This is a genomic window from Rhodovulum viride (genome assembly GCF_003265965.1).
Classification (GTDB): Bacteria; Pseudomonadota; Alphaproteobacteria; order Rhodobacterales; family Rhodobacteraceae; genus Rhodovulum; species Rhodovulum kholense.
This window is the reverse complement of the sequence record NZ_MUAV01000018.1, coordinates 1-89182: the sequence shown is the minus strand read 5'-3', so window position 1 is coordinate 89182 and position 89182 is coordinate 1. Positions and strand designations below refer to the sequence as shown.

The window sequence follows — 89182 nt, the reverse complement described above, 5'->3', positions numbered from 1 at the left end:
AGCCGGACAGGCGGGGGTGAATCGTCTTGTCGTCATAGGGCTCATCCTTTGAGTGCTTCACTCTCCAGTAAACCCGGGGCGGTTCAGTTCTGCCCATCGTTCAATCTCCATTGCGGCGCCCAAATTACACCCGGCCGCAAGATAAATGGGCTCTGACGAGAATTGAATAATCATCCGAAAGGCCACCTTGCAAGCAGCCAAAACGTGAAATTTTCCCTTCTAGAATCGCCTAAGTTGTGTGATGTTGCTTTACTACCAAGGAGGAGTGCATGTGAAAGGTGCAAGAGGGGGCAGGGTCCCTTCGATTTTGTCCAACCAACGCATAAAATAGGGACAATTGCCATGAAGATCTCGAAGGGTTTTATTGCCACCGCCTTTGCCGTCGTAACAGGTTTCGCGGGAACCACTGCGATGGCCGACTCGTGCTTCTGGATGTCAACGGATTCCGGCAATCCCTGGGTTCCCGCTCCTCAGGGAGATGTCGACAAGGACAAGTGCTTCGCGCTGGATAGCTGCGATGGTGGAAAAGGAGAATCCGGCGGCGGATGCTACAAGTGGGCCGCCAGCGCCGATGCCCCGCGCGAGCCCTGGTATTCCTGCTTCTGGCTCGACAACCAGACCAATGAATGGGTTCCCGCCCCGCAGGGCATGGTCAGCGAGGGCCAATGCCAGGCTCTCGACAGCTGCCAGACCGGTGGCGGCGGCCAGTCGGGCGGCGGATGCTACAAGTGGACCGTCAGCGCAACCGACCCACAGAATCAGTGGGATTGAGGAATTCTCGGATGGGGGCCGCCCCCGTCCGAGCTTTGAGATCCCGCGAAAGCTAAAGGGGTCGTTGCCGTGGCCGTCGTCGCGATTCCCATTGAGGCGCCGATCGGGATGCAACAAGCGGAAGGGTCATATCTGATGCGAATCCTGCGCATCGTCGTTCTTGCTGCCATCACCCTGCCGATTGGGTCGCTTGCCTCCGCTGACCGGGTGAACCTCACCTATGTCGAAGACGCTCCCGTTCCCATCGGCAGCCTGACACAATCCGATTTCGACGATATGGCGGCCTCGGATTTCTCCCACTTCGTCTTCGCCTTCATAAACTTTTGCACCCCGAAATCGGGCGGCGGCTTCACCTGCCCCGGGACCGACCCGGTGGTGGTCTGGAACATTGCCGCAACCGAAGATCCTGACGGCACGGCGAAGGCGATGATGCAAGGTCTGAGCGAGGCCGGGAAGTCGATCTACATCTCGATTGGCGGTGCGGAGAATGACGAGACCTGGTCGTATTTTGCCGGTGCGACGCATGCCGAGCAAGCCGCCGCAATGAGCGCCCTTTCCACCTTCATGACCGACTATTTCGTCTCTGGTATCGACCTCGACTTCGAGACCGCGAGCCATGAAGGCTATCGCAATTTTGCCTCGTCCATTTCAGAGAATCTGTCGCCCGTTCCGCCTGTCTCGATTGCCCCCTTCAATTGCCCCGGCAGTCCCTACAGCCAGTTGGTCTGGCAGTATTGCAATCTGGTGGGATCGAGCCAGATCACGCCGACCCTGATCAACCGGCAGTATTATGCGGGCGGTGCACAGTGCGAAGGCTGGACTGGACCGTCATCGCAGATGCCGAGTCAGGTCGCCGATGCCATTGGCCGCGATCTGGGCACGTTCGCTTGCAAAGACGCGGAGGCCATCACGGTCGCCCCAGCCCAGTTGAACCCTGGAATTGCCACGCTCGGTACGGTTGGCGGGAATCCCAGCCAAGCCAATTGCGAGGCGTCGAACACAGGTAATACGATGTATTCGGGCTGCGCCGACATCGTATCGACTTATGTCGCAGCCTTTGAAGACATAGCGGGCGCCGCATTCTGGCAGTGGACGTCACTGAAAGACCAGACCTCCTATGCCCAGGAGATCAACACGGCCCTGGCGCCAGATTAGGTGTTACATCCCGCGAGATTGCAGATGCGCTCCCCGAACAGCTCGGGTCTGTGACGTTGCCAGTCCCTGAGGGTTGCGACGAGGGGGTGCCCCTTCAGGGCTGATTGCGGGAGCTGGGTGTTGCAGAGGGGGACGTAGCGCAAGAGGGGCTGCTCAAGGTCCTCGCCACTCTGGATGCGATGGCGCTGCGGGACATCCTCGATCCTGCAGTTGAACCGCTCGACCATGCCGTTCGTCTGCGGCCGCATCGGCGGTGCGAGACGATGCTCGATGCCGAGGTCCGCGCAGAGGAGGTCAACTCGTGTTGTCCGGCTGCAGCGCGTTTGCGCAGGCCGAAGAGGCGGTCGGTGAAAGCCTTGCCGTTATCGGTCAGCACGCGGGCGATCTTCATCGGGGCCGCGCGCTCGAGATCGCGAAGGAAACGGCGGGCGTTGGCCGCGGCCTGTGCGGGATAGACGCGCGACGGCGACCCGCCGCGTGGCCCGGTCGATGGCCACGAAGAGGTAGCGGCGGCGGTCCTCGTCGGCCATCTGGGGCAGATACGTGATGTCGATTTGCAGGTAGCCGGGCTCGTAGGCCTTGAAGCTGCCATGCGCGGGCCTGGCTTCCTTCGGCTTCAGCGCCCGCTACCGGTATGTACCTGAAACCCTTATGCTTTGCGAGGTTTCGTGCCGCATCGAACCGCGCTTCCGCGTCGGAGGTATCCCTTGCCAGCCTGGCCTCCCAGGCGCCAATCTGCATGTCCCAGATGCGGCTGGCCTTTTGTTTCGCTTCGGCGAGGCTGTCCGTGCCGAGGGATATGCAGATCTCCCGGCGGCCCTCGAGTTCGCCGTTGCGGAACCTCTTGGCGACCTCCTCCCGAAGGTAGTCGGTTCCGCTCTTGCCGCGCTGGACGATCGCCGTGCCGGGTCTGCCTTGATCTGCGCCTGCAGGCATTTCCTTGCAGATCGGATCATGGTGGGCGAGCTCGAAACACGGGCAAAAACACGGGCAGAAAATGGGAAAGTCCGCGCCGCCTCGTGCATGGCGTCGGCCCAACCCTTTAATTTCAAGGGCTTGATCCTAATGTGGCGACTTGATTTTCGGATTTAATGGAGCGGGTGAAGGGAATCGAACCCTCGTCTGGAGCTTGGGAAGCTCTCGCTCTGCCATTGAGCTACACCCGCGACGCCCGCGTTGTTACCGTTTCGGAGCCGCGGCTTCAAGCTCAAACCTCTTTCCGAAGCGCCGTGCGGTCGCCAAAAACGGGCAGGGCGCCCGGGCGGTGCGGTGGGACCAAAGCCGGACCCGGGCCGCTGGGCCGAAATCTGCCGAGCGCCGCGCGCCACCCCGTTGACGGGGGGCAGGTCGCGCCCCTAGATCCGCCAGAGGCGGACCGCGCGCCGGGGCGAACTTCCGGACAGCGCGGACCCGCGGAACACCCCGCCCGAGACCGGATGCCGCCGCAAGGCACCGGGGGTACGGCCCTTTTTGGATTTGTGGACGATGGCTGCGAGAGGATTCTCCTCTGGCGACCTGATCGTGGACCGACGGTTCGACTTCGCCGAGGGGCTGGCCCTTGGCGGCGATCTTTCGGCAGCGATCGAGGTGCTGGGCGATGCGCTGGACCAGGTGCCGGGATGGGCGGCGGGCTGGTACAGGCTGGGCGAGTGGCATGCCGCTGCGGGCGATCCCGACCGGGCGGCCGCGGCCTGGGATCGGGCGCTGGCGGCCGATCCGCAGGATCTTCTGGGGGCAGGGCTCAAGCGCGATCTGATGCGGGCCGCGCCGGTCGCCGAGGCGATGCCCGCGGCCTTTGTCGAGGCGCTGTTCGACGACTATGCGCCGCGGTTCGATCTGTCGCTGGTCGAGCGGTTGGACTATCGCGCGCCCGAGCTGCTGCGGCAGGCGCTGGCCGGGCGGCGCTTTGGCCGGGCGATGGATCTGGGCTGCGGCACCGGGCTGGCGGGCGAGGCGTTCCGCGACCGCTGCGACCGGCTCGAGGGGGTCGACCTCTCGGCGGGGATGCTGGCCCAGGCCGAAGCCAAGGGGATCTACGACCGGCTGGAAAAGCATGACCTTGCCGCGCTCGAGATCGGGGCCGCGCGCTATGACCTGATCCTCGCCGCCGATGTCTTCGTCTATCTCGGCGCGCTCGAACGCATCCTGGGCTGGTGCGCGGGATCGCTGGCGCCGGGCGGCGTGCTGGCCTTCACCGTCGAGGCGGCGGTCCCGGGCGAGGCCCCGCTGACGCTGCGCGAAAGCCGCCGCTTTGCCCATGCGCCCGCCTATTTGCGCGCGGTTCTGGCGGCGGCCGGGTTCCGGTCGGTGCGACTGGGGCGGGCGGTGCTGCGGACCGATCGCGGGGCCGGGATCGAGGGCTTCGTCGTCACCGCCAGCGATCTGGCGCAGGCCGCCGACCGTCAGGGCGACGGCGAGGGCATGGCGCTGGCCTGAGGCCGCGCCTCAAACCCCACCTGAAACCGCGGCAGATACCGCGACTGTGCGTCACCGCGCAGAGGGATGTTCCCGCCGCGGCCTCTTGCCCGGTGCCGGGGGATGCCTAGGTCCGACTGGCACCTTTCGCATGTCAAAGGACGTTTCCCATGACCGAGCCCAAGCTCTTCACCCCCGTCGCCGCGGGCGACATCGCGCTGGCAAACCGCGTCGTGATGGCGCCACTGACCCGCAACCGCGCCGAACATGACACGCTGGCCCCGAGCGACCTGCATGTCACCTATTACACCCAGCGCGCCGGCGCCGGGCTGATCGTCACCGAAGGCGCGCAGATCTCGCCCGAAGGGCAGGGCTATCTCGACACGCCCGGCATCTATTCCGACCTTCAGGTCGAGCGCTGGCGCAAGGTGACCGATGCGGTCCATGCGGTCGGCGGGCGCATCGTGATCCAGCTCTGGCATGTCGGGCGGGTGTCGCATGTGTCGCTGCTTCCGGGCGGTCAGGCCCCGGTCGCGCCCTCGGCCATCGCGGCCGAGGAGGTCAAGACCTTTACCGCCGAGGGCTTTGCTCCGGTCTCGGCCCCGCGCGCGCTGGAGACGGACGAGATCGCCCGCGTCCTTGGCGACTATCGCAAGGCCGCCGCGAATGCGATGGCGGCGGGGTTCGACGGGGTCGAGATCCATGGCGCCAACGGCTATCTGATCGACCAGTTCCTGCGCGACGGCACCAACCGCCGGACCGATGGTTATGGCGGCTCGATCGAGAACCGCTGCCGGTTCCTTTTCGAGGTGGTCGAGACCGTCGCGGGCGAGATCGGCGCGGGCCGGATCGGGCTGCGGCTGAGCCCCTTCTCGAACGCGAACGGCATTGCCGACAGCGACCCGTTCGCGGTGTTCTCGCAGGCGATTTCCGGGTTGAACCGCTTCGGCCTTGCCTTCCTGCACATGGTCGAGGGTCAGACCGGGGGGCCGCGCGACTGGCCCGAGGGGCGCGGCATTCCGGAATTGCGGGCGCTGTTCGAGGGGCCCTATATCGCCAATAACGGCTATGACCGGGCCTCGGCGCTGGCGGCGGTCGAAAGCGGGGCGGCCGACATGGTGGCGTTCGGGCGGCCCTTCATCTCGAACCCCGATCTGGTCGAGCGTTTGCGGCGCGATGCCGTTCTGGCAGAGCCCGACCGGAGCACGATGTATGGCGGCGGCGCCCATGGCCTGACCGACTATCCCACGCTCGACCAGGCCGAAACCGCCTGAGGGGGCCCGGTCGGGCCTGCCGGGGCGCCCCGCAAGAGGCGCCCCGCGTCGGTTCGGAAAGGGCCGCTCAGGCCGCGGCGCGGCGGCGGCGCAGCATCGCGAGTCCGCCCAGGCCCGCCAGCATCAGCGGCAGGGTTGCCGGCACCGGCACTTCCGAGGCCTCGTAGCGATCCAGCACCTCGACGCCCCGCAGGCTGTAATCGGTGAAGAACCCGTCCATCCCGGCCTCGATCCAGGGCAGGAACATGTCCCAGGCGGCCTCGTCCGAGGTCGGACGGAACGTCCAGCCGTGGACGGTCAGGCCCAGCGCATGCGCGGCGGCGATGAAGGCGGCATCGAGATCGTAGCCGAGATACAGCCCCAGCCCGTCGGCGAACCCGGCGAGATCCTCGAGCGCGGTGACCCCGCCGGTGGTGGCGTCATAGACCCCGAAACCGTCGCCCAGATCGATCGCATAGCCCAGCGCGGCGATGGCGTTGTCCATGCCCATCTCGACCTGCAGGTCGGCCAGCTGACGGGCGCCCTCATGACTGAAGGTCTGGATGAAGGTGTTCTGCACCGAGCCGTCGAAGCCGTTGGCCTTCATCTCTTGCAGGATCTTTTCGTTCATCGCGAGGCTGTTGGGGGTCTTGGCCTCGGGATAGATCCCGATCTGCTTGCCGGTCGTGGCGTTGTAGGCGCTGACCAGGTCCATGACCTCCTGGAAGGTCGGCACCCTGTAGGGGTTGGCCATCGAGGGGGTGAAGCCGTCATAGCTGGTCGAGGCGGTGGCGCCGGTGGGCTCGACGGTCAGCGACTTGATCTCGGCCAGGGTGAAGTCCGAGACGCGGTAGCCGCCGTTGCGGGGCGCGAATAGCGCCTCGATATTGGTGGTGCGGTCCAGGGTCGAGTCGTGCATCGCGACCAGCTCGCCATCGGCGGTCGTCTGCAGGTCGGGCTCGATCACGTCGGCGCCCATCTGCAGCGCCAGTTCGTAGCCGCCCAGCGTGTGTTCGGGCAGATAGCCGCTGGCGCCGCGGTGGGCGATGATCAGCGGGGCCTCGCCGTCGAGCGTGTTGTAAAGGGTGGCGGCGTGGGCGGGCGCCATCGAGATCAGGCCCAGGGCAATCGCCCCAAGAGTGCGTTTCATGAGAAAATCCTGTCAGTCCCGTGGTGGAATTGTGGCCGAAAAAAGGCCACGCGACGGTCGATAGGCAGGACGTGAGACGGTTCGATGACGTCTTCGCGACAGGCGCGTGAATGCCGGTGGCAAAGCCCGCCAGGCGTCTGGAAAAGCCGGTGCGGCCTGTCGGCCGCCGGGCGGTGATGACATAGGAAGAGGCAAGCTGCGGATTTTCCGAGTGAATCGCAGTCGCAACCTGGCAGTGATCAGGCCGATGGCCGCTCTTGTGATGGCTGCGATCGGAACAATCCGGCGGTTGGGGCGCCCCCGTTCAGGCGGCGCGTCACGCGTCCGAGGGCGTCGCCGTGGTGGGAAGAACCATGCCGTCGAGGCCGGCGCAGGCGGCCGGGTCTCCGCCGCAGCAATCGTCCAGCAGGAAGCGCACGATGTCGTTCACCGCGGCGAGGTTCGCTGCATAAAGGATCTCGCGGTGGCGGCGTTCGGCGTTCAGCAGCCCGGCGCGCTTGAGGCTGGCCAGATGGCTGGAGAGCGTCGAGGGCGGGGCGCCCAGGCGGCGGGCAATCTCCAGCGCGGGCAGGCCCCCGGGGCCCTGCCTCACCAGCAGGCGAAAGACCGACAGGCGGGTATCATGGGCAAGGGCGGCGAATGCGTCCTTGGCGGTTATCTGATCCATATTTCGATCCTACGCGAAATGACGATGCTTGACCAGACCCGGCTGCGCGGTTACGAAACGAGAATTCGATAATCCACGAAATGAGGCTGACATGACCGCCGCGTCCTCCTCTGCCGAGCCCGGACACCTTGGCCGGTTCGAACGCTATCTGACGCTTTGGGTCGCTGCCGCCATCTGCGTCGGGCTGGTGCTGGGTCTGGTCGCGCCGGGGCTGGTTCAGGGCATTGCCGCAGCCGAGGTCGCCTCGATCAACCTTGTCGTCGCGGTGCTGATCTGGGCCATGGTCTATCCGATGATGGTGGGGGTGGATCTGGGCGCGGTGCGGGACGTGGCGCGGGCGCCACGGGGCTTGTTGATCACCCTGACGATCAACTGGCTGGTGAAGCCCTTTACCATGGCGGCGCTGGCGGTGCTGTTCTTCGAGCATGTCTTTGCCCCCTGGATCGCCCCCGCCGACGCGGCGCAATACACCGCCGGGCTGATCCTTCTGGGGGCCGCGCCCTGCACGGCGATGGTCTTCGTCTGGTCGCAGCTGACCCGGGGCGACGCCACCTACACGCTGGTTCAGGTCTCGGTGAACGACCTGATCATGGTGGTGGCCTTCGCGCCCATCGTGGCGGTCCTGATGGGCGTGTCCGAGATCGCCGTGCCCTGGGAAACGCTGCTGCTGGCGACGCTGCTTTACGTGGTGATCCCGCTGGCCGCGGGGCTTCTGACCCGGCGCCTGCTGGGAAGCCCGGCCGCCATCGCGGGCTTTTCCGCCCGCATCAAGCCGCTGTCGACGGTCGGGTTGATCGCGACCGTGGCGATCCTGTTCGGGATGCAGAGCGACCGTATCCTGACCCAGCCGGGCGCCATCGTCCTGGTCGCAGTGCCGATCCTGATCCAGAGCTACGGGATCTTCGCGCTGGCCTACGGGGCGGCCTGGGCGCTGAAGGTGCCGCACCGGATCGCCGCGCCCTGCGCGATGATCGGCACCTCGAACTTCTTCGAACTGGCGGTGGCGGTGGCGATCAGCCTCTTCGGGCTGAATTCCGGGGCGGCGATGGCGACGGTCGTCGGAGTGCTGGTCGAGGTTCCGGTGATGCTGTCGCTGGTGGCCTTCGCCAACCGGACCCGCACGCGCTTTGCCGGAGACCCGGCATGATCGTCATCCATCACAACCCCGACTGCGGCACCTCGCGTAACGTGCTCGAGATCATTCGTCGGTCGGGGACCGAGCCGGTCGTGATCGACTATCTCACCGAGGGCTGGACCCGGCCGCAGCTGCTGGCGCTGTTCGCGGCGGCCGGTTTGACGCCGCGCACCGCGCTGCGCCGGACGAAATCGCCCGCGGCCGAGCTTGGGCTTCTGGACGAGGACGTGCCCGACGACGCCCTGCTGGACGCGATGATCGCGCATCCGGTTCTGGTCAACCGGCCGATCGTGGCAAGCCCGAAGGGTGTGCGGCTCTGCCGCCCGTCCGAGACGGTGCTGGATCTGCTCGACCGGCTGCCGCCCGGGCCGCTTTACAAGGAGGACGGGCAGATGATCCTGACCGCCTCGGGCGCGCGCGTGGCGCCGCCCGGCGACCCGGCCTGATCCTTCGGCGGCGCGGGTTTGACAGACTCGCCCGGCTTTGCGATACCTCGTCCCACGTCAGGGGAGTCCCGGCCAGGGGACTGAGAGGCTGACAGGGGGAAACCCCGGCGACGCGACCCTTCGAACCTGACCCAGTTGAGACTGGCGTAGGAAGACCGAGGGGCATGCCGCAATTCCCGCCCCCCGGGCCGCAAGGCCCCCGGACCGTCAAGGTCGTTCGGGCCAACGGCCCCGCTTTCTGCCTCATCATCCGTCTGGGTCTCGTCAGGTCAACTGAGGAGACGAAGATGAACAAACCCGACACCGTTCCGCAGATCACGCTGGGGTCGCTGCCCGCCTCGGAAAAGGTCTACCTGTCCGGGACGCTGCATCCGATCCGGGTGCCGCTGCGCCGGATCGCGACCGCCGAGGGGGCGGTGACGGTCTATGACAGCTCGGGCCCCTATACCGACCCCGGGGCGCGGATCGACATCACTGCCGGGCTCGCCCCGGTGCGCGCCCCCTTCGCGGCCGCCCGGGGCGAGGCCGAGACCTATCCGGCCCGCGACGTGACCGCCGCCGACAATGGCTTTGCCGAGGGCGCGCGGCTGGTTCCGGCCTTTCCGCGGCGGCCCGAGCCGCTGCGGGCGACGGCTGGGCGGGCGATCACCCAGCTGGCCTATGCAAGGGCCGGGATCGTCACCCCCGAGATGGAATTCGCCGCGATCCGGGAAAACGAGGGCCGTAGCGCTGCCCATACCCGCGACGGCGAGCCCTTCGGTGCCGAGATCCCCGATCTGGTGACGCCCGACTTCGTCCGCGCCGAGATCGCTGCGGGCCGGGCGATCATCCCGGCCAATATCAACCATCCCGAACTTGAACCCATGGTGATCGGCCGCGCCTTCAAGGTGAAGGTCAATGCCAATATCGGCAATTCGGCCATCACCTCCTCGATGGAGGAAGAGGTCGAGAAGATGGTCTGGGCGATCCGCTGGGGCGCCGATACGGTGATGGACCTCTCGACCGGGCGCAACATCCACAACATCCGCGACTGGATCTTGCGCAACGCGCCCGTGCCCATCGGCACCGTGCCGTTGTATCAGGCGCTGGAAAAGGTCGGCGGCGTGGCCGAGGACCTGAGCTGGGAGATCTACCGCGACACGCTGATCGAGCAGGCCGAGCAGGGGGTCGATTACTTCACCATCCATGCGGGGCTGAGACGCGAGATGATCGGGCTGACCGCGCGCCGCGTGACCGGCATCGTCAGCCGGGGCGGGTCGATCATGGCCAAGTGGTGCCTGCATCACGGCCGCGAGTCGTTCCTCTACGAGCGGTTCGAGGAGATCTGCGACATCTGCCGCGCCTATGACGTCTCGTTCAGCCTGGGTGACGGGCTCAGGCCCGGGTCCATCGCCGATGCCAATGACGCCGCGCAATTCGCCGAGCTGCGGACCCTGGGCGAGCTGGCGCAGGTCGCCTGGGCGAAGGACTGCCAGGTGATGATCGAGGGGCCGGGCCATGTGCCCATGCACAAGATCAAGGCCAACATGGACGAGCAGCTGAAGCATTGCCACGAGGCGCCGTTCTACACGCTCGGGCCGCTGACGACCGACATCGCGCCGGGCTATGACCATATCACCTCGGCCATCGGGGCGGCGATGATCGGTTGGTTCGGCACCGCGATGCTGTGCTATGTCACGCCCAAGGAGCATCTGGGCCTGCCCGACCGCGACGACGTCAAGACTGGGGTCGTGACCTACAAGCTGGCTGCCCATGCCGCCGATCTGGCCAAGGGGCATCCGGGCGCGCAGGCCCGCGACGATGCGCTCAGCCGGGCGCGCTTTGCCTTCCGCTGGGAGGATCAGTTCAATCTGGGGCTCGACCCGGACACGGCGCGCGCCTTCCATGACGAGACGATGCCCAAGGCCGCCCATAAGGAGGCGCAGTTCTGCTCGATGTGCGGGCCGAAGTTCTGTTCGATGAAGATCAGCCAGGACATCCGCGAGGCGGCCGAGGCCGAGGCCGGGACCTGTCCGAACGGGCTGACCCCCGCCGCCGAATAGCGCGGGCGGATCGATCGAAGGCGGGGGCCGGGTCATGCCGGCCCCCGCCTGCTGAGCCTCGGGGTCTAGCTCTGGCTGCGGTATTCGCCCTGCCGTTCCAGCATCCAGCCGGGATATTCGGCCGGAAGGCGGGTCACCGCATCAAGGCGGGTCAACTCGTCGGCAGTCAGCTCGACCCTGGTCGCGCCGATATTGTCGGTCAACTGGTCCGCGCGCTTGGCGCCGATGATGACCGAGGTCACCACCTCCTGATGCAGAAGCCAGGCCAGCGCGATCTGCGCCACGCTGCACCCGCGCGCCTCGGCCATGCCGCGCATCGCCTCGATGGCGTCATAGGCGCGGTCCTTGTCGATGGGCGGGAAGTCGAAGCTGGCCCGCCGCCCGTCGGCGGCCTTGCCGTCGCGGTCGTACTTGCCCGACAGGAACCCGCCCGCCAGCGGGCTCCAGACCATCAGCCCGATGCCGGTTTCCTTCAGCATCGGCACGATCTCGCGTTCCAGATCGCGCCCGGCCAGGGTGTAATAGGCCTGCAGCGACAGGATCGGGGCCAGCCGCCGCGCCTCGGCGATGCCGACCGCGCGGACGATCTGCCAGGCGGCCCAGTTCGACAGGCCCAGATAGCGCACATGGCCCTGCCGCACGAGCGTATCGAGCGCCTCCAGCGTCTCGACGATGGGCGTCGCCGGGTCGAAGCCGTGGATCTGGTAGAGGTCGATATGATCAAGCTGCAGCCGCGCGAGGCTGGCCTTGCACTGCTCCATGATGTGATAGCGCGAGGCGCCGCGCGCGTTCACGCCCGCGCCCATCGGGCCCAGCACCTTGGTCGCGATCACCACATCCTCGCGCGGCACGGCGAGGTTCTTCAGCGACTGGCCCAGAAGCCGTTCGCTTTCGCCGCCCGCATAGACATTGGCGGTGTCGATGAAATTGATCCCGGCCTCGAGCGCGTTGCCTACGAGCCCGTCCACCTCGGTCTGGCCCAGCTGGCCGATCTTGCCCCACATGCCCTCGGAGCCGCCGAAGGTCATGGTGCCGAGGCAAAGCTCCGACACGAAAAGCCCGCTCGGGCCAAGACGACGATAGCGCATGTTGCTTTCCTTTCCTGACTGGCGGCCGGAGCACCGCGTCGGCGTCCGCTCCGGCCTCTGCCCCGAAATGGGCCCGGGCCGGGCCCCTCGCCACGCCGATCCTCTCGCAGTCTTGCACGATTCTCTCATCCCGCCGCCGATTGACTTTGGAGAGCGCCGCCGGACCGGCTAGGGTATGGGAATGACCGACCGACTGTCCGGCCTCAGGGCCAAGCTCGTTTCGTTGTGGGAGGCGCATGGGCGCGAACCCCCGGTTCAGGGGCTGAGGCTGTCCTGTGCCGACAGGCCCTCGGGCGTCTTCCACGGGGTTTACAGACCCTCGCTTTGCGCGGTGCTGCAGGGAGCCAAGATCAGCCGACTGGGCGACCGGGCGTTCCGCTACGATGCGGGCAAATGCCTGATCGCCTCGCTCGACGTGCCGATCCGGGCCGAGATCGTCGGCGCCGCGCCCGAGACCCCCTATCTGGCGCTGGCGCTGGAAATCGACCCGGCCGTGGTGGCCGAGCTGATGCTGGGCCAGCGCCCGGCCGGCGATCCGCCGATGGGGGCTGCCATCGAGGTTCACGATCTGGGCGAGGCCCTGATCGACCCGCTCGACCGGCTGTTATCGGTCGCGGCCCGGCCGCAGGACATTCCGGTTCTCGCGCCGATGATCCGGCGCGAGATCGTCTGGCAGTTGCTGAACGGGCCGCAGGGCGCGCGGCTGCGGCAGATCGGGATGGCCGACAGCCGCCTGGCCCGGATCGGCCGCGCCATCGGCTGGATCCGCGAGAACTACGCCGAGACGCTGCGGGTCGGGCATCTGGCGGCGCTGGCCGGGATGAGCCCGGCCACCTTCCACCGCCATTTCAAGGAGGCGACGGCGATGACGCCGGTGCAGTTCCAGAAAAGCCTGCGGCTGCAAGAGGCGCGGCGGCTTCTTCTGACCCGGTCCGGCGACGTTGCGGGGATCGGCTATCGCATCGGCTATGACAGCCCGTCGCAATTCAGCCGCGAATACCGCCGCCATTTCGGCGAGCCGCCCGGACGCGACGCCGTCGAACTGCGCCGGAGCCTGGCCGAAACCGGCGGCTGAGCGGTTCTTGATCACCTTCCGCCGCCGGGCGAAAAACGCAGCGCGGGCGGCCCTGGCTGTGCTAGGCTCGGCCTGCCGTTGCGGAAAGTGCGGCGGGGGGCTTTCAGAAGGAAAGAGTATTTTAATGCTGCAGGAATTTCGCGATTTCATCGCCAAGGGCAATGTCATGGACATGGCCGTGGGCATCATCGTCGGCGCGGCCTTCACAGCCATCGTGACCTCGCTGGTCAACGATCTCATCAATCCGATCATCGGGCTTTTCGTCGGCGGCATCGACTTTTCGGGTCTCGCCTTCCGCATCGGCGAGGGCGAGAATGCCGGGGTCTTCGCCTATGGCAATTTCCTCACCGCGCTGATCAATTTCCTGATCATCGCCTGGGTGGTGTTCCTGCTGGTCAAGGGCGTGAACCGGGTCAAGGACGCCGCCAGCCGCAAGGAGCAGCCGGTGCCCGGCGCGCCTGCGGGCCCGACCCAGGAAGAGCTTCTGACCGAGATCCGGGACCTTCTGAAGGCGCGCTGAGCGCGGCCTTCCCGCTCAGGCCTTCACCGCCAGGTGCGGCGACAGAACGTCGATGCCCTGCGCCATGCCGACCGCGCAACAGGTCAGATGGCCCGCATGCACGTTGAGCCCGGCCAGCAGATGCGGGTCGTCGGCACAGGCCTGGCGCCAGCCCTTGTCGGCCAGCGCCAGCAGGAAGGGCATCGTGGCATTGCCAAGCGCCAGTGTCGCGCTGCGCGGCACCGCGCCCGGCATGTTGGCCACGCAATAATGCTGGATGCCGTCGACCGAAAAGACCGGGTCCTCATGGGTGGTCGGGTGCGAGGTCTCGAAGCAACCGCCCTGGTCGATGGCCACATCGACCAGCACCGCGCCGGGCTTCATCCGCGCCAGATCGGCGCGCCGCACCAGTTTGGGGGCGGTCGCCCCGGGGATCAGCACCGCACCCACGACCATGTCGGCACGGCCGATCAGCTCGGCCAGCGCGCCCTCGGATGAATATCGGGTCGAGAAGGCCGCTCCGAATGTCTCGTCAAGCTGCCGCAGCCGGGGCAGCGAGCGGTCCAGCACGGTGACATGGGCACCCATCCCTGCCGCGATCCGCGCGGCATGGGTGCCGACCACCCCGCCGCCGATCACCAGAACCTCGGCCGGGCCGACGCCGGGCACGCCGCCCATCAGCACACCGCGCCCGCCATTGGCCTTCTGCAGCGCCCAGGCCCCCATCTGCGGCGCCAGCCGTCCCGCGACCTCGGACATGGGCGCCAGCAGCGGCAGCCCGCCGCGGTCGTCGGTCACGGTCTCGTAGGCAATGGCGGTCACGCCGCTGTCGATCAGCTCGCGGGTCTGGTCCGGGTCGGGCGCGAGGTGCAGGTAAGTGAACAGCACTTGTCCCTCGCGCAGGCGCCGCCGTTCCTCGGCCAGCGGCTCCTTGACCTTCACCACCAGTTCGGCTTCGGCAAAGATCTCTTCGGCCGAGGCGGCGATCCTTGCCCCCGCCGCGATGTAGTCGGCGTCGTCAAAGCCCGCTCCCAGCCCGGCGCCGGTCTCGATCCGCACGGCATGGCCATGGGCAACGGCCTCGCGGGCGGCATTGGGCGTCAGGCCGACGCGGAATTCCTGGGGCTTGATCTCTCTGGGGCATCCGATCTGCATTGGGGTCTCCTTCTCCTGGTGGCAGAATGCCGCAGATCGGGCCGAAGAGGGTTGATTTTCTCGGGGGATGCTCTGGGCCTTCACCGAAGATCCATGCATGATGCCGCCGGACTGTCGAAGGATCATGCGGGAAATGACGCTGGACGAGACCGATCTTCGCCTTTTGCGGGTGTTGCAGAAACAGGGCCGCATCTCGAACGCGGATCTGAGCGAACGGGTGAACCTGTCGGCCTCGGCCTGCCACCGGCGGGTCCAGCGGCTGGAAGAAGCGGGATTCATCCGGGACTATGTCGCGCTTCTCGATGCCCGCAAGATGGGCCGGCAGACCACGGTCTTTGTCGAGATCACGCTGTCGGGCCAGGCCGACGAAACGCTTGCTGCCTTCGAGAAGGCGGTGGCGCGGGTGCCAGACGTGCTGGAATGCCACCTGATGGCGGGCAGCGCCGACTATCTGCTGAAGGTGGTGGCCGAGGACAGCGAGGATTTCGCCCGCATCCACCGGCAATACCTGACCCGGCTGCCGGGGGTGGCGCGGATGCAATCCTCCTTTGCGCTCAGGACGGTGTTCAAGACCACCGCGCTGCCGCTATAGGGCAGGGGCAGCAACGGAGGTGGCAGGATGACCCAGGAAACGGACAAGCGCGCGGCGATCGTGGCGGCCTGCCGCAGCATGAATGCGGTCGGTCTGAACCAGGGCTCGTCGGGCAATATCAGCGTCCGGCACGGGGCGGGGATCCTGATCACGCCAAGCTCGATTGCCTATGACGTGTTGACGCCCGAGGACATCGTCTTCATGGAAATGGACGGCACCGCCCATGGCGCGCGCAAGCCCTCGTCGGAATGGCGCTTCCATCTCGACATCCTGCAGGCCCGGCCCGATCTGAATGCCGTTGTCCATGCCCACGCGCCCTATTGCACGATGCTGGCGATCCTGCACAAGCCGATCCCGGCGGTGCATTACATGGTGGCTGCGGCCGGCGGCGGCGACATCCGCTGCGCCCCCTACGAGACCTTCGGAACCCAGGCGCTGTCCGACCGGGTGCTGGAGGCGCTGGAGGGTCGCAAGGCCTGCCTGATGGCGCATCACGGCATGATCGCGGCCGAAGCCAGCCTCGACAAGGCGATGTGGCTGGCCGTCGAGGTCGAGGCGCTGGCACGGCAGTATCACGGGGCCCTGACCATCGGCGAGCCGCCGCTGTTGTCCGAGGCCCAACTGGCCGAGGCCGTGGCGCAGTTTACCCAAGGCTACGGACAGGCCGAGCGCGGCTGAGGCTGAGGGCATCCTCCGGCTCTTCGACGACACCAGTCTTAGCGGGACGGTTCAAGCGGCGCGGCCGACCTGATTCCCGCGCTGATCGGGCCCAAGATTGAACTCGGCGACGATTCGCGCCAGAGCCTGGGCGCTGGCCGCCAGGTCGTTCGAGGCATCGCGGGTGCTGTCGACGACATGGCCGTTTCGTTCGGTCAGGGCGCGCAGGCTGGTCATGGATTCGTTGACTTCCTGCAGCTCCCGGGTCTGTCCGTCGGCCTGGGCACTGACCTGAGCCAGCGTCTCGTAGACGCGGGTCACCTGCGAGACGATCTCTTCGAGCGACTGGCCTGCCTCGCCGACCAGACGCACCCCGCCCGAGACCTCTTCGACGCTTTCGCCGATCAGTTTCTTGATCTGCATCGCCGACTCGGCGGATCTGCGAGCCAGTTCGCGGACCTCGGTGGCAACCACGGCAAAGCCCTTGCCGCTTTCGCCGGCGCGGGCGGCCTCGACCCCGGCATTCAGGGCAAGCAGGTTGGTCTGGAAGGCGATGTCCTCGATCATCGCGGTGATCTGCGCGATCTTGCTGGACGATTCGGAGATCCGTTCCATTGCGAGAACGGCATCGCGGACGATCTCTCCCGAGAGGTCGGCGCGCTGCTTGGCGTCGCCCGCCAGCGAGCGGGCGTCGTGGATCGACCCGTTGGTGTCCTTCAGTCCGCTGGCCAGGCGGTCGACGGAGGCGGCGGTGCCCTGGATCGTGCTGCTCTGGCTGCTGGTCTGCTGTGCCAGGTCGCCGGCGGTCCGCAGCATGTCCTCGGACCGTCTCTCGAGATCGCTGACCGTCGAGGCGATGGTCGACAGAACCTCGCGCAGTCGGACCACCGTCGCATTGAAATCGGTCCGGATCGTATCGTAGTCGCCGTGCAGCGGGTCTTCGAAATGGCGCGACAGGTCGGAGCGGGACAGCGCCTTGAGCCCCTCCGTGACCAGATCCACAACTTGCTGATGCCGCTCGTTCAGGGTGGCCTCGTCTTCTTCCTTCTGGCGCATCGCGGCCCGTGTCAGCTGTTTGAAGCGGTAGATGGCATTGGCCATCTGGCCGATTTCGCCCTTCTTCTCGATGAAGGGTACCCAGGCCTCGAAATTGCCTTCCATGAACTGATGCATGATCCCGGTCAGCTTGCGCAGCCTGCGCGTGATGCCGTCGGCGATCGCAACGGCGATCAGGATGCCCAGCAACACGCCGACTCCGGTTGCAATCGACCCGACCACCATGGCCCGTTCGGCCTGTGCGCGGTTGCCTTCGGCCAGCAGGCCGATTTCCTGGCCCAGATCGGATTCGACGGCCCGGAGGCGGTCGATCCAGGCGGTGGAGGCGGCGAACCATTGCGGGGCGGTCAGATCGCCCCGCGCGCCGCCATAGGGCAGGGCTGCAATCGTTTCGCGCATCGGGGCAATCGTCTGGGCGGGTTTGCTGGCCTCGATCGTCGAGACGAAATCCGGCCGCCCGAGCACCGTCTGCGCCCGCGCCAGCAAAGCGCTTTGACGGGCCCCGAGCGCCATGAAGCGGCGGTACACCTCGTTGGGAAAGGTCTCCGACCCAAGCCCGGTCGCGCCCATCGCGCGTTCCAGCCCGGCGCTTTCCTTGGCAAGGGCCACCAGTTCCTGCGCCTCCATCAGGACCGCCGTGGCACTGGCCACCTTTCCGGTGCGGATCCGGGTGGCCGCCGTCAGGAGCGAATCGATGATGCCGGTGTAATAGCCTGCCAGTTGGGGCACCGTGAGGTCCAGCGCGTCGATCTTGCCGCGCTGGGTCTGAAGCGCCTGCAAGGCCTGCAGAGCGCTTTCGGTCGCTTCCGGCGCCATCGTCCTGACCACCGACAGCTTGTCCCGGAAGACTGACAGGGCGGTGTCGGTCTCGGTCCGCTGGGTGCGGAGTTCCGCGGGGAAATTCCGCCCCTTGGAGGCGGTAAACCCGGCAGACAACCCCCGTTCCTTCTGCAGTTCCTGCACGAGATCGCCGATCCGGTCGGTTTCTTCGGCCACCGATGCCATGTCGTCCTCGAACCGGGCGTTCGAGCTGAGCCCTTGCAGGTCATTGCCGGCCAGCAGGAGAATCAGCAGCACGAGCGGCACCAGAGCGAAGAGAAGGATGAATCTCAGGGACATGCGGCAAATTCCATGCAGGTCGGTGAAACCCCGAGGCTAAGCATCTTTCCCTAAGGTAACCCTAACCCCGACGGCCCGCCGTCCGCGCCCCGGTCCGGCTCTTTCGGAGGTCCCCTCCGCGGTTCGATGCGGGACGGTCCGGTGGGGCGGCACCGGCGCCGATCGCCGCGCTGGACGATGCCCGGCACCGGCGCGGGCCCCGGGGGGCGCGGGGCCGGGTGCGCTAACGCGGTATCCGCGGAATTCAAGTGTTGCAAATCCGGACGGCCGCGGCTGTCATGCCTGACCATACGGCAATTCCGGGGCGTGCCGCTGGCCCAGGGCGGCCGAAGGGGAGGAACGACGCGTGATATCGCTGACGAACAACCTTGTGGCCCTTGGCCGGAAGGCACGCGACAAGGCCGATGCCATCGCTCAGGCCGTGGATCTTCTGGCTGCCGCCGGAAAGATCGACCCGCGCTATGGCGACAGCATGCTGGGGCGCGAGAAGGTCGCCAACACTTTCCTGGGCAACGGCATCGCGATTCCGCATGGCTTGCCCAAGGATCGCGAGCTGATCCGCGAGACGGCGATTGCCGTGGTTCAGCTGCCCGAGGGCGTCGACTGGGGGCCCGGAGACCGCGCCCGGCTGGTGGTCGCCATCGCCGCCAAATCCGACGAGCATCTGCAGATCCTGACCAACCTGATGGATGTGCTGGGCGACCCGGCCGAGGCCGACCGGCTGGCCACGACCGGTGAGACAGGGGACATCGTCGCGCGTCTGACCGGCGCTGCCGCCGCCCCCGCCGCCCCGCCCGCCGACGCGGGGGAGGCCTTCGGCGACGGGTTCGAGGCCACCATCGCCGGGGCGCATGGGTTGCATGCGCGGCCGGCGACCGCGCTTGTGGACATCGCCAAGGGTTTCAAGGCGGAAATCCGCATCGGGCACGGCGACAAGACCGGCAACGCGAAAAGTCTGATTTCGCTTTTGGGACTGGGTGTTGCCGGGGGCGGGCGCATCCGCGTCACTGCCCGGGGGGCGGATGCCGACCGGGCGCTGGCCGCGCTGAAGGCGGCCATCGAGGCGGGGCTCGAGGACGAGGAAGAGGCGGAAGAGGCCGCGTCCGGAACGGCTCGTGCGCCGGAGGTGTCTTATGACGGCCACATGATCGCAGGCATCGCGTCCTCGCCCGGTTTTGCCATCGCGCCGGTCTTTCGCTTCGCTCGCGAAGAGGTGGTGTTCGAGGCCAATGCGGCCGATCCGGCGGCCGAGCGCCGGCGGCTTGACGCGGTCGTCAAGACCGCCTGGCGCCAGCTTGAGGATCTTTACGAAGAGGTCTGGAAGAAATCCGGCCCGGCCAAGGCGGGGATCTTCCGGGCGCATCAGGAATTTCTGGAGGACCCCGAGATCGTCGCAGCCGCTCAGGCGCTGATCGAGGCGGGTCGAAGCGCGCCCTTTGCCTGGAAATCCGCCTATCTCGACCGGGCCGACATGCTGGCCGCGATGCGCGATCCGGTTCTTGCGGGGCGGGCGGTCGATCTGCGCGACGCGGGCCATCGGGTGCTGCGTCTTCTGGGCGAGGTCAAGTCTGACGCCGCCGCGCGCCCCACCGACCCCTGCATTCTGGTCGCCGACGACCTGACGCCGTCGGACACGGCCGGGCTTGACCCCGCGCTGGTGCAGGGCATCTGCACCGCGAGCGGCGGGCCGACCTCGCACAGCTCGATCATCGCGCGCTCGCTCGACATTCCGGCGGTCACCGGCGCCGGGGCCAGCGTGCTGGACATCGCCTCGGGCACGCCCGCCCTGCTGGACGGCGCGCATGGACTGCTGGTCACCGGGCCGAGCGAGGCCGATACCGGCCGCATCCGGACGGCACTGGCGGACCTGGGCAAGCAGCGCGAGATCGAGAAGCGCGGCTGCTACAGGCCCGCGCTGACCATCGACGGCGTGCGGATCGAGGTCGTCGCCAATATCAGCGACACCGGCGAGGCGCGGGCGGCGGTCGATGCGGGCGGCGAGGGCGTGGGCCTTTTGCGCACCGAGTTCCTGTTCCTGAACCGTCCCGATGCCCCCAGCGAGGAGGAGCAGGTCGAGATTTATGCCGCGATGATCGAGGCGCTGAACGGGCTGCCGATCATCGTGCGCACGCTGGATGTGGGCGGCGACAAGGCGATCCCCTATCTGCGGATGCCCGCCGAAGAGAACCCGTTTCTGGGCGAGCGCGGCATTCGCTTCTGCCTCAGCCACGAAGACCTTTTCCGCACCCAGCTGCGCGCGATCTACCGCGCATCGGCGCGGGGGCCGGTGCGGATCATGTTCCCGATGGTGGCCATGACCGGAGAGCTTGACCGGGCGCTGGCCATCGCCACGGAGGTGCGCCGCGAGATCGGCGCCAAGGAGGTCGAGACCGGCATCATGATCGAGGTACCCTCGGCGGTGATGATGGCGCGGGAACTGGCGCAGCGGGTGGATTTCTTCTCGATCGGGACCAACGATCTGACCCAGTACGTGCTGGCGATGGACCGGATGCATCCGGTTCTGGCCCGCCATGCCGACGGGCTGCACCCGGCGGTGCTGCGGATGATCGACCTGACGGTCAAGGCCGCCCGGGCCGAGGAGATCTGGGTCGGCGCCTGCGGCGGGATTGCGGGCGACCCGCTGGGGGCGACGATTCTCAGCGGGCTCGGGGTTGTGGAGCTCAGCGTCTCGATCCCGTCCATCGCCGCGGTCAAGGCGCAGCTGCGCCGCCAGTCGATGACCGAGAACCGCAAGCTGGCCGAGCGCGCGCTGGCCTGTCCGGACGCTGCCGCCGTGCGCGCGCTGGGCCGGGGGGGCGCATGACGCGGATCGCGACCGTTTCGCTCAATTCCGCGGTCGATCAGACGGTGCGCGTGCCGCGCTTTGCCGTCGATGCGGTGAACCGGGTCGAGGCCTCGCGTGTCGATGCCGGCGGCAAGGGGATCAACGTCGCCTCGTTCCTGGCGCATCTGGGGCATGAGGTGACGGTCACGGGCTTTCTCGGGCGCGAGAATGCCGCGCTGTTCGAGCGGCACTTCGCGCAGACCGGGATCGGGGATGCCTGCCTGCGGCTCGACGGGGCGACCCGGACCAATGTCAAGATCGTCGATCCGGTCCTCGATCAGGTGACCGACCTCAACTTCCCCGGCATATCGGCCGGCCCCGAGGCGCTGGAGGGCGTCGGACGCGCGCTGGGCGCGCTGCTGGAGGCGGGGCTCGACTGGGTTGCGCTGTGCGGCAGCCTGCCCGAGGGGCTTCCGCCCGGAACCTATGCCCGGCTGATCCGGCAGACGCGGGAAAAGGGCGCGCGGGTCGCACTCGATACCAGCGGCGCGCCGCTTGCGGCCGCCCTGTCCGCCGGGCCCGACATCATCAAGCCCAACATCGCCGAGCTTGGCGCGCTTCTGGGCCGTCCGCTGGCCGGGCGCGACGAGGCGGTCGCCGCCGCGCGCGAGATTGTGGCGGGCGGGGTCGGTCTTGTCGCGGTCTCGATGGGGGCCGAGGGCGCGGTGCTGGTCACCCGCGACGCATCCCTTTGCGCGGTCCCGCCCGGGATCGAGGTGGCCAGCACCGTGGGCGCGGGCGATGCGATGGTGGCGGGGCTGATCCATGCCGCGACGCGCGGGCTGGACCTGGCCGAAACCGCGCGTCTGGCCACGGCGGTGTCGCTGGGCGCGCTGGGCGAGATCGGCCCGCACCTGCCCCCCATCGACCGGATCGAAGACCTTATGGCGGCGGTCGGCATCGGCGCGGCCTGAAGCAACGTCACAGCGGGAGGAGACCCATGACGAAAATCGTTGCCGTGACGGCCTGCCCTACGGGAATCGCGCATACCCACATGGCGGCCGAGGCGCTGGAAGAGACCGCGCGGCTTGCGGGTCATGACATCCGGGTCGAGCGGCAAAGCGCGCAGGGCGTCGAGCGCGCCCTGACCGCAGACGAGATCGCTGCGGCCGACGTGGTCCTGATCGCGGCCGACATCCATGTCGATGCGGTGCGCTTCGCGGGCAAGCCGATCTGCGCGACCTCGACCAGCCGGGCGATCCGCGACACCGCGGGGGTGATCGACGCGGCGCTGGCCGCGCTGGCCGACGCTCCGGCGCAGCAGACGCCCGCTGCCGCATCCGCACCCGCTGCCGCCGCGCCTGCCGGGCTGAAGGTGGTGGCGGTGACCTCCTGCCCCACGGGCATCGCCCACACCTTCATGGCGGCCGACGGGCTGAAGAAAGCGGCCCAGGCGAGGGGCTACGAGATCGCGGTCGAGACCCAGGGCTCGGTCGGGTCCCAGAATGCCCTGACCGAGGCGCAGATCGCCGAGGCCGATCTGGTGGTGATCGCGGCCGACACCCATGTGGATGACACCCGGTTCCGGGGCAAGAAGGTCTACCGCACCAGCGTCGGCGCCGCGGTCAAGCGGGCGGCGGAGGTGCTGGACGAGGCGCTGGCCGAGGGCGAGATCCTCGGCGGGGCCGGGGCGGGCGAGGCGGGCTATGCCGACACGGTCCGTCAGGCCAAGGCCGCGCGCAAGGCCTCGCAGGGCACCGGACCCTACCAGCACCTGCTGACCGGCGTGTCCTACATGCTGCCCATCGTGGTCGCCGGCGGGCTTCTGATCGCGCTGTCCTTCGTCTTCGGTATCAACGCCTTCGAGGAAGAGGGCACGCTGCCCGCCGCGCTGATGTCCATTGGCGGGGGCGCGGCCTTCCAGCTGATGGTGCCGGTGCTGGCGGGCTTCATCGCCTATTCCATCGCCGACCGGCCCGGCCTGACGCCGGGGCTGATCGGCGGCATGCTGGCGGTCAACCTTCAGGCAGGATTTCTGGGCGGCATCGTCGCGGGCTTTCTGGCGGGCTACACCGCGCGCTGGCTGCGCGACACGATCCGGCTGCCGCAGACGCTCGAGGGCCTCAAGCCGGTGCTGATCCTGCCGCTGCTGTCTACCCTGATCACCGGTCTCGTGATGGTCTATGTCGTCGGCACGCCGGTCGCCGCGATCCTTGCGGCGATGACCGATTTCCTTCAGGGGCTCGGCACCACCAACGCGCTGGCCTTCGGGCTGATCCTCGGCGGCATGATGGCCATCGACATGGGCGGACCGATCAACAAGGCGGCCTATACCTTCGCGGTCGGTCTGCTGACCTCGGAAACCTATGCGCCGATGGCAGCGGTGATGGCGGCGGGCATGACGCCGCCGCTGGGCCTCGCGCTGGCCACGCTGGTCGCGCGCAACCGGTTCAGCCCCGAAGAACGCAAGGCGGGCGGGGCGGCTGCGGTGCTGGGGCTGTCCTTCATCACCGAGGGCGCCATTCCCTTCGCCGCCAAGGACCCGACCCGCGTCATTCCGGCCATCGTGGTGGGCTCGGCCATCACCGGCGCCCTGTCGATGCTGCTGGGCTGCAAGCTGGTGGCGCCCCATGGCGGGATCTTCGTCCTCGCGATCCCGAATGCGGTAACGAACCTCGTCGGTTATGCCGTCGCCATCGTGGTGGGGACGCTGGTCACGACGGCGCTGCTGGCGGTGCTGAAGCGGCCCGTCGCCCGGCAGGCTTCGTCACCGGCCTGAGTACCTTATGGCCTGCCGCACTCGACCGATCGCCGTCATGACTGAGCGGTTTGGACCTCCGCCGCCTCACGAAAAGCGGTGGCGCCCTGGTCGAGGCGCGCACGCGCCCCGCTGGCGGATGCTGCGGGGACCGAAGCCTTGCTCGAATCGGACAGCCAGCGCGATCACCCGAGCTTCCTCGAAGCACCGGCGAAGGCCATGGACGGCTGGAAATGAGGGGTTTCTTTGCGGTTTCTTTGCGGGCTGAGATTTCGGAAATCTCCAAGCCCTTGATTTTATTGGTCGGAGTGAGAGGATTCGAACCTCCGGCCCCTGCCTCCCGAAGACAGTGCTCTACCAGGCTGAGCTACACTCCGACCGCGTGACGGGGGACTTAACGCGGTCCGTAGGCTTTGGCAAGAGGTCATTCCGGGGTCTCTTCGACACCCAGAAGCACCGGGTCCGGGGCGACCCCGGCGCGGTCGGTGGCATGAAGCGCGGGCTGGTTTTCCGAGACCTGCGCGCGGCCTTCGCGCAGGAACACGATCGAGCCGCTGGTCGCGATCACGGCCGCGCCGATCAGCGTGGCGGCATCCGGGATCTCGTCGAAGACCAGATAGCCGATCAGCACCGCCCAGATCATCTGCGAATATTGCATCGGCGCCACCGTCGCCGCCTCGGAGGCGCGATAGGCGTTTATCATCAGCCACATGGCGCTCAGCGCCCCGATGGCGACCAGCGCCATGGCGCCCAGATGGGCGACCGGCATCGGCCGGTAGACGACCGGCAACAGGCAGCCCATCAAGACCACGTTGGCCAGGAGCGGATAGAGCAACAGCACCACGCTGCGTTCCTCGTTGCCGATCTTGCGCACGATCACCGAGACCAGCGCGCTGCTGCCCGCCGAGATGAGGGCGGCGAGATGGCCGAAGCTCAGGTCCGACGTGCCCCAGGGGCGCAGCACGATCAACACGCCGATCAGCCCCAGCACCACCGCCGCCCAGCGCCGGGGGCCGACTCGTTCGCCGAGGATCGGCACCGAGAGCGCGGTGATGATCAGCGGTGTCGAGAAGATGATCGCGTAGGTTTCGGCCAGGGGAATCGCCGAGAAGGCATAAAACGCCATCAGGATGTTCAGCATCACCGCGACGGTGCGCAGCGCGGTCCAGCCCGGGCGGCGCGGCCAGAGGCTGCCGCCCTCGCCCTCGCGGATCAGGATCAGCGTGATCAGCGGAAAGCCCAGAAGCGCGCTGAAGAAAAGGATCTGGATCGCGTCGTAATGGGCGCCGAGCCCCTTCACCACGGCATCGTGGCAGGAATAGACGGCGAAACCTGCCAGCGCGAACCCCGCGCCCCGGGCAGTCGATGCGGCCATGGGACATGCTCGTGAGAGACTTGCCCGACCACCCTTCGGCATTTGCCGTCAGGGTTCAAGCCCGGTCGCGCCGGGGCGGATGGCAGGGCGCGCCCGGGACGCGCCCTGCCATCGGTCGGATCAGAGGCTCGCGTCGAGCGCGGCGAGGATCGCGTCGCCCATCTGCGCCGTCGAGACCGGGGTGCCGCCCTCGGCCCCCATCAGATCGGCGGTGCGGACGCCGTCTGCCAGCACCTTCTCGACCGCCTTTTCCAGACGGGTCGCCTCGGCGCCTTCGTCGAAGGAATAGCGCAGCGCCATGGCAAAGCTCAGGATGCAGGCGATCGGGTTGGCCTTGCCCTGGCCCGCGATATCGGGGGCCGAGCCGTGAACGGGTTCGTACATCGCCTTGGGCCGGCCGTTTTCCATCGGTGCGCCGAGGCTTGCCGAGGGCAGCATGCCCAGCGAGCCGGTCAGCATCGCGGCCACGTCCGACAGCAGGTCGCCGAAGAGATTGTCGGTCAGGATCACGTCGAACTGTTTCGGCCAGCGGCAAAGCTGCATGCCGCCCGCATCGGCGTACATGTGGCTGAGCTCGACATCGGGATAGCTTTCGTCATGGACCTTCTGGACCACCTCGCGCCAGAGGATGCCCGATTCCATCACATTGGCCTTCTCCATCGAGCAGACCTTGTTGCCGCGCTTCCGCGCCAGCTCAAAGGCCGAACGCGCTACGCGGTCGATCTCGGCTTCGGTATAGCGCTGGGTGTTCAGGCCGACGCGCTGGCCGCCTTCCTCGATGATGCCGCGGGGCTCGCCGAAATAGATGCCCGAGGTCAGCTCGCGCACGATCATGATGTCGAGCCCCGAGACCACGTCGCGTTTCAGCGACGAGAAATCGGCCAGCGCGTCGAAGCATTGCGCGGGGCGGAGGTTGGCGAAAAGATCCATCTCCTTGCGGAGCCGCAGGAGGCCGCGCTCGGGCTTCAGGCTGAAATCGAGTTTGTCGTATTGCGGGCCGCCGACCGCGCCCAGCAGGACCGCGTCGACCTCTTGCGCCTTGGCCATGGTGGCATCCGACAGCGGCTTGCCATGGGCGTCATAGGCCGCGCCGCCGACCAGATCCTCGGTCACGTCGAACTTGAGGTCGCGTTTCGTGCCGTACCAGTCGATGATCCGGTGGACCTCGGCCATCACCTCGGGGCCGATGCCGTCGCCGGGCAGGATCAGAAGCGTGTTCGTCATATGCGGATGTCCTTGTCGTGAAGGGTTGAAATCGGGGTAGCGGGCCGGATTTGGCCCGTCAAGGCAGGGCGAGATCCGCCCAGACGAGGCGGTGGCGCGAGGCCGTGCGGACTGTTTCGGCCAGCGGGCCGTCGGCGGGCCAGAAGACGCCCGCGCCGGTGACGGGGATCGCGGCAGAGGGCAGAACGTAATCGACGCGCAGGTTCCCGGGGCTGTTGTCGTCCCATTCGGCGGTGTCGCGGGCCGGCACGCCCCGCTGGGCGGCGTTGGCGCCGGTTTGCGGCGCGGCGGCGGCGCCCGCGCTTTCGGGCAGGGGATCGGTCAGGCGCGGATCGGCCAGGAAGGCCCGCATCGCGGCGCTGTGGCCGTCGCCATCCTCGGGGTCGAGATTGGCATCGCCCAGGATCACGAAGGGCGCCTCGGGCGGGACCATGCCGAGCGCGCCGTCGAGATAAAGCGTCCAGAGCCGAAGCTCGTCGCGGTTTCGCAGCCCGTTGCGGTCTTCTGGGCCGTCGAAGACGGGCGGCGTGGCATGGAAGGTCAGCAGGTGCAGGACGGTGCCGCCCAGATCGACCGGCACGTCCCAATGCCCGGTGGTCGAGAGGCGCTGCACCGCCTGCGCCTCGGGCGAGGGGAAGGGGGCGCCGTCGGTCTCGGGCAGGGTCGCGCCGGGCAGGTCGCGCCAGAGCAGCGCCGAGAAATCGCGCACCTCTTCGGTCAGGATGGGAAAGCGCGACAGGATCGCCATGCCGTCCTGTCCGGCGAAATAGCCAAAGCCCTGGGCATCGCCCGGCCCGCCCGTGCGGCCGTCGCCGTCGAGATCGAGGCCGCTGCGCAGGCCGGTATTGGGGCTCAGTGCAAAGCGATGGGGATAGTCCAGATCGCGGGCGCGCAGCAGATCCGCCAGCGCCGCCAGTGCCAGCCCGTCGAGGTCGAAATCGACCCCCTGCAGCGCGAGGATGTCGGGCCGGGCGGCGGCGATCACCTCGATCACCGCCGCCACCTGGTCGTCCTTGCCCGACAGGATGTCGCGCAACAAAAGCCCCGGCCCCTTGCGGGAAAGCTCGGCGTTATAGCTGGCCACGCGCAGATCGGCGGCGGCGGGCAGGGCGCAGAAGACGGCAAGCAGGCCCGGCACGATTGCGGCGGGCCTGCGCATCCGGGTCAGACCCAGGGCCGGTCCTGGGCCATCTTCGACTCGAAGCCGTCGATGGCGGTCGCCTTGTTGAGCGTCAGGCCGATGTCGTCGAGCCCTTCCAGCAGGCAGTGCTTGCGGAACGGGTCGACCTCGAAGGCGATCTCGACCCCGTCCGAGGTGGTGATCGTCTGGTTTTCCAGATCGACGGTCATCCGGGCATTGGCGCCCTTCTCGGCATCCTTCATCAGGATGTCGACCTGCTCTTGCGGCAGCGGGATCGGCAGGATGCCATTCTTGAAGCAGTTGTTGAAGAAGATGTCGGCAAAGCTGGGTGCGATCACGCAGCGGATGCCGAAATCCTTGATCGCCCAGGGGGCGTGTTCGCGCGAGGACCCGCAGCCGAAATTGTCGCCCGCGACCAGGATCTGGGTCTCGCGATAGGCGGGCTTGTTCAGCACGAAATCGGGGTTTTCATTGCCGTCCTGATCGTAGCGCATCTCGTCGAACAGGTTCACCCCCAGCCCCTCGCGCTTGATCGTCTTGAGGTACTGCTTGGGGATGATCATGTCGGTGTCGATGTTGACCAGATCCAGCGGCGCGGCGATGCCGGTGAGCTTCTCGAACTTTTCCATTCGTCTCAGATCTCCTAGCGCCTTCCGCGCCGCCCCCGGGGTCCGGTCAGGCGGTCGCGTCAGGCAGGTGTTTCAACATGGCGGGGCCGCCGCGCGGCGATCCCGAAGGCCATCAGCCCGATCCCGTCCAGAAGCAGCTCGAGCCCGACCAGCAGCCCCAGAAGCGTGGTGGCCGCGGCGAAGAAGTTCGAGAAGATCAGGACCCCGATCAGGATGGATGCCGCCCCGGTCAGAAGCAGCAGCCAGAAAAGGCCGGTGTCGCGGAAGGTGAAGGACAGCATCAGGCGCATGGCCCCCATCACGACGAAGAGAAGCCCCAGCAGCAGCGTCATCCAGGCCGCGCCGACCAGCGGGTTGATCAGGATCGACAGGCCCGCCAGCAGGAACAGAATGCCGACGAAGCCGTTGAGCCAGCGGTGACTGTCGGGTCCGCCCCGCATCACCGTGATCATCTGGATCAGACCGGCGAGCAGAAAGACGATGCCGACGATCTGGGTGGCCGCGATGGTGGCGGCGAAGGGGTTGGCCAGCGCCACGATCCCGCCTATCAGCAGCACGACACCGATCAGCGTGTAGATGAGCCAGTTTCTCATGGGAACCTCCTCGATGTGAGAGTTTGTCTCCACATCAACGGTCCGGGCGACCGATGGGTTCCCGCGCACGGACCCCGCCCGTCGGCCGCAAGGGCCGCCTGTCGAAGGGGAGGGGTCCGGCCCGTCATTGTCTTCCGCGCCTCCGGTTCAGACCGTTTCTGCCAGCAGTTCGCGCACGTCGGTCAGGTGCCCCGTGACCGCCGCCGCCGCGGCCATGACCGGGCTCATCAGATGGGTGCGCCCGCCCCGGCCCATGCGGCCCTCGAAGTTGCGGTTCGAGGTGGCGGCGCAGCGTTCGCCCGGCGCCAGCTGGTCGGGGTTCATGCCCAGACACATCGAACAGCCGGCAAGCCGCCATTCGAATCCCGCCTCGGTGAAGACCTTGTCGAGCCCCTCTTCCTCGGCCTGCGCCCGCACCAGCCCCGAACCCGGCACGACCATGCCGCGCACGCCCGGCGCCAGTGTCTTGCCCTTCAGGATTTCGGCCGCGGCGCGCAGATCCTCGATCCGGCCATTGGTGCAGGACCCGATGAAGACCGCATCGACCTTGATCTCGGTCAGCGGCGTGCCGGGTTTCAGCCCCATATAGTCCAGCGACCGGCGCGCGGCCTCGACCTTGCCGCCCTGGAAGTCCCCGGGCGCGGGCACGGTGCCGGTGATCGGCAGCACGTCCTCGGGCGAGGTGCCCCAGGTCACCACGGGGGCGATGTCCTCGGCGCGGATGGTCACGACCTTGTCCCAATGGGCGTCGTCGTCGGATTTGAGCGTCTTCCACCAGGTCAGCGCGGCTTCCCATTGCGCGCCCTTCGGCGCATGGGGGCGGCCCTTGACGTAGTCGAAGGTGGTGTCGTCGGGCGCGATCAGGCCCGCGCGCGCGCCGCCCTCGATCGCCATGTTGCAGACCGTCATCCGGCCTTCCATCGACAGCGCGCGGATCGCCTCGCCGCAATATTCGATGACATAGCCGGTGCCGCCCGCGGTGCCGGTCTTGCCGATCACCGCAAGGGTGATGTCCTTGGCCGTGACGCCCGGCGGCAGGGTGCCGGTGATCTCGACCTTCATGTTCTTCGACTTCTTCTGGATCAGCGTCTGGGTGGCCAGAACATGTTCGACCTCGGAGGTGCCGATCCCGTGCGCCAGTGCCCCGAAGGCGCCATGGGTCGCGGTATGGCTGTCGCCGCAGACAACGGTCATGCCGGGCAGGGTCCAGCCCTGTTCGGGGCCGACGATATGCACGATCCCCTGCCGGATATCCGAGACCGGGTAATAGACCACGCCGAAATCGCGCGCGTTCTTGTCGAGCGCCTCGACCTGGATGCGGCTTTCCTCGTTGTCGATCTTCGTCTCGCGCCCTTCGGTGGTGGGCACGTTGTGATCTGGCACGGCGATGGTCTTTTCGGGCGCGCGCACTGTGCGGCCAGTCATCCGCAGGCCTTCGAAGGCTTGCGGGCTCGTCACCTCATGCACGAGATGGCGGTCGATATACAGAAGGCAGGTGCCGTCCTCGGCCTGGTCGACCAGGTGGGCATCCCACAGCTTGTCATAGAGGGTCTTGCCGGTCATGGAATTCTCCGCGGCTATGTCACTTGGCAAATGGAGAAACGGGTGCTGACGCCGCCTCAAAGGCGGGCGAGCACCGATCGGGTCGCGCCGAAGAATCGCCAGGGCAGGCGCGCGCGGTCGTCCATGTCGAAGACACGTTTCATGCCGCTGGGATACTCCTTTGCCCCGCGTCGATCAAGGGCATGCGCTTGCCGGGACGTCGCTTCGTGGTCTTCATCTTGGCGGGCCGGAGGTATGGTCACCTATATATGGGGTGAAAGCCCAAAATCTATTGTTTTACGTAAGGGAAGCTATCATCGTTCTTCTGTTATCCAGAGAGGTGATCCGATGGCTCCGAAGACAGTGAACAAGAGCGCGAAGACCGGGCAGTTCGTTTCGAATGCCAAGGTCAGGTCCGCTCCCGCAACAACTTATAAGCAAACCGTGGCGCCGAAAGGCAAGAAGGGCAAAAACTAGTCCCGGATCAAACTGTTTCGCTCTGTTCGGGGCGAGGAAATCCAAGGGCGGCCTGACTGCATGAGGCGTTTGGTTTTCCGCCTTCCTGACCTAATCTTGGGGAAAGGAGGCCCGATGGAGAGCGATCCGACTCCGATCCTGCAGGAATTGCAGGCCTTGGCCGAGCAGGGCAGGGGTTTCTTCCAAAGCCTGACCCGGCCGGGCTGGCGGCTTTATCAGATCGGCATCCTGCTGGGGCTGTTTGCGCTGGCCCAGCTGGGCGCCTGGGGGCTTTACGGGCGGCTCTACGGCTGGCTTCGGGCGCGCGAGGGCTGGCCGATGTGGCGGTTCCGCACCGGGCTGATCCTGCTGCGGCGGCTGCGGATCATCCTGCTGGTCATCCTTGCCTGGGTCACGGTCTGGGCGATGCGCGAGGTGACCTGGCCCTCGCGCAGCTATCTGGTGGCCATCGGCGCGACGCTGGCGACGGCCTGGCTGTTCGTGGGGCTTGCCGCGCGGCTGGTGCGCAACCCCTTTCTGCGGCGGCTCGTGACCTGGGGGCTCTGGGTCTATGTCACGCTTTATGTCGTCGGCCTGACCGAAGAGGCGGCGGCGCTGCTCGACTCGGTCCGGCTGGGCATGGGCGATCTGCAGCTTTCGGCGCTGACCCTGCTCAGGGCCGCGGTGGTGACCGGCGTGCTTTTCACCGGCGCCCGGCTGATCGCCACCACCTCGGCCGCCCGCATCCGGCGCGACGACGACATCTCGCCCTCGATGCGGGTGCTGATCGTCAAGCTCCTGCAGCTATGCCTTTACGGCGCGGCGGTGTTTCTGGGGCTCAAGCTCGCGGGCTTCGACCTGACCGGACTGGCGGTGCTGTCGGGCGCCATCGGTGTGGGCCTGGGCTTCGGGTTGCAGAAGGTTGTCTCGAACCTCGTCTCGGGCGTCATCATCCTGCTCGACAAGTCGGTCAAGCCGGGCGACGTGATCTCGCTGGGCGACACCTTTGGCTGGATCAACGCGCTGGGCGCACGCTATGTCTCGGTCGTCACCCGCGAGGGCAAGGAATACCTGATCCCGAACGAGGATCTGATCACCAGCCAGGTGGTCAACTGGTCCCATTCCAACGAATTTGTCCGGCTCGACATCTTTTTCGGCACTGCCTATGCGGACGACCCGCACCGGGTGCGTCGGCTGGCGGTCGAGGCGGCGGCCAGCGTGCCCCGGGTGCTGGCCGACAGGCCGCCCGTATGCCATATCGTGGGCTTCGGCGACAGTTCGGTCGACTACATCCTGCGGTTCTGGATCGTCGATCCCAGCGAGGGCCTGACCAATGTCCGGGGCGCGGTCTTTCTGGCGCTCTGGGACGCGTTCCAGGCCAACGACATCACCATTCCCTTCCCGCAGCGCGAGGTGAAAATCCTGCCCGGCAGCCGCCTCGCCGCCGCCCCGCCCGACTGACAGCCCCCCGTTCCGCCAAAGGAGTCTCGTCCGATGCCCCGTCCCGTTCGTTTGTCAGGCCCCGTCTTTTTATCAGGTCTCGTCCTGGCCGCGACCCTGGCCGCAAACCTCGTCCGCGCCGACAGCTATCGGGGCTATCCCGAGGTGCCCTACCGGGCCGAGCGCCAGATGGGCGCCGTCGAGCTGCGCCACTATCCCGCCCGCACCATCGCCGAGGTCATCGTCGACGGGACGCGCTTTGCCGCCATAAATCGCGGCTTCAGCGAGCTGGCCCATTACATTTTCGGCGAGAATGCGGCGGGCGAAAAGATCGCCATGACCGTGCCGGTGGGCCAGACCCGGACCGATCGCGGCTGGGCAATCCGCTTTACGATGCCCGAGGACGCGACGCCCGAGACCCTGCCCGAGCCGACGAAATCCTGGGTCCGGCTGAGGCGTCTGCCGCCCGAAACCCTTCTTGTCCTGCGCTTTTCCGGCCGCGCCACGGCCGAGAAGCTGAACGCCGCCGGGCGCGATCTGGTGGCCGAGGGCAAGGCGCGGGGCCTGCACCTGACCGGGCCCGCCCGGCTGATGTTCTACGACGACCCCTTCACCATGCCCTGGAACCGGCGCAACGAGGTCGGTTACCTTGTGGCGCCATGACGCCGCTCCGCCTGCAGCGCGCATTGAGATTTTAACCCAGGGATGCTAGATATGACTTATGCCCAGCGCCGGGGCACCGACGGCGCGCCGCGTAGGAGGACAATGTCCTGTCTCACAATCTTGAGGTGGCCTTTGACGGGGCCGCAGCAATGGCAGCGATGAACGCGCTGCTTCCGGATGTGTCGAGTGAAGAGCTCCTCGATCGCATCCTCGCCTCCCTCGACGACGACAAGGCCGAAGACGTGGTCCGTATCGACCTGCGCGGCAAGTCCAGCGTGGCCGATTACATGGTCATCTGTTCCGGCCGTTCGACCCGGCAGGTCTCGGCCATCGCCGAAAAGCTGAAGGACCGCCTCAAGGAGGATCTGGGCCGCAGCTGCAAGATCGAGGGGAAGGATCAGGGCGACTGGGTGCTGATCGATGTGGGCGACGTGATCGTGCACGTCTTCCGTCCCGAGGTCCGCGAGTTCTACCAACTCGAGAAGATGTGGATGCCCGCCGGCGCGATGAACTCCGCCCGCGCCTGATGCGCGTCCATGTCTGCGCCGTGGGGCGCCTGCGCAAGGGCCCCGAGCGAGACCTGATCGAGGATTACACCGCCCGGTTCGACCGGACCGGCCGGAGCCTCGGGCTCGGTCCGCTGACCTTCGCCGAGGTCGAGGACCGCAAGGGCGGCGGCCCGGCCGCCGAGGCGGCGCTTCTGGACCGCGCCCTGCCGCAGGGCGCTGCGATCTGTGCCCTCGACGAACGCGGCCGGACCCTCGCCTCGCCCGATTTCGCCGATCTGCTGGCGCGCTGGCGCGATGCCGGCCGGGGGGATGCGGCCTTCCTGATCGGCGGCGCCGACGGGCTCGATCCGGCTCTGGTCGCCCGGGCCGACGCGGTGCTGTCCTTCGGGCCGATGGTCTGGCCCCATATGCTGGCCCGTGCCATGCTCAGCGAACAACTGTACCGCGCCGCCAGTATCCTTGCCGGTCTGCCCTATCACCGCGTCTGATCTTCTTCTTGGCCCAAATACCCCCTTCCCGCGCCCGCAGGGCGCGGCCAGTGGCCACCGGGCTGTCGTTCGGCCGCATTTGCAACTCGCCCCAGAAGCGCCCGTGTGACAGGCTGCCATCGACGGCCGCTGTTGTCCTCTGGCCCCGTGCCTTCTAGAAGGGGCGCAACTGCAGAAGGGTGCTTTTGCCATGACCACACCGAAACCCGTCATTCTGTGCATTCTCGATGGCTGGGGCATCGGCCCCACCCATGACGACAATGCCCCGCTGCTGGCCGAGACGCCCAATTTCGACCGGCTGATGCAGACCTGCCCCAATGCGATCCTGACCACCTTCGGGCCCGATGTCGGCTTGCCGACGGGGCAGATGGGCAATTCCGAGGTCGGCCATACCAATATCGGTGCAGGCCGGGTGGTGGCGATGGATCTGGGCCAGATCGACCTGTCGATCGAGGATGGCAGCTTCTTCCGGCAACCCGCCCTGACCGGCTTCATCGACAAGATGAAGGCCTCGGGCGGCACGGCGCATCTGCTGGGGCTTGTGTCCGATGGCGGCGTCCATGGCCATATCGCCCATATCCTCGCCGCCGCCCGCTGCATCGCCGAGGCAGGCGTCCCGGTTGCCATCCATGCCCTGACCGACGGGCGTGACGTGCCGCCGCAATCGGCCGACCGCTTCATCCCCGAACTTGCAGAGGGCCTGCCCGAGGGCGCGCATATCGCCACCGTGATCGGGCGCTATTATGCGATGGACCGCGACAATCGCTGGGAACGGGTCAAGCTCGCCTATCACGCCATGGCCAACGGGCTTGGCGAAGAGGTCGCCAGCGCCGAAGAGGCCGTGCAGAAGGCCTATGATCGCGGCGAGACCGACGAGTTCATCCACCCCTCGGTGGTCGCGGGCCATGACGGCATCAAGGATGGCGACGGGCTCTTCTGTCTCAATTTCCGGGCCGACCGCGCCCGCGAGATCCTGCGCGCCTTCGCCCAGCCCGATTTCGACAGTTTCGATACCGGGACCCGGCCGCAGCTCGCCGCGCTGCTGGGGATGGTCGAATATTCGGTCGAGCACAACGCCTGGATGGACACAGTCTTTCCCAAGCGCAAGATCGTCAACACCCTGGGCGAATGGGTCGCCAAGCAGGGGCTGACCCAGTTCCGGCTGGCCGAGACCGAGAAATACCCCCATGTCACCTTCTTCCTGAACGGCGGCAAGGAAGCGCCCGAAGTGGGCGAGGACCGCTTCATGCCGCCAAGCCCCAAGGTCGCGACCTATGACCTGGCGCCCGAGATGTCGGCCGAGGCGGTCGGCGACAAGCTGGTCGAGGCCATCGGCAAGGGCTATGACCTGATCGTCGTGAACTTCGCCAATCCCGACATGGTCGGCCATACCGGCATCCTGTCGGCGGCCATGAAGGCTTGCGAGGCGGTGGACCGCAATCTCGGCCGCGCGCTCGAGGCGCTTGCGGCGGCGGGCGGTGCGATGATCGTCACCGCCGATCACGGCAATTGCGAGACCCTGATCGACCCGGCGACGGGCGGCCCGCATACCGCGCATACCCTGAACCCGGTGCCGGTGATTCTGGTCGGCGGGCCCGAGGGTGCGCGGCTTCGCAACGGGCGGCTGGCCGATCTGGCGCCGACCGTTCTGGAGCTGATGAACCTGCCGAAACCGCCCGAGATGACGGGCGAAACCCTGATCGGCGTGTGAGACAGGCGGCGTGAGACAGGCAGGCGGCCCGTTTCTCGCCCTTCTGATCGCCGGGGCCGCGCTGGCGGCCCTGTCAGTCCCGCTCTGGCCGACCCCGGCCCTGGCCCAGACCGCCGATCCGGCCGAGACCGCAGAGGCTGCGGCCGCGGCGCTGCGGGACGCCGCCGACCGGCTGCAGGCTGCGGGAGGTGCCCGCGACCGGGTCGCCGCGCTGACCGAAACCGTGCGCGCCTATGAACAGGGCCTTGCCGCCCTTCGCGAGGGGCTGCGGCGCGCCGCGGTTCGGGAACAGACCATCGCCGCCGTGCTCGATGCCCGGCGCGAGGAGATCGCCCAGCTCGTGGGTGTGCTCTCCAGCATCGAACGCAATCCCGAGGCGCTGGTTCTGCTGCACCCGACCGGGCCGCTTGGCGCCGCGCGGGCGGGCATGATGCTGGGCGAGGTGACCCCGGCGCTGCAGGCCGAGGCCGAGTCGCTGCGCGGCCAGCTGGACGAGATCGCGCTGATCCGGGCGCTGCAGGAAAGCGCGGCCGACGATCTGGCCGCGGGGCTTTCGGGGGTGCAGACCGCGCGCACCGAACTGAGCCAGGCCATCGCCGACCGCCGCGACCTGCCGCAGCGCTTTTCGGCCGACCCCGAGCGTCTGGCCCATCTGGCCGACAGCAGCGAGACGCTTGACAGCTTTGCCGCGGGGCTGTCCCAGGTCGGCGGCACCGCCCCCCAAGACAGCGCCCCGCCCGCCTTCGAGGCGCTGGAGGGCCAGCTGCCGCTTCCGGTCGAGGGAACCCTGCTGCGCGGCTTCGAAGAGCCCGACGCGGCCGGGATCGTCCGGCCGGGCCTCGTGCTGGCGACCCGGCCGCTGGCGCTGGTGACGACGCCCGTCGCGGCCACGATCCGCTATCGCGGGCCGCTGCTCGACTACGGAAATGTGATGGTGCTGGAACCCGCCCAGGGATATCTGCTGGTGCTTGCCGGGATGGCGCAGGTCTATGGTGCCGAGGGTCAGGTGCTTGCCGCCGGCGCGCCGGTCGGTCTCATGGGCGGCGCCGATCCCAACACGGCCGCGTTTCTGGACGCGGCGGCAGAAGGCGGTGGCAATGACCGTCCGGAAACGCTTTATATGGAACTGAGACAGGGCGGCAGCCCCGTGGACCCTGCGCCGTGGTTCGCGCGACAGTAAGGATTGAGGACGTCGATGAAGAAATTCGTGGTTGCCGCATTGGGCGGTGTGGTCGCCGGAACGCTCGTCGCCACCCAGGTGGCCGGGCCGCTTCTGGCCGATGAGGCCAAGTCGAACAGCTCGGTCTACGAACAGCTCGATCTCTTCGGGGACGTCTTCGAACGGATCCGGTCGCAATATGTCGAGGAGGTCGACTCGACCAAGCTGATCGAGGCCGCGATCAACGGCATGCTGACCTCGCTCGATCCGCATTCGAGCTATCTGCCGCCGAAGGACTTCGACGACATGCAGGTTCAGACCCGCGGCGAATTCGGCGGGCTCGGGATCGAGGTCACCCAGGAAGACGGGTTCGTCAAGGTTGTCTCGCCGATCGACGGCACCCCGGCCGACGAGGCCGGCATCGAGTCGGGCGACTTCATCACCCATGTGAACGGCGAAAGCGTGCTGGGCCTGACGCTTGACGACGCGGTCGAGATGATGCGCGGCCCGGTCGGAAGCGAGATCGTCATCACCGTCGTGCGCAAGGGCGTCGACGAGCCCTTCGACGTCACCATCACCCGCGACACGATCAAGCTGACCGCGGTGCGCTCGCGGGTCGAGGGCAGCACGGTCGTGCTGCGCGTCACCACCTTCAACGACCAGACCTATGCCAATCTCGAGGAAGAGTGGAACAAGTCGGTCGAGGAACTGGGCGGCATCGAGAACGTGACCGGCGTGGTGCTCGATCTGCGCAACAACCCCGGCGGGCTTCTGCCGCAGGCGATCAAGGTGTCGGATGCGTTCCTCGACGCCGGAGAGATCGTCTCGACCCGGGGCCGCAATCCGCAGGACAGCGACCGCTACAACGCGACCAAGGGCGACCTGACCGGCGGTCTGCCGATGGTCGTGCTGATCAATGGCGGGTCGGCCTCGGCCTCGGAAATCGTGGCGGGCGCGCTGAAGGACCATCGCCGCGCCATCGTGGTCGGTACCCGCAGCTTCGGCAAGGGGTCGGTCCAGACGGTGATGCCGCTGAAGGGCGAGGGCGCGATGCGGCTGACGACGGCGCGCTACTACACGCCCTCGGGCCGCTCGATCCAGGCGCTGGGCGTCGCGCCCGACATCGTGGTCGAACAGCCGCCGCGTCCGCCGGTGACGGAGGAAACCGAGGATCAGCCCGCCAGTGCCGCGGCGCGGACCCGGTCCGAGGCCGATCTGCGCGGGGCGCTCGACAATGACAGCATGACCGAGGACGAGCGCAAGCAGGCCGAGGAAGAGCTGGCCAAGGCCGAAGCCGCCGCCAAGCTGCGCGAAGAGGATTACCAGCTGGCCTATGCGGTCGACATCCTCAAGGGCCTGTCGGCGCTCGACCCCGAGCACAAGTGACACGAAAGGAGGGGGCCGGGTCGCACCGGCCCCGAAGGCACGACATGAGTCCCGAAGAGATCGAGAAACTTCCCTATCGCCGCGGCGTCGGCGCGATGCTGGTCAATGGCGCGGGCAAGGTCTTTGTCGGCCAGCGCAAGGACTGGGCCGAGCCCGCCTGGCAGATGCCGCAGGGCGGGATCGACAAGGGCGAAGAACCCGAAGAGGCGCTGTTGCGCGAGCTTTGGGAAGAGACCGGGGTGACCGCCGATCTGGTCGAGATCCTCGCCCGGACCGCCGACTGGGTGGATTACGACCTGCCGCCCGAATTGCTGGGCCGGGTCTGGAAGGGCAAGTATCGCGGACAGAAACAGCTTTGGTATCTGCTGCGCTACAAGGGCCGCGACGATCAGGTGAACATCGAGACCGAGCATCCCGAGTTTTCGGCCTGGACCTGGCTCGACCCCGACGCGCTTGTCGATCACATCGTGCCGTTCAAGCGGACGCTGTACGAACAGGTGGTGGGCGAGCTGGCGCCGCGCATTCCGTCGCAGGCGGGGGCCGTCTGACCCCTTTCCCTTGACCGGGGCGCGGCGCGCGCCCAAGTTGGCCCCGACCGTCCGCGTCCCGTGGGCGAGCGGAGCCTTGATGCTGGAGCTTGTGTAAGGACGCCCTCTGATCGTCGGAGGGCTTGAGATCGACCCGGAGGGCCAGGAGCCCTCGCGGGCCTTTCGTTTGACTTGCACAGGAACTTCCATGAACATCTCGAAACGCGAACAGCGCGTGCTGCACGTGCTGGCTCAGGGTGGGCGCATCGTCCATGACCGCCCCGAGGCGGGCGGCAAGATCGTGGCCATCACCTGCTTTACCCGCGACGGGCTGGTCCTGTCGGATTGCGACCTCGACGTTTTCGGCCGGCTGCGCCGCCGGTGCCTGATCGAGTCGCGCAATGGCGGCCCCTATCGCATCTCGCATCGCGGGCGGCTGAGCGTCCGGGCCCAGCCCGACAACCGCTAGACCGGGTCCGGGCCGACGGGGTCAGTGCCCTGCCGGCCCGGGCCGCACCAGGGTTTCAAGCGCCGCGCGCAAAGGCGCCGCCAGCGGGCTGGGGCGCCTCGTGGCGGCATCGACATAGACATGCACGAAGACGCCCTCGGCCGCGGCGGTATCCTCGTCATTGCGAAACAGCGCGATTTCGTAGCGAACCGAGCTGCGGCCCAGATGCGCGACCCGGATCCCCGCCGTCACCCGGTCGGGAAAGGCCATTTCGGCATGGTAGCGGCAGCCGGTTTCGACCACGAGCCCGATCTGGGCGCCGCCCCGGATATCAAGCACGCCAGCCTCGATCAGCCAGCCGTTCACTGCTGTGTCGAACAGCGCGTAATGCACGACGTTGTTCATGTGGCCATAGATGTCGTTGTCTTCCCAGCGCGTCGTCAGGCTGCGGAAGGCCGCGAAATCGGCGCGGCGGGCGGGGGGCAGTCGGTCGGCCATGGGGCGCGGTCCTTTCAGATCGTGCGGCCGCCATCGACCTCGAGGATCACCCCGGTAATGAAATCGGCCTCGTCCGATCCGAGATAAAGCGCTGCATTGGCGACGTCACGCGGTTGGGACAACCGCCCCAGCGGGATCGTTGCGATGAAGCGTTCGCGGTTTTCGGGGGTGTCGGGCACGCCCATGAACTGTTCCAGAAGGCCGGTCACGCCCATCACCGGGGCGATGCCGTTGACCCGTACGCGGTCTGGCGCCAGCTCGACCGCCAGCGAGCGGGTCATCAGGTTCACCGCGCCTTTCGAGGAATTGTACCAGGTCAGCCCGGGCCGGGGCCGGATGCCCGCAGTCGAGCCGACATTCAGCATCACGCCTCCGCCCTGCGCGCGCCAGATCGGCACGCAAACCTTGGTCATGTGAAAGATCGACAGCACGTTGATGTCGTAGATCTTGCGGAAAGTGGCCTCATCGGTCTCCATCAGCGGCTGGTTGCGGTTGGTCCAGCCCGCGTTGTTGACGACGATGTCGAGCCGCCCGAACGCCTCCTGCGTGGTGGCGACAGCGGCCGCGACCTCGTCGCCCTTCGAGACATCGCAGCCGATGGCCAGGGCGTTCTCGCCCAGCTCGCTGGCCACCGCCTTGGCGCGGTCGCGGTCGATGTCGACCACCGCCACCCGGGCGCCCTCGCGGATATAGGTCTCGGCGATGCCCCGCCCGAAGCCCGAGGCCGCCCCCGTCACCAGTGTCGCCTTGCCGTCCAGTCTCATTCAGATCTCTCCGTTCCTAGATTGGCCTCAGCCATGGGTCGTCACGATGGTCTTGAGGGTGGTGAAGTCATGCAGGGCGGCAAAGCCCTTCTCGCGGCCATGCCCGGATTTGCGCCGCCCGCCGAAGGGGAGTTCCACCCCGCCGCCCGCGCCATAGCCGTTGACGAAGACCTTGCCGCAGCGCATCGCCTTGGCCACCCGCTGCTGGCGCGCGCCGTCGCGGGTCCAGACCGAGGCGACAAGCCCGTAATCGGTGCCGTTCGCGATGGCGATGGCCTCTGCCTCGTCCTCGAAGGGGATCACGCAAAGGACGGGGCCGAACACCTCTTCCTGCGCGATCCGCGAGCCCGGGTCGCAGGGGCCGAAGACCGCGGGCGCGACGTAGAAGCCGTGTTCGGGGGTCCCGGCCCGGATGCGGCCCAGGGCGATCAGCGGTGCCCCGGCATTGGCGATATAGGCCTCGACGCGGGCTTTCTGCCGGGCCGAGATCAGCGGGCCCAGCACCGCCTCCTCGCCCGAGTCGGACGCCTCGATCGCCTCGAACCGGGCCTTGAGCCCGGCCACGACCGTGTCGAACACGCCCCGCTGCACCAGCACGCGGCTGCCAGCCGAACAGGTCTGGCCGCCATTCTGGATCACCGCATTGACGAGGACCGGCAACGCGGCGTCGAGATCGGCATCGTCGAACACGATCTGCGGGGACTTTCCGCCAACTTCCAGCGTGCAGCCGATGAAGTTGCGCGCGGCCTCGGTCTGGATCAGCACGCCCACCTCGGGCGAGCCGGTGAACGAGATGAAGTCGATGTCCGGGTGGCGCGACAGGGCCGCGCCCGCGGTTTCGCCGCGCCCCGTGACGATGTTCAGCGCGCCCGGCGGAAAGCCCACCTCGACCGCCAGCGCCCCGATCCGGAGCGCGGTCAGGCAGGCCTCTTCTGCGGGTTTCAGCACCGCGGCATTGCCGGTCGCAAGCGCCGGCGCCACGGACCGGCCGAACATCTGCGCGGGATAGTTCCACAGAATGATATGGCCGGTCACGCCATGCGGTTCGCGATGCAGTTCGACATTGTGGCCCTTGAGAAAGGGGATGATCTCGCCATGCAGCTTGTCGGCCGCGCCGCCGTAATATTCGAAATAGCGCGCGGTCACCGCCATGTCGGCGCGGGCCTGGCGGATCGGCTTTCCATTGTCGCGGCTTTCGAGCCGGGCCAGCGCCTCGGCCTCGTCCTCGATCCGGCGGGCGAGGCGCAGCAGAAGGCGCCCGCGCTCGCCCGCGCTCGGCCGCGCTCAGGCGGGACCAGTCGCCGCCTTCGAAGGCGACGCGGGCGGCGGCGACGGCGGCGTCGACATCGTCGGGGCCGCTATCGGCGATCCGGGCGAAGGGCTGGCCGTCGATCGGCGAGATCACCTCCATCGTGGCGCCCGAGGCGGCGGGCTGCCAGACATTGCCGATCAGGTTGGCGGGCTCGGGCAGGGGCAGGTCGGTCTGGTTCATGGCGGCCTCTCGGTCAGGCGGGAATGGCATGGGGGCCGGGCGCGGCGACCTCGCCGCGTTCGATCACCAGCGTGCGGTCGGCAAAGCCGCGCAGCAGCGCGGGGTTCGATTCGGTGATCAGCAGCGTCACCGTCCGGTCGGCATCGCGCAGCGCGCGCAGCGCGTCGGCGTAGCGCAGGGCCAGCGCCGGGGCGAGGCCCTGGAAGGGTTCGTCCAGCATCACCAGCCGGGTGCCCAGCATCAGCGCCCGGCCCAGCGCCACCATCTTGCCCTGACCGCCCGAGACATTGCCCGCGGGCCGGTCGGCCATTTCTTTCAGCTCGGGCAGGATCGAATGGACGCGATCAAGCCTGCGCTGCGTCTCGGCCCGGTCGAGCCGGGCGTTCTGGGCGGGCAGCAGAAGGTTTTCCCCGACCGTGAAGGCCGAGAACAGCCGCCGATCCTCGGGTGCGTAGCCGATGCCGAGCCCCGGGCGGCGCGCGGGATGCATCGGCCCCAGCGGATGGCCGTCGAGCAGGATCTCGCCGGTCACGTCGGTAAAGCCCATGACCGACCGCAAAAGCGTCGTCTTGCCAGCCCCGTTGCGCCCGATCAGCGCCACGGTCTCGGCCTCGCCGATCCTGAAATTCAGCCCGCGCAGGATCGGGATCTTGCCAATGGCGGCATCGACATCGCGAAATTCCAGCATCAGACGGCCTCCCCGATGACGTCGCGGATCACGTCGGGATGGTCGAGGATCTCGCGCGGGGTGCCGCGCAGCTGCACATTGCCCGCGTTCCAGACCGCGACCTCTTCGGCATGACGTTCGACGATGCCCATGTCATGTTCGACGAAGACCGAGGTCACCTTGCGCTCGGCCAGCGCCTCGACCAGGATCTCCATGATCCGGTGCTTTTCCGACGAGGCGACGCCCGAGGTCGGCTCGTCCATCAGCAGAAGCCGCGGCCGCAGCGCCAGCGCCACGGCGATGTCGACCAGCTTGCGCTGGCCCTCGGGCAGTTCGACCACCGGGCGATGCGCGGCATCGGCGCATTTCACCATTTCCAGCAGATGCATCATCTCGTCCCGTTCGGGGATGCGGTGCAGGTCCATGAACGGGTTGCGCAGCCGGTCGCGGGCTGCGACCGCGATCAACAGGTTTTCCAGCGCGGTATGTTCGGTGAAAAGCTGGGGGATCTGGAAGGCACGGGCGACGCCCTTCCGCACGATGGCACGCGGCGGCAGGGGGGTGACGTCCTCGCCCTCGAAGAGGACCTGGCCGGAGCTTGGCTTGATCCAGCCGGTGCAGATGTTCAGGAAGGTGGTCTTGCCCGCGCCGTTCGGCCCGATGATGGCGAGGTTGCGCCCCGCCGTGATGGTCAGCGACACGTCATTGGCCGCGATCACGCCGCCGAAGCGGATCACGAGGTTGCGGGTTTCCAGCAGCGGTGCGGTCATTTGCGCGCCTCCCCGCGATGTGCCGGCGTCTCGATCATGCCGATCACGCCGCGCGGCGCGAAGAGGATGATGACCAGAAGGAAGCCGCCCAGCAGCATCTGCCAGACATCGCCCGCATAGGCCGAGGCATAGGTGCGGACCAGTTCGTAGATCAGCGCGCCGACAAAGGCGCCGCGCACCGACCCGGCCCCGCCCAGAACGGCGATGAAGACCATCTCGCCCGAGCGGATCCACCAGGCGTATTCGGGCGTGACGACGCCCTGCGTCACCCCCATCAAGGCGCCGCCGATCCCGCAGAGCGCGGCCGACACGAGATACCCCCATAACAGCGCCCGGCGCGGCGAGACGCCCAGATATTCCAGCCGGGTCTCGTTGGTCTTGAGGGTCTGGAAGATCTGGCCCGCGGGCGAGGCGAGCCAGCGGATCGTGGCCCAGCCCAGGACCAGCACCAGCACGAGCGTGAGGTAGAACAGCACCAGCTCGAAGCTTGCGCGGTCGAGCGTCATGCCCAGCACGGTCGGGCGCGGCAGGCGGATGCCGTCGGCGCCCCCGGTGATGTGGTAGAACTTCTCGAGGAAAGACCAGAAGATCATCGAAAAGGCGAGGTTCAGCATGCCGAAGAAGATGCCGCGATAGCGCACCACGAAGAGCCCGACGCAAAGCCCCGCGGCGACGGCGCCGAGCAGACCCGCCAGCAGCACAAGGGCCAGATCGGCGCCAGGCAGGGCGGTCATCAGGAAGGCCCCGGCATAGGCGGCGACGGCGAAGTAAAGCGCATGGCCGAAGGACACCTGGCCGGCGCGCAGCAATACGCTGACCCCGGCCACGGCCAGCCCCTTGGCGAGCGCCAGATTGACCAGAAGCTGCAGTCCCGGCGCCCCAAGCGGCACCAGCGCCAAGAGCCCGAGTCCCGCCAGCGGCAGCACGGTTCCGGCCATCGACAGCCCCCTTCCGGGGCCGGTCGGGCGGGCCTGGCCCAGCTCTGTCGCATGGGTCATTGCTGGAACTCCTCAGATCTTGCGGGCGGACGGGCTGCCGAAAAGGCCCTGCGGCCGCACCGACAGCACCGCGACCATGATCGCGTAGGGCACGAGCGTCGCCGCCTCGGGCCAGACATAGACGGCGAAGGACCGCCCGAGCCCGATCATCAGCGCGGTCAGCGCCGCGCCCTCGATCTGGCCAAGCCCGGCGGTCGCGACCACGGCGAAGGACAGCACGATCATGTCGGCGCCCATCCCCGGCAGGATCGAGGTGGTGGGCGAGGCCAGCGCGCCGCCCAGCCCGGCCAGCGCCGCGCCGACGATGAAGGTGAACAGGAAGACCTTGTCGGCGTCGATCCCGATCGACTGCGCCGCCTCGCGGTCCTCGGTGGTGGCGAGGATCAGCTTGCCGATGATGGTATGGCGCAGGAAAAACCGCATTCCCAGCAGCAGCGCGGCGGCAACCGCGGGCAGCAGGATCAACTGATAGACGGTATAGGTGACGCCCAGCACGGTGACATTGCCCAGCGCCTGCAGGGCCGTCGCCTCGAAATAGGGCCGCGTGCCCCAGACCAGCCGCTGGACGTCCTCGAGGATCATGAAGACCGCGAAGGTGACCAGCAGCTGCAGAACCTCGGGCTTGTCGTAGATCCGGCGCAGCAAGAGCCATTCGATGGGCCCGCCCAAAAGCAGCCCGACCAGCACCGCCGAGACCAGCATCAGCGGAAAGGCGAGGATCGGCGCCAGCCCCAAGGCCAGCGCCCAGCCCGACAGCGACACGGTGGCATAGGCGCCGATGGCGTAAAGCGAGCCATGCGCGATGTTCAGGATGCGCATCACCCCGAAGATCAGGGTCAGCCCCAGCGCCACGATGAAGACGAGCGCGGCATAGGCAATGCCGTCGAATAGCGCGAGAAGGAAAAGCGTTGGCGTCATGTCGGGTTCCGGTTGGGCAAATGCCGGGCGGACGGGGGCGTCCGTCCGGCCGTCCGGGCTCAGTCGGCGTAGGTGGCGACGTTGACCTGATCGAGGAAGCTCGCATCGAGCCCGGCCACCCAGTCGACCGAGACCTCGCCCACCGGCGCGGTGATGTCGGCGCCGTCGAAGATCATGATGTTCTCGAGCGTCGCGAAGGGGTGGTCCCCGGTCTGCACGCTGGTCGCCATCAGCTGTGCCTCGATCCCCTGGTGATCCTCGCGGATCGTCACCGGGCGGCCGAGCCCCTGGAATTCGAGCCCGGCCATGGCGGCCAGCACCTGATCCTCGTCGGGCCAGTCGCCGCCATTGGCCGCGATCGCCTTCTCGTAGACCGCCTGCAGTGCGGCGAAGGCCTGCGCGGTGTGGAACACCGGATAGACCGAAATCTCGCCGGTCTTTTCCTCATAGCGCGCCATGAAGTCCTTGAAGGCATCATCGTCGCGGCGTTCGGGATGCCGGAAATAGTGATCGCCGCGCGCCCCCACGATATGGCCCGAGGGCAGGCTTGATCCCAGCCGTTCCAGCGAGGATTCGGCCAGCGGCAGCACGAAGGTCGAGCTGTTCATCAGCCCGCGCTGGGCGGCCTGCTGCACGAAGGTGTCGAGATCGCCGCCCCAGTTGGTCGACAGGATCACATCGGGCCGAAGCGCCTGCAGCCGCGAAATCTCGGTCGAGAAGTCGGGCGAGCCGAATTTCGGGAAGAACTCGCCCACCACCTTGACGTCGGGCTTCATCGCCATCAGCGCGGTGCGGAAGATGTCCCAGCTGTCGCGGCCCCAGGCATAGTCCTGGTTGACGACGGCGATGGTCTTGAAATCGGGATGGGTCTTCAGCAGGTAGATCACCGCGGCCAGCATTTCCGGCGTGGCGTTGGCCTGGGTGCGGAAGACGTATTTGTAGCTGTGTTCCTCGAAGATCTTCTGGGTGCCGCAATCCCACATGAAGTTGATGACCTTCAGGTCCTCGGCCAGCGGCGCCAGGGTCTGGCAGTTGCCCGAGGAAATCGCCGCGAACATCACGTCGGCGCCGCCCGATTCCGCAAGCCGGCGGTATTCCGAGGTCAGCGTCTCGGCACCCGCGCCCTCGTCGATGAAGCTGACCTCGACCGGCACACCGCCGATCCCGCCCTGGGCGTTGATCGTCTCGACGAGGATCTCGGCCGCGTTCTTCGCGGGGACGCCAAAGACCGAGGCGGGCCCGGTCATGAAAGTGGTCATGCCAACCTTCAGCGACGCCGGTTTGTCGGCGGCCATGGCGGTCAGCGGCATCGCGGCGCAAAGCGCCATCAGCAGCCAGGTCTTCATCCGGTTTTCCTCCCTGTTTTCCGGTGCTCTAGCGGATCGCGATGGGGTTGATGATCATCTGTACCGCCCCTTTGATCCGGGCCTGTCCCATCACGAACAGAAACTCGTGCACCCCGTCCCGGGCCAGCGCCCGGGTGTCCATGTTTTCAAGGATGTAGATGCCATGCTGCGGCTGCAGGATCTGGTGGGCACGGAACGCCATCCCCTCTTCCTCGGCCGGTACCACTTCCATGCCCCAGGTATCGGCGCCGACCGCCATCACCCCGAGCCCGGCCAGATATTCGGCGCCGCTGACGCCAAGCCCGGGCTCGGCCGCGCCAAACCGTTTCGGGTCGGGCGATGCGCCGTCCAGCAGGTTCATCCAGTTCGAATTGAAAAGCACGACATCGCCCTCGCGGATCTCGATGCCCTGCGCCTCGGCCGCGGCCTTCACGTCGTCGGCGGTATAGGCGGTGCCTTCCGCGACCATGTCGGTGCCGAAATGCGCGGCCATGTCCAGCATCACGCCGCGCCCGACCAGCCCCGGCAGCTTTTCCAGCCCCAGTTCGGTCAGGCCCGAGGCCTTGGCGAAATCGGGCACGGTGCGGCCGCCGTAATAGGTGTGGTCGATCCCGGCATGACCAAGCCCGTCGATCTGCGGGCCGATCCCGAGCCAGCCCATGAAGATGTCGTCGTTATAGGTGAATCGGTTCTCGCCCAGCCCATGGGTTTCGGTCTGGTTGGGTTGCAGCACCGTCACCGACAGGCTGCGCGGCGGAAAGGCGGGGGTGTCGGACCCGACGATCATCCCGAGGCTGTAGACCTTTCCCTCGGTCACCAGCCCCGTGGCCTCGCGCACCCGTTCGGGCGTCATCAGGTTGGCCGCGCCCAGTTCGTCCTCGGGGCCCCAGGGCGTCGCGGCCCAGTCGGGCGTGGTGTCGTCGGCAAGGGCGGCGCTTCCCGCCGCCAGCGCAGCGCAGAAGGACGCGGCACGAAGTGTCGCCTAGCAGTTCATCTCTTCCTCCCCAAGAGTGAAACTGCGCCGAGCCTAGGAGAGGGTCATCGCGCTGACCAATAGCTTGCCGCGCTTTCCGTTATAGATTTTGCCTATGGCCCAGTTAATATCGCTTTGCGTGTCGGGCCGGGGAGATAGGCTCGGCATGGGAGACGGCCGGATCAACCGGCGGACCAGGGAGGAGCTTTCCATGAAGATCACGGCTGCCGTGCTGGAGCGCGGCGGGATAGAGAAGGATTTCGAGGCGGCAGAGGCGCTTGCGGTGCGCCAGCTCGATCTGGACGCGCCCGGTCCTGGCGAGGTGCTGATCCGGGTCGCGGCGGCCGGGGTCTGCCATTCGGACCTGTCGGTGATCAACGGCACCCGGCCGCGCCCGGTGCCGATGGTGCTGGGCCACGAGGCGTCGGGCCATGTCGAGGCGGTGGGCGACGGTGTCACCGATCTGGCGCCCGGCGATCATGTCGTCTGCATCTTCGCGCCCGGCTGCGGCAGCTGTACCCCCTGCGCCGAGGGGCGCCCGGCGCTTTGCACCCGCGCGGCCAGGCATCACGGGGTGGGCGAGCTGATGACCGGGCATCGGCGGCTGTCGATGGACGGGCGGCCGGTACATCACCATGTGGGCGTTTCGGCCTTCGCCACCCATGCGGTGCTGGCGCGGCCCTCGCTGGTGAAGGTCGAGGCCGATATCCCGCCGCACATCTCGGCGCTGTTTTCCTGCGCGATGCTGACCGGTGCGGGGGCGGTCTTCAACACCGCCCGCGTCATGCCCGGCAGCAAGGTCGCGGTGGTGGGCCTGGGCGGGGTCGGGCTGTCTGCGATCCTTGGCGCGGCGGCGGCGGGCGCAGGCGAGATCGTCGCTATCGACCCGTTCCCGGCCAAGCGCGAGGCGGCGCTGGCGATGGGCGCGACCCATGCGGTTGCGGCCGATGACGATACGGTTGCGGCCGTGCGCGATCTGACGGGGGGCGGTGTCGACGTGGCGCTGGAACTGGCCGGTTCGGTCCGGGCGCTGGAAACCGCCTATGACGTCACCTGCCGGGGCGGCACCACCGTCACCGCGGGCCTGCCCCATCCCGACGCGCGGATGTCGCTGAACGCGCTGAAGCTGGTGGCCGAGGAACGGTCGCTGAAGGGCAGCTATATCGGGTCCTGCGTACCGCAGCGCGACCTGCCGAGGATGTTCGCGCTGCATGCCTTGGGGCGGCTGCCGGTCGAGAAGATGCTGACCCACCGGCTGAAGCTCGACCAGATCAACCTGGCGATGGACCAACTCGACCGGGGCATAGCGATCCGGCAGGTGATCGAGTTCGACTGACCGGCGCCGCCGCCGCGCAAGGAGCGAGAGCCTTGGACATCCGGCAACTGCGCTATTTCCTGGCGATCTCCGAGGCGCGGTCGATCTCGGCGGCGTCGCAGGCCGCCGGCGTGGCCCAGCCCTCGCTGTCGCAGCATATCCGGCGGATGGAGGACGAGCTGGGCGTGCAGCTGGTCGAACGCTCGCCCCGCGGCACGATCCTGACCGAAGAGGGGCGGGTGCTGGCCGAGCATGCGCGGCACATCTGCGACAGCGTCGACCGCTGCGTCGCCGACATGCACGAGCTGAACGGCGTCCTGCGCGGCCGGGTCAGTTTCGGGATGCCGCCCTCGGTCTCTATGGTGATGTCGGTGCCGCTGGCCGAAACCGTGCGCCACGACATGCCTGAGGTGCGGCTGAGGACGGTCGAGGCCATGAGCGGCTATATCAAGACCTGGGTGCAGGACGGCACGGTGGATATCGGCTTTCTCTATGACCTCGAGGGGGTCGAGCATTTCCGCCGCACCCATGTGCTGCAGGAGGATCTGTACTTCCACTCCTCGCCCGATGCCTGGCCGCTCGACACGCCGGCGGGCACGCCGGTGCCGCTGCGCGCGCTGGAGCGGCTCGACATGGTGCTGACCTCGAACGGGCTGCGCCATCTGATCGAGAAGTACTGCGCGGCCAACCGGGTGACGCTGAACGTGGTGGTCGAGATGGATGCGATGACCCAGATCAAGGAGCTGGTGGCGCGGGGGTCGGGTTATACCATCCTCGCGCCCGCCGCGGCGCAGGATTTCGTGGCCCGGGGCGAATTGCTGCGTGCGCCCATCGTCGAGCCGCGCATGACGCGGCCGGTCTATCTGGTGACCAACCCGGCCCGGGCGATAACCCGGGCCTGTCGCGCGGTGGAGCAACTGACGCTGGATGTCTCGCGCGAGCTGGTGCGGCGCGGCATCTGGGAGGGGCGGACGATCTGAGGTCCGGTCAGGCGTCCGGCTTGGGGGCCGCGCTCAGGTCGCGCGGTTCCAGAGCGGCGCGCAGCGCCTTGCGGCGGATCTTGCCGAAGCCGTCGCGGGGCAGGGTCAGGCGCAGCTCGAAGCGCTTCGGTACCTCGGCGGGCGCCAGATGCGCGGCGCAGAAATCGTGCAGCTCGGCCGGATCGGGGGTCGTGCCGGCGGCGGGCACGATGCATGCCACCACGCGCTGGCCCCAGTCGCGGTCCGAGACGCCCACCACCACCGCGTCGGCCACTTGCGGATGGCGCAGCAATTCGGCCTCGACCACCTCGGGATGGACCTTGACCCCGCCGGTATTGATCACGTCATCCGACCGACCCGCGAGATAAAGATAGCCCTCGTCATCAAGCCAGCCCATATCGCCGATGCTTTGAAACCCGTCCTCGTCGCGGCGGGGCTGGGGCGCGTCGGGGCCCAGATAGCGGCTGCGGCCGGAAAGGTCCTCGGGTCGCATGAAGATCTCGCCGCGTTCGCGCGGACCCAGCCGCGCGCCCTCCAGCCCGTAGATCCGGATCTCGGTCTCGAAACCGCGCCCGACCGACCCCTTGCGCTTGAGCCATTCGGCGCCGGTGATGACGGTCTGGCCGGTATTCTCGCCCGAGCCATACATCTCGAAGACGCGGTCAGGTCCCAGCCGCTCGATCCAGGCGGCCTTGAGCCAGGCCGGGCAGGGGGCGCCGGTGTGATAGAAGGCATGCAGGCTGTCGAGGCGCGCGCCGGTGGCGTCGAGCCGGTCGAGCATCCGCACCATCATCGTCGGCACCACCATCGCGAAGCCGACTTGAAAGCGGTCGATCGCCAGAAGCGCCCGGTCGGCGTCGAACTTTTCCATCAGGATCAGTCGGTTGCCCTCGAAAAGCCCGTTCTGCGCCCAGGTCTGCGGCGCGTTATGCGAAAGCGCCCCCGCGACCAGCTGCACCTGATCGGCGCGGAAGCCCAGCGCGGGCGCGATCTTGCCCCAGCTGGCGCCGGGCACCCGGGTATAGGGCCGGTCGTCGGCCATCATCTTGGGCAGCCCGGTCGAGCCGCCCGAAAGCACGATCTTGCCCGGGCGCGAGACCGCATCGGCGAGTCGCGCGGCAGGGGCGAAGGTGGCCAGCCGTTCCAGCGTGGCGCGGTCCAGATCGCCGGTGCCCGGGGTCTCGGCGATCCAGATCCGGGCGCCGATCCGGGCCTTCAGCGCGGCGGCAAGCTCGGGGGCCAGATGCGGGTCGGCGACCAGGGTCGTCGCCCCCAGCCGCCAGACCGCCAGCGATGTGGCCAGATGGGTGGGCGTATTGCCCAGCCCGATTCCGACCACATCGCCCTGAGCGACCCCGCGTGCCGCCAGCACATGGGCGATGCGGTCGACGGCGACGTCAAGCGCGTCCCAGCCAATCGCCTCTTCCTGCCCGTCGGCGGCCAGAAACCGGACGGCCTCGGCGGGCCCGCGCGTGCGCGCGAGCTGGCGCAGGCGTGCGCCGAAGGTGATGGGCTGGGGGTTTGTCACGCGTCGATCTCTTCGAACAGGATGTCCTGGGCGCCCTCATACAACACCTTGGGCCCGAGGTCCGCCAGTTTGTCGGTATTCGAGGTCAGGGTGATGAAATGGTTGCCCGCAAGCTGGCCGAGCTTCGAGGCGAAATGCACGCCGCCATAGGCCAGCAGGATCTCGGTCTCGCTGATCCCGCCGGGATAGAGGATGATCTGGCCCGGCGCCGGGTAGCTGGTGTGGTTCTCGTAGCCGAGGCCGAAATCGGTCTCGCCCAGCGGGATCCAGACACCCTCGCCCGACCAGCGGACATGCACGACCTGGCCCTTGAAGGGCAATTTCGCGCGGAAGGCCGCGACGGTCTTCGGCGCGGCATCCTCGAAACGGGCGTCGAATTCGATCCCGGCGATGGTGACCTTGAGTTTCGTCATGGGACAGTCCTTCAGTCGATGAGGCCGGCAAGGCGCGGCAGGAAAAGCGGAAGATCGGGGACCAGCGTCACCGCGACCAGCACGGCAAAGAGCCCGGCCAGCGGCAGCGCGAGTTTCTTCGCCACCGACAGCACCGGCCGCCCGGCCACGCTGGAGGCCACGAAGAGCGAGACGCCATAGGGCGGCGTCACCGTGCCGATGGCGCAGTTGAGGATGATCAGCAGCGAGAAGTGGATCGGGTCCACCCCCATCTGGGCTGCGATGGGCGACAGCACCGGCACGATGATCAGGATCGCGGCGATGGTCTCGAGGAACATGCCGACGAAGAGGAACAGCAGGTTCGCGATCAACAGGAACATCAGCGTCGAGGAGGACACGCTGGCGATCCAGTTGCCGAGAAGCTGGGGCACGTTCGCGTTGGCGATCAGCCAGGAAAAGACGCTGGCGGTGCCGATGATCAGCATCACGGCGGCCGACAGCGACACGGTCCTCAGGATCAGGTCGGGCAGGCGCTTGAGGTCGAGATCGCGGTAGAGGAAGGCGCCGATCAAAAGCCCGTAGAAGCCCGAGACGGCCGCGGCCTCGGTCGGCGTGAAGACGCCGCCCAGAATGCCGCCGAGGATCAGCACCGGCATGCCTGCTGCAGGCAGCGCGGCCCAGCCGGTGCGGGCCAGCCGGGCGAAGGTGAAGGGCTCGGTCTCGCGATAGGCGGGGCCGCCCGTCCGGGCATGGAAATAGGCGATGACCATCAGGATCGCGATGCACATCAGCCCCGGCACCACGCCCGACAGGAACAGCGCCCCGATCGAGACATTCGACACGACGGCGAGGATCACCATGGTCAGGCTGGGCGGGATCACCTGGGCGATGGACCCGGCCGAGGCGATGATCGCGGCGCCGAAATCGACGTCATAGCCGCGGCGGCGCAGCTGCGGCTGCATGATTGCCGAAATCGCGGCGGTGTCGGCCGAGCCCGAGCCCGAGATCGCGGCCAGCCCGGCGGCAGCCAGGCACGAAACCTGCAGCAGGCTGCCGACCACCCAGCCGATGACGGCCGAGGCGAATTCGACGATCCGGCGCGAGATGCCGCCCGCATCCATGATCACGCCCGCGAAGACGAAGAACGGGATCGACATCAGCGTGAAGGTGTTCAGCCCGGCAAAGACTCTCTGGCTGACGATGGCGACAGGGACGTCGGTCGTGGTGACCAGCGCGATCACCGCCGAGGCGCCCAGCACGAAAACCACCGGCACACCGGCTAGCAGCAGGAAGACGAAGGCAACGGCAATCACCAGCATCAGATCGCCTCCTCTTCATGATCGAGGCTGGGCGGCGGGAACGGGTCGTTCCAGCGCAGGATCACCGACAGCAGCAGTTCCAGCGCGATATAGGCCGCGCCCACCGGCAGGCAGAGATACATCCAGGCCATCGGCATCTGCAGCGAAGGCGAGGTCTGGAATGCGCCCATCCGCAGGAGCGGCTGGCTGCCCCAGGCGAGAACGGCAAGGAAGGCGGCAGAGACCAGAGCGATGAAGATCAGAGCGGCCCGCGCCCAGGGCAGCGAGAACTGCGCGGGCACCATGTCGATGGCCACATGCTGGCCGCGCGCCATGGCGACGCCCGCCCCCAGCAGCACCAGCCAGATCTGGCAGAAGGTCGCGATCTCGGAGGCCTGGGCGATGGAGTAGTTGAATACGTAGCGCCCGGCGACCTGCACCAGCACGGCGGCCATCATTACGGAGAACAGCACGATCACCACGCCCGAAACCAGCCGGCGCAAGAGAAGCAGGACTTTTTCGATCAGCGTCAGCATGGCGGGCCTCCGTTGGCGGTCATGGAAATACGAAAGTCCCGGCCGCGGCGTGTCCGCAGCCGGGAGGCCAGGATGTGCCGGGTTATTCGACCGATTGCAGAAGCTCGAACAGCTCTTTCTGCGCGTCCGTCGTGACATACTGGGCCTGGATCGGTGCGGCGGCGGCGCGGAAGGTGGCGTCGTCGGGATGGGTGATGGTCACGCCCGCCGCCTCGAGATCCTTGATGCGTGCGATGTCGCTTTCGCGATAGGTCTGGCGCTGGAACTGGCCCGCCTCCTTGCCAGCCTCGTCCAGCGCGGTCTGCACGTCGGCGGGCAGCGCCTGATAGGCGGCCTCTCCCATGATCACCGGCGCCACAAGTTCGAGCCAGCCGATCATCGCCCAGTCCGGCGACACCTCGTAGAATTTCTTGGCGTAGTAATTGGTGTTGGCGGCCTCGGCCCCGTCGACCACGCCGGTCTCGAGCGCGCCGTAAAGCTCGGTATAGGCCAGCGGCGTCGGGTTGGCGCCGAAGGCCTTGAAGGTGTCCACATGGGCCGGGTTCTGCATGGTGCGGATCTTCAGGCCCGCCAGGTCGTCCATGGTCTCGATCGGCGTCTTGGTCATGATGTGACGGGTCCCGGCCGAGAAGAAGCTGATCAGGTGAAAGCCCTTCTCGCCCAGGATCTCCTGCGCCTTGGCGATCACCGCCGGGTCGCTCAGGGCGCGGTCCATCTGCTCGGCATCCTTGAACAGGAATGGCAGGCTGAACACGGTCAGGTCGGGCACGAAGTTCGCCAGCGTCTCGTTCGAGGTCACGGCGATGCCGACGGTGCCCATCTGGGTGCCCTGGATGCTTTCCATCTCATCGCCGAGCTGGGCATTGTCGAAGACCTGGATGGTGGCTTTGCCACCGGTCTTGTCTTCGAGGATCTCGGCCATCTTGCGCATGCCGACGCCATAAGGCTCTTCGGCATTGGCGTTATGGCTGGCCTTCAGGGTGATCTCCTGCGCGAAGGCGGGCAGCGCGACCGAGGCGCCAAGCGCGAGGCAAAGGGCAAGGTTCGTCAGTTTCATCAGGCGTTTCCTTTGGTTGTCTCTCTGTTGGGGCGAAGGTCCGCGACCGGACCGGGGGCGTTCAGGCTGTCGCCAGCAGCCCGAGATCGTCGAGAATGCGGCGCAACTCGTCCTGCCGGGCCTGGGGCAGCGGCAGCCGGGGCGGGCGCGGGTCGCCCATCGGGCGGCCGATCATCCGCATCGCGGCCTTGGTGGCCGACACGTACAGATCGCCCGCCAGCGCGTTGATCAGCGGCAGGCATTTCACGTAGATCTCGCGGCCCTTCGCTTCATCGCCGTCCCGCGTTTCGGTGAACATTTCGGCCGAGAGGCGCGGCGAGATATTGGCCATGACCGAACTGTAGCCCTCGGCCCCGCAGCGGTAGCTTTCCCAAGGGTAATAGCCCGCGAACACCGTCAGCCGGTCGCCGCATTGCTCGATCAGTTCGGTCACCCGGTGCACGTTCTTCGAGGTGTCCTTGATGGCGACGATATTGTCGATCTCGGACAGCCGCGCGACCAGAGGCGCGGTCAGGTCGACATTGGCGGTGAAGGGGTTGTTGTACAGCATCACCGGGATCGAGATCGCCTCGGCCACGCGGCGGAAATGGGTGAACAGCTCGTCCTCGGTCGGCGACGAATAGTAGGGCGGGACCAGCATCACCCCGTCCGCGCCAAGGCGTTCGGCGTCCTGCGACAGGCGGATCGCCTCGTCGGTCCATTCGGCGGCGGTGCCGATCAGAACCGGCACCCGGCCCGCGGCCTGGCCGATCACGGCTTCTGCGACCTGCCCCCGTTCCTCGCGGGTCAGCGACAGGAATTCGCCGGTCGAGCCCAGCGGCACCAGCCCGTGCGACCCTTCGGCGATCTGCCAGTCGGTATAGGCGCGCATGGCGGCAAGATCGACCGCGCCGGCCTCGTCGAAGGCGGTGACGCAGACTGTGTAGCTTCCTCTGAAACTCATTCCGATTCCTGTTCGCATTATCGATCTCAAAGCGTTGTTTGCAGATTTTATCTGATCATGTATCCGGTCAATAACCGGGTCCGGCCATGGGGCCGCCTCGCCCGGGTCCGACAGGAGATCCCCCATGCCTTTCATCGAAGTCTTCGACCGTGGCGCCAGTGAGCAAACACGGGTACTTGCGACATCCTCCATGACCGATGGTCTCTGCACGGCCTTCGGAATCAAGCCGGAAATCGTGACCGTCTATTATTTTTCGGTCCCCGAAAATTCCTACGGACATGCCGGAAAATATGGCGAAAACGCTGAAGTATTCCGCATTTTTGTGAAAGTTCATGCCTTCCCGAGGCCCCAGGACGCCAAGGCGGCGGCGGCCCGCGCCCTGACCGACGGTCTTTGCGCGGCCTATGGCGCGCAACCGAAAGAGGTGATCGTCTACTTCTTCGACCGCACTCCGGAAGATGCCTTCCATGCGGGCATCGCCTCGGCTTGACCGGGGCGCAGGAACCGGAAATGCTTGTGATCAGATTTGAAAGAATATCCGCTACTGGAGATCATCCGTGGATCAGTTTTACACCGAGGACCAGCGCATGGTCCGCGACACCGCGCGCAAGCTCAGCGATCAGGTGATCGCGCCTGCCGCCGCCGCCATCGACCGGGACGACGTCTTCCCCCGCGCCGTCTATGAAACCCTTGCCGAACAGGGGCTTTTCGGCGTTGCCCTGCCCGAGGAGGCAGGCGGCGTCGGGATGGATGCGATGGCCGCCTGCATCGTCATGGAGGAAATCGCGCGCGGCTCGGGCGCGGTCGGCAATGCCTTCGCGATCCCGGTCGAGGCGGCGCTGTTCCTGAACCACCACGGCGGCAAAGAGACCCGGAAATGGATCCCCGGCATCCTCGAGGGCAAGGTGATTCCCGCCACCGCGGTCACCGAACCGGACTGCGGATCGGACGTCGCCGCGATGAAGACCACCGCCCGGCGCGACGGTGACGACTACGTGATCAAGGGCACCAAGGCCTGGGTCACCTTCGGCGAGGTCGCCGACGTGATCATGGTCTTTGCCAAGACCGATCCCGAGGCCGGGCATCGCGGCATCAGCTGCATCCTGGTCGAAACCGACCGGCCCGGCGTCCATCGCGGCAAGTCCGAGACGCTTCTGGGCATGCATGGCCTTGCCGAATGCATGATCAGTTTCGACGAGGTGCGGGTGCCTGCCACCAACCTCATCGGGCCCGAGCACGGCGCCTTCAAGATGGCGATGGAGAATTTCAACTTCTCGCGGCTGATGATGTCCTCGATGGCGCTGGGCATGGCCCAGGCCGCGATGGAGGATGCCGTCGCCTATGCCCATGACCGGCGCCAGTTCGGCAAGCCGATCTTCGATTTCCAGGCGATCCAGTTCATGATCGCCGACATGTCGAAGGACATCGCCGCCGCGCGCTTGCTGATCCACCATGCGGCGAAGCTTTACGACGCGGGCCATCCCATCGCGCTGGAAGCCGCGCAGGCCAAGCTGTTCACCACCGACATGGCGCAGGTGCATATCTCGAACGCGCTGCAGATCCATGGCGGCAACGGCTATTCGCGCGAGTTCCGCATCGAGCGGCTGTTCCGCGACGTGCGTCTCAGCCAGATTTACGAGGGCACCAACCAGATCCAGCGCATGATCATCGCCCGCCAGGTGCAGAAGGCCTACGCATGAGCCTTTATTTCGAAGACGTCGAGGTCGGGGCGCGGTTCACCACCGCGTCCCATGTGATCACCGAAGCCGACATCGCCGATTTCTGTCGGCTGACCCGCGACCATCATCCCCTGCATACCGACGAGGCCTATGCCAAACGGGCCGGGTTCGACGGCATCATCGCGCACGGGCTTTACGGGCTGGCGCTGATGGAGGGGCTGAAGACCGAGCTGAAGCTGTACGAGGACAGCTCGATTGCCTCGCTCGGCTGGAACCATGTGCGCTTCGTCCATCCGATGGGCGCGGGCGACGAGATGCATGTGGAAATGGAGTTCACCGCCAAGCGCGAAAGCCGGACCCGGCCCGCGGGCGTGATCACCGAGACCGTGTGGCTGCTGTTTCCCGACCGCTCGCCCGCGATCTCGGCCGAACATGTCTCGTTGATCCAGAAGCGCGACTGACTATGGTTGCGCCCAGCCCGGCCCCGCGCAAGGACAGCAAACTGGAACCCGCCGCCAATTCCGTCGACCAGGCCACCCGCCAGATCCGCGAGGCGATCCTTGCGGGCCGTTTCGCGCCGGGCGAACGGCTGAAGGTGGCCGAACTGGCGGCCGATCTGGGCTTCTCGACCATGCCGCTGCGCGAGGCGCTGAGAAAGCTCGAGGGCGAGGGGCTGGTCGAGATCGAGCCCAATCGCGGCGCGACGGTCCGCAGGCTCGACCGCGCCTATATCTCGGACCTGTTCGAGCTGAACACCGAGCTTCGGATCTTTGCGCTGCGGCGGGGCATGCGGACCCTGACGCTGGAACGGTTGAAAGAGCTGGAGGCGCTGGCCGAAGCCTATGCCGCGCATCTGGCGGCGGGCGAAGAGGTGGCGGCGCTGGAAACGAACCGCCGCTTCAATGCGCGGCTGGTCGAGTTCGGCGGCAATGCCGAGGCGCACCGGATGTTCCTGCGCGGCTGGGAGCTGATCTTCGCCTTCCGGCGCGGCTATGGCTACGGGCCGGGGCGGCAGGCGGTTCTGGCCGAGGAAATGGCGCTGATGGTCGAGGCGCTCAGGCGTCACGACCTGCCCGCCGCCGAGGCGATCCTGCGGATGCAGAACGCGGCGATGATGGAAGACCTCGCCGCGCGGGTCGATCCCGAGGGCAGCCGGACCTGAACGCCGCCGGGGAAGGCAAAAGGGCCGGGGGGCAGGGGGCTGCCCTCCGGCCGTTTCATGTCCGGCTCAGCCGGGGAAGGCCTCGCCGCTGATCTTGCGGGGCAGGTACTGGCCATCGGCGGGGGTGCCGGTCACCTCGCCATCGGCGGCAACCGTCTTGCCGCGCAGGATCGTCCGCACGGGCCAGCCCGTCACCGCCATCCCCTCGTAGGGGGTGTAGTCGCAGCCGTGATGCATCTTGGCCTGGGTGATCGTGGTTTCGACCTTCGGGTCCCAGAGCGCGATATCGGCATCCGCGCCGATGGCGATGGTGCCCTTCTTCGGATAAAGCCCGTAAAGCTTGGCCGGATTGGTGGCGGTCAGCGCCACGAAACGTTCGGCCGAGATCCGGCCCTTCGACACGCCCTCGGAAAACAGCACGGGCAGCCGTGCGGCGACGCCCGGAATGCCGTTCGGCACCCATTTGAACGAGGTCCGCGCGCCCTTCACGTCCTTGCCGGCCGGGTCTTCATAGCGGAAGGGGCAGTGGTCGGACGAGAAAATGTCGAAGGTGCCGTCCCGCAGCCCTTCCCAGATCGCGTCCTGACTGTCGGTGTCGCGCGGCGGCGGCGAACAGACATATTTGGCGCCCGAGAAGTCCATGTTCAGGCCCTTCAGGTCGTCGCGCGTCAGGGCGATATATTGCGGGCAGGTTTCCGCGAAGACCTTGCGGCCGCGCCGCTTCGCCCACTGGATCTGTTCCATCGGCTCGCGGCCCGAGACATGGACGATGACGATCGGCACATCGGTAAGTTCGGCATGGCTGATGGCGCGGTGGGTGGCCTCGCGCTCGGCCACGGCGGAATGCGATATCGCGTGGTAATAGGGCGCGGTCTTGCCCGCCTCTTCCAGCTTGCGGGTCATGAACTTGATCGCGTCATGGCCCTCGGCATGGACCATCACCAGCGCCTGTTCGCGGTGGGCGGTGTCGAAGACCTCGAGCAGTTCGGCATCGTTCAGGATCAGGTCGTCATAGGTCATGAAGACCTTGAAGGACGTATAGCCGTCCTTGATCAGCGCGGGCAGTTCCTGGCCCAGCACCTGGGGCGTCGGGTCGGTGATGATCAGATGGAAGGACACATCCACATGGCACTTGCCCTCGGCCGAGGCGTGATAGGCCTGCACCGCCTCGCGCAGGGTCTGGCCCTTCTGCTGCAGCGCGAACGGCAGGACCGTGGTGTTGCCGCCCGCGGCGGCCGACCGGGTGCCGGTCTCGAAATCGTCGGCCATGACCACGCCGCCGCCCTGGGGCTGGGCCAGATGGACATGGGCGTCGATCCCGCCGGGCATCGCCCAGAGACCGGTCGCGTCGATCTCTTCGGCGGCCGCGCCGACTTTTTCGGCGATCTCGACGATGCGGCCGTCGCGGATGCCGATATCGGCGACATAGCGGTCGGCGGCGGTGACGATCTGGGCGTTTCTGATGGCTAGATCAAGCATGATTGGGGTCGGCTTTCATTTCTGAACGGAAACCGCGGCCCTTGCTTGGGGCCGCGGCCTTGGACCTTGCGGGCCGGGTTTATTCGGCGGTCAGCGCCTCGAAAAGCTTCTTCTGGCCGGGGGTCGTCAGTTCGCTTTCGTAAAGCGGCAGCGACGCCTTGCGGAACGGTTCGACATCGGGCCGGGTGATGGTCACGCCCTCGGCCTTGAAGCTGTCGATCAGCGGCTGTTCCTGATCCTCGACATATTGCCGTTCCCACCGGGCGGCTTCCTGGCCCGCTTCCATCAGCGCGGTCTGGATGTTTTCCGGCAGCGCGTCATAGGCGGCCTTCTGCATCACCACCGGGGCGGTCATGTTCAGCCAGCCGACCAGCGCGAAATCGGGCGCGACCTCGTAGAACTTCATGCCGTCATAGCCGGTCGAGGCGGCCTCGGCCCCGTCCACGACGCCCGATTGCAGCGCGCCGTACAGTTCCGAATAGGCCATCGGCGTCGGGTTGGCGCCATAGGCGCGCCAGGCCTCGACATGGACCGGGTTCTGCATGGTGCGGATCTTCAGCCCCTTGACGTCGTCGATGGTCTCGACCGGTTTCGAGGTCATCAGGTGGCGGATGCCTGACGAGAACACGCCAATCAGCTGGAAGCCAGACCCGTTGGCGCTGTCTTCCATCAGGTCCCAGTTGGCATCGACCTTCTCGCCCAGGGCCGAGATCGACGGGAAGAGGAAGGGCATGTCGAAGACGCGGAAATCCTCGATATAGTTCGACAGGAGCGAGTTCGAGGTCATCGACATGTCGAGCGAGCCCAGCATCACGCCCTCGATCAGCTGCGCCTCGTCGCCCAGCTGGCCGCCGGGGTAGATTTCCAGCGTGGCGGCGCCGTCGGTCTTTTCTTCCAGAAGCTCGCGCATCTTCTGCAGGCCCTTGTCCTGCACCTCGTCGGCGGCGTTGGTATGGGCCACCTTGAAGGTGTAGTCGGCCGCCAGGGCGGGCGCGGCCGTCAATGCGGCGAGAACCGCGAGGGAGGACAGGACTCTGTTGGACATCCGGAGGGTTCCTTTTCTTGGTTAAAGAGCGAACGGCCCGGTCATTTCATGATGACCGACGGCAGCCAGAGAGAGACGGCCGGAACGAAGGTGACCAGCACCAGCGCCACCAGCATGCACAGGAACGGCAGCCAGATCCGGCGCGAGACCTGCTCGATCCGGCGCCCGGCCACCGACGAGGCGACATAGAGGCAGATCCCGTAGGGCGGCGTGATCAGGCCAATGGACAGGTTCAGCGCGGTGATGATGCCGAATTGCACCGGGTCGATGCCATAGCTTCGGGCGATGGGCAGCAGCACCGGCAGCAGGATCAGCACCGCCGAGATGCTTTCCATGAACATGCCGACGACCAGCAGCAGCAGGTTGACGATCAGCAGGAAGGCGATCGGGTTCTCGGTGATCCCGGTCAGCCAGGCGCTCAGCATCGCCGGAAAGCCCTGGGTGGCGATGATCCAGGTGAAGACCGAAGCCGTCGAGATGATGATCAGGACCGTCGCCGACAGGCTGATCGCCTTCAGCAGGATCCGCGGCAGGTCGCGCGGTTTGAGTTCCCTGTAGATGAACATGGTCACGACCAGTGTGGTGAACAGCGCCACGCAGGCGGCCTCGGTCGCGGTGAAGACGCCGCCGACGATGCCGCCGATGATGACCACCGGCACCAGGAGGCCCGGCGCCGCGTCGAGGAAGGTGCGGCCGAGGCGCTGAAACGTGAAGGCCTCGCCGTCGCGATAGGCCGGGCCTCCCCGGCGGGCGAACAGCCAGGCGCCCAGCATCAACCCGGCCATGACGATCAGCCCCGGGACGATGCCGCCCAGGAACATCGCGCCGATGGACTGGTTGGCGGTCACGGCGATCACGATCATCACGATCGAGGGCGGGATGATCGAGGCCAGCGAACCCGAGGCGGCGATGATCGCCGCCGCCAGGTCGATGTCGTAGCGGCGCTTTTTCATCTCGGGCACCATCACCGCGCTGATCGCGGCGGTATCGGCCGAGCCCGAGCCCGAGATCGCCGCGAGCCCGGTGCCGGTGACGACCGAGACCATGTAAAGACTGCCGGTGATCCAGCCCACCAGCGCGCCCGCGAGCGCGACGAAGCGCCGGGCGATGCCGCCGGCCTCCATCAGTAGCCCCGAGGCCACGAAGAACGGAATGGCCATCAGCGTGAACGAACTGATCCCGCCATAGACGCGCTGGGCGACGATCGAGATCGGGGCGGTCGTGGTCAGCTCGATCGCGACCAGAGCCGCGATCCCGAGCGCCAGCACGATCGGGATGCCCGAAACCAACAGCAGCAGAAATCCTCCGACGGCCCAGATCATATGCCGGTCTCCTCGGCGTTCCGGGCGCCGGGGCGCAGGATGCGCGGAATGCTGGACAGGGCGAATTCGAGAAGGAAATAGCCAAAGCCCACGGGCAGCGCCGAATAGGGAATGGCCAGCGGGATCCGCAGGGCCGGAGACTTGACCATCATGCCGATGGCGACCATCGACAGCGATCCGACGACCACGACGCCGAGAAACCAGGCCCCAAGCGCGAAGGCGGCAATGTTGAAGACCCGCTGGACCGCCAGAGGTGCCTTCAGGATCAGGACATCGACGCCGACATGCTGGTTGTGGCGCATCGCGATGCCCGCTCCCAGCAGCGCCAGCCAGATCTGCGCGAAGGTCGCGGTCTCTTCGCTCCAGGCGATGGAATAATTGAAGACATAGCGCCCGACGATCTGGATCAGGACGGCCAGCGCCATGTAGGCCAGAAGCAGGATGGCGGCCCCGTCCACCGCTCTGCGGAGCGTCCAGAGCATCATCGACAGGCCTTTCCAGACCGCGCTCGAAGCAACTCGCGACACGTCATGCTCTGCCGAGCGGTCTGACACCGGTGCACCTCCTATCCATCGATCCGGGCGGACGATCCCGCCGCGCGTCGGTCCTGTTGCGAGAGGTTATCCGCAAAGACGGGGGGCGAAAGGAAGAGAGCTATTAAGAAAGTGGATGGAAGTATTTAATCTGGGGTTTTCGCGAATACTCCTCTTGAAAACAGGGTAACCTGCGAGGACGAAAAACAGAAGTCGAACAGGATGCAAGCAGCGTTGTGCTGTGGAGGGTATTTTTCGTGCAAAGTGAAAACGGCATCGGTCCGGAAATCGGGCTGGCTTTCTGCCTTCTGGGGCGCGCCGAGGCGATCCTTCTCGCCAGGGGGGCGGGATTCGATTTTGCGGTCATGGATATGGAGCATGGGCCCATCGGTCTGGCCGATCTGGGGCAGGCGGCGGCGGCCGGGCTGGCAGCCGGTTTTCCGGTCTATGCGCGGGTCACCGGGCCGGGCTCGCCGGATCTTGCGCGGACGCTCGATTGCGGGGCGGCCGGGGTGATCGTGCCCCATGTCGACAGCGCCGATCAGGCCCGCGCGGTGGTCCGCGCCTGTCGCTTTGCGCCGGTCGGGCGGCGGGCGCTGCCGGGTCCGCTGCCCGTCGCCGCTTACGTGCCGCTGCCGGCGGCGGATCTGGTGGCGCGGGCGGGCCAGGGGCAGGTGATCGCGATGATCGAAAGCGCCGAGGCGCTGGCGGCGGTCGAGGAGATCGCGGCGGTGCCGGGGCTCGACGCGCTGATCATCGGCACCAACGATCTGGCCGACGGGATCGGGCTGCGCGGGCAGATCGGACATCCCGACATGCTGGCCGCCTTTCAGCGCATCGCGGCTGCGGCAAAGGCCCATGGGCTGGGCTTCGGCGTCATGGGCCTGCCGCCTGGGCTGGTGCAAAGCCATGCGCTGGCGCTGGGCGCGCAGATGTTGGTCGCGACGAACGAAACCAATCTGATCGTCGAGGGCGGGGCGTCGGTTCTGGCCGGGTTGCGTCGCCGCGCGGCGTCATGAGGCGTCGCGTTCGGCCTCGGCCCGGACTTCTGCGATCTGGGCCTGGACCCGCTCGGCGAAGGCGGTGATCAGGCGCCGGGTCTGGCGCGAGGTGGTCTTGGTGCGCGAGGTCGCCGCCGAAAGCTCGAAGCTGAGCGCGGGCGCGTAGGCGCGCACCACCAGCCCCGGCCGCAGCACCGTATGGGCGGACAACTCGTCGATCAGGGTCACGCCGCAGCCTTCGCGCACGATCCGCGCGGCGGCGTTCATGAACCGGGTCTCGACCGAGGGGCTGTAGACATGGCCGCTGGCGCGGAAGCTGTCGGCGATCATCAGCCCGATCCGGTTCGACACCTGCGGGCCAACCATCTGCCGCCCGATCAGGTCGCGCGGCGTCACCGCCTCGAGCCGGGCCAGCGGGTCGTCGGCGGGGCACAGGCAGACCGCGCGCAACTCGACCAGGGTTTCGTAGTCGAGTGCCTGGCGTTCATAGGCGGCGATGACGAAGGCGACATCGGCCAGCCCGTTCTCGACCACCTGCAGCACACTGTCGAGCGGCCGGGTTTCCAGCGAGATCTGCACCTTGGGGTACTGCCCGGCATAGTCGGCGATGACCCGGGGCAGCACCGCCTCGGACAGCTCGGCGGTCGAGGCGATGCGGATGCGCCCGATCCGCCCGCGCCGGAGATCGGCCGCGCGCTGGTTGACCGCGTCGCGCAGCAGGAACAACGGTTCCGCGTCTTCCAGCAGGATCAGCGCCTCTTCGGTCGGCACCAGCCGGTTCGAGACCCGCTCGAACAGCGGGAAGCCCAGCACCGTCTCGATATGGCGGATGGTGTTCGAGACCGAAGGTTGCGACATGCCCAGACGTTCGGCGGCGCCGACGGTGGTGCGGTACTGCACCACCGCGCGCAGGATCTCGAGTTGTCGCAGGTTCAGCATGGGGCGAACGCTTCCTCTTGGGGACGCGTTCAGCTTTTCGTCAGGCGGACCCGCCGGAAATTGCGGATCTTGTCGGTGAACGGTCCAAAGCCCTTGATAGCCGCGAATTCCGGCGTTTCATAGGCTTCTGGGCCGGTGATCGTGTAGATCGCCACATGGGCTGGCCCGCCCTCCAGACATTTCTCGCGCCGGGCGTCCAGCCAGCCGGGGCAGGCCAGGATGTCGGGCAGGTGGGTGTTGTTGTACCAGTCGTCGAAGGCGGCCTCGTCCTCGGGGTCGATATCGACGAAGACCATGTGCGTCTGATGGGGTTCACTCATCTCGGGTCTCCAGACAGGGCGCAAGCGCTGCGGCCAGACGGTCGGTTTCGGCCTGGTCGATGGGTGGCGTCGGCGCGCGGCAGGCGGGGCTGTCGATCCGGCCGAGCCGTGCAAGGCAGGCTTTCAGCCGGGCGGCGGCCAGATGGCCCGGGCGCGCATAGACGAGTCTGGCCAGCGCGAAAAGCTTGCGGTGGATCGCCAGTGCGGCGTCGGTCTCGCCCGCGCGGACATGGGTGTCGAGCGCCACGATCAGGTCCGGAACAACTGCGGCGAGGCTGACGGCCGATCCGTCGCTGCCCAGCTGGAAGCAGGCAAAGAGGTGTTCGTCGCCCGAGGCCATCACCGCGACCTCGGGCCGGAGCGCGCGGGTCTGGCGCAGCGTGTCCTCATAGGCGCGGGTCTCCCACGAGCCTTCCTTGATGCCGACGACCGCCTCTATCTCCAGAAGCGCGGCCAGCGTGTCGGGCGCGTAATGCAGCCCGCCCGAGCCGACCGAGCCCTGAAACAGGTAGACCGGCCCTTCGGCCGCCTCGGCGATGCCCCTGTGATGGGCGACAATCGCGCGCGGATCGGCGCCGAGCGCCCAGGAGAAAGGGGCGAAGACCATGATCCCGTCGGCCCCGGCCGCCCGCGCGGCCCGGGCGTCGGCGGCAGCCTGGGCGGTCGATTCGGCGCTGACCGCCGCCAGCACCCGCTTGGTCGGGGCGATGGCCTTGGCATGGCGCACCACGGTCGCGGCCTCGTCGCGGGTCAGGAAGATGCCTTCGCCCGCATGCCCGTTCAGCAACAGCCCGTCGAGCCCCTCGGTCGCCAGAACGGCCGCGAAATGCCGCTCGAGGCTGTCGAGGTCCAGCGCGCCGTCCTCGTGCATCGGGCAGATGGTGGCGGCGTAAAGCCCGCCATGGGGATGTGCGGCCATCACAGCACCTCCGCCTGGATCAGCGCCGCGCGGAGGCCTTCGACGATGGCCCCGGGTTGCGGCAAGAGCGGCAGGCGCGGGGTTGCACATTTGATGATGCCCATCATTCTCAATCCGTCCTTCATCCGGGTGTGCATGTCGACGACCGGGGCGGGGCCGTAGATCGCGCGCACCACCGGGTAAAGCCGGTCGTTGACCGCGCGCATCCGCGCCAGATCCTGCGCCTCGGAGGCCTGCCACAGCTCGGCCAGAAGGCCTGGCGTCAGCGAGGCGAGGCCGGACAGGATGCCGTCGCCGCCCAGCGCAAGTTGCGAGAAGAACCAGTGGAAGTTCGAGGGCAGGATCGCGACATCGGGCGCCGCGGCCTTCACCGCGCGGCGGTTCTCGTCATAGGCGAGCATCGTGGCGCTGCCTTCCTTGATCGCGACGATTTCGGGGATCTGGGCGATCTCGGCCAGCGCCTCGGTCGAATAGCCGAAGCCCGAGGCAATGGGGAACTGGAAGACCGACATCGGCATCGCCAGCTCGCGGGCGAGCTTTTCCATGAAGGCCACGGGGGCCCTGGTCGAGGCGTTTCCGCCGCCCAGAGCCTCGGGCGGGAAGATCACGGCGACGTCGGCGCCGGCCTCGCGGGCGGCTTCGGCCTGACGGACGGCCTCGGGGTAACCGGTAGGCACCACGCCCGCCAGCAACAGCCGGTCCTTGCCGATATGATCGCGGGTGGTGCGGATCACCTCGTCGCGTTCGGCCTCGGTCAGCGCGGTCGCCTCGCCGGCATGGCCGTTGACGAAGACGCAATCGGTCGTCTCGGGCTTGGCGCAATGGTCGAGGACGGCCGCATAGCCCTCCCAGTCGATGGCACCCGTCTCGTCGAAGGGCAGAACGGTCGCGACCGTGATGCCGCGCAGATCCTTGCCGGTCAGGCTCATGTCGTCACTTTCTTTCGGGGGAATTTCAGGGTCGCGTCGGCCTTGAGGACCTCGGCGCCCTCTTCGTTGCGGGCCGAGGCCTGCCAATCGACGGTGCGGTTTTCCTCGTCCTTGCCGCTGATCCAAATCTCGAAGGTCAGCGTGTCGCCGTAGCGGACCGCGCCGGTGAACCAGAAGCTGTCGCGGATCGACACGCCCAGCGTACCCACAAGCTCGGCGGTCAGCACCGAAGTGCAGATGCCCGCGACCAGGATGCCCGGCGCGAGGCGCTCGCCGAAGCGGGTGCCCGAGGCATAGTCCTCGTCGACATGGACCGGGCCGAAATCGCCGGTGGCGGCAATGTACATGGCGCCGTCGGCCTCGGTCACGGTCTTGGTGACGCTGATGCGGTCGCCCACGCACAGCTCGTCCATCTGACGGATGTCGTACATGAGGGCTCAGCCCTCCCTGAGGACGAGTGTCGCCTCGCCGGTCACTACGGTGTGGCCGTCGATCTCGCCCGCCAGATGGCAGACCAGAGACTTGCCTTCGGGGCCGCCGCTGGTGGCTGTGGCGGCCAGCGTTTCGCCGACGGTCACGGTGCGGTGGAACGAGAAGGAAATCGTGCCGATCCGGTAGTCCGGCCCCGCAAGCCGCGACAGCGCGGTCGAGAACAGCGCGCCTGCCGCCAGTTCGAACACGGCCATGTCCGGCAGGCCCAGAGCCTGCGCCTTGACGCGGTCCACATGGGCCGGACCCAGATTGCCCGAGATGCCGGTGAAGAAGCCCTGTTCGGCCACGGTCAGGGTCTTGCGGAAGGTGACCGACTGGCCCCGTTCGATACTCATGAAAAACTCCGTTCCGTCAAAGCGTCAGGCCGCGCTTGATCACCGAACGGGCGATCAGCATGCGGTGGACCTCCGAGGTGCCGTCATAGATCCGGGTCACCCGCGCGTCGCGGTAGATGCGTTCCAGCGGCAGCTCCTTGGTGAAGCCATAGCCGCCGAAGACCTGAATGCCCCGGTCGGCGACCCGGCCCAGCATTTCCGAGGCCTGCACCTTGACCATCGAGACCTTGTCGCGCGGGTCCATCCCCTGGTCGATTTCCCAGGCGGTGTTCAGCACCATCATCCGGGTCGCGAAGATCTCCATCGCGCTGTCGGCGATCATCTGCTGGACCATCTGGAACTCGCCGATGGGCTGGCCGAACTGCTTCCGGGTGGCGGCATGCTCGCGCATCATCTCGAGAACGCGCGAGGCCATGCCGACCGCCCGCGCGCCGATATGGCCCAGCCGGATGCCGCCGACATTGGCCATCATGACCTTGAAGCCCTCGCCCACCTCGCCGAGGATCTGGTCCTTCGGGATGCGCACGTCGTCGAAGGTCATCTCGGCATGGCCATAGCCGCGATGGCCCATCATCGGCTGGTTCCGCGTGACCCTGAAGCCGGGCATGTCCTTGTCGACGATCAGCAGCGTGATGCCGCCCCGCGCGCGCTTCTCGGGATCGGTCACCGCCATGACGATGATGTAATCGGCGATGTCCCCGTCCGAGATGAAATGCTTGCTGCCGTTCAGCACCCAGTGATCGCCGTCCAGCACCGCCCTGGTCTTGATCGCGGCCGCGTCCGAGCCCGCGCCCGGTTCGGTGATCGCCATGGCGCAGATCTTGTCGCCCCTGACGGTCGGGAAAAGGTACTTTTCGCGCAGATCGCCCTTGAACTGTTCGAGCATCGGATAGACCTGCCCGAAGATCCGCCGGATCAGCGCGTCCGAGGTCTGGCCCAGCTGTTCCTCGACCAGACACATGTCGAGAACCCCGAGCCCGCCGCCGCCGACCTCCTCGGACATGTTCAGCGCATAAAAGCCCAGCGCCTGTGCCTCGGCCCGGACCGCCGCCAGCTTTTCGGGCGGGATCTGGGCATTGGCCTCGGTTTCCTGCTCCAGCGGCTGAACCTTTTCGCGCACGAAGCGGGCGACAGCCTCGGTCACCATCTTCATCTCGTCGGAAATCGTGAAATCCATCTGTATTACCCCCGCATCCGGTCGGTCTGCGCCACGGCTCCGGCCGCAAGGAGCGCTTCGATTTCGTCGGAACCAAGGCCCGCCTCGGCCAATACCTCGCGGCTGTGCTCGCCCAGGGCGGGCGGCGTCATCCGGACGGGCGGCGTCTCGCCGTCATAACGGACCGGATGGGCCAGCATCACCATGGGCGAGCCGCCCCGGGTCTCGGCCTCGACGAAGGCGCCCAGATGCCGGACCTGCGGGTTCTGGGGCAGGGCGTCGTAATCCTCGACCGGCGTGTGCCAGACCCCGGCCGCCTCAAGCAGCGGCAGCGCCTCGGCCATGGTCAGGCGCGCCATGCCCTGCTGCACCAGTGTCGCGATCTCGCCGCGTTTCGAAAAGCCGTCTTCCTCGGTGAAGGCGGCCAGTTCGGGCAGGTTCAGCGGTTCTGCCAGATCGGCGGGCTTGCACATCGAGATCATGACATGGCCGTCGCTGACCGCGTAGATCCCGTAGGGCGCCGGGCTGAACCAGTTGGCCAGTCCCGCCTCGCCGCGCGGGCCCTTGCGGTTCGCGCCGTTCATCCAGGCGGTGATCGATTCGCCCTGCAGGTCGAGCGCGGCCTGCAGCATGTTGACCTCGACCTTGCGGGCGACGCCGGTGCGCTCGCGCTCGAACAGGGCCGCGACGATGCCGCCTGCGGTCAGCGCGGCGGCATGGTGGTCGATCGGCACCGTGCCGATAGCAACCGGTCCACCTTCGAGGCTGCCGGTATGGGCGGCAAGCCCCGACATCGCCTGCAACAGCACGTCCTGACCGGGGCGCTTCGCGTAGGGGCCGTCGGCGCCATAGCCCGTGGTCGCGGCATAGATGATGCGGGGATTGATGCGGTGCAGCTCGGCCTCGCCCAGTCCGAGCTTGTCCATCGTGCCGGGGCGGAAATTCTCCATCACCACATCGGCGGTCGCGATCAGCCGCCTGACCGCGTCCAGCGCCGCGGGCGCCTTCAGGTCCAGCGCGAGCGAGCGCTTGTTGCGGCCGGTCGTCATGTGGTTGACGCTGGTCTCGTCGACGAAGCGATTGGCGACGGCCCAGTTGCGCTGGAAGGCGCCGCCGATGGGCTCGATGGCGATCACGTCGGCGCCCATGTCGGCCAGATGCTGCGCCGCGGCGGGGCCCGACAGGAAATGGTTGAAACTCAGAATCCGAATGCCGTCGAGCGCGCCCATGTTAGTCCTCATGTGAAGGTCCCGCCTAAGGTAACGCCCGGCCGGGCCGGGCAGGAATATGCGTCTCTATCTTATTTTTCTCAGAGATAATTCATATGGCCTATAGTTGGCGCTGTGACCGCGTTGCGCGGGCGCTTCGCGGCAAGGCGTGACGGGGCGCCCGCGCTGCGGCATGGTCGGCCCATGACAGAGATTCGGCTGATGAACCCCAACAGCGACCCGGTGGTGACCGCGTCCATGTGCGAAATCGCGGCGCGCGCCCTGCCGGTGGCGCCGATTGGCTGGACCGCGCCTGCGGGACCGCCGCTGATCGTGACGCCCGAGGCTCTCGCCCGTGCCGCCGAAGGGATCGCGGCGGCCGAGGTCCCGGGGCGGCCCGATGCGGTGATCGTCGCGGCCTTCGGCGACCCGGGCGCCGAGGCGCTGGCCGCCCGTCTGGCCTGTCCGGTGATCGGCATCGGCGCGGCGGCGGCCCGCGTGGCCGCCCGGTCGGGCCTGCCCTTCGCGGTCGCGACCACCACGCCGGGGCTCGAGGCCCAGATCGACGCGCTGATGCGGCGCCATGCGGGTACCGTGCCCTATCTTGGGTGCTGCTTCGCGGCGGGTGATCCGGTGGCGCTGATGCGGTCCGCGGCAAAGCTCGACGCCGGGCTCCTGGGAGCCATCGTCGAGGCGCATGCGGCGGGTGCTGCGCAGGTCGTGATCGGCGGCGGCCCGCTGGGCGCGGCGGCGGAACGGCTGCGCGACCGCGCGCCGGTGCCGCTGTTGAACCCGGTGCTTTGCGCCGCGCGCGAGGTCGCAGCCCTTCTCGGGGCGCAGCATGTCTGAGACCGAGGCCTTCGCCGAGGCGCTGCTCGCCGCGCATCGGGGCGGGCAGCGGGTCGCCGAGGCACCGGGGCCGCTGTCGCGGGCCGAGGTGCTGGCGGTTCAGGCCCGGGTGTCCGGGGCGCTGGGCCCGGTCGCGGGGTTCAAGGTGGGGCGTCTGCCCGAGGGGCCGCCGGTGCTGGCGCCGATCCCCGCCTGCTACCGGGTGCCCGATGGCGGCAGCCGCAGGGTGCGCGACCGGCTGGGGGTCGAGCTTGAAGTGGGGTTCGAACTGATCCGCGCGCTGCCGGGGCCGGGCCTGCCGCCCGACCCCGCCGCCCATTTCCGCCCCCGTGCCGTCTTCGAACTGGTCGAGACCCGACTTGCGGGCGCCGCGGCCGACCGGCCCGACCTCAAGTTCGCCGATCTTCAGATCACCGCCGGGCTGGTTCCGGGATCGGGGCCCGAGGCCTGGGACGGCCGCGATTTCGGCCGCCTGTCGGCGCGGTTCCGGGCCGGCGCCCACACCGTGCTTGAGGGCGAAACCGAAGTGCCCGGCGGCTCGGCGCAGGCCAATCTCGACCTTTTGCTGCGCCATCTGGGCCGCCATTGCGGCGGTTTGCAGCTGGGGCAGACGGTGATCACCGGATCGGTCTGCGGGCTGCCCTGGTTCGGGCCGGGGACGGATCTGTCGGCCGAGATCGCGGGGCTTGGCCGAGTCGCGGTCAGTCTGGCCTGAGCGCCAGCGTCGGCCATTCGAATGGCGGTGCGACGGGGTCCGCCAGGGCCAGCAGATGGCTCTCGCTGCCGACCGGACCGATCAGTTGCAGGCCGATCGGCATCGCGCGGGTCCGGACATATCACGTCGAAATACCCATCGTCCCGCAACAAGTCATCAAAGCATGCCTGGTCCGGGCAGGCCAGATAGGCCGCCGTAAGGTACTCCGTGGCGGCATAGCCCTGGCGGACGCGTCGCTCCTCCATGTCCGCGACATCCGGTTCCACCGCAGCCCGCGCCAGCAAGGCGGCACGGGTTTCGGCGTCGGAGCCGGGGCCACCGGCCAAAGAGCCCGGCAGGAAACTCCATCGGCCACCTGGACAGGAGGCGAAAACGTCCTCGGCGTTGAGGCCCTGCACGACCTGTTGGGTGAAGTCCATCCAGGCGAGGTATTCGTGATTGTTCACGATCCGGTGCTCCGGGTTGCAAACATGGATCTCGCCAAATGCACGCAATTCGCTCCAGGAAAAGGTCTCCTGCGCTTGGACGGCAGATGTTTCAAGAAGGCTCCAGAATGAAAACAAGCAGACCAGTGCCCGTAGCCGGACGCAACTTGATTCAGAAAAACCTTGTCTCCCTTGGTGATTACTTCGGTTCCGTCGATTTGGGCTTGAAGCATGGGCTGAATCGGCTTCGCTGCCTCTCCGCAGCTCTGATACCGCCCTCGATAGGAAGCGGTTCATCGTAGGCGCAGCGCCTGCATGAGTGTGTTGTGAATTGGAGCCATGTCGCCGCGATTTTCGGCGGCTGCCATCAAACGGCAGTTGGCTAGCAGATATGGCAGGAACTGACGCATGTCCCCACCATGCTCGAACAATTTTGAGCTCGAAGGCATCAGGGCTCGTATCGTCGAAACCGTTGTCCGAGGCGCAAATGGAGCGCCTGAAGCCATTCTTTCCGAAGAGCCATGGCAAGCCCCGGGTCGACGACCGGCGTGTTCTGAGCGGCATTATCTTTATCAACCGCAATGACTTGCGGTGGTGCGACGCACCCGGAGAATACAGTCCGGCCAAGACGCTCTACAACCGCTGGAAGCGTTGGAGGTGAGTGGCTGAACGCCACTGGTTCGAGAGAAGCCACGAACACGGCGTCTTCGCCCGGATCATGACGGGCCTGGCCGCGGAGCGGGCCGCGCACAAGACGATCATGATCGAAGTGAGCAGGCGAACGCCATGCGTTCGAGTGAGCCTGCGCAAGTACCTGAAGGCGCACCGCACGGCCTCCAGCCTGCAGGTGAGAAAGGGGGGCGCGGACGCCAGATCGGCCGAACCAAGGGGGGCATGAACACCAAGCTGCATGCCGTCGCCGATGCGAAGGGTCGACTGATCGGGTTCTTCATGTCCGCTGGACAGGTCAGCGACTGCACCGGCGCGGCGGCGCTGCTGGGCAGCCTGCCGAAGGCGGACTGGTTGCTGGCTGACCGGGGCTACGATGCGGACTGGCTGCGAGATGCGTTGAAAGACAAGGGGATGAAGGTCTGCGTCCCCGGCCGGAAGTCTCGCAAGACAGCCGTCATATACGACAGGCGGAGGTGCAAGCGCCGCGACCGCATCGTGATCATGTTCGGCCGGCTGACGGACTGGAGGCGCGTCGCCACCCGATACGACAGATGCCCGGAAACCTTCTTCTCCGCTATCGCCCTCGCAGCAACCGTCATGTTCTGGCTCTGAAACTCAATCAGTCTGCAGCCTAGGCGGCCTATCATTCTGGCGCCAAGTCCTCGATAAGAAAGAACCTTTCCCAAATAATCTGCATGTCCGGTGAAAACCCGCCGTTCCGCTCGAAATATCCACGATGCCCTGCGCGCCAACCCTCCAGATTGTCATCCTCGCCTTCGGCAAGAGCCATTTCTTCGGTTACTTCATCAAACCTGCATTGGATCAACTCCACGGTCTCGATCACAACGGCTGGAGTCTCGTCCCAATCGAGGCAGATATCGCGCCGACCGATTTCAGGGAAAGGCTCGCCATTTTGGAACTCGTGCAGCGCGCTACATGTTGCTACTTTCTTTCCATTTCGCACCAACGACAGCAGTGCGCTGGATAAGGCGGGATCATCGCCAAACTTGAATGTTCTGGCCGATGGGTACCGCAACTTAAGCGTTCTTAAGTCCCTGGGCATGTCAGTTCTTGCTCCTCCAAGCTCGCGAGGCTCACGTGATCTCGCACGAATACCGCCTGAGATGAAGGGCCTGATGGGTGGCGGCGCAGGTTTGGAAAGTGCAGAGGGGTCGCGTTTGTTAGGCTTCTGTGCTGAACGCTCTCGACCGAGGCTGTGTCAAACCTCGGTGGCATGCTATGCTTTCTCGGTAGCGGGAGATAGGCATGGCGGGTTTCATCGAGGGGGGTCCGCGCAGCCAGACGGTGCTTTTCCCCGAGCGCTTGGAAGACTGGATCGGTGAGGATGATCTTGTTCGCGCCGTCGATTTGTTCGTCGCCGAGCTCGATCTGTCTGCCCTCGGCTTTGAGCGCGCGACCTCCGCGCGCACTGGCTGACCGGGATCCATCCCGCCGTTTTGCTGAAGCTTTTCATCTATGGCTATCTGAACCGCATCCCGTCGAACCGCCGGCTGGAACGGGAGGCGGGGCGCAATGTCGAGGTGATGTGGCTGACCGGCAGGCTGGTGCCGGACCACAAGACCATCGCCGAATTCCGCCGCACGGAATGGCCGCGCGATCCGCAGGACCTGTGCGCAGTTCGTGGAGCTTTGCCGCCGGATCGGCGTGCTGAAGGGCGATTGCATTGCCATCGACGGCAGCAAATTCAAGGCCGTCAACAACCGTGACAGGACCTTCACGAAGAACAAGATCGCCAACCGCCTCGCCCATCTGGAGGTCGATGTTGAACGTTAGATCAACGAGATGGTCCGCTTCGACCGGCAGGAAGACGGCGAGGCCCGGGCCGACAAGGTCGCCCATCTCGCCCGCCGCTATGGTCGTATCCAGCAGGAGATCGCGCGGCTGAAGGCGATGGACAGGGCTCTGGCCGACGCCCCGGGTGGGCAGATTTCCCTGACTGACCCCGATGCCCGCGCCATGGCGACCAGCGCCCGACACGGCGGCATGGTTGGCTACAACGTCCAGACCGCTGCCGATACCGAGAGCCACATCATCGTCACGCACGAGGTCACGAACCAGGGCTTCGACCGCGACCAACTCAGCCCGATGGCGATCGCAGCCAGGGACGTGCTTCAGCGTGATGACCTGCATGCCATCGCCGACACGGGTTATTTCAGCGGCCCCGAGATCCTCGCCTGCCAAGAGGCGGGCATTATCACGACCGTGGCGCGACCGGCCCCCTCTGGCAATGCGGCCAAAGGCATGTATGTGAAGGCGGATTTCGCCTACGATCCGGAGCGCGATGTCTATGTCTGCCCGGCCGGTGCGGACCTGATCTATCGCTACGCCACTGAGGAGCGCGGTATTCAGGTCCGGCGATACCGGATCAACGAATGTCAGACCTGCCCGCTGCAAAGCCGTTGCAACACAGGCACGGAACGCCACATCGCCCGATGGGAGCATGAGCATCTGATCGACGCGATGCGCGAAAGGCTGAGCCGGGACACCGATCCAATGACCCTTCGCCGCTGCACCGTCGAACATCCCTTCGGCACGATCAAGGGCTGGATGGGTCACACGCATTTCCTGACCCGCAGGCTGAAGAATGTCCGCACCGAGATGGCGCCGAATGTCCTTGCCTACAATATCAAGCGGGTGATCTCCCTGATCGGCATCCGGCGCCTGATGCAGGCCATTCTCGCCTGATCAGGACACAGCCGCTCCCCCCCGGCGCAGCACGGCCTCTGGCAAGGCCTATCGGGCGCCATCCGCGCGAAGGAAATCTGACGCTGCGCTACTGCTGGGCGGCACGGAAAACCACCCTCAGACAGACTCCGCCACCGAGTTTTGACACAGCCTCGGCCCTTCGCGGCCGTTCGACGGGATTACCATTGACGCGGCGCAGCTTCATCTAACCGGCCTTTAATCCATCGCGTAGCATTGTTCGACGGGCCAAGATCGGCGGCGCGGACTTCGCTGCTGTTCGTCGAGGCGTTCAGACTGCCTAGAACCTCGCCGCAGAACCGATCCAGCGTTTCGACATCTTCCGAGGGCGCGACCCAGACTCGGTCCGGCTCCAGTGTTCCGATTGGGACAATTCTCTCCGCGATTTCGACCGGAGCGGTCTCGTCGATACGACCAGCGGCCCAATCATGAAAGGCTGTAGAATACCAAACGGTCGCTCCGCTGAACGAGAGGTCGATTGTTCCTCCTTCCGCAAAGAATGTCAGCCCGTCCCCCATCTCTTCCCCGATAAGTGCGAGCCGTTCACCCAGACAGTGCTTCAAGACAGCGGTGAACACGATGGCGGCGGAGAAGGTGAACTTGTCGATGAGAAAATCGACCTGCCGGCCTTTGGCGCCCTCGGATATCGCGTCGATCAAAGGCATGGTTCGAAGCAAGTCGCCGCCCGTATTTCCTCGAACGTCAATAAGCAGGGGAGTGCCCGGGCGCGATCCTACGAGTTCCGCCGCCTTGGAAACCGCAGATGGAAGTGCCGCTTTACCGGGGTCGAAGAAGCTTGGAAGGACCAGTAGTAGCCCGGATTGGCCGAAGTCCTTAACAGGCTTCTGAAAAACTCCGACCATCGCCTTCTCGACGCCAAGGGGCGTCATTTTTCGGGTTCTCTCGTTGAGCTGATGAAAATCCAGCGCGATGGAGCCTGACGAGCTGACCTGCCACGGGATTTTTCCTCCACTGTCGATTAGAGCCCGGCCCAACTTGAGGACGGACAATGAAGCGAACGAGATTCACGGACGAGCAGGTCATCAGCATCTTGGCGGAGCACGAGGCGGGCGCGAAGTGCGCGGACCTGTGCCGCAAGCACGGCATGTCGGAAGGCACCTTCTACAATTGGAAGGCCAAGTTCGGCGGCATGACGGTGTCGGAGGTGAAGCGGCTGAAGGCGCTCGAGGATGAGAACGGCAAGCTCAAGAAGCTGCTGGCCGAGCAGATGCTCGATCTCGCCGCGATGAAGGAGCTGGTTGCAAAAAAGTGGTGCAGCCCTCCAGCGCGAATTCCGGCGTGTTGCCCTTGCCGATCACCAGCGCCCCGGCCCGGCGGAGCGCAGCGACCGGCCGCTCGTCGGCCGGGCAGGGGCGCCGGGCCAGCGCGGCATTGCCCCAGGCGGTCGGCAGGCCCGCGCTGACGAGGTTGTTCTTGACGATCACCGGCAGCCCGTCGAGCGGCCCGGCCGACCGACCCTCGGCCCAGCGCCGGGCCGCGGCCGCAGCCTTGTCGCGAAGCGTGCCGGACAGCGCGGTATAGGCATTCGGCACCTGGTCGAGCCGCCAGACCCGGTCGAGGATCGCCTCGACGGCCTCCAGTGGGGAAGTCGTGCCCGCGCCAAAGGTTTGCAGCAGGGCTGTGGCATCCCTTTGCCAGATCGTCACGTCGCGCGGGGCGAAGTTCATGCCGGTCCTCCTGCGGCTGTCCGGAGCAGGCGCAAGAGCAGACGCAGGAAAAGCAGCAGCAATTGGGGCAGGCGCCGCCGAGGGCTCAGGTTTCGGGCCGGTGGTCGGTGCTGCACAGCGCGTGATCGCCGATCACCTCGAGCACCCGGCATTCGGCGGCGCGCCCGCCGGCGCATTGGTCGATCATCCGTTCGAGCTCGGCCTTCAGCGCGGTCAGCCGGGCCAGCCGCGCCTCGACCGCCGCCAGTTGCCGCCGCGCCACCGCATCGGCCGCGTGGCAGGGCCGGTCGGGATGGTCGGCAAGGTCCAGCAATTCGCGGATCGCATCAAGCGGGAAGCCCAGTTCGCGCGCATGGCGGATGAAGGCCAGCCGGTGCAGGGCCCGTTGCGGGTAAAGCCGCTGGTTGCCCTCGCTGCGGTCGGGTTCAGCCAGCAGGCCGATCTGTTCATAGTAACGGATCGTGGGCACCTTCACCCCCGCCGCCTTGCCGAGCCGCCCGATGGTCAGCATGAAAACCCTCTTGAAGCTATAGCCGCTAGAGACATTAGGGTTCCGACTCGCGGGGGACAACAGGTCCGCCGCCGATTTTCCTGTGCTGAAAGAGGCTGCCATGACCGCCCAGACAACCGCCCGAACCCATGAATGGACCGTGACCGGCATGGATTGCGGGTCCTGCGCCGGCAAGGTGCGCGGCGCGGTCGAGCGGCTGCCCGGGGTCGATGCCGTCGAGGTGTCGCTGATGCGCGAGACGTTGCGGCTGCGGCTCGAGGCGGGGGCCAGTTCGCCGGCCGAGGTCGAGGCGGCGGTGCGGGCGGTGGGCTTCGGCATCGGCCCGGCGGCACCGCAGGCCGCCAATACCCCTGAAGCGGAGTGTTCGTGCGGCGGTCCTTGCGAAGCGTCGGCCCCCCACGATCATGGCACGCCGCCCGAAGAGGCCGGTCGGGCCTGGTACCGGACCGCGCGTGGGCGGCTCGTGCTGGCCACGGGCGCGCTTCTGGCGGCGAGCTGGGCGGTGGCGCTGGTGCTGCCCGCCTCGCTCGGGGCCTTGCCCTTCGCATTGGCCTGCCTCGTCGGGCTTGCGCCGGTGGCGCGGCGGGCCTGGGCGCTTCTGCGCGCGGGCATGCCCTTCACCATCGAGATGCTGATGACGCTGGCCGCGACCGGCGCGCTGCTGATCGGCGCGGCACAGGAGGCGGCGATGGTGGTCTTTCTCTTTGCCGTGGGCGAATTGCTGGAGGCGGTCGCGGCGGATCGGGCCCGGGCGGGCATCCGCTCGCTTTCGGACCTGGTCCCGCGCAGTGCCTGGGTCGAGGCCCCGGATGGCAGCCTGCGCGAGGTCGCGGCGGCGCGGCTGGTGCCGGGGCAGCGCATCCTGGTGCGGCCGGGCGACCGGATCCCGGCCGACGGCACCATCCTCGAGGGGATCTCGGGCCTCGACGAAAGCCCGGTCACGGGGGAAAGCCTGCCGGTCACGCGCGGCCCCGGCGACGCGGTGCGCGCGGGAGCGATCGCGACCGAGGCGGCGCTTCGGGTCGAGGTCGCGCGGGCCGGGGAAGACAGCACCATCGCCCGCATCGTGCGGCTGGTCGAAGAGGCCGAGGCGGCGCGCGCCCCGACCGAACGGTTCATCGACCGGTTCAGCCGGTATTACATGCCTGCCATCGTCGGGCTGGCCGTCCTGGTGGCGGTGGTGCCGCCGCTGGCCTTCGGGCAGGACTGGGGGACTTTCGTCTACCGGGCGCTGGCGCTTTTGCTGATCGGTTGTCCCTGCGCGCTGGTGATCTCGGTGCCCGCGACCATTGCTTCGGCGCTGTCTTCGGGGGCGCGGCGCGGGCTTCTGATCAAGGGCGGCGCGGTGATCGAGGCGCTGGCGCGGGTCGATCGGGTCGCCTTCGACAAGACCGGGACGCTGACCGAAGGACGGCCCGAAGTGACCGGCATCGTGCCCCTGGGCGAGGCGTCCGAGGACGAGGTTCTGGCGCTTGCTGCGGCGGTCGAGACCGGGTCGGCGCATCCGCTGGCCCGGGCGATCCTGAGTTCTGCCGAGGCGCGCGGCCTGACCCTGCCCGAGGCGCGCGCCGCGCGGGCCCATCCGGGGCGTGGCGCCGAGGCCGAGGTGGCGGGCACCCGGATCTGGGTCGGTGCGGTCGCCCATGCCCCGGAGGGCGCCGGGCAGGCGGCCGGGGTCGAGGCGGCGGCCGGGATCGAGGCACGTGGCGGCTCGGCGGTGCTGGTCGCGCGCGGGGACCGGGCGATGGGGCTGATCGGGCTGGCCGACACCCCTCGTGCCGATGCCGCCGAAGCGGTGCGCCAGCTCGGGGCGATGGGTCTTGGCGCGGTGATGCTGACGGGCGACAACCCGCGCGCCGCTCGCGCCATCGCCGGACCGCTGGGGATCGAGCCCCGGGCGGGGCTTCTGCCCGAGGACAAGCTGGCGGCGGTTGCCGAGATGGCCGGGCAGGGCGGCGTCGCGATGATCGGCGACGGCATCAACGACGCGCCGGCACTGAAACGCGCGAGCGTCGGCATCGCCATGGGCGCGGGCAGCGATGTCGCGCTGGAAACGGCCGACGCCGCGCTGTTGCAAAACCGCGTGACCGATGCGCCCGCGATGATCCGGCTGTCGCGGGCGGCGATGCGGACGATCCGCCAGAACGTGGCGCTGGCGCTGGGGCTGAAGGCGCTGTTCCTTGCGACCTCGGTCACCGGCGTGACCGGGCTCTGGATGGCGGTGTTGGCCGATACCGGCGCGACCGTGCTGGTCACCGCCAACGCGCTGCGTTTGCTGGCCTTCGACCCGCGCCGCAGTCCCCGGACGTAAGGTCCCGCCCCACGGCGCGCCTGCCCGGGGCGGACTTAACGGTTTCTTCACGGAATGGCGCTCAGGGTCCCGGGACTTCCGTTCCGCGGTCGGGCGGGGCATAGTGCCGGCGCTTTGCGAAAGGACCTGTGAATGACCCTGCCAGACCTGATTTCGGCCCTTGTCGGCGGCAACCTCGTGGTGTTGCTGCTGGCCGGTCTCATCCTTCTCAGCGTGTATCTCGGGGTGCGGATCGTGCCGCAGTCCGAAAAGCACGTCGTCGAACGCTTCGGGCGGCTGCGCTCTGTGCTGGGGCCGGGCATCAACTTCATCGTGCCGTTCCTCGACCGGGTGGCCCACAAGATCTCGATCCTCGAACGGCAGCTTCCCAATGCCAGCCAGGATGCGATCACCGCCGACAACGTGCTGGTGCAGGTCGAAACCAGCGTCTTCTACCGCATCCTCGAACCCGAAAAGACCGTCTACCGGATCCGCGACATCGACGCGGCCATCGCCACCACAGTGGCGGGCATCGTGCGGGCCGAGATCGGCAAGATGGAGCTTGATCAGGTCCAGTCGAACCGGTCCGACCTGATCGCCACCATCAAGGAAAGCGTCGAGGACGCGGTCGAGAACTGGGGGATCGAGGTGACGCGCGCCGAGATCCTCGATGTCAATCTCGATGCCGCGACGCGCGAGGCGATGCTGCAGCAGCTGAATGCCGAACGCGCCCGCCGGGCCCAGGTCACCGAGGCCGAGGGCAAGAAGCGCGCGGTCGAGCTGCAGGCCGATGCACAGCTTTACGCGGCGCGTCAGGCCGCCGAGGCGCGGCGCGTCTCTGCCGATGCCGAGGCCTATGCGACCGGGGTGGTGGCCAAGGCCATTGCCGAGAACGGGCTTGAGGCCGCGCAATACCAGGTGGCGCTGAAACAGGTCGAGGCGCTGACCAAGGTCGGCGAGGGCGCGGGCAAGCAGACGATCATCGTGCCGGCCCATGCGCTGGATGCCTTTGCCGATGCGTTCCGGATGTTGAAGGGACGCGGGTGATGCTGGAAACCTGGTGGGTCTGGCTGGCGGGAGCGGCGGCTTTGGGAATACTCGAGCTTGTCGCGCCGGTGCAGGTCTTTCTGGGTTTCGCGGTCGGGGCCGCCGCCGTGGGCGGTGCGCTCTGGCTGGGGCTTTCTGTCGCCTGGCCCTGGCTTTTCCTGATCTGCGCGGTGGTCTCGGGCCTTGCCTGGCTGGTGCTGCGCCAGATGCTGGGCGTGCGGCGCGGACAGGTCAAGGTCTGGCACGACGACATCAATGAAAACTGATCCGTTCGACGGGGCCAAGCTTGCGCTTCTGACCGGGCGCGGGCTTGTGTCGATCCTTCGGGATGACGTGCCGCATATTTCCTGGCCCGGGCATTGGGATTTCCCGGGCGGCGCGCGCGAGGGCCGGGAAAGCCCGGCCGACTGCGCGCTGCGCGAGACCCGCGAAGAGCTGGGGTTGGATCTCGATCCGGCGCGGCTGGTTTGGCAGCAGGTCTATCGCAACGGGCGCGGTCGGCCGGTCTGGTTCTTCGTGGCCCGGCTCGGGGCCGCCGAGATCGCCCGCATCCGCTTCGGCGACGAGGGGCAGGGATGGGCGGTGATGCCGGTCGCCGATTATCTGGCCCACCCCCTGGGGATCGGCCAGCTCAAGGACCGTCTGTCGGACTATCTGGCCGCGCGCCCCGGCGGCGCGGACTGACCAGAGCCCGGATTTAAGCGTTCGGATGCCGGGCCTGCGGCGAGGCCAGCTCGGCCTGGATCGCCAGCGCCGCGGCGCGCGGGTCCTCGGCCTGCCAGACCGGCCGTCCGACGACCACGTGATCGGCGCCCGCGGCGATGGCCTGGGCGGGTGTGGCCACGCGTTTCTGATCGCCAAGGGCGGCACCCGCGGGCCGCACGCCCGGGGTGACGATCAGCCGGCCGTCTGCCTCGGGCAGGGCGCGGATCAGTGCGGCTTCCTGCGGGCTGGCGATCACCCCGTCGGCCCCGGCCTCGAAGGCACGGGACGCGCGGTCGACGGCAACGTCCGCGACATCGCCCGCGCGGATCAGGCTTGCATCCAGATCGGCGCGGTCGAGCGAGGTCAGGATCGTCACCGCCAGGATCCTGGTCTGCGACCCGGCCGCGCCCTCGCGGGCCGCGCGCACCACATGGGGGTCGCCATGGACGGTCAGGAAATCCAGATCGAAGCGGGCGAGCCCCCGCACCGCGGCCTCGACCGTGGCGCCGATGTCGAAAAGCTTCATGTCGAGGAAGATCCGCTTGCCGTGCTCGTCCTTCAACTCGCGCGCCAGCGCCAGTCCGCCGCCCGTGAGCATCCCCAGCCCGATCTTGTAGAACGCCGCCGCATCGCCGATCCGTTCGGCAAGCGTCAGCCCGGCATGGGCATCGGGGACGTCTAGGGCGACGATCAGGCGGTCATCGGTCATGGGGGCGCTCCTTGGCGTACGGGGATCGGGTCGGGGCGGGTTCTACGGGGCGGGAGCCGCCCAGTCCAGCGCGACAAAGCGCAGGCGCGGCCTTGCAACCGCAGGGGGCTGCTCCCAAATTGCCAGGCAAGGCCCGCGAAGGAGGATGCGCTGCGGGGCAGGCATCCCGGAGGCGGGCGCTTCTAGGAAAGGAGAACCCGATGAACCTCGAAAAGTTCACGGAACGGTCGCGTGGCTTTCTGCAGGCCGCCCAGACCATCGCCATGCGGGAAAGCCACCAGCGGCTGGCGCCCGAACACCTTCTGAAAGCGCTGATGGACGATGAGGAGGGCATGGCCTCGAACCTCATCCGCCGGGCGGGCGGTGCGCCCGACCGGGTGCTGGAGGCGGTCGAGGCGGCGCTTGGCAAGATGCCCAAGGTGTCCGGCGGCGGCGGACAGACCTACATGGATCAGGCCACCGGCAAGGTGCTGGACGAGGCCGAGACGCTGGCCAAGAAGGCGGGCGACAGCTTCGTGCCGGTTGAACGGATTCTGATGGCGCTGTGCATGGTGCCCTCGAAGGCCAAGGAGGCGCTCGATGCGGGGGCGGTCACGGCGCAGAACCTCAATGCCGCGATCAACGATATCCGCAAGGGCCGCACCGCCGATACGGCCAGTGCCGAGGACGGCTATGAGGCGCTGAAGAAATACGCGCGCGATCTGACCGAGATGGCCGAAGAGGGCAAGATCGACCCGATCATCGGCCGCGACGAGGAGATCCGCCGCGCGATGCAGGTGCTGAGCCGCCGGACCAAGAACAACCCGGTCCTGATCGGCGAACCCGGCGTCGGCAAGACCGCCATCGCCGAGGGCCTCGCGCTTCGGATCGTCAATGGCGACGTGCCCGAGAGCCTGAAGAACAAGCGGCTGATGGCGCTCGACATGGGGGCGCTGATCGCGGGCGCAAAATATCGCGGCGAGTTCGAGGAACGGCTGAAGGCCATCCTGAACGAGATTTCGGCTGCGGCGGGCGAGGTGATCCTGTTCATCGACGAGATGCACACGCTTGTCGGCGCGGGCAAATCCGAAGGCGCGATGGATGCGGCGAACCTGATCAAGCCCGCGCTGGCGCGGGGCGAGCTGCACTGCATCGGGGCGACCACGCTCGATGAATACCGCAAGCATGTCGAGAAGGACGCGGCGCTGGCCCGGCGGTTCCAGCCGGTCTTCGTCGATGAGCCCACGGTCGAGGACACGATCTCGATCCTGCGCGGCATCAAGGAGAAATACGAGCTGCACCACGGCGTCCGGATCTCGGATGCGGCACTGGTGGCGGCCGCGACGCTCAGCCATCGCTACATCACCGACCGCTTCCTGCCCGACAAGGCCATCGACCTTGTCGACGAGGCCGCCAGCCGTCTGCGGATGGAGGTCGACAGCAAGCCCGAGGAACTGGACGCGCTCGACCGCGACATCCTGCAAAAGCAGATCGAGGCCGAGGCGCTGAGGAAGGAAGACGACGAGGCTTCGAAGGACCGGCTTGAGAAGCTCGAGGCCGAACTGGCCGAGATGCAGCAGCAATCGGCCGAGATGACCGCGAAATGGCAGGCCGAACGCGACAAGCTGGATCGGTCCCGGCAGCTCAAGGAACAGCTTGACCGGGCCCGGGCCGAGCTTGACCAGGCCAAGCGCGAGGGCAATCTGGCCCGTGCCGGGGAACTGTCCTACGGCATCATCCCGCAGCTTGAAAAGGCGTTGTCCGAGGCCGAGAGCCGCGAGGATGACGTGATGGTCGCCGAGGCGGTGCGACCCGAGCAGATCGCCCAGGTCGTCGAACGCTGGACCGGCATCCCGACCTCGAAGATGCTGGAAGGCGAACGCGACAAGCTTCTGCGCATGGAAGAGGAACTCGGCCGCCGCGTGATCGGCCAGAAAGAGGCGGTGAAGGCCGTCGCCAATGCGGTGCGGCGCGCGCGCGCCGGGCTGAACGACGAGAACCGGCCGCTGGGGTCCTTCCTGTTCCTCGGGCCGACTGGCGTCGGCAAGACGGAACTTACCAAGGCGGTGGCGGAATACCTTTTCGACGACGATCAGGCGATGGTCCGGATCGACATGTCGGAATTCATGGAAAAACACGCCGTCGCCCGGCTGATCGGGGCTCCGCCCGGCTATGTCGGCTATGACGAGGGCGGCGTTCTGACCGAGGCGGTGCGGCGCCGACCCTATCAGGTGATCCTGTTCGACGAGGTCGAGAAGGCGCATCCGGACGTCTTCAACGTGCTGTTGCAGGTTCTGGACGATGGGGTGCTGACCGACGGGCAGGGCCGCACGGTCGACTTCAAGCAGACGCTGATCGTGCTGACCTCGAACCTCGGGTCCCAGGCGCTGAGCCAGCTGCCCGACGGGGCCGATGCCGAGGCGGCGCGGCGCGAGGTGATGGAGGCGGTGCGCGCCCATTTCCGGCCGGAATTCCTGAACCGGCTGGACGAGACGGTGATCTTCCACCGGCTCACCCGCGAGGACATGGACGGCATCGTGACGATCCAGCTCAAACGGCTGCAGAAACGGCTGGATCAGCGCGGCATCGTGCTCGATCTCGACGACGGCGCGCGGAAATGGCTGGCCGATGCGGGGTATGACCCGGTCTATGGCGCACGGCCGCTGAAACGGGTGATCCAGCGCAGCCTGCAGGACCCTCTGGCCGAGGCGCTGCTGGCCGGCGAGATCCGCGACGGCGGCACCGTCCGGGTGACGGTGGGGACCGAGGGTCTGATCATCGGCGACCGGGTGGTCGGGTCGAACCGGCCGAAGCCGGAAGACGCCGTCCTGCACTGATCCCGCTTGCCGGAACGGAACGCGCCCGGGCCTGACGGTCCGGGCGTTTTCTTGCGGTTCAGTCGAGCCCGACCGCCTCGCGCGCGATGGCGTCCAGCAGCGCCTCGACCTCCTTCATCTCGCCTTCGGGGAAAGTGCGGTACCCAATCGTGGTGTGGTCGGGCGTGTCGGGATATTGCAGCACGAAGATCCCGTAGGGGCAAAAGCGGATATTCAGCGGGTCAACCTCCATCACCTTGCGCGACAGGGCGGCCGAACAGAAGCTGTAGACATCGGCCTTCAGAAAGAGCGTCCTGTCCGAGCCGACATCGGCCCGGGTGCGTTCCAGCATCTCGCCGGGATGGCTGACGCTGTCGATCACCAGACCGCGCCCGGTCACCGCGTTTTCCAGCCCGAAGATCACATCGTCGAAGCTTTGGCCGGTGGTGTAGGTGACCGGGTCGGCCGCGGCCGCCGTCGCCCCTGTGGCGGCCAGAATCGCCGCGGTAAGCAATGCCTTCATCTTTTCCTCCCAGGCTTGTCGCGCGCGGGGTTGTGTCCGTTCCGTTGTCCGCGCAGGTTGTCGGGAACCGCGGGTGGCATCGTCCGCCCGCACAGGCACGAACGAGGGCAGAATGGGCTGGGCCTATTACGCATTGCAAGTGCTGGCGGGCGCTTTTGCGCTGGTCATCGGCACGCTTCTGATGGTCAGTCTGGTGCTGTTTGCCATCGACCGCACCCAGACCGGCGACGCGATCCGCCGCAACTATCCTGTGATCGGCCGGTTCCGGAACATCTTCACCAAGCTCGGCGAATTCTTCCGCCAGTATTTCTTCGCGATGGACCGCGAGGAAATGCCCTTCAACCGGGCGCAGCGCGACTGGGTCGCCCGGGCGGGCGAAGGCAAAAGCAATACCGTGGCCTTCGGCTCGACCCGCAATCTCAGCATTCCGGGGACGCCGATCTTCGTGAACGCGGCCTTCCCGCCGCTTGAAGGGCAGTTCGCCAGCACCGCGCCGATGAAGATCGGCCCCTTTGCCCGCATCCCCTATGTCACCTCGTCCTTCTTCCATATCTCGGGGATGAGCTATGGCGCGATTTCGAAACCCGCCGTGCAGGCACTGTCGCGGGGCGCGGCCGAGGCGGGGATCTGGCTCAATACCGGCGAGGGCGGGCTGTCGCCCTATCACCTCGAGGGCGGCTGCGACATCGTCTATCAGATCGGCACGGCCAAATACGGGGTGCGCGACGCCCATGGCCATCTGTCCGACGAAAAGCTGGCCGCGCTGGCGGCGATCCCGCAGGTGAAGATGTTCGAGATCAAGCTCAGCCAGGGCGCCAAGCCCGGCAAGGGCGGCATCCTGCCCGCGGCCAAGATCAACGACGAGATCGCGCATATCCGTGGCATCCCGCTGGGCGAGGACAGCTATTCGCCGAACCGCCACGCCGAGGTCGGCAACTGGGAGGACATGCTGGACATGATCGCCCATGTCCGCAAGGTCACCGGCAAGCCCGTGGGCTTCAAGGTGGTGGTCGGCGGCCCCGAACCGTTCGAGCAGCTCTTCAACCTGGTGCGGGATCGCGGCGCAACCTCCGCCCCCGATTTCATCTCGATCGACGGCGGCGAGGGGGGAACCGGCGCCGCGCCGATGCCGCTGATCGACCTGGTCGGCCTGCCGATCCGCGAGGCGCTTTTGATGGTGTCCGACCTGCGCGATGCGGCGGGGCTCCATGACCGGGTGCGGCTCGTGGCCAGCGGCAAGCTGGTGAACCCCGCCGATGTCGCCTGGGCCATCGCGGCTGGCGCCGATTTCGTGGCCTCGGCGCGCGGTTTCATGTTTGCGCTGGGCTGCATCCAGGCGCTGAAATGCAATCGCAACACCTGCCCGACCGGCATCACCACCCACCAGCCGCATCTGCAGAAGGGGTTGGTGGTCGAAGAGAAATACCACCGCGTCGCCCGCTATGCCCAGTCGGTGATTTCCGAGGTCGAGACCATCGCCCATTCGGTCGGCGTGTCCGAGCCCCGGCAGATGCGCCGCCGCCATGTCCGGCTGGTGCTGCCCGACGGGACCACGCGCCCGATGAACGAGGTCTATCCCCGCTCGGATCAGGTCAACGCACTCGTGAGGTGACGTGGTTTGGCCGCCGCCCGGCTCCGGACTAGGTTTCCTCCGGGGACCAAGGGAAGGGGACGGTCATGGCAGGGCGTTGGCGCAATCGGTTGAGCTGGTCGGAGGTGACGCCCGAGAGCGTCTGGCTGGACCGCCGCCGGATGATGGCGGGGCTCGGGGCCGCGGGGCTTGGGGCTGTCGCCGGACTTCGGCCCGCCCGGGCCGAGGCGCTGGTTCCAAACAGTTGGGACGAGATCACCAGCTACAACAACTTCTATGAATTCGGCACCGACAAGGGCGACCCTAGCCGCAAGGCGGGCGCGCTGACGACAGATCCCTGGACGGTCGAGATCGGCGGGCTGGTGGACCGGCCCGGCCGCTACGATCTGGGCGACATTCTCTCGAAGGTCAGCATCGAGGATCGGCTGTACCGGCTGCGCTGCGTCGAGGCCTGGTCGATGGTCGTGCCCTGGCAGGGGTTCGAACTGGCCGATCTGCTGGACATGGCCGGGGTGCAGGCTTCGGCGAAATACGTCGCCTTCGAGACGCTCTACCGCCCCGAAGAGATGCCCGGCCAGCGCGGCCGCATTCTCGACTGGCCCTATGTCGAGGGGTTGAGGCTCGACGAGGCGATGCATCCGCTGACGATCATGGCGACGGGCCTTTACGGCAAGCCGCTGCCGAACCAGAACGGTGCGCCGCTGCGGCTGGTGGTGCCGTGGAAATACGGCTTCAAGTCGATCAAGTCGGTGGTCAGGATCACCCTGACCGACACGCAGCCGCCGACCAGCTGGAACCGCTATGCACCGCGCGAATACGGCTTCTATGCCAACGTAAATCCGACGGTCGATCATCCGCGCTGGTCTCAGGCCACCGAACGCCGGATCGGCGGCGGCTTCTTCGCGCCGCGGGTCGCGACGCTGATGTTCAACGGCTATGGCGAGGAGGTGGCAAGCCTCTATGCCGGCATGGACCTCGCGGCCGAGTTCTGATGACCGGGGTTCAGCGAGTCAATATCGCGCTGGCGCGGCTGCCGACCTGGCCGGTCTATGTCGCGGGTATGCTGCCCGCCGCCTGGGCGGTCTGGCTGGGCGCGACCGGCGGGCTTGGGGTCGAGCCGATCAACGCGCTGGAAAACCGGCTGGGGCTTCTGGCGCTCCAATTCCTGATCGCGGGGCTGGCGGTCACCCCGCTGCGCCGCTGGACCGGCATCAACCTGATCCGGTTCCGCCGGGCGCTGGGTCTCGTCGCGATGGGGCATCTTGTGCTGCATCTGACGGTCTGGCTCGTGCTCGACCTGCGCGATTGGGGCCTGATCTGGGCCGATATCGTCAAGCGGCCCTATATCACCGTCGGCATGCTGGCCTTCGCGCTGCTGCTGCCGCTGGCGGCGACCTCCTCGAACCGGGCGATCCGGTCGCTCGGCCCGCTGCGTTGGCGGAGACTGCATCGGCTGGTCTATCTCGCCGTTCCGCTGGGCGGGCTGCATTTCGTGATGCAGGCGAAGGGCTGGCAGATCGAGCCGCTGGTCTATCTAGCGACGATTCTGGGCCTTCTGGCGCTGCGAGTCGGGGTGACTCGGGCGAGAGTCGCGGCCTGACGCGGGGGCAAGCGGAAACTTCTGTGGGCAAGTCTGGGGATAACTCGGCGGTCGAGTCGGGCGAGTCGGCCATGCCCTCTGGTGCCCCCGAACCCGCCCTCATCCATTTGTGTGTTCCTTGGGCGTAAACGCCAGATATTGCGTCAGATTCCGGGGTGCCGAAAAAAATGTCATCGAACCTCAAAAAACTGCTTGCGGGTCTCGGCGTGGACCCGTAGATAGCCCCTCACCGGCG

General features: G+C 67.2%; 83 protein-coding genes, 2 tRNA genes and 5 pseudogenes. 43 read left to right on the top strand and 47 right to left on the bottom strand.

What is annotated here, in order from left to right:
- The first annotated feature begins 342 nt into the window (after positions 1 to 342).
- Both BYZ73_RS15070 and BYZ73_RS15065 read left to right on the top strand, forming a co-directional pair.
- Positions 343 to 771: a hypothetical protein gene (locus BYZ73_RS15070; RefSeq protein ID WP_108028340.1), complete on the top strand. Its 429-nt coding sequence runs from the start codon at positions 343 to 345 to the stop codon at positions 769 to 771.
- Between the two features lie 69 nt (positions 772 to 840).
- A complete protein-coding gene (locus BYZ73_RS15065; protein WP_112316574.1) occupies positions 841 to 1926 on the top strand; it encodes a glycosyl hydrolase family 18 protein in 1086 nt (361 codons plus the stop codon).
- On the opposite strand, the pseudogene BYZ73_RS24175 reads toward BYZ73_RS15065, so the two are convergent.
- Together BYZ73_RS24175 and BYZ73_RS15055 are read right to left on the bottom strand one after the other, a co-directional pair.
- A pseudogene (locus tag BYZ73_RS24175) lies at positions 1923 to 2552 on the bottom strand (DDE-type integrase/transposase/recombinase); the annotation flags it as partial. The gene BYZ73_RS15065 and the pseudogene BYZ73_RS24175 sit on opposite strands and share 4 nt — an antisense overlap.
- A gap of 466 nt (positions 2553 to 3018) precedes the next feature.
- A tRNA-Gly gene (locus BYZ73_RS15055) sits at positions 3019 to 3092 on the bottom strand.
- Between the two features lie 319 nt (positions 3093 to 3411).
- Between BYZ73_RS15055 and BYZ73_RS15050 the strand changes: the two genes are divergently transcribed.
- Together BYZ73_RS15050 and BYZ73_RS15045 are read left to right on the top strand one after the other, a co-directional pair.
- Positions 3412 to 4362: a class I SAM-dependent DNA methyltransferase gene (locus tag BYZ73_RS15050; RefSeq protein ID WP_112316573.1), complete on the top strand. Its 951-nt coding sequence runs from the start codon at positions 3412 to 3414 to the stop codon at positions 4360 to 4362.
- Positions 4363 to 4511: 149 nt separating this feature from the next.
- Positions 4512 to 5615: an alkene reductase gene (locus BYZ73_RS15045; protein WP_112316572.1), complete on the top strand. Its 1104-nt coding sequence runs from the start codon at positions 4512 to 4514 to the stop codon at positions 5613 to 5615.
- Between the two features lie 67 nt (positions 5616 to 5682).
- Here BYZ73_RS15045 and BYZ73_RS15040 read toward each other — a convergent pair whose 3' ends face one another.
- The gene (locus tag BYZ73_RS15040) at positions 5683 to 6744 is read right to left on the bottom strand and encodes a glycerophosphodiester phosphodiesterase family protein (protein WP_112316571.1); all 1062 of its coding nucleotides are present in this window, start codon (positions 6742 to 6744) and stop codon (positions 5683 to 5685) included.
- A gap of 316 nt (positions 6745 to 7060) precedes the next feature.
- A complete protein-coding gene (locus tag BYZ73_RS15035) occupies positions 7061 to 7411 on the bottom strand; it encodes an ArsR/SmtB family transcription factor (RefSeq protein ID WP_112316570.1) in 351 nt (116 codons plus the stop codon).
- 91 nt (positions 7412 to 7502) lie between these two features.
- On the opposite strand from BYZ73_RS15035, the gene arsB reads away from it, so the two are divergent.
- The 3 genes from arsB to thiC all read left to right on the top strand — a co-directional run bounded on the left by arsB (position 7503) and on the right by thiC (position 11034).
- Positions 7503 to 8558: an ACR3 family arsenite efflux transporter gene (gene arsB, locus BYZ73_RS15030; RefSeq protein WP_108028345.1), complete on the top strand. Its 1056-nt coding sequence runs from the start codon at positions 7503 to 7505 to the stop codon at positions 8556 to 8558.
- A complete protein-coding gene (gene arsC / locus BYZ73_RS15025; protein WP_112316569.1) occupies positions 8555 to 8992 on the top strand; it encodes an arsenate reductase (glutaredoxin) in 438 nt (145 codons plus the stop codon). Before arsB ends, arsC begins: the two co-directional genes overlap by 4 nt.
- Before the next feature lie 287 nt (positions 8993 to 9279).
- Positions 9280 to 11034: a phosphomethylpyrimidine synthase ThiC gene (thiC, locus tag BYZ73_RS15020; protein WP_112316568.1), complete on the top strand. Its 1755-nt coding sequence runs from the start codon at positions 9280 to 9282 to the stop codon at positions 11032 to 11034.
- 65 nt (positions 11035 to 11099) lie between these two features.
- Here the strand turns inward: thiC and BYZ73_RS15015 are convergent, their stop codons facing one another.
- A complete protein-coding gene (locus BYZ73_RS15015) occupies positions 11100 to 12122 on the bottom strand; it encodes an aldo/keto reductase (RefSeq protein ID WP_112316567.1) in 1023 nt (340 codons plus the stop codon).
- Positions 12123 to 12303: 181 nt separating this feature from the next.
- On the opposite strand from BYZ73_RS15015, the gene BYZ73_RS15010 reads away from it, so the two are divergent.
- Both BYZ73_RS15010 and mscL read left to right on the top strand, forming a co-directional pair.
- Positions 12304 to 13197 carry an AraC family transcriptional regulator gene (locus tag BYZ73_RS15010; RefSeq protein WP_112316578.1) on the top strand — a complete coding sequence of 298 codons (894 nt, stop codon included), beginning with the start codon at positions 12304 to 12306 and terminating at the stop codon, positions 13195 to 13197.
- 118 nt (positions 13198 to 13315) lie between these two features.
- A complete protein-coding gene (mscL, locus tag BYZ73_RS15005; RefSeq protein WP_181498070.1) occupies positions 13316 to 13717 on the top strand; it encodes a large-conductance mechanosensitive channel protein MscL in 402 nt (133 codons plus the stop codon).
- Between the two features lie 15 nt (positions 13718 to 13732).
- Here mscL and ald read toward each other — a convergent pair whose 3' ends face one another.
- Positions 13733 to 14851, bottom strand: coding sequence for an alanine dehydrogenase (gene ald / locus BYZ73_RS15000; RefSeq protein ID WP_112316565.1), 1119 nt, complete (start codon positions 14849 to 14851; stop codon positions 13733 to 13735).
- Between the two features lie 133 nt (positions 14852 to 14984).
- Between ald and BYZ73_RS14995 the strand changes: the two genes are divergently transcribed.
- On the top strand, positions 14985 to 15443 hold the full coding sequence (locus BYZ73_RS14995) for an Lrp/AsnC family transcriptional regulator (protein ID WP_075786875.1): 459 nt from the start codon (positions 14985 to 14987) through the stop codon (positions 15441 to 15443).
- A gap of 27 nt (positions 15444 to 15470) precedes the next feature.
- Complete coding sequence (locus BYZ73_RS14990) at positions 15471 to 16121, top strand: class II aldolase/adducin family protein (protein WP_112316564.1); 651 nt, start codon at positions 15471 to 15473, stop codon at positions 16119 to 16121.
- A gap of 51 nt (positions 16122 to 16172) precedes the next feature.
- Here BYZ73_RS14990 and BYZ73_RS14985 read toward each other — a convergent pair whose 3' ends face one another.
- Positions 16173 to 18275, bottom strand: a complete 2103-nt coding sequence (locus tag BYZ73_RS14985) for a methyl-accepting chemotaxis protein (RefSeq protein ID WP_112316563.1) — start codon at positions 18273 to 18275, stop codon at positions 16173 to 16175.
- A gap of 346 nt (positions 18276 to 18621) precedes the next feature.
- Here BYZ73_RS14985 and ptsP point away from each other — a divergent pair, with 346 nt between their 5' ends.
- The 3 genes from ptsP to BYZ73_RS14970 are packed head-to-tail and all read left to right on the top strand — an operon-like array spanning position 18622 to position 23839.
- Positions 18622 to 21099, top strand: coding sequence for a phosphoenolpyruvate--protein phosphotransferase (gene ptsP / locus BYZ73_RS14980; RefSeq protein WP_112316562.1), 2478 nt, complete (start codon positions 18622 to 18624; stop codon positions 21097 to 21099).
- A complete protein-coding gene (gene pfkB / locus BYZ73_RS14975; RefSeq protein WP_112316561.1) occupies positions 21096 to 22034 on the top strand; it encodes a 1-phosphofructokinase in 939 nt (312 codons plus the stop codon). Before ptsP ends, pfkB begins: the two co-directional genes overlap by 4 nt.
- Positions 22035 to 22060: 26 nt before the next feature.
- On the top strand, positions 22061 to 23839 hold the full coding sequence (locus BYZ73_RS14970; protein ID WP_112316560.1) for a PTS fructose-like transporter subunit IIB: 1779 nt from the start codon (positions 22061 to 22063) through the stop codon (positions 23837 to 23839).
- A 279-nt stretch (positions 23840 to 24118) separates the two neighbouring features.
- Here BYZ73_RS14970 and BYZ73_RS14965 read toward each other — a convergent pair.
- The 7 genes from BYZ73_RS14965 to leuC form a co-directional block, all read right to left on the bottom strand.
- Positions 24119 to 24195 (bottom strand) — tRNA-Pro (locus tag BYZ73_RS14965).
- 47 nt (positions 24196 to 24242) lie between these two features.
- Positions 24243 to 25193 carry a DMT family transporter gene (locus BYZ73_RS14960; RefSeq protein ID WP_158272376.1) on the bottom strand — a complete coding sequence of 317 codons (951 nt, stop codon included), beginning with the start codon at positions 25191 to 25193 and terminating at the stop codon, positions 24243 to 24245.
- 120 nt (positions 25194 to 25313) lie between these two features.
- Positions 25314 to 26417 (bottom strand): 3-isopropylmalate dehydrogenase, encoded by a 1104-nt coding sequence (leuB, locus tag BYZ73_RS14955; RefSeq protein ID WP_112316559.1) that lies wholly within the window; start codon positions 26415 to 26417, stop codon positions 25314 to 25316.
- 58 nt (positions 26418 to 26475) lie between these two features.
- The gene (locus BYZ73_RS14950; protein ID WP_112316558.1) at positions 26476 to 27576 is read right to left on the bottom strand and encodes an endonuclease/exonuclease/phosphatase family protein; all 1101 of its coding nucleotides are present in this window, start codon (positions 27574 to 27576) and stop codon (positions 26476 to 26478) included.
- A 5-nt stretch (positions 27577 to 27581) separates the two neighbouring features.
- Positions 27582 to 28187 (bottom strand): 3-isopropylmalate dehydratase small subunit, encoded by a 606-nt coding sequence (gene leuD, locus BYZ73_RS14945; RefSeq protein WP_108028359.1) that lies wholly within the window; start codon positions 28185 to 28187, stop codon positions 27582 to 27584.
- Positions 28188 to 28246: 59 nt separating this feature from the next.
- Positions 28247 to 28780, bottom strand: a complete 534-nt coding sequence (locus tag BYZ73_RS14940; RefSeq protein ID WP_112316557.1) for an HdeD family acid-resistance protein — start codon at positions 28778 to 28780, stop codon at positions 28247 to 28249.
- 147 nt (positions 28781 to 28927) lie between these two features.
- The gene (gene leuC, locus BYZ73_RS14935; RefSeq protein ID WP_112316556.1) at positions 28928 to 30343 is read right to left on the bottom strand and encodes a 3-isopropylmalate dehydratase large subunit; all 1416 of its coding nucleotides are present in this window, start codon (positions 30341 to 30343) and stop codon (positions 28928 to 28930) included.
- A 570-nt stretch (positions 30344 to 30913) separates the two neighbouring features.
- Between leuC and BYZ73_RS14925 the strand changes: the two genes are divergently transcribed.
- The 9 genes from BYZ73_RS14925 to BYZ73_RS14885 all read left to right on the top strand — a co-directional run bounded on the left by BYZ73_RS14925 (position 30914) and on the right by BYZ73_RS14885 (position 39130).
- Positions 30914 to 32239: a mechanosensitive ion channel family protein gene (locus tag BYZ73_RS14925; protein ID WP_112316555.1), complete on the top strand. Its 1326-nt coding sequence runs from the start codon at positions 30914 to 30916 to the stop codon at positions 32237 to 32239.
- Positions 32240 to 32272: 33 nt separating this feature from the next.
- A complete protein-coding gene (locus BYZ73_RS14920) occupies positions 32273 to 32881 on the top strand; it encodes an SOUL family heme-binding protein (protein ID WP_112316554.1) in 609 nt (202 codons plus the stop codon).
- 149 nt (positions 32882 to 33030) lie between these two features.
- The gene (rsfS, locus tag BYZ73_RS14915; RefSeq protein WP_181498069.1) at positions 33031 to 33408 is read left to right on the top strand and encodes a ribosome silencing factor; all 378 of its coding nucleotides are present in this window, start codon (positions 33031 to 33033) and stop codon (positions 33406 to 33408) included.
- Entirely contained in the window at positions 33408 to 33878 is a 471-nt protein-coding gene (gene rlmH, locus BYZ73_RS14910) for a 23S rRNA (pseudouridine(1915)-N(3))-methyltransferase RlmH (protein ID WP_108028418.1), read from the top strand. The genes rsfS and rlmH overlap by 1 nt, the downstream gene beginning before the upstream one ends.
- A 190-nt stretch (positions 33879 to 34068) precedes the next feature.
- Positions 34069 to 35589 (top strand): 2,3-bisphosphoglycerate-independent phosphoglycerate mutase, encoded by a 1521-nt coding sequence (gpmI, locus tag BYZ73_RS14905; RefSeq protein ID WP_108028365.1) that lies wholly within the window; start codon positions 34069 to 34071, stop codon positions 35587 to 35589.
- 10 nt (positions 35590 to 35599) lie between these two features.
- On the top strand, positions 35600 to 36769 hold the full coding sequence (locus BYZ73_RS14900) for a murein hydrolase activator EnvC family protein (RefSeq protein WP_425451092.1): 1170 nt from the start codon (positions 35600 to 35602) through the stop codon (positions 36767 to 36769).
- Positions 36770 to 36784: 15 nt separating this feature from the next.
- Positions 36785 to 38134 (top strand): S41 family peptidase, encoded by a 1350-nt coding sequence (locus BYZ73_RS14895; RefSeq protein WP_108028366.1) that lies wholly within the window; start codon positions 36785 to 36787, stop codon positions 38132 to 38134.
- Between the two features lie 44 nt (positions 38135 to 38178).
- Positions 38179 to 38682, top strand: a complete 504-nt coding sequence (locus BYZ73_RS14890) for an RNA pyrophosphohydrolase (protein ID WP_112316553.1) — start codon at positions 38179 to 38181, stop codon at positions 38680 to 38682.
- 187 nt (positions 38683 to 38869) lie between these two features.
- On the top strand, positions 38870 to 39130 hold the full coding sequence (locus BYZ73_RS14885; RefSeq protein ID WP_112316552.1) for a YjhX family toxin: 261 nt from the start codon (positions 38870 to 38872) through the stop codon (positions 39128 to 39130).
- Between the two features lie 21 nt (positions 39131 to 39151).
- Here the strand turns inward: BYZ73_RS14885 and BYZ73_RS14880 are convergent, their stop codons facing one another.
- The 9 genes and pseudogenes from BYZ73_RS14880 to BYZ73_RS14840 form a co-directional block, all read right to left on the bottom strand.
- Complete coding sequence (locus BYZ73_RS14880) at positions 39152 to 39607, bottom strand: acyl-CoA thioesterase (protein ID WP_112316551.1); 456 nt, start codon at positions 39605 to 39607, stop codon at positions 39152 to 39154.
- A gap of 14 nt (positions 39608 to 39621) precedes the next feature.
- On the bottom strand, positions 39622 to 40371 hold the full coding sequence (locus tag BYZ73_RS14875) for an SDR family oxidoreductase (protein WP_108028370.1): 750 nt from the start codon (positions 40369 to 40371) through the stop codon (positions 39622 to 39624).
- 27 nt (positions 40372 to 40398) lie between these two features.
- Positions 40399 to 41863: pseudogene (locus BYZ73_RS14870) on the bottom strand (aldehyde dehydrogenase family protein).
- Positions 41864 to 41876: 13 nt separating this feature from the next.
- Positions 41877 to 42551: an ABC transporter ATP-binding protein gene (locus BYZ73_RS14865; RefSeq protein ID WP_112316550.1), complete on the bottom strand. Its 675-nt coding sequence runs from the start codon at positions 42549 to 42551 to the stop codon at positions 41877 to 41879.
- On the bottom strand, positions 42551 to 43300 hold the full coding sequence (locus BYZ73_RS14860; RefSeq protein WP_112316549.1) for an ABC transporter ATP-binding protein: 750 nt from the start codon (positions 43298 to 43300) through the stop codon (positions 42551 to 42553). Before BYZ73_RS14860 ends, BYZ73_RS14865 begins: the two co-directional genes overlap by 1 nt.
- The gene (locus tag BYZ73_RS14855; RefSeq protein WP_245943167.1) at positions 43297 to 44298 is read right to left on the bottom strand and encodes a branched-chain amino acid ABC transporter permease; all 1002 of its coding nucleotides are present in this window, start codon (positions 44296 to 44298) and stop codon (positions 43297 to 43299) included. The genes BYZ73_RS14860 and BYZ73_RS14855 overlap by 4 nt, the downstream gene beginning before the upstream one ends.
- A 12-nt stretch (positions 44299 to 44310) precedes the next feature.
- Complete coding sequence (locus BYZ73_RS14850) at positions 44311 to 45216, bottom strand: branched-chain amino acid ABC transporter permease (RefSeq protein ID WP_112316548.1); 906 nt, start codon at positions 45214 to 45216, stop codon at positions 44311 to 44313.
- A 59-nt stretch (positions 45217 to 45275) separates the two neighbouring features.
- Positions 45276 to 46562, bottom strand: coding sequence for an ABC transporter substrate-binding protein (locus BYZ73_RS14845; protein ID WP_112316547.1), 1287 nt, complete (start codon positions 46560 to 46562; stop codon positions 45276 to 45278).
- A gap of 28 nt (positions 46563 to 46590) precedes the next feature.
- On the bottom strand, positions 46591 to 47415 hold the full coding sequence (locus BYZ73_RS14840) for a cyclase family protein (protein ID WP_220086844.1): 825 nt from the start codon (positions 47413 to 47415) through the stop codon (positions 46591 to 46593).
- 331 nt (positions 47416 to 47746) lie between these two features.
- Here BYZ73_RS14840 and BYZ73_RS14835 point away from each other — a divergent pair, with 331 nt between their 5' ends.
- Together BYZ73_RS14835 and BYZ73_RS14830 are read left to right on the top strand one after the other, a co-directional pair.
- On the top strand, positions 47747 to 48871 hold the full coding sequence (locus BYZ73_RS14835; RefSeq protein ID WP_112316545.1) for a zinc-binding dehydrogenase: 1125 nt from the start codon (positions 47747 to 47749) through the stop codon (positions 48869 to 48871).
- Between the two features lie 32 nt (positions 48872 to 48903).
- Positions 48904 to 49830, top strand: coding sequence for a LysR family transcriptional regulator (locus BYZ73_RS14830; RefSeq protein ID WP_112316544.1), 927 nt, complete (start codon positions 48904 to 48906; stop codon positions 49828 to 49830).
- Positions 49831 to 49837: 7 nt separating this feature from the next.
- On the opposite strand, the gene BYZ73_RS14825 is transcribed toward BYZ73_RS14830, so the two are convergent.
- From BYZ73_RS14825 to dapA, 6 genes are all read right to left on the bottom strand, one after another.
- A complete protein-coding gene (locus tag BYZ73_RS14825) occupies positions 49838 to 51358 on the bottom strand; it encodes an AMP-binding protein (RefSeq protein WP_112316543.1) in 1521 nt (506 codons plus the stop codon).
- Positions 51355 to 51771 carry a DUF3830 family protein gene (locus BYZ73_RS14820; RefSeq protein ID WP_112316542.1) on the bottom strand — a complete coding sequence of 139 codons (417 nt, stop codon included), beginning with the start codon at positions 51769 to 51771 and terminating at the stop codon, positions 51355 to 51357. The genes BYZ73_RS14825 and BYZ73_RS14820 overlap by 4 nt, the downstream gene beginning before the upstream one ends.
- Positions 51772 to 51782: 11 nt before the next feature.
- The gene (locus BYZ73_RS14815; protein WP_112316541.1) at positions 51783 to 53069 is read right to left on the bottom strand and encodes a TRAP transporter large permease; all 1287 of its coding nucleotides are present in this window, start codon (positions 53067 to 53069) and stop codon (positions 51783 to 51785) included.
- Complete coding sequence (locus BYZ73_RS14810) at positions 53069 to 53584, bottom strand: TRAP transporter small permease (RefSeq protein WP_108028382.1); 516 nt, start codon at positions 53582 to 53584, stop codon at positions 53069 to 53071. Before BYZ73_RS14810 ends, BYZ73_RS14815 begins: the two co-directional genes overlap by 1 nt.
- Before the next feature lie 82 nt (positions 53585 to 53666).
- On the bottom strand, positions 53667 to 54641 hold the full coding sequence (locus tag BYZ73_RS14805) for a TRAP transporter substrate-binding protein (protein WP_112316540.1): 975 nt from the start codon (positions 54639 to 54641) through the stop codon (positions 53667 to 53669).
- A gap of 61 nt (positions 54642 to 54702) precedes the next feature.
- Entirely contained in the window at positions 54703 to 55584 is an 882-nt protein-coding gene (dapA, locus tag BYZ73_RS14800; protein WP_112316539.1) for a 4-hydroxy-tetrahydrodipicolinate synthase, read from the bottom strand.
- A gap of 124 nt (positions 55585 to 55708) precedes the next feature.
- Here dapA and BYZ73_RS14795 point away from each other — a divergent pair, with 124 nt between their 5' ends.
- From BYZ73_RS14795 to BYZ73_RS14780, 4 genes are all read left to right on the top strand, one after another.
- Entirely contained in the window at positions 55709 to 56074 is a 366-nt protein-coding gene (locus BYZ73_RS14795) for a tautomerase family protein (RefSeq protein ID WP_112316538.1), read from the top strand.
- Between the two features lie 67 nt (positions 56075 to 56141).
- Positions 56142 to 57284, top strand: a complete 1143-nt coding sequence (locus BYZ73_RS14790; RefSeq protein WP_112316537.1) for an acyl-CoA dehydrogenase family protein — start codon at positions 56142 to 56144, stop codon at positions 57282 to 57284.
- Positions 57281 to 57724, top strand: a complete 444-nt coding sequence (locus tag BYZ73_RS14785) for a MaoC family dehydratase (protein WP_108028387.1) — start codon at positions 57281 to 57283, stop codon at positions 57722 to 57724. Before BYZ73_RS14790 ends, BYZ73_RS14785 begins: the two co-directional genes overlap by 4 nt.
- A 2-nt stretch (positions 57725 to 57726) precedes the next feature.
- Entirely contained in the window at positions 57727 to 58425 is a 699-nt protein-coding gene (locus BYZ73_RS14780; RefSeq protein WP_108028388.1) for a GntR family transcriptional regulator, read from the top strand.
- A gap of 66 nt (positions 58426 to 58491) precedes the next feature.
- Here the strand turns inward: BYZ73_RS14780 and hydA are convergent, their stop codons facing one another.
- The 4 genes from hydA to BYZ73_RS14760 all read right to left on the bottom strand — a co-directional run bounded on the left by hydA (position 58492) and on the right by BYZ73_RS14760 (position 62825).
- A complete protein-coding gene (gene hydA, locus BYZ73_RS14775) occupies positions 58492 to 59904 on the bottom strand; it encodes a dihydropyrimidinase (protein WP_112316536.1) in 1413 nt (470 codons plus the stop codon).
- 79 nt (positions 59905 to 59983) lie between these two features.
- Positions 59984 to 60949 (bottom strand): TRAP transporter substrate-binding protein, encoded by a 966-nt coding sequence (locus BYZ73_RS14770; RefSeq protein WP_112316535.1) that lies wholly within the window; start codon positions 60947 to 60949, stop codon positions 59984 to 59986.
- Positions 60950 to 60990: 41 nt separating this feature from the next.
- Complete coding sequence (locus BYZ73_RS14765; RefSeq protein ID WP_112316534.1) at positions 60991 to 62271, bottom strand: TRAP transporter large permease; 1281 nt, start codon at positions 62269 to 62271, stop codon at positions 60991 to 60993.
- The gene (locus BYZ73_RS14760) at positions 62268 to 62825 is read right to left on the bottom strand and encodes a TRAP transporter small permease (protein ID WP_245943166.1); all 558 of its coding nucleotides are present in this window, start codon (positions 62823 to 62825) and stop codon (positions 62268 to 62270) included. The genes BYZ73_RS14765 and BYZ73_RS14760 overlap by 4 nt, the downstream gene beginning before the upstream one ends.
- 236 nt (positions 62826 to 63061) lie before the next feature.
- On the opposite strand from BYZ73_RS14760, the gene BYZ73_RS14755 reads away from it, so the two are divergent.
- On the top strand, positions 63062 to 63823 hold the full coding sequence (locus tag BYZ73_RS14755; protein WP_245943165.1) for an HpcH/HpaI aldolase family protein: 762 nt from the start codon (positions 63062 to 63064) through the stop codon (positions 63821 to 63823).
- Here BYZ73_RS14755 and BYZ73_RS14750 read toward each other — a convergent pair.
- The 8 genes from BYZ73_RS14750 to BYZ73_RS14715 are packed head-to-tail and all read right to left on the bottom strand — an operon-like array spanning position 63818 to position 70136.
- Complete coding sequence (locus BYZ73_RS14750) at positions 63818 to 64744, bottom strand: LysR family transcriptional regulator (protein ID WP_245943164.1); 927 nt, start codon at positions 64742 to 64744, stop codon at positions 63818 to 63820. The two genes, BYZ73_RS14755 and BYZ73_RS14750, sit on opposite strands and share 6 nt — an antisense overlap.
- 29 nt (positions 64745 to 64773) lie before the next feature.
- The gene (locus BYZ73_RS14745) at positions 64774 to 65064 is read right to left on the bottom strand and encodes an EthD domain-containing protein (RefSeq protein WP_112316531.1); all 291 of its coding nucleotides are present in this window, start codon (positions 65062 to 65064) and stop codon (positions 64774 to 64776) included.
- Entirely contained in the window at positions 65057 to 65983 is a 927-nt protein-coding gene (locus tag BYZ73_RS14740; protein ID WP_112316530.1) for a dihydrodipicolinate synthase family protein, read from the bottom strand. The genes BYZ73_RS14745 and BYZ73_RS14740 overlap by 8 nt, the downstream gene beginning before the upstream one ends.
- Positions 65983 to 66912, bottom strand: a complete 930-nt coding sequence (locus BYZ73_RS14735; protein ID WP_112316529.1) for a dihydrodipicolinate synthase family protein — start codon at positions 66910 to 66912, stop codon at positions 65983 to 65985. Before BYZ73_RS14735 ends, BYZ73_RS14740 begins: the two co-directional genes overlap by 1 nt.
- Positions 66909 to 67343 (bottom strand): MaoC family dehydratase, encoded by a 435-nt coding sequence (locus tag BYZ73_RS14730; protein WP_108028397.1) that lies wholly within the window; start codon positions 67341 to 67343, stop codon positions 66909 to 66911. The genes BYZ73_RS14735 and BYZ73_RS14730 overlap by 4 nt, the downstream gene beginning before the upstream one ends.
- Before the next feature lie 6 nt (positions 67344 to 67349).
- A complete protein-coding gene (locus BYZ73_RS14725) occupies positions 67350 to 67739 on the bottom strand; it encodes a MaoC/PaaZ C-terminal domain-containing protein (protein WP_112316528.1) in 390 nt (129 codons plus the stop codon).
- 16 nt (positions 67740 to 67755) lie between these two features.
- Entirely contained in the window at positions 67756 to 68916 is a 1161-nt protein-coding gene (locus BYZ73_RS14720) for an acyl-CoA dehydrogenase family protein (RefSeq protein ID WP_112316527.1), read from the bottom strand.
- 5 nt (positions 68917 to 68921) lie between these two features.
- Complete coding sequence (locus tag BYZ73_RS14715; RefSeq protein WP_245943162.1) at positions 68922 to 70136, bottom strand: CaiB/BaiF CoA transferase family protein; 1215 nt, start codon at positions 70134 to 70136, stop codon at positions 68922 to 68924.
- A gap of 171 nt (positions 70137 to 70307) precedes the next feature.
- Between BYZ73_RS14715 and BYZ73_RS14710 the strand changes: the two genes are divergently transcribed.
- The 3 genes and pseudogenes from BYZ73_RS14710 to BYZ73_RS14700 all read left to right on the top strand — a co-directional run bounded on the left by BYZ73_RS14710 (position 70308) and on the right by BYZ73_RS14700 (position 73376).
- A complete protein-coding gene (locus BYZ73_RS14710) occupies positions 70308 to 70952 on the top strand; it encodes an aspartate/glutamate racemase family protein (protein WP_245943160.1) in 645 nt (214 codons plus the stop codon).
- Positions 70945 to 71667, top strand: a complete 723-nt coding sequence (locus BYZ73_RS14705; RefSeq protein ID WP_112316524.1) for a hydratase — start codon at positions 70945 to 70947, stop codon at positions 71665 to 71667. Before BYZ73_RS14710 ends, BYZ73_RS14705 begins: the two co-directional genes overlap by 8 nt.
- Positions 71668 to 72579: 912 nt before the next feature.
- Positions 72580 to 73376: pseudogene (locus BYZ73_RS14700) on the top strand (IS5 family transposase).
- A 31-nt stretch (positions 73377 to 73407) separates the two neighbouring features.
- On the opposite strand, the gene BYZ73_RS14695 reads toward BYZ73_RS14700, so the two are convergent.
- The gene (locus tag BYZ73_RS14695) at positions 73408 to 73827 is read right to left on the bottom strand and encodes an ASCH domain-containing protein (RefSeq protein ID WP_112316523.1); all 420 of its coding nucleotides are present in this window, start codon (positions 73825 to 73827) and stop codon (positions 73408 to 73410) included.
- A 203-nt stretch (positions 73828 to 74030) separates the two neighbouring features.
- Between BYZ73_RS14695 and BYZ73_RS14690 the strand changes: the two are divergent.
- A pseudogene (locus BYZ73_RS14690) lies at positions 74031 to 75470 on the top strand (IS1182 family transposase).
- Between the two features lie 179 nt (positions 75471 to 75649).
- On the opposite strand, the gene BYZ73_RS14685 reads toward BYZ73_RS14690, so the two are convergent.
- Entirely contained in the window at positions 75650 to 76498 is an 849-nt protein-coding gene (locus BYZ73_RS14685; RefSeq protein WP_181498068.1) for a hypothetical protein, read from the bottom strand.
- On the opposite strand from BYZ73_RS14685, the pseudogene BYZ73_RS14680 reads away from it, so the two are divergent.
- Positions 76498 to 76779 (top strand): annotated as a pseudogene (locus tag BYZ73_RS14680) (transposase); the annotation flags it as partial. The gene BYZ73_RS14685 and the pseudogene BYZ73_RS14680 sit on opposite strands and share 1 nt — an antisense overlap.
- On the opposite strand, the gene BYZ73_RS14675 reads toward BYZ73_RS14680, so the two are convergent.
- Positions 76694 to 77176: an amidase family protein gene (locus BYZ73_RS14675; protein WP_112316522.1), complete on the bottom strand. Its 483-nt coding sequence runs from the start codon at positions 77174 to 77176 to the stop codon at positions 76694 to 76696. The pseudogene BYZ73_RS14680 and the gene BYZ73_RS14675 sit on opposite strands and share 86 nt — an antisense overlap.
- An 85-nt stretch (positions 77177 to 77261) precedes the next feature.
- A complete protein-coding gene (locus BYZ73_RS14670; RefSeq protein WP_108028404.1) occupies positions 77262 to 77687 on the bottom strand; it encodes a MerR family transcriptional regulator in 426 nt (141 codons plus the stop codon).
- 100 nt (positions 77688 to 77787) lie between these two features.
- On the opposite strand from BYZ73_RS14670, the gene BYZ73_RS14665 reads away from it, so the two are divergent.
- The 4 genes from BYZ73_RS14665 (at position 77788) to BYZ73_RS14650 (ending at position 81708) form a co-directional block, all read left to right on the top strand.
- Positions 77788 to 79998: a heavy metal translocating P-type ATPase gene (locus BYZ73_RS14665; RefSeq protein WP_112316521.1), complete on the top strand. Its 2211-nt coding sequence runs from the start codon at positions 77788 to 77790 to the stop codon at positions 79996 to 79998.
- Positions 79999 to 80130: 132 nt separating this feature from the next.
- Positions 80131 to 81024, top strand: coding sequence for an SPFH domain-containing protein (locus BYZ73_RS14660; protein ID WP_112316520.1), 894 nt, complete (start codon positions 80131 to 80133; stop codon positions 81022 to 81024).
- A complete protein-coding gene (locus BYZ73_RS14655) occupies positions 81024 to 81290 on the top strand; it encodes an NfeD family protein (RefSeq protein ID WP_108028407.1) in 267 nt (88 codons plus the stop codon). Before BYZ73_RS14660 ends, BYZ73_RS14655 begins: the two co-directional genes overlap by 1 nt.
- Entirely contained in the window at positions 81280 to 81708 is a 429-nt protein-coding gene (locus BYZ73_RS14650) for an NUDIX hydrolase (RefSeq protein ID WP_112316519.1), read from the top strand. The genes BYZ73_RS14655 and BYZ73_RS14650 overlap by 11 nt, the downstream gene beginning before the upstream one ends.
- 13 nt (positions 81709 to 81721) lie before the next feature.
- Here BYZ73_RS14650 and pyrF read toward each other — a convergent pair whose 3' ends face one another.
- The gene (gene pyrF, locus BYZ73_RS14645) at positions 81722 to 82438 is read right to left on the bottom strand and encodes an orotidine-5'-phosphate decarboxylase (protein ID WP_112316518.1); all 717 of its coding nucleotides are present in this window, start codon (positions 82436 to 82438) and stop codon (positions 81722 to 81724) included.
- 200 nt (positions 82439 to 82638) lie between these two features.
- Here pyrF and clpB point away from each other — a divergent pair, with 200 nt between their 5' ends.
- Positions 82639 to 85254 carry an ATP-dependent chaperone ClpB gene (gene clpB / locus BYZ73_RS14640; protein WP_108028410.1) on the top strand — a complete coding sequence of 872 codons (2616 nt, stop codon included), beginning with the start codon at positions 82639 to 82641 and terminating at the stop codon, positions 85252 to 85254.
- Between the two features lie 58 nt (positions 85255 to 85312).
- On the opposite strand, the gene BYZ73_RS14635 is transcribed toward clpB, so the two are convergent.
- Positions 85313 to 85756 carry a DUF302 domain-containing protein gene (locus BYZ73_RS14635; protein ID WP_108028411.1) on the bottom strand — a complete coding sequence of 148 codons (444 nt, stop codon included), beginning with the start codon at positions 85754 to 85756 and terminating at the stop codon, positions 85313 to 85315.
- Positions 85757 to 85868: 112 nt separating this feature from the next.
- On the opposite strand from BYZ73_RS14635, the gene BYZ73_RS14630 reads away from it, so the two are divergent.
- The 3 genes from BYZ73_RS14630 to msrQ all read left to right on the top strand — a co-directional run bounded on the left by BYZ73_RS14630 (position 85869) and on the right by msrQ (position 88947).
- A complete protein-coding gene (locus tag BYZ73_RS14630) occupies positions 85869 to 87368 on the top strand; it encodes an FMN-binding glutamate synthase family protein (protein WP_112316517.1) in 1500 nt (499 codons plus the stop codon).
- A 65-nt stretch (positions 87369 to 87433) separates the two neighbouring features.
- The gene (gene msrP / locus BYZ73_RS14625) at positions 87434 to 88339 is read left to right on the top strand and encodes a protein-methionine-sulfoxide reductase catalytic subunit MsrP (RefSeq protein ID WP_112316516.1); all 906 of its coding nucleotides are present in this window, start codon (positions 87434 to 87436) and stop codon (positions 88337 to 88339) included.
- A complete protein-coding gene (msrQ, locus tag BYZ73_RS14620; protein WP_112316515.1) occupies positions 88339 to 88947 on the top strand; it encodes a protein-methionine-sulfoxide reductase heme-binding subunit MsrQ in 609 nt (202 codons plus the stop codon). Before msrP ends, msrQ begins: the two co-directional genes overlap by 1 nt.
- The last annotated feature ends 235 nt before the right edge of the window (positions 88948 to 89182 follow it).

Coding starts and splice junctions, on each gene's coding strand:
- BYZ73_RS15070 (WP_108028340.1), top strand. CDS start 343: ATGAAGATCTCGAAGGGTTTTATTGCCACCGCCTTTGCCGTCGTAACA.
- BYZ73_RS15050 (WP_112316573.1), top strand. CDS start 3,412: ATGGCTGCGAGAGGATTCTCCTCTGGCGACCTGATCGTGGACCGACGG.
- BYZ73_RS15045 (WP_112316572.1), top strand. CDS start 4,512: ATGACCGAGCCCAAGCTCTTCACCCCCGTCGCCGCGGGCGACATCGCG.
- BYZ73_RS15040 (WP_112316571.1), bottom strand. CDS start 6,744: ATGAAACGCACTCTTGGGGCGATTGCCCTGGGCCTGATCTCGATGGCG.
- BYZ73_RS15035 (WP_112316570.1), bottom strand. CDS start 7,411: ATGGATCAGATAACCGCCAAGGACGCATTCGCCGCCCTTGCCCATGAT.
- arsB (WP_108028345.1), top strand. CDS start 7,503: ATGACCGCCGCGTCCTCCTCTGCCGAGCCCGGACACCTTGGCCGGTTC.
- arsC (WP_112316569.1), top strand. CDS start 8,555: ATGATCGTCATCCATCACAACCCCGACTGCGGCACCTCGCGTAACGTG.
- thiC (WP_112316568.1), top strand. CDS start 9,280: ATGAACAAACCCGACACCGTTCCGCAGATCACGCTGGGGTCGCTGCCC.
- BYZ73_RS15015 (WP_112316567.1), bottom strand. CDS start 12,122: ATGCGCTATCGTCGTCTTGGCCCGAGCGGGCTTTTCGTGTCGGAGCTT.
- BYZ73_RS15010 (WP_112316578.1), top strand. CDS start 12,304: ATGACCGACCGACTGTCCGGCCTCAGGGCCAAGCTCGTTTCGTTGTGG.
- ald (WP_112316565.1), bottom strand. CDS start 14,851: ATGCAGATCGGATGCCCCAGAGAGATCAAGCCCCAGGAATTCCGCGTC.
- BYZ73_RS14995 (WP_075786875.1), top strand. CDS start 14,985: ATGACGCTGGACGAGACCGATCTTCGCCTTTTGCGGGTGTTGCAGAAA.
- BYZ73_RS14990 (WP_112316564.1), top strand. CDS start 15,471: ATGACCCAGGAAACGGACAAGCGCGCGGCGATCGTGGCGGCCTGCCGC.
- BYZ73_RS14985 (WP_112316563.1), bottom strand. CDS start 18,275: ATGTCCCTGAGATTCATCCTTCTCTTCGCTCTGGTGCCGCTCGTGCTG.
- pfkB (WP_112316561.1), top strand. CDS start 21,096: ATGACGCGGATCGCGACCGTTTCGCTCAATTCCGCGGTCGATCAGACG.
- BYZ73_RS14970 (WP_112316560.1), top strand. CDS start 22,061: ATGACGAAAATCGTTGCCGTGACGGCCTGCCCTACGGGAATCGCGCAT.
- BYZ73_RS14960 (WP_158272376.1), bottom strand. CDS start 25,193: ATGGCCGCATCGACTGCCCGGGGCGCGGGGTTCGCGCTGGCAGGTTTC.
- leuB (WP_112316559.1), bottom strand. CDS start 26,417: ATGACGAACACGCTTCTGATCCTGCCCGGCGACGGCATCGGCCCCGAG.
- BYZ73_RS14950 (WP_112316558.1), bottom strand. CDS start 27,576: ATGCGCAGGCCCGCCGCAATCGTGCCGGGCCTGCTTGCCGTCTTCTGC.
- leuD (WP_108028359.1), bottom strand. CDS start 28,187: ATGGAAAAGTTCGAGAAGCTCACCGGCATCGCCGCGCCGCTGGATCTG.
- BYZ73_RS14940 (WP_112316557.1), bottom strand. CDS start 28,780: ATGAGAAACTGGCTCATCTACACGCTGATCGGTGTCGTGCTGCTGATA.
- leuC (WP_112316556.1), bottom strand. CDS start 30,343: ATGACCGGCAAGACCCTCTATGACAAGCTGTGGGATGCCCACCTGGTC.
- BYZ73_RS14925 (WP_112316555.1), top strand. CDS start 30,914: ATGGAGAGCGATCCGACTCCGATCCTGCAGGAATTGCAGGCCTTGGCC.
- BYZ73_RS14920 (WP_112316554.1), top strand. CDS start 32,273: ATGCCCCGTCCCGTTCGTTTGTCAGGCCCCGTCTTTTTATCAGGTCTC.
- rsfS (WP_181498069.1), top strand. CDS start 33,031: ATGGCAGCGATGAACGCGCTGCTTCCGGATGTGTCGAGTGAAGAGCTC.
- rlmH (WP_108028418.1), top strand. CDS start 33,408: ATGCGCGTCCATGTCTGCGCCGTGGGGCGCCTGCGCAAGGGCCCCGAG.
- gpmI (WP_108028365.1), top strand. CDS start 34,069: ATGACCACACCGAAACCCGTCATTCTGTGCATTCTCGATGGCTGGGGC.
- BYZ73_RS14895 (WP_108028366.1), top strand. CDS start 36,785: ATGAAGAAATTCGTGGTTGCCGCATTGGGCGGTGTGGTCGCCGGAACG.
- BYZ73_RS14890 (WP_112316553.1), top strand. CDS start 38,179: ATGAGTCCCGAAGAGATCGAGAAACTTCCCTATCGCCGCGGCGTCGGC.
- BYZ73_RS14885 (WP_112316552.1), top strand. CDS start 38,870: ATGAACATCTCGAAACGCGAACAGCGCGTGCTGCACGTGCTGGCTCAG.
- BYZ73_RS14880 (WP_112316551.1), bottom strand. CDS start 39,607: ATGGCCGACCGACTGCCCCCCGCCCGCCGCGCCGATTTCGCGGCCTTC.
- BYZ73_RS14875 (WP_108028370.1), bottom strand. CDS start 40,371: ATGAGACTGGACGGCAAGGCGACACTGGTGACGGGGGCGGCCTCGGGC.
- BYZ73_RS14865 (WP_112316550.1), bottom strand. CDS start 42,551: ATGCTGGAATTTCGCGATGTCGATGCCGCCATTGGCAAGATCCCGATC.
- BYZ73_RS14860 (WP_112316549.1), bottom strand. CDS start 43,300: ATGACCGCACCGCTGCTGGAAACCCGCAACCTCGTGATCCGCTTCGGC.
- BYZ73_RS14855 (WP_245943167.1), bottom strand. CDS start 44,298: ATGACCCATGCGACAGAGCTGGGCCAGGCCCGCCCGACCGGCCCCGGA.
- BYZ73_RS14850 (WP_112316548.1), bottom strand. CDS start 45,216: ATGACGCCAACGCTTTTCCTTCTCGCGCTATTCGACGGCATTGCCTAT.
- BYZ73_RS14845 (WP_112316547.1), bottom strand. CDS start 46,562: ATGAAGACCTGGCTGCTGATGGCGCTTTGCGCCGCGATGCCGCTGACC.
- BYZ73_RS14840 (WP_220086844.1), bottom strand. CDS start 47,415: ATGACGCCCGAACGGGTGCGCGAGGCCACGGGGCTGGTGACCGAGGGA.
- BYZ73_RS14835 (WP_112316545.1), top strand. CDS start 47,747: ATGAAGATCACGGCTGCCGTGCTGGAGCGCGGCGGGATAGAGAAGGAT.
- BYZ73_RS14820 (WP_112316542.1), bottom strand. CDS start 51,771: ATGACGAAACTCAAGGTCACCATCGCCGGGATCGAATTCGACGCCCGT.
- BYZ73_RS14815 (WP_112316541.1), bottom strand. CDS start 53,069: ATGCTGGTGATTGCCGTTGCCTTCGTCTTCCTGCTGCTAGCCGGTGTG.
- BYZ73_RS14810 (WP_108028382.1), bottom strand. CDS start 53,584: ATGCTGACGCTGATCGAAAAAGTCCTGCTTCTCTTGCGCCGGCTGGTT.
- BYZ73_RS14805 (WP_112316540.1), bottom strand. CDS start 54,641: ATGAAACTGACGAACCTTGCCCTTTGCCTCGCGCTTGGCGCCTCGGTC.
- dapA (WP_112316539.1), bottom strand. CDS start 55,584: ATGAGTTTCAGAGGAAGCTACACAGTCTGCGTCACCGCCTTCGACGAG.
- BYZ73_RS14795 (WP_112316538.1), top strand. CDS start 55,709: ATGCCTTTCATCGAAGTCTTCGACCGTGGCGCCAGTGAGCAAACACGG.
- BYZ73_RS14785 (WP_108028387.1), top strand. CDS start 57,281: ATGAGCCTTTATTTCGAAGACGTCGAGGTCGGGGCGCGGTTCACCACC.
- BYZ73_RS14780 (WP_108028388.1), top strand. CDS start 57,727: ATGGTTGCGCCCAGCCCGGCCCCGCGCAAGGACAGCAAACTGGAACCC.
- hydA (WP_112316536.1), bottom strand. CDS start 59,904: ATGCTTGATCTAGCCATCAGAAACGCCCAGATCGTCACCGCCGCCGAC.
- BYZ73_RS14770 (WP_112316535.1), bottom strand. CDS start 60,949: ATGTCCAACAGAGTCCTGTCCTCCCTCGCGGTTCTCGCCGCATTGACG.
- BYZ73_RS14765 (WP_112316534.1), bottom strand. CDS start 62,271: ATGATCTGGGCCGTCGGAGGATTTCTGCTGCTGTTGGTTTCGGGCATC.
- BYZ73_RS14750 (WP_245943164.1), bottom strand. CDS start 64,744: ATGCTGAACCTGCGACAACTCGAGATCCTGCGCGCGGTGGTGCAGTAC.
- BYZ73_RS14745 (WP_112316531.1), bottom strand. CDS start 65,064: ATGAGTGAACCCCATCAGACGCACATGGTCTTCGTCGATATCGACCCC.
- BYZ73_RS14740 (WP_112316530.1), bottom strand. CDS start 65,983: ATGGCCGCACATCCCCATGGCGGGCTTTACGCCGCCACCATCTGCCCG.
- BYZ73_RS14735 (WP_112316529.1), bottom strand. CDS start 66,912: ATGAGCCTGACCGGCAAGGATCTGCGCGGCATCACGGTCGCGACCGTT.
- BYZ73_RS14730 (WP_108028397.1), bottom strand. CDS start 67,343: ATGTACGACATCCGTCAGATGGACGAGCTGTGCGTGGGCGACCGCATC.
- BYZ73_RS14725 (WP_112316528.1), bottom strand. CDS start 67,739: ATGAGTATCGAACGGGGCCAGTCGGTCACCTTCCGCAAGACCCTGACC.
- BYZ73_RS14720 (WP_112316527.1), bottom strand. CDS start 68,916: ATGGATTTCACGATTTCCGACGAGATGAAGATGGTGACCGAGGCTGTC.
- BYZ73_RS14715 (WP_245943162.1), bottom strand. CDS start 70,136: ATGAGGACTAACATGGGCGCGCTCGACGGCATTCGGATTCTGAGTTTC.
- BYZ73_RS14710 (WP_245943160.1), top strand. CDS start 70,308: ATGACAGAGATTCGGCTGATGAACCCCAACAGCGACCCGGTGGTGACC.
- BYZ73_RS14705 (WP_112316524.1), top strand. CDS start 70,945: ATGTCTGAGACCGAGGCCTTCGCCGAGGCGCTGCTCGCCGCGCATCGG.
- BYZ73_RS14695 (WP_112316523.1), bottom strand. CDS start 73,827: ATGCCCAGGGACTTAAGAACGCTTAAGTTGCGGTACCCATCGGCCAGA.
- BYZ73_RS14675 (WP_112316522.1), bottom strand. CDS start 77,176: ATGAACTTCGCCCCGCGCGACGTGACGATCTGGCAAAGGGATGCCACA.
- BYZ73_RS14670 (WP_108028404.1), bottom strand. CDS start 77,687: ATGCTGACCATCGGGCGGCTCGGCAAGGCGGCGGGGGTGAAGGTGCCC.
- BYZ73_RS14665 (WP_112316521.1), top strand. CDS start 77,788: ATGACCGCCCAGACAACCGCCCGAACCCATGAATGGACCGTGACCGGC.
- BYZ73_RS14660 (WP_112316520.1), top strand. CDS start 80,131: ATGACCCTGCCAGACCTGATTTCGGCCCTTGTCGGCGGCAACCTCGTG.
- BYZ73_RS14655 (WP_108028407.1), top strand. CDS start 81,024: ATGCTGGAAACCTGGTGGGTCTGGCTGGCGGGAGCGGCGGCTTTGGGA.
- BYZ73_RS14650 (WP_112316519.1), top strand. CDS start 81,280: ATGAAAACTGATCCGTTCGACGGGGCCAAGCTTGCGCTTCTGACCGGG.
- pyrF (WP_112316518.1), bottom strand. CDS start 82,438: ATGACCGATGACCGCCTGATCGTCGCCCTAGACGTCCCCGATGCCCAT.
- clpB (WP_108028410.1), top strand. CDS start 82,639: ATGAACCTCGAAAAGTTCACGGAACGGTCGCGTGGCTTTCTGCAGGCC.
- BYZ73_RS14635 (WP_108028411.1), bottom strand. CDS start 85,756: ATGAAGGCATTGCTTACCGCGGCGATTCTGGCCGCCACAGGGGCGACG.
- BYZ73_RS14630 (WP_112316517.1), top strand. CDS start 85,869: ATGGGCTGGGCCTATTACGCATTGCAAGTGCTGGCGGGCGCTTTTGCG.
- msrP (WP_112316516.1), top strand. CDS start 87,434: ATGGCAGGGCGTTGGCGCAATCGGTTGAGCTGGTCGGAGGTGACGCCC.
- msrQ (WP_112316515.1), top strand. CDS start 88,339: ATGACCGGGGTTCAGCGAGTCAATATCGCGCTGGCGCGGCTGCCGACC.